Origin of the sequence: Shewanella hanedai (assembly GCF_007197645.1) — a bacterium.
GTDB classification, from domain to species: Bacteria; Pseudomonadota; Gammaproteobacteria; order Enterobacterales; family Shewanellaceae; genus Shewanella; species Shewanella hanedai.
The window spans coordinates 1-98,372 of record NZ_VKGK01000024.1; the positions used below are offsets into that span (position 1 = coordinate 1).

Consider the following 98,372-nt stretch of genomic DNA (forward strand, 5'->3'; position numbering starts at 1 on the left):
ACGGATAAGCCCTTGCCATTCGCTAGTAGTTAACGTTTAATAACAGCATGTTATTGAACGGTGACCTTCCTACAGAGGACTTTCACCTCATTAGTTCATGCCCATGCTGGGCGTACACAAGCGCAGTCACAGGGACAAAGTTTCCGCTGCGCTCCAACTTTTCCCGTGCTGCGGGCGTTAAGCATCAATATGAAGCCTCTACCCATCGATTATGAAAATGGCATCCCTGATTATGCAGAAACTCATTTTTTGCATAAGCATATAGATGACCTCCTTGATCTCTCAAACACAGGAGAGTATCGAGATCATGATGTATGTGAAGGCTTATGGGAGTTGGTTGTACGTATTGGCAACAATCCAGAAGGCATAGACTCTAGTCGTTCGTTGCGAATATTTAAGTGGTTAAAGGGGCATTGGCCTAGTGGTAATATAGAATATTTAGACTCTGCAACAGCAGTTCTATTGAACTTGCGCCACTCAAAAAGCTACATTGAATTTTTGCAAGAAAAGCTTACTTCTGAGATTTCTTCTGATGAGGTGGCGATGATTAAAGATGCATTATCGGAGTTTCATGCTTAACAAAACAAGGCAATCTGACGTCTTACTCTCCACTTGTTTTTATGCGGTAAAATACTCGCATAAAAACAAGTTCCGTTTCATCCGCTGTTGCTTGCGGCGTTAGTTGTACACGCATTAAGGAGTTTTTGTGCACCAATCAAATTTTTCAAAGTGGGTTTTGTTAGCGATCTGTTTAATCGCAACTCTAGCTGGTGTTTTTCAAATAGGTAAGTTACTTGGTCTTGCTATTTACTCAAATAGTTTTAGTGTTAATTCAATCGAAATTTGGCAAGTAGGCTTAATTAGTTCAGGTATTTGGGGCGTATTTGAGTTTGTAAGAACTATGAAAAAGTTGAAAACTTCACCCAAGTACAACTAACAAGAAAATAAACAAGGACACGTAACAGTTGGCTACATTTCGCTTCGCTACACAATTTTAGCCAACAATTACTTAGCACGTTAATTGGGCGTTGAGGCTGTAGAATTTCTCCAACGTGGAAAATCACGGATGAAATCTATGTTCAGAGAGCCCGTAAAAGCAATTGTTTCGTCGGATATGGTCTCAGATTTCACGTAGCAACGCGTTTTGAGGCTTAATTTTTAATGATTTTTGAGTCTATTTTTTTAAAAGAGAAATTCTACAGGCTCGTTAGGTTACTCAAGGAAGTCATGCGCAAATATCTACTAATGTTAATCTCAATCTCATTCTTTCATGTGAGTGCACAAGATTTAGCAACACTCCACAAAGAAAGTGGCGCTTCATTACCTTCATATTTTGATAAATCAGAATTTCAAAGTTATGAATTTAAAACTTTTGGAATTACTGAAATAGGTCTACAAAAAACTTCTTGTTTTGGTCGTTGCCCCACATTTTTACTAAACATTAAAATGGATGGCTCTGTTTATTACGAAGGGCATAATTTCGTAGAAAAAATGGGAATATATACTGGAAAACTTGAAAAGTATCAGCTAATAAATATATTGGCGTATATAGATCAAATAGCGTTCATGGATTTTCAAGACGTATACTCCTACGATGTTACGGATCATTCATCTATATATACAATGGTTAAAACTAATTCTGAACAAAAGATTATTAAAAATTATGCTAATACAGGGCCTTCTAAATTGTGGGCTTTAGAGCAGTTAATGACTCAGTTATTAACTGAAGTAAAATGGGATAAAGAGTAGCATACAAGGCATTCAAACGGAAAATTATAGTTGGCTGTTTTTCGTCGGATGTGGTCTCAGGTTTCACGTAGTAACGCGTTTTGAGGCTTAATTTTTAATGATTTTTGAGGCTGTTTTTTCTAAAAGAGAAATTCTACAGGCTCGTTATATGCACCTAATAAGTTGATTGTAGTCGTCATAACAAAATCAGCTAAAAGTCATAATGACGTCAGGTATTTTAAATCAGCTTTGCTAAGATGACCACTTGTTAAATCACCATTTAACGTATTATCAATGATAACCACTTCAATATGGATGTTAAAAAATTCGTTAATTTCAAATTAAGGATAAGTTATGAATCGTACTTGCATTTCAATTGTATTACTATTTTTTACTATAACCTTGAGTGGTAATAGTTATAGTAAAGATAAATATCAAGCCGAAGAAAACCGCTATTTTGGCGAAAAAATACCTGACTTAACACCTAAGCTTTTTGATCCCAAAATAGTCTCTCCAGAAGGACGTTTTGACGGAGGAGTCTTTACGCCAGATATGAAGGAGTTCTACTTCACTAGGAAGCACGGGAAATATAAAAAGCGCGCATTTTTTGTTATTAGATATGAAAACAATACTTGGGGACAGGAATCTGAGACTGATATAAGGTGGCCACAATTCTCCGCTGACGGTAATGTGATGTATATTGGAAAGGAGTATAGAGAGCGAACCGAAACTGGGTGGTCGGAACCCAAAAGCCCAGGAGAGTTTATCAATGATATGGCACATGGAAGATCGGTTTCGTCCAAAGGAACTTATTATTATTCTGTTTCTAAAAAAGGAGACACGCCTGGAAATGGCGCTATCTATTATTCTCGCGTTATAGACGGAAAATATGAAAACCCTGTAAAAATGAATCTTGATATTGATTCAGGAAAATATATTGGTGGCTCTCTTATTGCTCCAGATGAATCCTATTTAATCTGGTATATGGATAGAGAGGACGGGCATGGCCAATCAGATATGTATATCAGCTTTAAACAGAAAGATGGCTCTTGGATACCCGCAATAAATATGGGCCCACAAATAAACACAGATATGCAGGAAAGCGCTCCACAACTGACACATGATGGAAAGTATCTATTTTTTACTAGGGGAGACTGGAAAGTAAAAGAAGATGGAAGTCGTAATTACGTAGGGAAAAGATATTGGGTGGATGCCAAGGTGATTGAGAACCTCAGATCCAAACAATGAACTACTTAGCGTATGAGTTAGGTTCATATAACAAGAGACTTTGGCGCTTCCCACACTCATTCAGCAACATGCCATCTCTCAGCATCGAATTTAAGATCACAACCATCTTTCTTATGCAGTCCATCTCGTTATCAACGACTCATACTCATCGGCCATCCAACGTTAATATTTTTGATTAGTGTTCGTTTTCATAATAAGGTGGCTCTTGGTGGATTTTCTACTCATTACTTCAGGGCGGGTTCGAGACCCAGTAGACAACTCGAGTGTTTTGCTTGGAGTCGTTTGTCGCGTTCGTTCTTGTTATCGGACTCTCAATAAAGGAGCCATCTCTCAATCGAACTACGACAAATGAAAGCTTTAGTTACAGCTAAAGCCTGGATCTCACATTACCCGAAACAGGGAGTTATTTGTAATTTGGTGGGTTTATTATCCATACAAGCCACTAAATTCAGATTCACCAAAGCTGCCATGCCATTTTCTGAGCAAATCGCCCGCCAGAACTTGGTTCACTTGTTAGATGGGCGTTAGGTTTCAGGGAGCATTTGGTGAAATTGGTAGGCTCTAAAACAGAAAAGGAATTCGAAGCTGTACTAATAAAAAATACTTCATTAGTTTTGTCTCATTCGGTGAATTCCCACTTAAAGACTTTCTTGTTGGAAAATGAGATCGATCCCGACCAAGTCATAGTCTTAGAATGTTTTCCGGATGATGGTTCTATATTTTATTTGTTACTTATAGAAAACAGATTAATTGGACGAGTAGAAGTTGAATTATATGCTCCTGAACGCACAGGTATGGATACCGTTACACTGCAAGAGTATCGACATAAATTAAGTAAGACGCAGCAAATAAAATTAGCAGTAGCAATGAACTTACTGAGAGCTTCAACCTAATTCATAATAACAAAAGAGGTTTCATTGAAATTTTTAGCATTCTTGTCTTTTCTGTTTTTTGCTCCTTGGGAGCCGCTAATGCTGGCGTTGAAATACCAAGAAGTAACACTGTCGAGTTGACTGAACCTTCAACCAAAAAAATTTACCCCATATTCATAAAAATACCTCGTTCATACCAGTCGAGTAAAGATCGACAATACCCTGTGATTTACTTAATGGATGCACCATATAGCTTTCAAATTGCGTCAGGTTCGACTCGGTTCCCTATGAATAGTGATGCCATCGAGTTTGGTGAAAGAGAAGATATGGTTTTTGGTGCGAAACAACTTGCAGAGAAAATTAAAGCTCAATCCGGTGAGAACACTCTTCTTAAGTTTAGTGTTATTGATGGCACTAGGCATGCCACAGCCTTTCCAACGACCTTGATTCAAGGGTTGGACTGGATTTATGGTAAAGAGTAAGTAGTTTGCAAGTAACACACTAAGGCAGCATAGAGTTTGCTCACAGCACTCTCCCCTCTTGAAGGGCTTATATATTTAAGGCGTCTTCAACCATTGTAGTAAGGAGACATATTAATGGATGAATCTAAAAGTGTTATACATAGTGAAGAAAAAAACGAAGGTAAAGGGCTTCAAATTGCATCTCTATTCTTTGCAATACCAGTGATCAGTCTTACATACTCTGCGATACAGAATCAATCATTAGGAAGTCTTTTTGGCGCAGTGGGATTTTTATCCGTAGTGATACTATTGTTTGTAATGGGCTCATTTCAAAAGAAAAAATATAATCAATTGGGAGTGACACCATTAACATTAGTGCCATCTGTTTGTACCATAGGAACTGAATTTAGCGGCTCTATCGAAATTGGACGAGAAAATTTTAATAAAGTGAACAGTTTATCCGTCAGTTCTTGGAAATATAGAAAAGTATCCGACAGCTACCGTTTTGAAAAAGTTTGGGAGTCTACTTTAACACCAACAATAAAATATAATAAAAACAATACTCTTTTAGAATTCAGCTTTACCATCCCAATAGGACATAAACCTTCATATAAAAGATTCTTTTCCAGCAATAAACATCATTGGGAGATCAGTTTCGAATTTGTAGAATCGATGAATAGTATTCAAAGACGATGGAAGATACCAGTACAAGCATAACCAGAGACAATGGTGTCAACGACCTTGAAGAACACTGGAACTCGAACAACGAAAATAATCACTTTGAAGTGGAAATAATATATTGATGAATATCGATGTTGCTTTGGTCAACTCATTTACTGTAAATGGAGAAGGTGGGAATCCTGCAGGTGTTGTTTTTAATGCAGATAGACTATCGGATGCTCAAAAATTAACAATTGCGCAAGCTGTAGGATATTCAGAAACAGCTTTTGTTTCCGATGATGACACCGCTGATTTTGAGGTTTCTTTCTTTACAACAACAGGAGAAGTCGACTTTTGTGGCCACGCGACGCTAGCGGTTTTTTCCACTATGTACCAAAAGGAAATGGTTACAGCAGGCTCTTATGTTCAACGTACCAAAGCTGGAATGCTGTCAGTGCTCATTGAGTCTGATGGCAAGGTTGTTATGGAACAACAATTACCTCAAAAAATAGATTGTTTTTCCTATCAAGACATTTCAAATATTATTGGTATTGAAAGGGACATACTAGCAAGCACCAAATTACCTATTGAAGTGATTTCAACAGGACTACCCGATGTGATCATTCCTGTTCCTAGCGGGTATTTAGATGCCATAGAGCCAGATGATAAACTTATCGCAGATTTTTGCAGACAACATAACCTTGTTGGTTTACATGTTTTTGAGCTTTGTGGATCGCAAAGTAAGCTCACAGCAAGTTGTCGTAACTTTGCTCCACTATTTGGTATCTCAGAAGAGTCAGCGACAGGTAGTTCGAGTGGCGCTTTAGCATGTTACCTGACAGAGCATCTAGCGTTAGGCTGTGATTATGTTTTTGAACAAGGCAGAGCAATGAATTGCAGATCAATCATAACGGCATCTGTTAAGTCAGATGATTCAACCATTACCCATGTAAAAGTGGGTGGCTTTGCCACCAGTATTGGTACGGTAGTCATCCCCATCTAAAAGAAGCCATGGTATCAGTAGTTAAATTTACGTTTCGTGTATATTTTTGATTAGTGTTCGTTTTCACAATAAGATAACTATTAGTGGGTTTTCTACTAACGACTCGAAGATAAAAATCGAAACCCTGTAGACAATTTTACTTGGAGTTATTTGTAATTAAGTAGGTCTATTATCCATACAGACATTTAAAGTGGGACTGCTAACAATTTGCTCTGTTTCGCTTAGTTACACATTTTAGCAAACTATTATCCGCCTGAAATGGGCGTTAATTTATCAATGAATAAGCTCCTACTTCTTTAGATAATCATTTTTAAAGTTAATACAACCCTTGAACTTTGGAGCTTTAACTCTCACCGATTTTGTTCAACAAAACTCTAAAACCATAAGTCTTACATCGAAGAGAAAAACACTAAAGTGTGAACGCGGCTGTGACCTTCCGTGACATGGATGTCACGGCAGAGGCTATAGGGATATACTTGCGCCGAGTCACAGAGGTGGTTACACATTCAGCGAGCCGCAGGCTATAGATTAATGAGAGTTTATGGTTATCAATAAATTAACCCAGCACCGACTATATCCTATGAAGCCAAAGCTAAATGATATTTGAAACTTATTCTCCGACAAGTTAACAATTCTCTTGTGTCAGTTGAAAGTTACAAATAAAAAAACCATCAACACAATCAAGGTGTCGATGGTTTTTCATTTTAATGCTGCTGACACTACCGAAGTTACAGCAATTTATAGCTCGAATAAATTAGAACAAAGTTGGTACACCTAGATAAGTGATCACTAGACGATTTTGATACTCGTTTTTATAGTTCCAACGTGAAATATCGTAAATAGCTTGCTGATAACGTCCCTGAATGAACAAGGTATCGCCCTCTTCTAAGTGCATCACGCCATTGACGGCAGCGATTCCAGGAATAGCACAACCATAATTTGCAATGTCAGCAAAAGTAACTGGCCCTATTGAGTGGTTACCACCTGGAGCAGCAGCATTAGGGACTGAGATGCCGATACGTAACAGGTATCTGCTGCCACATTTTAGTTGTGAATAACGGGCATCGACATTGTATAAACCTGCTGCCGGTGCTGTAAATATATGTGAATTGGTATCAAATGAAGTATTGAAATTGATCTTAGTCGTATTATATTCAACGACTTTAATACTGCCATTGTTTGTTTCAGTAAGCTCATCGCCAGAGATATAAGCATCGACCACAACTTGGTGATTTGGGATCCAAGTTGCATTTGCTGATGAAGCGATTAACAGGGTTAACCCCGCAGTCGCTAATGTAAATATTGACTTCACGTTTCTCATATATTCTGCTCTCCACGTACTGTTTATGTTAAACCCCCGCTCACCCACAGAGCATTACTCTGCGATACAGGTAAAAAACGAAACAATATATTCACACAAGTTATTACACTTGTAAACTTATTTATAATATAAAATGCAATGAAATATGCAACTTTGGAATGAAAGTCCTTAATCTAGTGAAGTTCATGTAGAAAAACTGTAAAAATACACTTTTATATTCAGAAGAATAGTTCATTCAACTGGCATATGAATCCTCGTTTTACAAAACATAAACTCAGCCCTCACCTACTAAAGTAGGAAAAAACTCCTCACAAACGTTAATGGATCTATCTCCCAATTTTTTATAACTTAACTAAAAAGATTGATAGGAGAGAACCCTTTGTTAATAAAGCAGATTTTTTCACATTTCAGCTTAGTGATTATCACAAGTGGTATGAGTGTGATTGTGTTAACGAGCAAGGTTAATGCAGATGATTTGACACCCATAGCCAACACATCACCAGAGGTTATCACCGTGCTCGGCCAGGCAATTGATCATGAGATGCTTATTTATCCCGGTGCGCATCAACATGCTGACAACGAAGAGATTAAACGCAGTTTAGATACTAACCTTGGGCAATTTCTTAAAGACAAATTTGCAGGTGTTAGCGTCAACGATGTGCAAAATAACCCTTTTCAAATGGATATGCAGTATCGGGGATTCACTCTCTCTCCTCTGTTAGGTCTGCCCCAAGGCATCTCGGTTTATGTCAATGGAGTCCGTTTTAATGAACCTTTTGGCGATACCATTAATTGGGAGTTGATCCCCCTTAGCGCCCTAAGTGACGTCAGCCTATTTTCTGGTTCAAACCCACTATTTGGCCAAAATACACTCGGTGGAGCTTTGGTGCTCAACATCAAGGATGGTTTTACATTTCAAGGCTCAAATATAGACCTAAGTGCAGGTAGTAATGGCATGGGCCAACAAACCATTCAAGTGGGTGGCAACAATGGCGCGTTTGGTTATTACGCTGTAGTGAGCCGTTATCAGGAAGATGGCTGGCGGAAATATTCACCAACAGAAGTCACTCAAGCTCTGGGACGCTTTAGCTGGAAAGCAACAAATACAACACGCTGGGACCTGCTAACATCTTTTAGTCAAAGCGAACTTATTGGTAATGGCGCCGTCCCTTTCGACTTAATGGCCTTAGAAGGCAGAGATGCGGTTTATACCCATCCTGACAAAACTGAAACCAACCATGGCTTTGCTTCTCTGTCTGGTAATATTGAATTGAATGACGCGATGACACTGGATCTCAACCTCTATTACCGTCAGAGCAAAACCGACGCATTAAACGGTGATGACAGTGATTTTGAAGAGTGCATTCAAGCAGGTAAAGAGACTTTATGTGATGAAGATGATGAACCCGTTCGCTTTCTCAATCCTGATGCAACAGCATTTAACGGCAGTTTAGAGGATTTGGGTCTAGAAGCTGACGATCTCGATGGCCTCAATAACACCTCTAACACAGATCAAAAAGCCATGGGGGTCACAGCTCAATGGTCAATCGATACACAACTGCACCAAATGGATGCTCAATGGGTTTTAGGGCTCGCTGCAGACTTTGCTGACATCAACTTTCAGTCAGACACCGAATTTGCAGAGTTATTAAATGACACACCTGAGGCTCCTCGAGCAACACAAGCCGTTGGTTTATTTGATGCTGACTCGGTGGTCAGACTCGACAGTGAACGTCGTCATTACTCTGCTTTTGTTGCTGGCAGCTTAGCAATAGCTGACGATCTCACACTTACATCTGCACTGCGGTACGATGCAACCAACATCCACATGACGGATTTAGCGCCTGGAGATGATGGTAAAACCTTAGATGGCGATCATGACTTTACTCAAATAAGTCCGTCAATTGGGATCAACTGGGCATCCACCGCTAACACGTCTTTTTTCGCATCTTATGGTCGCTCAAGTAGAGCCCCTACCCCAGTAGAATTGAGCTGCGCAGATCCTGATGCTCCCTGTAAACTGCCCAATGGTTTTGTTTCTGATCCGCCTCTAGAGCAAGTCATTACCGATACGTTTGAAATAGGCGCTGAATATACTCAAAGCTCTCTCTCATTGGGTTTAACCTTATTTCATGCCCGCAACCAAGATGACATCATCTTTCAGCAAGCATCGGGGCTACCCTCTGAAGGCTTTTTCGCTAATGTGGGAGACACTGAGCGCCGTGGCGGTGAAGTCTATTACACGCAGCAACTTCAGGATTGGCGATTTACTCTGTCGTACAGTTACTTAGATGCCACCTTTGCATCAGACTTTATCTCATTCAGCCCTAACAATCCCCTTGGAGGAGATCGACAAGTCAGCGCTGGCGATGTCATTCCAGGTCTGCCCAAGCACAATGTTAAAGCGGGGATTGAGTGGTACATCGGCAACCTTACTCTCGGTAGCGATGTTAAATACCAGAGTGGGCAATATTATCGGGGGGATGAAGCGAATGAAAATGAGATGATATCGGGTTTTACCTTAGTTGATCTCAAGGTTATTTATCAGATTAATGATTGGATCTCTATTTACAGCCGCATCGATAATCTGTTCGATGTTGACTATGAAACCTTTGGTGCTTATGGAGAGTCAGATGAGGTTTTAGCCAATATCTATCCCGGTTTTGATGATGCTAGATTTGTAGGTCCTGGTGCACCAAGAACATATATCGCTGGCCTCAATATTGAATTTTAGCCTTAAATATCAAATTATTACTATTTTTACAGGTTTCTTATTATGGGTAGAAATCGGGAGAAATAAACTCCTCCCCAGCTTTGCCCTGCCTTTTTCTGGTTCTCATTTCTAAAGCGTTACATAGTTAATTGGTGTTCAACACTTTCAACATATAACGAGAGAAGAGATTAATACCATGATAAAGAATAAAAATAATATTAAGTTAACCACCGTTCTAGGTACTCTGGGTATATTAACTTGTTTAGGTGTCAGCAGTATTGCGCAAGCAGTGCCTTGGTGTCACAGAGGAACCATCGTTCAAATAGCTGATGTGAATTGGAGCCAAGCACAAATCATGGCCAATTTCACAGGTTCCATTCCGGGTGGCGTAGCAGATACAGAGGTCTACACTACATATCACTCAACCAATAACTACGGCAATACCTTTGCAGGTGGTGGCGGTGGTTTTGGCGGTTACAGTGTGCCGGGTTCTGGTCAGGTCCGCGTTATCCATTACGCACCTTATACACTGACAAACATGGTTGGTCCTGGCTATTACTTTACCAGCCAAGGCGTGAAATTTAAGCTGGATAAATGCTATACCATTCCTCCACTAATGGAACATAAAGAGGTAGCGATGTTTGAACCAGCTAAACCAGAAACAGGCTTTGAAGCCGTTCCTTATGAAAACTTAAGAGCTATCACTGAATATTGGCGCGAAGGTGATCAAGAAAGAGAACAGCCAAGAAAATAACCCATAAGTGAAGCTGTTTACAAATAGGCCCTAACGGGCCTTTTTTACTAATAAAAACCCGCCTAGCGATATATCCACATAATATTCCACTTCAATTGAGATTATTTCACTATCCATGATACGTTTACCCAATAGAGTAATATTAATCATGGTGGAAGATGTTAGATAAAGTTAAGTTTCATTGGGTATTTTTATTGTTTATTTTTGGGCAGAGCCACACCCTAGCAAATAATCTTGATACTTGTTTTAAATCGAATACTGATAAGGCCAAGCAGTTAACTGCCTGTGAAAATAGCCTTAGTTCGGTAACTAAAGACAATCCTGATTATTTTGATATTAAATTACAATTACTTATAATTTATACCTCTCAAGGCGCCTACTCTCTCGCCAATCAAACAGACATCACTCTTGCCAGCCTGTCATTAGATGAATACCCACTGAATAAACAATTCAAATACTTACGCTATCGCGGCATCCTAAAATATCGTCAAGGACTTTATCCGCAAGCCCTATTAATATTTGAACAAGCTTATAAGCTCGCGGAAATAGATCAACAAACCTTATTAGAGGCCAAAGCTTTGAGTGATATAGGCACGGCCAATATGGCCATGGCGAACCATAAAGAGGCGATATCCGCTTTCCACCAAAGCTTATTAATAAAACAGAAAATAGCGTCCCAAAAAAGCATTGCTATCACACTGAATAACTTGGGTTCTGTTTACCTTAAAATGGAAGACTGGGTTCAAGCTGAACATTACTATTCACTGGCGTTAACTCTCTATCGAAATGAGGGAAATACCGCCAGTGAAGCCCACAGTTTAGAGAACATCGCTGTAGTGCAGATGAAACAAGGGAAGTACACACAGGCACTTGCAGGTTTTGAGCAGTCATTGCAGTTTTTTACTGATAAAAAACAAGAGGTCGCTCAACTCAGGTTACTGATTAATATCGCTGAATTGAACTTACTTCAACAGCAATTAACCGCAGCAAAAACGCACCTAGAGTTAGCGCAAAAAATAGAATCAAGATTAGGAAACAATGCCTTAACGCTTCCTCTCAAACTCAATTTGGGCAAACTGTTCATTCAACAAGGCCTATACCAACAAGCTGAATCAATCTTAAAAACAGGATTAGAGTTGTCATTAAATAATAAAGACAGCGGCATCACGACAAGTTTTTATCAAGCCCTTATTGATAACGCCGTAAAATTCTACCGCTGGGAGCAAGCCTATCTTTATGAAAAAAAGCTAGAAGCACATTTACTGCAAGACTATCAACTTAAGTTTGATCAATCCTTAGCAAATACCCGTGTACAGTTCGAGTATGAGCGTCAACAACAAGCCATTGAGTTATTGGATAAAAAAAATAAAATCAATGACCTACTTATTCAAAGCCGAAATACTCAGCTCTTGGTTCTGAGTCTGTTTATCATCATCATGGCCGCCGCTATGTATGGCCTTTACTACCGACAAAAACAGCACAGACTAGCTGAGCAACGAAAACTTGAACAACAAATTAATTGGCATAGAAAGCGCGTAAAACAACTGGGCGTATCTCATTCAGCACTAAAAGCGGCATTTGGTCAGCTTCCGCAAGCGTTACTTGTCGTGAGTAACAGTGAACAGCTGGTTTATATCAATCAAAGTGGCTGTGAACTGCTCCATCAAGATGAAACAAACCTGGTCGATCAGCATTTGGAGACGGTCTTCCCTCGCACATCGCTCAACTTTTGGGAGCAATGGGACAGCGAATCAGAGCTTGATAATGTACAAGTGAGCAATGTTCAGATTAACTCACCTGAAGGCCCACAAACACTGGATATTTGGTTAACTAACGTCTCCAGAGGTGAACCTATTGCTGTGATCAATATGGCAAAACATGGTGAATTGACGACTCAAAAACCGATTAATTCATTGCTGACAGAGCAAGACTTTCAACATAAGTTGGTAGACTTAATGTTCCACTGTGTTGAATTTTGGGAGGTAACCACTCAATCGACCCGTATTGAACTGGCAGAAAAAAGTGGGATTTGGCGTGTATCAATAGATGATGGCAGGTTACGAACTCGCTCTTTAGATCGCTATCTTTCCGTGCAGTTACTCCCCAAAAAACCTAGATGGAGAGAGGTATTAAGAACCGCCCATTATGTCATTGCAGAATGTCAGCTTGATGGCGAGCAGGAAAGCACCATCAACTTGAAATTGACGGCACTTAACCAGCATCTACACACTAAAGCACTACTTTAAGTAAACGCTTTAGTTAGACAGATTTACCTGATTTGTAATTTACGCCCCTGTCTATTGGGGGCCATTTCACACAGTCCACAAGCAAACTTCACTCCTTGAGTAATGGAGTACACATCATGATGATTATTATCACTGTTTTTCATGCTTTCAGGTCCATAAAAAATAGGACGAACCGTACCATCATCTCCATAAGTGCTGACGTTTCTCAAATCATACGCTAATGAACTACACAAATTATTGGTTGCCGCTCTTGCGAGTCCATACTCATCATCAAATTGACCACAACTTTTAGTGTTAACGTCCCCCATACCTGAAGCCGGACACACATCCTCAGCAAAACGCTTAAAACGAGTCAAATGCAAAGGGGTTAACGTAAACTCACCTAAGATCACGACATTACCATTCCTGCACCACTCTCCCTCTATAGGCTCTTCATGGGCTAATACCGTTGCTGATGCCATCATATTTGCCGCAACCATTAATGCAATAACACACTTGTTCATATTCTCTCTTCCCTAATCTAAACTGGTCTATTCTTCTCATACCAAACTAATACTTCAACATGCAAAAAGTAATCAAAATAGGGGGTAAAAACAGGGAGAAGTCTTTCAAATTGTATTTTTTATCTTTTAAAACAATTAACTAAATAATGAAAAGAGATCTCAAATAGAAATCTCTTTTACGTTTAAGCATCCATTAACTAGTCTGCGTAGTAGAAATTTCCACCCCAGATAAAGGGACTCGACCCATTGGGTGATGTCGCAATAAAGCAGTTTGCACCGTCATAAACACTACTCGCAGGACATGAGGGTATGGCCGTTGGCGTAGTATAGAAATTTCCGGCATAGATGAAGGCCGTTGTTCCAGATGGAGCGGAGTTAATATAACAATTAGCACCATCATTACTGCCAAGCGTACAGGCATTATATTCAGAGTAGAAATTATTAGCGTAGATAAAGCCCGTTGCTGGCTTACTCATCACATAGCAATTTGCACCATCAAAACTGCCTATCGGACACACATTACCCGGTAGCGGTGTTGTATAGAAATTGCCACTCCACTCAAAAGCGGTTGTACCACCAGCAGCTGATGCAATATAACAGTTAGCTGAATCATCACTGCCTACTGAACATGCATCATATTGGTGATAAAAATTGTTAGCGTATATAAAGCCCGTCGTAGGCTTGGTCATCACATAACAGTTAGCGCCATCATAGCTACCTAGCGGGCAATCTGTAAAACTGGGTTCAACATAGTAATTCCCAGACCAGATAAAGCCAGTCGATCCACTTGGAACTGGAGTGACGTAACAGTTTTGGCTATCAAACCAAGGCGTAATGATGCTTCCATCATGTGCGATAACAGGATCTGTACAAGGCTGTTTCCAAAAAGACAACAGGTTTGGTGAACCGCTGCCTATGGAGGAAAGCACGCCCGGCGTCGCATCATTGATCATCTGTGACATAATATCAGCAGGTGTTGCTGCAGGATTTTGAGCTAATAGAAGCGCTGCAATACCAGAAACATGAGGCGCTGACATCGAAGTTCCACTGATGGTATTGGTGGCGGTATTGGAACTACTCCAACTAGAAGTAATATCAGAGCCTGGCGCAAAGATATCAACACAACTGCCTTTATTAGAAAATGATGAGCGTTTATCATCGTCAGCCGTTGACCCTACGGTTATCGCGTCATTGACTCTCGCTGGTGAGAAGCCACAGGCATTGGCATTACTGTTACCTGCCGAAACAACATAAGTCACGCCTGAGTTAATCGATGTTTGCACCGCATTATCTATTGTTGGATTTGCGCCTCCCCCTAGACTCATGTTTGCTACACCAGTACCTCCGGCATTAGCTGTCACCCAGTTGACCCCAGCGACAATAGTTGCAGTCGTGGAGCTACCAGTACAACCAAATACGCGAACGGGATGCACTGTCGCACCTTTGGCAAGACCATGAGCAGTCCCTAAAATAGTGCCTGATACATGGGTACCATGACCAATACAATCTGTATTAGGACTACCGCCAACAAAACTTGCACCGACACCGACACGGCCAGAGAAATCATTATGTGTCGCACGTAGGCCTGAGTCGATAACATACACATCCACTCCGACTCCGGTTTCTTGATAGGTAAATCGACTGTCTAAGTTAAGCGCTCTTTCATCAATACGATCCATGCCCCATGAAGGCACGGGATTTTGTATCGTATGCAGCTGAACTAACCCATCTCGACTTATCTCTAATACGGCTTGCTCAGCTTCTAAACGGGCTAAACCTTCTTTGTTAAACACCCCAGAAAAACCATGAAATACCGCATCGTACACATAATCAAGTCTGCCATTCACACTAGCACTGAGTTCCTGAGCAACACGTGCTAGCTCTTTATGATTAATATCTTTATCCAGCTGAACCAGATAACGATTAGGAATTAATGGAGAGCTAAGGCAAAAGGAAAAGGCACCTTCAGCAAGTTCGGTTTCTAGACAAGCCTCCCATTGAAACTTAGCCTGCTGAAGCTGCTCATTAACCCCAGATAGTCTGACACCATCTGGCGTCAACTCAGATTCAAATCGAGAGAGTTCTTTGGCTTCACCTTCATCTAATGCCAAGGTCAATTTAGCAGAGAACATACGCCCTTCACGCTCAATGATTGCCGAAGTCTCCTCTTGAGACAGTGCTTTGCCTGATAATTCAGCTCGATGAGTAGAGCTCGCTCCCCGCCAATCATCATCTAACATGATTTGAAGCATCTTTAACTCTGCGCCCTCCCTCTGTGCTGAAGTCTCGATAAGATAAGGTGATGCCTGCTTACTCATCTCACCTGCAGTGAGGTTACCGCTTGCGACCAGTGCAATCGTTGAAGCTAATAGATAGTAACGTTGAAATTTCATCGTCTGTCATTCCTTTTATTGTTATACCAATCAGTATAAGAAAACCAAAGGCAAACTCAGGATTGCCCTTAGTACAAAAGAGATAACAGACAGGGAGAATTTATGCCGCTAACTTCATGGGCAAAATAGGTGGAGTTCAGACAATTTAGGGAGAAGAAAAATTATAAATATTATTTTTCAATGAGATGAAAAAGAAGACAGATGTCGGCTATCGCAGTGCTTTATCGTTGAAGCGATGCCCAACAATCTATTTCAGGTATAACTAATGATATTGTGGATAGTCACAGGTTTGTCGCTCATGTTCCGGTAACCGTGCACTTGATCGGCACAAAACTTCACCGCTCTCCCCTTCTCAACCTTATGCCAGTTTCGATTTAAGTAATACTCAATGGTGCCATCAATGGCCAGAATATGCTCAATCACACCTTGGTTATGGGGCTCAGAAATATGCTCCCGCTGCGGAAATAGGATAATTTGAAACACTTCGAGTTGGGTTACCTCATCAAAAGGACACAAGGTGGTAATTTGAATATCCTCTTCAGAGTTGATTAGCACACTTGGGGCACTGCGCTGTTCAAGACCTTCAATGAAATAGGATAGCGGTAAGGAAAACCCGTTAGCAATACTCCAGAGTTTCACCACTGTTGGGCTCGATTCCCCTCGCTCAATCTGGCCTAGCATGGCTTTAGACACCCCTGTATGTTGGCTCGTGGTATCCAAACTCCATCCTTTGATACTGCGAGCTTCCTTAAGCCGTGCCCCTAGCGAGTAATGAATATTAATCTTTAGCTCCTTGTGCCGTATATCATACGATGCTACTTTACCAGTCGTGCGCTATAACGCACACCCTGTAAACTAGCATAAATAAATAAATGGATAAACCGGAGCGGTAATGAAGAGTGCGGGTGTTATTTTAAATCGAATCAATATCGGTTTTATTGCTGCTCTAGTCGGCTTTACCAGTTCTGTGGCTTTGATCTACCAAGCGGCATTTAACTTAGGTGCAGATTTGGCCATGGTGTCGAGCTGGATTTTTGCACTCGGGATAGGAATGGGCATCACCTCGATTGGGTTATCTTTATACTATCGCGCGCCCATCTTAATCGCCTGGTCGACACCGGGTGCAGCACTGCTTATCACCAGCACCAACGGTTTTAGTATCAACCAAGCTGTCGGCGCTTTCATCGTCTCAGCATGCCTAATCACCCTGTCTGGCATGACAGGCTGGTTTGAAAAAATACTGAAGCGAGTCCCCCAACAGATCGCCAGTGCCATGTTAGCAGGAATACTGCTTACCTTCGGCATTGATGTATTTAACTTAATGGGCCAAGAGTTGTATCTGGTGCTCACCATGTTGTTCACTTATCTTATCTGTAAGCAAATCATGCCCAGATTTGCCATGTTAGCCATTCTTATCGCTGGGATCTCGTTTACTTGGCAGCAGGGACTTTTTATTATCCCGACCTTAGATTGGACTGTCAGTTCACTTGTCTTCATCGAACCAGAATGGAGCTTTACCGCCATCATGAACATAGGTATTCCGCTGTTTATCGTCACGATGGCAACTCAAAATATACCGGGAGTGGCCATCTTAAAAGCCCACAATTACCAGCCGCCCATCTCTAAGTTAATGTCTGTTACTGGCCTGATGAATGTAGTCATTGCACCTTTCGGAGGTTTCGCAATTAATTTGGCAGCGATCACAGCAGCCATTTGCATGTCACCAGAGGCAGATGAAAATCCTCAAAAACGTTACTGGGCAGCCGTTAGCGCTGGTGCTTTTTATCTCTTTATGGGGATCACTGCCCTGACCTTGATGACTTTGTTTCAAGCCATGCCTCAAGCCTTTATTTTGGCCCTTGCCGGCATCGCGTTGTTTTCGACAATAGGCGCCAGCTTACAACAGGCTTTTGTGAACTCTGAATATAAAGAAGCAGCCTTAATGACTTTTCTGGTTACCGCCTCTGATTTTAGCCTGTGGAATATTGGCTCTGCACTTTGGGGAGTACTAGCAGGAGTTATCACCCTCTTTGTTGCTGCGCTTATGACTCAATTCAGGCGTAAAGCCGCATAAGAGCTAACTAACTAATAAGCTTGCTGCTATCGCAAACATAATTAGGCCGATAATGAACTCTAATACTTTCCATGAAACGGGTTTCTGAAAGACAGGAATTAACATCCTCGCACCATACCCTAGTGTAAAAAAGAACACAAAAGAGCCTGTGATTGCACCTAAAGCGAACCACATTTTAGTCGCTTCATATTGCGTAGAAATAGAACCGAGCAGGACAAATGTATCCAGGTAAACATGAGGATTTAGCCAAGTAAAAGCTAAACAGACAAGCACGGTTTTCATCAAGCTCGCTGGCAACTCCCCTTCAGCATCTAAAGCATGAGTCGTTTTAAAAGCCGAGTGAAAGCTTTTTACACCGTAAATCACCAAAAAAGTCGCCCCAGCATAGCGCGAGATAACTTCTATCAGTGGAAACTCTTTAACAATGGCACCAAAGCCCGCAACCCCTAATGAGATCAATACAGCATCTGACAGTGCACAGATAAAACAGACCACAAATACGTGATGTTTTTTGAGGCCTTGTTTGAGCACGAACGCATTTTGTGCGCCGATAGCCAAGATGAGAGACAATCCTAAAGAGAAACCCGCTAGATATGAGACAAACATCTAAAAACCTTTACGTATCTTGATAAAAAAAATCAGTAATACAAATTACGTCAAGCTATCCACAAATTCAAGCGCACCTAGTTATAGGTGCGCTTGATATAGTACCTTTGAATTAACCCGTCACTTAACCTTTGATCGCATAATCCCCTTTGGTGGAAAGTGTCACAGTGATCACTGAATCGGTTTTGTTCTTCCAATACCAGCCATGAGAGCCAGCAAAGGGAGTGGTGAGTGAACCTTTCATTTTATCTGCAGTGGTGATTGAAAAACTTTCAAAATAACCTGTTTTATCGCCTTTGGGCTCACCATGAAAATCAAAATATAGTGGTTCGCCATCGGTATTCCATTCATATTCTAAATGAACAAATGCATCCATAAGCAGCTTATACTCAAGCCCTTTTCCAGCAGGAATATCGATTGTGACGATATCACTTCGCACACTAGGGCTTTGTCGACTCTGCGCAATTTCAGCTACTGATGGAGCATCAGCAAGCATATTTCCATCTAATAGGATAACCGACTCGACCAAACCAGTGCTTTCATCTCCATCGCTCTTATCTCCATCAAGCATTGCGACATTTTCAACAAAAATACTCGGGTCTTCAGCTGGGACCACATTGTTTTTCGACAGTTGAGTCAAACCTAGCGACTGTCCGATCCCAGTTGGATCAATATTGTACTCCGCAGGTAAAATGGCAATAACTAACACGATAGCCGCGACTGCAGATGCCGCGAGAGTGGCCTGCAACAAAGTTCTCGTTGAATGAACAGGGATCTCTACATTGACACTGTTACCGTTGTTTTTATTTTGGGTGTTCATTGTGTATCCTTTTGCGCTTTGCTAAGCGAAACTGGTGTCTATTTAATATTCTAACTATCAATTGATCATTGTTAGCAATGGATTAATTAACAAAGTAACCCGTCAATTGAAAACCCACTAACATCAAGCCAGCGCTCATTAATAATGTATTTGTCGCGGTAGAAAACTGAAAATAACTCCGGTGCCTTCGCCAAAAGCTCATCAAAATAACCACGGCACCGAGAACCAAAAACTGTCCGATCTCAACCCCTACATTGAAGGCCAATATATTAGGCACTAAGCCCTCTTGAGGCAGGTCAAACTCTTGAATTTTAGTGGCTAAACCGAAACCATGAAACAGACCAAATAGTAGTACCGCCAGCTTAGTATTGGGCTGCGAGCCTAATATTCGCTTAAATCCCCCTAAATTATCAAATCCCTTGTACACAATAGAGAGTCCTATAATGGCATCGATAAGATAGGGATTAACCTGAATGTCATTAAGGACACCAAACAGCAAAGTAATGCTGTGGCCCAGCGTAAACAGGCTCACGTAAATTAAAACATCTTTGGTTTTAAAGAGAAAAAATATTACCCCCACCAAAAACAACAAATGATCATACCCGGTCACCATATGTTTGGCACCGATATAGATGAAGGGCAAGATAGACACCCCTTCATTGAGGATTAAAAACTGTTTAGTCGCGTCATCGACCCCGTGGGCTGATAATGAAAACGACATAAATAAACCAATGGTGGTTAGCATTAACCCCATGGATATTTTGATGGTATTAGCCAAAAATCGGCTCATCGCACACTCTCCAATAATGTCATAGATGTTAAATACACCTCTCCAAATCTATCGCACAGACCTGAACAGTAATGGTATTAATAGCTTAGCAATACACTCTATGTAGAGATAACCACTAAAGAATGGATTGGTATTAAGTGTGCGGAGGGGGAATTGGCGGTGCATCGTCAGTGGTGAGGTAAAAAATATCATCACTGGTTAAGATCTCTGACTGCAAAAAACAAGATAAAAAACCGGGTTCTACAGGAGGATGAGACGGCGTATGGGAATGATTGGTGTGTTCATGTTCACCTGTCTTCGAATCCGTTTCATTATCGGCTAAAAAATCAATAGATTCAGTGGCATTAAACGCAGGCACACCATGATGGTGCCCAGCCTTTAAATCGAAACTGTGCTGATGGTGATGACTCACAGTTTTACCAATTGGGTGACCTCCACTTGGATATTGCACCGAAAAAGCAGCACCAGACGCTAACAACTGACATACCAACACCACCGACAAGACGACAGTAGTCCAAGCAGAGTGAGCTTGCCTCACAGCATTAGCCTTAGACAATTTTACACTTCTTAATGGTACGCTAGCATTGAAATGAAACAGTTAAACCTCTGCATCCCGTTGTTGATTTGAACATCACTGCCAACAATCAAAAACCAAACTGTTAACAAGCCAGAGTATTAAATCAGATCCCCGTAGAAACATCCAGCCAAGCTAATGTACTGTATCGAAAGCCATCATCTTATTGGCATTGTTTCGATACAGCGCTCGACAAACAGCTTAGTGCTTGCTCAAACTCAGCTTCATTTAAATTTGCATAACCTAACCTTAATGCGTGGGTTTTTTCACCTTCTCCTGAAAAAAGATCGCCTAACAACACAGACAAACCAAGCCCCTCAGCATCTGTTTGCAACGTGTTCATGTCTAATGTGTTAGCAAAGCGAAGCCATAAGGCTAAGCCGCCAGAAGGAATCGTAAATTGCACCATCGGTAATGTTTGCCGCACACGCTCAACCGCATGATCACGTCGTTGTTGATATATTTTCAAGGCGCGACGTATGTGCCTTTTCATCTCCCCATTACGCATCAGCTCTGCAACAGCGAGCTCCGTCACCGCGTTGCCTTGCCGATCAATGAGTAAGATTTCTCGGCCACAGCGCTGAATAAAACCTTCAGGAGCAACCATGTACCCCAAGCGTAGTCCTGGTGCTAAGATTTTTGATAATGAGCCGATGTGTATAACACGCCCTGCGGTTTCCATGCTCGCCAATGGCAACATGGGCTTATGAGAGAAATGAAATTCATGATCGTAATCATCTTCAATAATGATGAAATTGTATTTCTCAGACAGGGCTAATAAACGGATCCGGCGCTCGAGAGAAAGCATACTGGTCGTTGGAAATTGATGATGAGGCGTCGTGTAGACCGCACTAATTTCACGGTGTTCACATATCTGCGCTAAGGCATCCAGACTCATGCCGTCATCATCTTGTTCTACATAGGAGATATCAAGTCCAAATGATTCAAATGCCTCACGAGCGGGTGGATAACTCAGTTTTTCCATCACCACGCACCCCGCATGTTTCGACAACAATTTCGCACTCAAATAGATGCCCATTTGGCTGCCACGAACAAGACAAACTTGCTCTGTTGTGACACTCATTCCCCGCTCTAAACGTAACATGTCAGCGATGGCACTTCGCAACGACTCACTCCCTCTCGCATCATCGTAGGCCAGACGGTTTGCACGGGAGGAGATGAGTAAAGCTCGTCTAAAGGCACGGGACAGTACATCAAAAGGGACCAATCTAGTGTCAGGGACTCCGTCGCTAAATTGCAGTTTACTGGGTGTTACAGGACTCACCGAAAGCGCATATGCCTCCAATCCAGATTCAGTTAATGACAATGGAAACGGGGCTTGCTCCGATAAAGTCACCTCATTTCTTTCAAAAAGAGGTATTTTTTTACTAATAAAAGATGCTCGTCTTGGTTGCGTCTCTATCCAGCCTTGCGCTAATAACTCCTCAAATGCTTGTACTACCGTCTTACGATTAATCCCTAAATTATCACTGATTTTTCGTGTACCAGGTAGTGGTGTTCCGGGTAATAGACGCCCTTTTCGGACTTCATTAATCACCGCTTGAACCAGCTGTAGGTGCAGTGACACTGTCGTTGTTCTGTCGAGTGAAATGCTTAAATGCCAGTTACGCAGGCTAACGGCCTTCTCTTTTTTCATTTGAGCATGCTCCATCTGGACCCATCTAAATTAAGAAACTGGAGGTTTTTAGGATCCAGTTATTACCGCATTATTAGCAAAAATGACCACCAAAGACAACGCCGCTATCAATTTGCTTCACTCGCTTAAAAGGATGACTAAATGACAAGTTTAACCCAATCCAAAAATGATTTAATTCTTGATTCACATAATAAAATGAATGAATTTTTATTCATACCAGACTGGAATACAACGGAAAAACTGGCGCTCACCTGCCGCATTTTATTCGATGCAGGCCATGATTCTGGTTTAGCTGGGCAGATCACAGCGCGTGCCAGTGAGCCCAATTGTTACTACACCCAACAACTCGGCTTAGGCTTTGATGAGATCAGCGCATCGAATCTACTGTTAGTCGATCAAGATTTGAATCGCCTTTCAGGCCAAGGGATGCCAAATCCTGCCAACCGTTTCCATACTTGGGTCTATAAAGAACACCCTGAAATCAACTGCATTATTCACACACACCCTTTTCATGTCGCAACGTTATCGATGCTAGAGCAGCCTTTAGTTGTTTCTCATATGGACACATGCCCTCTGTTTGATGATTGTGCTTTTCTGGCTGATTGGCCGGGGATCCCAGTGGGTAACGAAGAGGGAGTCATGATCTCATCAGCCCTCGGCGATAAACGTGCTCTGTTGTTAGCTCACCACGGATTACTTGTCACTGGTCGCACCGTTGAGGAGGCGCTCATGCTGGCACATTTAATAGAGCGTGCAGCCAAGATGCAGCTTGCCGCAATGTCAGCAGGCAGCATTCAGCCCATAAAACCTGAGCTTGCTAAAGAGGCCCATGACTGGATCTCTACCTCAAAACGCTATCAGGCATTTTTTGCTTATTACGCAAGACGCGCACTACGCACACATGAAGATTGTTTGAAATAACCCTCACCTACACCAACTTAATAGGAATCATAAATGACTAAAACCGCAATAGAATTCAAAGGCATTATCACCTACCCCATCACCCCCTTTAACAACACTGGTGATATAGATGTGCCGAAATTAGAGCAACTCATCGAGCAACTCATTTGTACAGGTTCCAATGCTATAGCCCCACTTGGCAGCACAGGAGAAAGCGCTTATTTAAATGATGATGAATGGACGTTAGTCGCATCAACGTGTGTTAACAAGATCGATAAAAGAGTCCCCGTTATCGTCGGGATTTCTGAACTTACCACTCAAAATGCCATAAAGCGGGCGAAAATAGCGGAGGAAGTTGGGGCGGATGCGATCATGGTACTGCCCGCATCCTATTGGAAACTGTCTGATGATGAGATTTTTCAGCATTATGTTTCTATTGCTAAGGCAGTCAATCTTCCTGTGATGATCTATAACAATCCGGCCACCAGTGGCATCGATATGTCACCAGAATTGATCGTCAGCATGTTCAAATCCATCAGCAATGTCACCATGGTCAAAGAGAGCAGTGGTGACATACAACGCATGCACAAAATACGTCTATTATCGAACAACGAGCTGCCGTTTTATAATGGCTGTAACCCTCTTGCTCTCGAAGCCTTTGCCGCAGGGGCCACGGGTTGGTGTACCGCAGCCCCTAACCTCATCTCCTCTTGGCCTCACAAGTTATATGAGGCATTCCAAGCTGAAGATATCACGCTGGCACGCGAACTTTTCTATCTGCAACTGCCTATTTTGGAATTCATCTTAAAAGGAGGATTGCCCAGCACCATAAAAGCAGGGTTAAAGAATAACGGTTTTGATGTTGGTGATCCCAGAAAGCCTGTCTTTCCTTTAAGCCTACCTCAGGTCAATAAACTTAATATCCTGCTGAAAGAGCTAGCATCAGCTGAAAGTTAGCTTAACAGTCGGGTGAGGCGCGTTTTCCTTATCCGACTTTCTTTACTAACTCAGCTTCTATCACTAGGCACCCAACAGCGGCAGATGTTTGATCCTGTGGTAGGTCAGTGCCATTAGAAGGCACTGCTTCAATGTGTTGATAGGCAGTCGTCCTTCTAGTTCGAGCACTATTTCTCTGTTTCCTTTAAAAACCAAGATGTCTGAATAAAGCTCTCGGAACGTATCAAGCAGCTTAGTTTTGCAATTCATAAAAACTGAAAATTGCGGCGGGAAATGCTCACTCCAACCAAAACGGACAGGGCTGCCCCCTTTTACTAGGTAACTCAACTGGCCCCATTTCAAGTTCTCTTCAACCTCACCCAATTGATGCTCATCGGCAAGATCAAATATCAGGGTTCTGACATCCAATAGCACAAGTTTTACATGCTCTGGGTATTGCGCATACTTGTCCTCAACGTCCTGTCTCATTTTTTGCCTCTGATCCTAGTAAACCGAACTGAACATACCTCGACCTTTTATGAATGATCTATCTGAGTATCATTTGGAAAAGGAGCACCTTTACCTGTTTCTGCAGCATCTTTAAGACTCAATAAAAACACAGCCCATTTAGTATTACAATGAGCCATAAAGTCTGTGGCTTCAGTCCAGTTAGCATGAGTGAAGTTCACAAAGATTTGCTCTCCATCATCGACAAGTTCAAATACGATACTTGTTCCGATCCAAGCTTCAGGCACACTACCTGAATGTTGCCAACCAACTCGCTTATTGGGGAGTAATTCCACAACAGTAAAATCAGGTCCTCCTCCATTAAAACGAAATTTAATCAACGCGTTTATCTCGCCAGCGCCAGACACATCATTGGTCCACCACTGAGTGAGCCCACTATCTGTGGTCAACAGCTGATAAATGTTATCTGCAGAAGATTTAATCCCTACTCTATGCTGTATATCATTCATGTCACTCTCCTAAGTTGTACTCAAGGAACATCAAGATGCAGAACCCTACTGCTTGAAGTGATTTGGGCATCTAGACTCAATATCGCACACCATCACAGTCAATAAAACCACCTGCAAATCAAAACACCCATCTTAAAACCGAAAAACAAAGAGCCAATAGTTTTTAAAACCGAATTATTGACAAGTTACACTTTTTACAACATGTTAATTGGTATTGGTAAAGCATAAAAACCTGCCCTAGCAATTTGCGTTTAACCATAAATTCACGAAGTAACACTTAAAAAAACATCACGTAACATTTGCAACCAATCCCAACAAAACATATCGAACAAAACTCATCTAAGGGAAGCAAAATGACTAAAAACACAGTGTGGTACCAGGTTCTTGAGAACAAAAATGAGCTCCTCGAGGGGCGAGTCATGTCAGTGACAGCAGGACACCAAGTTCTCTGTTTGAGTCATTTTGAGGGTAAATATTCAGCCTTAGATAATCGTTGTCCTCATCAAGGCGGTCCATTAGGTGAAGGTTCGATTGAAAGAGGTTTACTGCGCTGTCCTTGGCATGGCTGGGAGTTTCATCCTTGCTCCGGCATTCCTCCAGGTGGATTTAATGACGGTATTCAAACCTTTGAAGTAAAAGTGGAAAGCGACAGTATTCTCGTCGCCATTGAAGAGGAGCAAGCTCATCAGCCCACCATCTCAGATGTCATGGTTGAAACCATGGTCAACTGGGGAGTGTACCGTGTATTTGGCATGGTTGGCCACTCGAATCTCGGCATGGCAGATGCACTCAGGCGTCAAGAGGAGCGAGGGAACCTTAAGTTTATTGGCATTCGTCATGAAGGAGCTGCCTCATTTGCCGCCTCAGCCTACGGTAAGTTAACCGGGAAACCTGCAGCCTGCTTTGCTATTGCAGGCCCAGGGTCGACGAATATGTTCACCGGACTTTGGGACGCTAAAGTCGACCGTGCTCCCATCTTAGCCTTAACAGGGCAAGTAGCGACCCAAGTCGTGGGAACGGGTAACTTTCAAGAAGTCGATTTAGTGAAAGCCTTTGACTCCGTGGCAGAGTTTAATCACAGAGTTGAACATCGAAGCAAACACAGCGAACTGATGAGCCTAGCCATCAAGACCGCAATCATCAAGCGCGATGTAGCGCACCTCACCTTTCCCGATGAGGTGCAAGAACTTCCGTTAACCAATAATGAGCGCGCCCAAAACGATGAGGAAAGGATCACCAGCTTTACCATATCGCCACCGCAGGAGAGTGTTGAAAAAGCCCTCAATATGCTCAATCAATCGAGCAAACCCGCTATTATTGTCGGCCACGGCGCCAGATTTCATATGAAGGAGATCATCGAGTTTGCCGAGAAGTTAAACTGTCCAGTGATGACAACCTTTAAAGCTAAAGGTCAAATCTCCGATCACCATTCACTGGGCTGTGGTGTATTGGGCCGCAGTGGAACCCCAATCGCTTCTTGGTTTATGAATGAAGCCGATCTGTTACTGGTCATCGGCGCATCATTTTCAAATCACAGTGGGATCACACCTAAAAAACCAACCATTCAGATAGACTTCGATCCAATGGCGTTAAGTAAATTCCATAAAATTGATGCTGCGGTCTGGGGCGAAATTTCGGTTACCGTTAAAATTTTAGCGGCACAAATGTCAGACTTTGACAATAAACTCGACCGAACATCAGAGATCAAACAACGCAGTGATATTTGGGATGCTGAGAAGGCTAAACGCCTAACAGAAGCCAGAGGCAAAGGGATCAGTTCAATCTCAGTATTCGATGCCCTATCCAGATTAACCCCAGACAATGCCGTTGTCTGTGTTGATGTGGGCAATAACGCCTATTCACTCGGGCGATATTTTGAAAGTAAACAGCAAACATTTCTCATGTCAGGTTATTTAGGCTCCATCGGTTTCGCCTTCCCTGCTGCGATGGGCGCATGGGCGGCTGTTGGTAATCAAAGACCCATCGTCGCCGTTGCTGGCGATGGGGGTTTCTGTCAATACTTAGCCGAGCTGACAACAGCGGTAAAGTATAAGATGCCTATCAAAGCAATTATTTTAAATAACAGTGAATTAGGGAAGATTTCAAAGGAGCAAAGAGCAGGAGAATTTGATGTCTGGGCCACCGATTTAGTCAATCCTAACTTCTCAGAATATGCCAATTCTTGCGGCGCGCTCGGCATACGGGTTACTGATGATACAACGCTTGAGGAGGCGATGAAAACAGTGATGGAACACCAAGGTCCCGCATTACTTGAGATCATCACAGATGTGGGCTTGATTTAGTCCATTAAATTTTAATCACGTCAACGTGAGTGAACCTCTATCTAATCAACAGAGGTTCACGATCAACCAAAGCGCTGAAATTACCCGCCTGTTATACCAAATAATCCACCACTTCTATCACTACATTTATTGCACAAGGCCCTTGCTAGCCTTGCGCTATCTCAATTCGATAGCTGGAAATATTAACTATGTTGGCTCAACTAACCAAACAGATAGAGGCTAAGCGCTCACTTTCCCACTATTTCACTCTACTCTTTATACTCTGTGTCGTGCAGATATGGATTATGGTCCCCGTGAACAATCAAACTCTTTTCTTCGGTATCAATGAGTTAAGTCTACACCTTCCCCAAACCTCGTTGGCTTTAATCACTGATTTTGGTAATGGGATCACCTTAGGTGCTGTAATTTTATGTTATCTCGCCAAGCGGCCTGAGCTTTCATGTCGGGTTTTGCTCGCAGTTTTATTCAGCTTAATATTGGTCCCATTGCTTAAACAGCACTTCGATGCACCAAGACCTTTGATGGTTCATAATATGGTGAGTGTGATAGGAGCACCTCGCTACCATCACAGCTTTCCTTCTGGGCATACAGCATCCATTTTTCTTTTCGCAGGATTAATTTACTTTTGCACGCAGCGAATATGGTTGCGATGGACCTTACTACTCCTCGCAGTCTTTGTCGGGACCTCAAGAGTATTGGTTGGAGCACATTGGCCTGAAGATGTTGTGATGGGAGCAATTGTTGGTCTGTCATTAGCTTATGCGGCGACAAGAATATGCCCGCTTATTTATTTAAGTCACAGAAAAAAAGCCTTAGTGTATCTAGCCATTATCATCTTGTTAGTGATTTCAGAGATAAATACCGATCACGACTTCCCCGATCACCCACTGGTGCAATACGTACGTTGGAGCTTGATTGGCGCCAGTGGCTTAATGATCTCAAGATTTTGGTTATTAGAACAATTAAGCCGTTTATACAGGCATTCTCAACGGCAGCGTTCCTTAAGATAAAAAGTACAAACAAAGCCATTACTCACCGAGGTGAAAGCGATGATTTTATGAGGATAAATTCACCACTTAAACCAAAACTGGATTAACATCACGTTAGAATGGTTGCAAAAAATAGCGATTGCGCCATAGTGAGCCAGCAATCGAATATTATCTCTGGAGAGAAGAGAACATGAGCCAAATAAACCTACTCTTATTATGTGGTGGTGGCGGTGATGAACATGCTATTTCACTGATGTCAGCAAATTTTCTGGAAACATCACTGGCTAAAGTACCAGAGATAAACCTGCTGAGAGTAGAGCTAGATGCCCAAGGTCATTATCAGACTCAAGATGGCAGAAGTTGCGAACTCACAAACCGTAAAGAGATCCGTTTTGCCGATGAAGCACAACCTTCATGGGCAGTTGATTATGTGATCCCTTGTATTCACGGTTTTCCTGGTGAAACCGGTGATATTCAATCTTACTTTGATTTGATCAAGTTGCCCTTCTTTGGCTGTGATTCAGAGTCCAGCAGCAACTGCTTTAATAAAGTCACCGCTAAGATGTGGTTCAGTGCGCTTGGCGTTCCGAACACGCCTTATATCTTTCTTAATGAATTTAATGAAGCTGCTATTGCTGAAACAACGCAAGCTCTTGAGAAATGGGGCTCTATCTTTATTAAAGCTGCCTCACAAGGATCATCAGTTGGATGTTACCGCGTAGATAGTGTCGATGAACTGGCCACAACATTGGAGCAGGCTTTTAGTTACTCACCCTATGTTATTGTCGAAAAAACCATTAAGGCACGAGAGCTTGAAGTCGCTGCTTATGAGTTAAATGGTGAAGTCGTGGCAACCAAACCCGGTGAGATTATCTGTGCCAGCAACACCTTCTACAGTTTTGATGAGAAGTACGCTGCAGACAGTAAAGCGGAAACAAAAGTCATCGCCGATGTTAGCGATGAGATTGCTCAACAGATCCAAGCCTATGCCATCAAAGTGTTTAAAGGCATGAAATTGAGTCATCTCTCACGCATCGATTTCTTTCTAACCGATGAAAATGAGATATTGCTGAATGAGATCAATACATTCCCGGGTTTAACACCTATCTCCATGTTTCCAAAAATGCTTGAAAATCATGGCGATGATTTTACCCAATACTTGTATTCAAACATTAAATCACAACTGATTTAATCAGCAATAAACACAAAAAAAGCCAGACATAGTCTGGCTTTTGCCATGTTAATACACGATCTGATGCTCATCCCAAATGCCAGTTAAACAATAAACTTAAGGCGGTTCACACTGTGAAAGACTTTGACTTCAACCTACTCACAGTCTTGGAAGTGTTACTCGAAGAGAAGAGTGTCACCTCAGCCGCCGCTCGCTTGCATTTGAGTCAATCTGCGGTCAGCAAACAGTTAGCTCGATTACGAGAAACATTCGATGACAAACTGTTTGAGCGTACCTCACATGGATTAAGGCCAACCCCTAAGGCTTTGGCGCTTGCACCTGAATTGCAACGGGTGCTAAATCAAGTGTCTCAACTCACCCAGCCCAGTGTTTTTGAGCCCGAGTTAAGCCAAAGAAAATTCCGTATTCATATGGTTGAAACCGCATATTCACTGACTTACCCTCATTTTATGCCAGAGTTACTTAAACTGGCACCTAAGATAAAACTCGATAGTCAAACTTGGCATGTGAACAGCATGGATATGCTACTGCGCTGCGAGATAGATCTTGGGATAGCCTGTCGAGAATGGGATGATCGCTCCTTGCTCCATATGAAAAATGTGCCTGATGAGCTTGAATGTGTAGAACTGCTGCGTGATCACCCGGTTTGTTTAGTCAGTAACAAGCACCCCTTATTGCAGGAGCATTGGAACTTAGACACATTTTTAAAATATCGTCATCTACAAGTCACCTTTGGTGGTATAGAGCATTGGTTACTCGATGATGTATTGCAACTTGAGCGCCTAAACCGCGACATCGCCGTCAATATGACGGACTTTACCAGTGCCATGCACCTGTGTGAGCAGAGTGAATTAATGCTCTGTTGCCCTGCAAAGTATGCCTCAAAAATGAGCCAAAATTATGCACTAACCACGTTACCTGTGCCTACTCACTTGATCCCTGGTGCCTATGTGCTGTTTTGGCATAAACATTTTAATTTCGATCCCAGTCATACTTGGCTAAGAGAGCTTATCTCAAGCCGCACCATCGCTCATCATCAGGCAAACTAATTAAAAGCGAATGGATGATGGAATGGTTGTTTCCTCATTAATGCGCAACGAATAAAAAAGCCTGACTTTAATGTTAAAGTCAGGCTTTTAAGTTTTCTTGCATCTTTTTTTGTTTTACCAATCGATTTAAGTCGCCCTGTTCTTGGCCGACTAGAATAAGCCTCTTTACTTATCTGAAGTTTTGGAAAGAATCCAAATAGAGGCCGCAGCCACCGCCGCAAAACCCGCTAAGATAATAACTGGCATGGCGCTGTAGCCAAGGACATGCCATATAACATTTTCTAATGTACTCATAATGGCTCCTTAATTCCAACCTTCAACTTTGTGCATATCAGGTAATCTATGTGCAATACCTTTATGACAATCTACACAGGTCTTTTCACCACTGGCAAGGGCTGTAGAGTGTTGCCTGACACTGCGCGGGCTCTGCTCAGAAAAGTCCATAAATTCAAAGTTATGACAATTACGACACTCTAAAGAGTCATTACTTTTCATTCTTGCCCACTCTCTTTCAGCTAAATGAGCACGTCGCTCTTTGAACTTCTCAGGTGTGTTAATCGTCTGAGTCACAAAATAGGCAAACAGCTCTTTAGACGCCTGAACCTTACGCACGATTTTATCCGTCCAAGCGTGAGGTACGTGACAATCAGAACAGATAGCACGAACACCAGAGCGGTTGGCGTAATGGATGGTTTCTTGAATTTCAGCCACTATCGGCGCGTGACATCCAGAACAAAACTCTTCAGTGTTGGTCGCTTCCATACCTGTGTTGAATGCCCCCCAGAACATGAGTCCACCAGCAAAGCCCATAAACAGAACGACACCTACAGCAGCTTTACTCGGCCGCCTCAATATGCCCCAGAAACCTTTTAAGGCGTTAATAATCCATTTCATATTACTACCTGCCTATTTATTTTTGCAGTGATTGAACACGCTCGAAGGAGTTACCTACTAACGGTTTCGCATCTGCTTGTGTCACGTGGCACTGTAAGCAAAAGTATCGTCTAGGAGAAACATCAGCCAGTACTTCATCGTTTCGATTAGTAAAGTGAGTCACACTGATTTTAGTTGCTCCCATCTCCTTAGCATTTTTCCAGCCATGGCATGATAAGCATTTGTTAGCATTTAATGATATTTCATAGTTTCTGATGTGATGCGGGATCAATGGTGGCTGAAAGACATAACTGCTTTCAATATCCACCTGATCACGCGGCACTTTCTTCATAGGATCTGCCGCTCTCGTGGCTTCTAACTCAGCACTGCCGCGTAGAGATTCAACACCACCAATGCCACGTTGTTCCTCACTGACAGCAAAGCCACTGATCAGAGTTAAGGTAATGCTCAACGTCAATAAAATTGATTTTTTCATCCTAACCCTGCCTTATGCTATTTTAGTAATTTTAACAGGACACTTTTTATAGTCTGTCTGTTTCGATAACGGATCGGTTGCATCTAAAATAAGTTTATTAATTAAGATACGTGCATCAAAGAAAGGCACAAACACCAAACCTTTTGGTGGACGGTTACGCCCTCGAGTCTCTACACGAACACGAATATCACCACGCTTGTTACTCATTAACACTTCATCACCACGACGCACACCATGGGACTTAGCATCATCTGGGTGCATGTAACAAAGCCCATCAGGGACTGCCTTATAGAGCTCAGGTACACGACGTGTCATGGTTCCCGTATGCCAATGCTCAAGTACACGACCAGTACATAACCATAGAGGAAACTCTTCATCTGGAGATTCTGGTGGCGCCTCGTAAGGTGCTGAGATTATCCATGCTTTGCCATCTGGCTTGCCATAGAATTCAAATCCTTTACCTTTACCAACATAGGGATCTGAACCCTCTTTAAAGCGCCATTTTGTCTCTTTGCCATCGACAACAGGCCAGCGTAAACCGCGCTCTTTATGGTAGCGTTCGTATGGCGCTAAATCATGGCCATGTCCACGTCCAAAGCTTGCGTACTCTTCAAATAGACCTTTTTGAACATAGTAACCTTGATCTTGTGCATCATCATTGAGGGCTTGCGCTTCTGATAATGGGAACTGGTTCACTTGGCCATTTTCAAATAGCACTTCATACATATTCTTACCACGTACTTCAGGCATCTTAGCGATCAGCTCTTCGGTCCACACTTCTTCAATTTTGAAGCGTTTTGCAAATTCCATAATCTGCCATAGATCAGATTTAGCCTCACCAGGCGCTTTCACTTGCTGGTACCAAACCTGAGTACGGCGTTCGGCGTTGCCATAAGCTCCCTCTTTTTCTACCCACATCGCTGTTGGTAAGATAAGGTCAGCAGCTTGGGCTGTAGCCGTTGGATATGGGTCTGAACAGACAATAAAGTTTTTCGGGTTACGGTAGCCAGGTAAACGCTCGCCGTTAATATTTGGACCTGCCTGCATGTTATTATTACACATGGTCCAATAAGCATTCAGCACACCATCGTTCAACTTACGATCTTGCAATACAGCGTGGAATCCAGGCTTTGGTGGAATCGTGCCTTCAGGGATTTTCCATAACTGCTCTGCCAGTTTACGGTGCTTAGGATTAGCAACAACCATATCTGCTGGTAAACGGTGCGAGAACGTCCCCACTTCACGTGCAGTACCACACGCTGATGGCTGGCCTGTCAGTGAAAATGGTCCATTACCCGGTGTAGATATCTTACCTACAAGTAAGTGAATGTTATAAACCAATGAGTTCATCCATACACCACGTGTGTGCTGGTTCATTCCCATGGTCCACAGTGACATCACCTTAATCTTAGGGTCGGCAAACTGCTTAGCTAAGGTCACGAGTTCATCTTCACTCATGCCTGTCATCTCGGCAGTTTTTGCTGCAGTGTATGGCGCAACTGATTTTTTGTACTGTTCAAAATCAATAGCCTGCACTTTACCAACGTTAGGATTGGCTGCCGCTTTCTGCAACGGATGTTCATCTCTTAAACCATAACCAATATCAACAGTGGCTTGCTTAAAATGAGTGTGCTTAGTGACGAAATCCCAATTTACCGCATCGTTTTCAATGATGTAGTTTGCAATAAAGTTAGCTATTGCAAGATCGGTTTGTGGCTTAAAGATATAACCTTTATCTGCTAACTCAAACGAGCGATGGTAATAGGTTGATAATACGTTCACTTTCACATGGGGATGACTTAAGCGACGGTCGGTGATGCGGCTCCATAAAATGGGGTGCATCTCTGCCATATTCGAGCCCCATAACACAAAGGCATCGGCTTCTTCGAAATCATCATAACAACCCATTGGCTCATCGATACCAAAGCTACGCATAAAGCCACCAACGGCTGAAGCCATACAGTGACGGGCATTAGGATCTATGTTGTTAGAGCGAAAACCTGCTTTCATCATCTTAGATGCAGCATAGCCTTCCATTACGGTCCACTGACCAGAGCCAAACATGCCCACACTGGTAGGCCCTTTCTCTTTTAAAGCCGCTTTCCACTTATCGGCCATGATATCGAAGGCTTGATCCCAGCTTACTGGTGCAAAGTCACCATTTTTATCAAACTTTCCATTAGTTTGACGTAACAGAGGTTTAGTTAAGCGATCGTTGCCGTACATGATTTTTGAAAGAAAGTAACCCTTAATACAGTTAAGTCCTTTGTTGACAGGCGCTTCAGGGTCGCCTTGAGTCGCAACAACTTTACCATCTTGAGTTCCAACAAGTACCGAGCAACCTGTACCACAGAAACGACAAGGCGCTTTATCCCAATGAATTTTTGATTCTTCACTCGATGCAATTAAATTCGTTGCAGTCGCTGGAAGAGTGATCCCTGCAAGTGCCGCAGCAGATGCCGCAGCATTGGCTTTGATAAAATCACGTCTAGACATTTTCATACTTGTTCCTCGCTAACACTATAGCCATCATCAGGGGCTAGGTTATTTTTATTGGTATCGCAATCGGTTCCACTGTCCATTTGGTGATAAACCATAGTGGCACCAAGTACGCCTGGCATATTAGTTATTTTTTCAATAACATCGGTAATAAAGCCTTCTGTTTCAGTCTCTAGCACTACAACCATTTTTCCGAGTTCACTAACGCCATAAATTTCGGCTTCATCAAACGCTTCAATTCTTTTTTTAGTTTCATCTAAATGTTCAGGGCTAACCTGAACAAGTAGGCTTGAGATATGCGCCTCAGTTAGCGACATGTAGGCGTTCCTTATCTATCTGGGGGAAAAATACTGAAATGGAACTCATAAGTCCTCCAACGTGGGGCGAAAGCCCATCACATGGTGAGCCATTAAGATTCGACTCATTATTTGACGGTTAACATCTTGCTGACTCTCAATTTGTTAACTCTATTAACATAGTAACGCGTGTAACAGTTCAAGCTGTATACCTCTAACTTGGTATTACATACGTAGCTTGATCTACGTCACTATATCGATACAAAACATCGCATAGATCAACAAATACAACAATCTATATTAGCTTAAAAATCAATCGCGCAAACAAATATTATGATCTAGAACAAGTTTACAGCACTTAAGTACCAGCTAACCTACGGGAGTTAATGTTATCGAATTGTGAATATACAGCTAAATGGTTAGTGCAACTTTAGTTAGGAGGTATAAAAAACAAGCAGTCAGAGTGTTTTAATCTTAGGGGAGTTAAGAATAGAGTTTGTATAATTGAGATGGACATAAAAAAGCGCAGAGATAAGCATCTGCGCTTTCGGGATAATGAATAGAAGCTGGACGAAAGTTAACTCTCTTTTATGCGGTTTAGCACTCGCTTTTCAGATATCGGATATGCGGTACCTAACACCTGTGCAAAACAGGAAACCCGATACTCCTCTATCATCCATCTTGCATCGAGCAATGCCTCTGGAATGGCAGCTGAGCGAGGAACTTTAGCCAGTTGTGCAGCCAACTCCTTTTGCACATTGTTGATACTATGCATGTGTAAACGGTCTCGATTAGGATCAATCGGCAGCTTATCAAGACGATTATCTATCGCTTTAAGATAACGCGCCATATCAGGCAATCTTCGCCAACCACAACCTTCGACAAACCCCTTATACACCAGTTGATCCAGCTGAGTTTGAATATCGCTCATGGCAAAAGCGATATCTAAGCTGATCTTGCCTTTAAGTCTCTTCTTGATCTTCTGATACAAGGTTAAGATCTCTTCAACCTTAAGTGCAAGTGCAGCAGCCGTTGGATTCAACTCTTGTCTAACCCAGTCTTTCGCTAATTCAAAATCAGCTTCACTGCGCACATCGAGCTCTTTTTCGTCAAGCAGTTGCTGCACTGCAGCGGCAAGAATATCGTCAATTAAGATCTGCACTTGACCAAATGGATTGAAATACATGGCCAACTTTGCCTTATTCGGCAATGTTTTTTGCAGGTGCTTAACTGGAGAAGGAATATTGATCAACAGCAGTCGCTGTAAACCCGATTTATGAGAACGAATAGCTTCATTCTCATCATCAAATAATTTGATCGAAACACTGGATTTGTCATCAACCAAGGCGGGGAACGCCTTCACTTCAAAGCTGCCTTTCTTCTGTTGGAACTGAACAGGCAGATTGCCGAACGACCAAGTTAACAGCTCAGATTTCTCAATACCTGAATCAGCTACTTGTCGAATCGCCTGTGAAACCTGCCCCTGTAAGCTTGCTTTTAGCTGCTCAATGTCGCGACCTTGGGCAACAAATTTGCCTTTATCGCCTTCCACCTTAAAATTCATTAACAGGTGTTTTGTTAACTGAGACGTATCAAAATCATCAGGACTCACACGGGTACCACTCATGCGCAGTAACTGCTTGCACATGGCATCAATTAAACTCATCTCAAACGGCTTCATCGCCTGTAAACAAGCTTTTGCATAATCAGGTGCAGGCACAAAATTACGACGAATGTTTTTAGGTAATGAGCGGATTAATGCGATGCACTTTTCTTCTCTAAGACCGGGCACTTGCCAATCAAAATCCACATCATCGATCTGGTTCAGCAAGGCAACAGGTATATGAATTGCGACACCATCGTCTTCAGCAGCAGGTTCGAAGTGATAACTCACTGGCAGCTTAAGATTACCCTGATGCCAAAAATCGGGAAAATCCAATGCCGAGATATGGGAGTCACCTCTTTGCATCAGTTGCTCACGTTCAAAATCCAGCAGATCTGGATTCTGCTTGCGCTCTATTTTCCACCAGCTAAAGAACTTAGGAGCATTGTAGATACCTTGTGGGATCTTGGGCTCATAAAAGTCCACTAACGCTTGTTCGTCGACTAGAATATCTCGGCGACGTGACTTATGCTCTAGCGCTTCAACCTCTTCCAATAAGGCTCGGTTCTTAAGGAAGAATGACTCATTGGTTCTAAGTTCACCGTCGGCTAGTGCGCTGCGAATAAAGATCTCCCGCGCTTCCACCGGGTTAATTGGACCGTACTGGGTTTTACGTCGATTCACTATCATCAGCCCATATAGCAACTGATTCTCTAACGCGACCACACTGCCCTGCTTGGCCTCAAAATGGGGCTCAAGATAGTTTTTCTTAATCAAGTGTTCCGCTAGCGGTTCAATCCATTCTGGTTGAATTTTGGCGCAACAACGAGCAAACAAACGAGATGTTTCGGTTAACTCCGCTGCCATGATCCACTTTGGCCCTTTTTTGGCCAGCGGTGAACCCGGAAAAACAAAGAACTTACGGTTACGAGCACCTAAATATTCATTGTCTTTATCTTTAAAGCCCACATGGCTCAATAACCCGGTGAGTAAAGATTTATGCAGCAACTCATAATCGGCAGGCTCACTATTAAGACGCCACTTAAGCTCGTGTACCGCTTGTTTTAACTGAGTGTATAAATCTTGCCACTCACGCACCCTCAGGTATGCCAGAAACTCCTTTTTACACTGTTTTCTAAACTGGCTAGCAGAGTGTTCTTTTTGCAAAGACTTGATGTGATCCCACAGATTCACAAACGAGACAAAATCAGAGTCTTTATCGCTGTGTTTCTTGTGAACCTCATCACTGGCCTGCTTTTTATCCATGGGGCGTTCACGGGGATCTTGAATCGACAATGCCGATGTGATCACTAAAGCCTCATGTAAACAGCCATTTTGATTGGCTTGGATCACCATACGGGCTAAACGTGGATCAACTGGAATATGCGCCAATTGACGGCCCAGAGGTGTTAAGGTTAACCGTCCCTTGCTCTTGGTGACCGATTCAAGTTCCTCAAGCAACAAGAAACCATCTTGGATGTAGCGCTGATCTGGCGGCTGAATAAAAGGAAATGCTTCGATATCGCCCAGACCAATCGCCAGCATCTTTAAAATAACAGAGGCTAAGTTGGTGCGTAGAATTTCAGGATCGGTAAACTCTGGACGACCCATAAAGTCATCTTCAGCGTATAGACGAATACATATGCCCGGCGCAACACGACCACATCGACCTTGCCTTTGATTAGCACTGGCTTGTGAGATAGGTTCGATAGGCAGACGCTGCACTTTAGTGCGGTAACTATAGCGACTGATTCTGGCGGTTCCGGGATCGATAACATAGCGTATACCGGGAACTGTTAACGACGTTTCAGCCACGTTGGTTGCTAAGACAATACGACGACCAATGTGACTCTTGAAGACTTTCGATTGCTCGCCATAGGAGAGACGTGCATAAAGCGGCAAGATTTCAGTATCACGATACTGACGACGGTTAAGCTGGTCGGCGACATCGCGAATTTCTCGCTCACCGTTCATGAAAATAAGAATGTCACCAGGGCCTTCGTTGACCAACTCATCAACAGCAGCAAAAATGCCTTCGGTAAGATCGTAATCTTCTTCACTGTCGCGCACTAAAGGTCTAAAGCGAGTCTCGACGGGGTATGTTCGCCCCGAGACCTCAATCACTGGTGCATCATTGAAATGACGAGAGAACTTGTCCAGATCAATGGTTGCAGAGGTAATGATGACTTTAAGATCTGGACGTTTTATCAATACGTTTTTCAGATAACCCAAGATAAAATCGATATTCAGGCTGCGCTCGTGCGCCTCATCGATAATAATGGTGTCATATTGATCAAGAAACTTATCATTGGTCAACTCGGCCAACAAAATACCGTCAGTCATCAACTTTATGTAGGAGTTGTGGTTTATCGCATCGGCAAATCTCACCTTAAAACCAACCACTTCACCAAGTGGGCTATTGAGCTCTTCGGCAACACGACTGGCTACGCTTCTCGCAGCGAGTCGTCTTGGTTGAGTATGACCAATAAGTCCACGACAACCCAATCCCAGTTCGAGGCAGATTTTAGGTAGCTGAGTGGTTTTACCTGAGCCGGTTTCACCAGCAATAATGACCACCTGATTACCGGCAATCGCCCTGGCTATCTCTTCGCGTTTTTGCGAAATAGGCAAACTTTCAGGATAAGTGATCTCAGGACGGCCTTGACGGCGCTTCTCTACCTTCTCAAAAGCTTCGATAGCTTGCAGTTCAAGCTTTTCAAGGTTTGCGCGTTTCTTATCGGAATCGGCTTCTTTATTAAGCCTGTACAAACGACGCTTAATTCTTGATGCATCTGCTTGGTAGCAGTGAGTAAGATAAGCATTTGATAGAGGATGTTGTTGCGAACTCAAGACCAGATTCCATTTCTAGGATCAAAAAAGGGATCCTAGCAAGGAACTGGCATTATTGGTATGGGTAATTACTTCTGCGTATCTATTCTAATGAGGAAAAGTCATGATGATGAGACAACGTAACAGTTACGGCCAGCCAACTTTGCATCAGATAAGGCATTTTCAACTTGCTTAACAAGCATTCGAATGTTCTGCCCTTCCCAGGTTGCGATCCCTGCAGAAACAGTCGCCCAACCGCCTATAGGTGAATCAGGGTGAAGCATTTTTGCTGCTTTCAAACTGTCTTGAACCTTCTTGGTAATTCTTACCGCAGATTCGAGGCCTGTGTCAGGCAGTAATATCGCAAACTCCTCTCCCCCATATCTGGCAAGCATATCATCGGGTCTCTGAATACATGTCTGCAATACATTAGCGATATCAATCAGGCACAGATCCCCCGCTTGATGGCCTACGCTCTGGTTATAACGTTTAAAATAATCCACATCTAATAAGATGACACTTAATGGTTTACCACAACGATTGGCACGCTTAATCTCAATGTTTAACCTATCATCGAGATGCTTTCGGTTACTCACCCCTGTTAACCCATCTCTCATGGCAAGGTTGTCTAACTTAGAGAGCAACAGAGAGTTTTCATGCTGGCTTGCAAGTCCGTCATAGTAATATTTAGCAAAACGCTCACGACATCGGTTCAATACAAAACCAATAATCAGATAGGCGACAACAAACATCATACTGTCTCCACGACTGATATAGAGGTGCATGGTGACCATCGATAGAGTCAAAAACAGTAAAGCACTGTAGAAAAAACGACTATTAGGATAAAAACAGGTCAGCATTACAATCAATAGCGTATAAGCAATGAAGTCCACATAAGGCCAAAAACTATCTTCGATGATGATTAAGCTGAGCATAACCAATAACCAAGCAAACAAGATTAAAAAGAGGTTAATGTAAGCTCGCTTTAAATCGTCATGATGAAGGGTCTTGAGTGTAATACGCAAATAGGAGGTAACAAAAACAACACTGCTAATACCAAAAACAACGACTAGATATTCTCTACCAGAATTGGAATAGACCTTGAGTAAACTGATGGCAGCAATAAAAAATAGGAAAATACATGAGAATTGCGCAAACCGTCTAAAGCCACGCACTATTTGAGCATTGGCGTGTTCGATAAGGGCTTCATTTAGACGTATCACTTCTCTTTGTTTCATAGAAGAAAAGCATAGTCCAAGGGAATGAAAAGTAAAGTGAACTCAAATCCTAAATAGACAATCCAGAAAGCGGTTTCACTCTACCCTATCATGAGACGCACCCCACGGTTTATACCGGCGATAAGTAGCACTGCTGCATGTAGATATTAATCGCGTTCAGTACATCAGTACGGTTAATGGTGCCAATAACCCTACCTTCTTCAACCACAGGATAGACTTTAGGTTTGGGACCTAACATCTGTTCAGCCAGTTTTAAAATACTGTCTTCAGGTGCAACCCAAAGCACATCGGTTCGCATACAGTCACTGACTGTAGCCACTAAATCGCAATGATAACTGCTCTTAAGCATCACTGACATGCAGTCTTGCTGAGACAGAAATCCAACTAAGTGTCCTTTATCGTCCACTACAGGCGCCCCAAGTTTCTTCTTACTTAATAGGGCATCTACCGCTGAAGCCATGGTCATATCAGCATTCAATAATACGGGATGGCGATCCATGTGATTAATGATTTTTATAGAATCCATAATATTCTCCAACAAAAATAGTAAACCCAGTCTACCTAACCTATTCAATATCTGAACACAAAACAACCGATAGTCTTAATCTAAATTGGCTATTAACAAGAGATACTCAGTTTGTTAATCATTTTAACGAGGGGAGAAAAGAATATTAGCGACATGATTAACCTAGCCCACGATGGGGTTTCCTTTGCGGGCTAAGACTTTATTTACTTTATAACCAATTATTTATCGCGCCAAATCATCACTTGCGCTTCTTCTCCACTCTTTCGAGTCGCGCGGTACATGCCTTCGGTATTGAAAGGGGTTGCGATATTGCCTCGTTGATCGATTGCTATCACGCCGCCTGTCCCACCAGCTGTGATCAAACGTTGATTAATCACTTCATCAGCCGCTTGGATGATCGATTTCTGCTGATATTTCACTTTGGCGCAGATATCACCAGCCACATGGTAGCGAATAAAATACTCTCCATGGCCCGTTGCCGATACTGCACACACGCCATTTTCGGCATAAGTACCTGCACCGATAACTGGCGAATCACCTATACGACCAAAACGCTTTGCCGTCATTCCGCCAGTTGAGGTTCCTGCAGCTAAATTGCCATTTTGATCTAACGCTACCGCGCCTACAGTGCCAAATTTATAGTCAAGATCTAAATAGTCACGTCCCATCATATGATTTGCTGCTTGGTAGTCTTTTGCAGCTTCAGCGGTTTTTATCTTCTTTTTAGCATCAATAAGCTGCTCATAACGTTTCTCGGTATCAAAATGCGTCACGGGAACCAGTTGAAAGCCCTGTGTGAGTGCAAACTCCTCAGCACCTGCGCCAGACAACATGACATGGGGTGACTTAGTCATCACCGCTTCAGCCAAATTGATTGGGTTTTTAATGTGTTTTACCCCTGCAACCGCACCCGCATTCATGGTTTGACCATCCATAATAGAGGCATCCATTTCATGTTGACCGTCAAAAGTATACACAGCGCCGACCCCAGCATTAAACAGTGGACTGTTTTCCATGACATTAATGGCTGCTTGGATGGCGACAAGACTATCACCGCCTTTTTCTAGCACTTTATATCCTGCATTAATCGCCTGTGACAATTTATCTCTATACGCTTGCTCTTGCTCGTCACTCAGGTTTGCTTTTGAGATGGTTCCTGCCCCGCCATGAATAGCGATAGAAAAGGGTTTCTCATCATTCGCCCATAGGTGAGAGGAATATGACGTTAAAATAGCGAAAAGTAGGCCTGTTATTCTTGTTTTATTTATCATTTGTACATCCATTATTTTTATTTGCACTCTTTGTAACCATTTATGGATTTAATTACAATCATCAACTTGCCTGTATTCGATAATCTAGCGACAATGGTCACAGTATTCATCTGAACTAACATGAGCCGCTCTTTTTGCATATACGTACATTAGGTTTATGGTCTATTAGCCTTAGCTTCATCGTCAGTTTACTGTGCTCCTTTTCCGCACATGCCGATGACTGGTTAACATTAAATATTCAGGGTGTTTCCGGAGAGTTAGACAGAAACATTCGGGCACATTTAGGCCAGCTCCCCAGCTCCAAAGTTCAGCGCAGAGCCTATATCTTCAACGCAGAAGATAACATCTCAGCTGCGCTACATTCGCTTGGCTATTACCATGGTCAGGTTGAACGAGAAGTTTTATCCCCTGAAGAAGGTACGTGGACGCTAAAGCTCACCATCAAACCTGGGCCCCCAACCATCATTGAATGGGTAGATATCAATCTAGATGGAGAAATTCTTCACGACCCCGTTGTTCTTGACTGGCTGAATAGTCTCACCATCAGGCCCGGTGATATTCTTAATGATGGTATTTATGAGCAGATAAAATCCCAGCTTGTCACACTCGCCTTAGCTCGAGGCTATTTTGATGGCAAATATATCAAGTCGGTGATCACCGTTAATCGCGACATGAACACCGCGCGGATCACCTTAAATTACGATTCAGGCCAGCGTTACCTTATTGGTGATGTCAGTTTCGAAGGACAAACATTGAATAGTGATTTAATGCAATCTTTGATCCCGTTCAAGATTGACAGTCCATACAGTACAGCAAATATTGCCTCATTGAATCGGGAGCTATTAGACACGGGCTATTTTTCAAATATTAAAGTACTGCCTTTAGTCGACAAGTCTGTCGATTTCTATGTGCCAATTAAAGTCGAGGTCAGCCCCAAACCTAGTCACTCTATTGAGTTAGGCTTAGGTGCCGACATCGGAAATACCACGGAAAAAACCCTTGAACCGAGAGTCAGGCTCACCTGGCGGACACCACAGATCAACCGTTTTGGACAATCACAAGAAACCAGCTTAGAGTGGGCACCTGACAAACCTAAATTTTTGACCACTTATACGATACCGTTAACCCACCCGCTTGATGACCAACTGAAGATCCGTCTGGGGATTTTAAGAGATAAATATGGCGTCACTCAGGTTTATGATCCTAATGATAAGAAATTTAAAAATACAGGTGAATTAGAAGCAAACAAGTTCCTAGTCGGGGTCATTCGGCAGCAAAAATTAGATAATAATTGGCTACTCAGCTACTCGCTCGAGGGCATTCGTGAACATTACACACAATCAGAAATAGATTACGACCCCACTTTCGTCCTGTTTGGTGCCAGCATGTCCAAAACGGTTCGAAGTGATAACAGCTTAGATCCTAAATCGGGATATTTTCAACACTACAGCGTGGAATACGCCAACCCCTCTTTAGGGTCTTCAGTTCGCCTGACTCGCATTCAAACCAAATACAAATGGATAGATACCTTTTTTGAAAAACATCGCATTGTCACCCGCCTTGATTTAGGCATTAACTTAGCAACTGAAGAGGACTTAGCATTTATTCCGCCTTCATTGCGTTACTTTGCAGGCGGTGATCAGAGTATTCGAGGCTATAGTTACCAAGAGCTGGGTCCCTATTTGGACTATACCAGCGCTAGCGGTGAGTTAACCCGACAAGTCGTGGGTGGCCGATATTTGATGGTGGGGAGTCTCGAGTATCAGTATTACTTAACCCCTACTTGGCGAGTCGCCGCTTTTGTTGATGCTGGTAACGCCTTTGATGTTAACCAAATTGAACCTATCGTCTCTGTTGGCCCTGGAATTCACTGGATCTCACCCATTGGGCCAATAAAGTTGGATCTAGGTGTTGGATTAAAAGAGACTGACACCGTTGATCGCCCTTGGCGCATCCACTTGACCATGGGGTCTGAATTATGAGCCAGCCTATGAATCAAGAGTCCCATAGCGAGCAAGATACTAAACAGCAAAACTGCACAACTGATACACCCAAAGCGAGTTTTCTAACGACTTGTTTACGTTATTTTAAAACTCTGTCTCGGTTGCTGTTCTATATCCCGCTTAGTTTACTGATCATCATCGCCATCTTAATTGGCACCGATTTTGGTAGCCGAATCACGGTATTTCTGGCCGACACTTTTGTCCCCGATCTCAGTATCACTTATGTATCAGGAACAATAAACAGTCAACTCGAGGTGAAAGATGCCCGCTGGGAAATGGACGGGATCAGTGTTGATATCAAAGCACTAAAACTTCAGTGGTTGCCCATGTGTCTATTGAAAAAGCAACTTTGTGTTGAGGAGCTCATCGCTTCTAACATCTTGGTCGAGATAGACACGGATAAGTTAACGGATGAGCAGGCCAGTGAGGCACCCTCACCCGCATTAACCACTGACACAAAAGAAAGTGCATATGAAGAGATTCAACTTCCCTTTGGCATTGATCTGCAAAAGGCCGACCTTGCCGATGTACAAGTCAGAGTCGATGACATGCACTTTAATACCCAACTTTTGCAAACTCAGGCGCAATGGCAGCAAACGGGAATTAGAGTCAGCTACCTCAATAGCCAGGGGTTACTCGTTTCTATTCCTGTCAGTTCAGATGATAAAAATGCACCTGTCACTCAGCACGCAGACAGTGAATGGGCTATGGCTCATCTTCCTGAAGTGTTTATGCCTATCCCGGTGTTTGTTTCCGATGCCAAATTAAGCGACAGCCGACTCAAATTGGGTAAGCGAGAAGACAAATTTAAACAGATAAACCTCAAAGCCAGTTATCACAGTTTCCTTGTGCATGTGGATCGTCTAGCCGTTGAACACACTTACGGTGACCTTGACCTCAATGGCGAAATTTCGCTCAAAGACGATTACCCGATGAACATCACGGCTGCGGTTGACGCAAAGCATATTAATGAACTCCCAGAACTGAATCCACAAGAAGTTGATTTAAAGGCTAAAGGCGGTTTTAAAAAGTTAGCCATTACCGCTACGGGCTCTGGTCATGTTCGATTCTCACTGGACGGTGATATCGTTTTGGCTTCACCAAGTTTACCTTATCACCTTAAACTCAAGAGCAAACGGTTAACTTGGCCTTTAAACACCCCCTTATATACTGGCGAATCTGTTGAATTAACCAGCCATGGCGATCTGAGTCATCAGTCAGTTGTCTTATCTGGACGGTTCAATACACCTTATCAACCGGAATTGGCTATCGACACTGAATTTCAACATTCAGGCCATGAGATAACACTAAAACACCTCAATGCAAAAGGCGACATTGGTGAGTTCATCGTCTCTGGTAACGCCAATTATGGCAATCAGATCACATGGAATGCAGATGTTAGCCTCTCTCAATTTAAGATGGAGCAACTCAAACTTAAATTAGACAACCCGCTGCCCGCAAGCCTCATCACAGGCCAATTTCATACCCAAGGAACATTTGGCGATAACAAGTGGCAAGTGGGAATGTCAAAATCAGATCTAACCGGTGAGATCCAAGGCTACCCATTCAAGCTGCTAGGTGACATTTCAGTCAATGATAGTCTAAACCTCAGCGCTGACAGCTTAGCACTCAGTGCACTGCAATCGGTTTTAACCATCTCTGGTACGGTGAAGGATACTTGGGCAGTGAATGTGCTATTGGATGTGCCAAATTTAAACCTTTGGCACCCGGGTACATCTGGGAGCATTAAGGCAAAAATTAACGTTTCGGGGAAAAATAAACAGCCAGAAATAGGGTTCACAGCCAATGCACTCGATCTGATGTTTGAGCAAGCAGAACTGGATAAAATCACGATAAAGGGCGCCTATCAGCCATTAAATGCTCATCAGTTTGCGCTTTCACTCAAATCTGGCTATTTAAGTTGGGATGATATTGAGCTCGACTCGATTACGTTCGACTCAAAAGGTGATGAAAAAGAACAAACACTTAGCTTACACACAAAGGGGGATCTGCAACTCAATACAGAGGTGTTCTCAACTTTCGATCCTGATACTGAAAAATTAGCAGCTAAAATTCAGGCCCTTGATCTGAACTCCGTTATTGGCCCATGGGTGCTTCAATCCCCTTTTGACATAACTTGGGACAATAAGAAAAAATCTGGCGTGATTGATACCTTCTGTTGGCAGCATAAAGATGGAAAATTATGCCTCGATGATGCCGCAGAGCTTGGTAGTAAAGGCGATATGGTCGTCAATTTTAAGGGTGACATTGGTTCGCTATTAACACCTCTTTTGCCAGAAAGTTTATCCTGGCAAGCCCCTGCAACATTAAACACTCAACTTGAATGGCAACCAGGCAGTAAGCCGACTGGATTTTTAGAGCTGAACTTCGAACCGGGTCATATCAGTCTCAATAACAATAGTCGAAGCTTAGATATCGGCTACAAACTGCTTAATCTTCAAGCACGACTAGATGAGAAGATGCTAACAACTCAGGTTACCTTTGACTCTCATGACATCGCCAGTTGGGAAGGCAAGTTAGATATTAATGTCACTCCTGACAGAACCATCTCAGGCTACACTAAACTGCACCAAATAAACTTAGCGGCCCTTGCTGAGTTTATGCCACAACTGGAACGCCTCGCAGGTAAAGTATCCAGTGAGTTAACCATTGCAGGAACATTAAGCAAACCAGACATTTCTGGCGGCATTTCATTAAAACAGGGTGAGCTGCTGGTCACAGCAAACCCAACATTGCTTGAGGATATTGACCTTTCCATTACGCTTTCAGGCCAACAAGCTAATGTCGACGGCCATTGGCTCATGGGCAAAGGCAAGGCTAATCTTAATGGTGTACTCGATTGGGGCGGTACAGCATTTACCGGAGACCTGACATTTGCGGGTAAAGATCTGGCCATTATTCAACCGCCGCTTGCATTGATTGATGTCTCACCCGATCTCAAGATACGATTTAAAAAAGACAGCCTTGATATTCAAGGCCTACTTGATATCCCATCTGGTGACATCAAGATAGTTCAGTTGCCCGCAGGTGGTGTTGCCGTGTCTTCGGATGTGGTATTTGAAGACAGTATCTCCTCAGGTGAGAAAGAGCGGATACCACTAGCCTTTACCACCAATATAAAAATCAATGTCGCTGACAAACTCAGAATCAACGGCATGGGGTTGAGAGGTCGATTGACCGGAACACTGGACTTGATGAAAGAGGCCCTCAATCCGCCACTCTTGTACGGCGATATTCGAGTCGTAAATGGGACCTATAAGTTTTTAGGTCAAACGCTAGAGATTAAGACCGGTGAAGTTCAATTTATTGGTCCTTTAGCTGTTCCTAACCTCAATATAGAAGCTGTAAGAGAGATCAAAGATGGCGATGTAATTGCAGGGGTCAAGATAACTGGCACACCACACAAACCTATTGTTACCCTGTTTTCATCACCGGCAAAAGAGCAGGCAGAGATCCTCTCCTACATCATTAAAGGCACTGGATTTCGTGGTAATGATGCAGATGAAAATAGCAGCTTGATGTTGGGTGCAGCATTAAGTTTAAGTAACCAGCTTGGAGGAGGAGCGATTAATAATATCGGTAACTCTGCCACCAGTCTCATCGAAGACATTGGGTTTTCAAATGTTCAACTTGATGCGAATGATGATGGCCGTGTCGCAATTAGTGGGTATATTGGGGAGGACTTAATGGTCAAATATGGGGTTGGGGTATTCAATCCTGGCTATGAAATAACGGTAAGGTATTACCTTTTATCCCAACTCTACCTCGAAACCGTGTCAGGTACAGTGGAGCAGTCATTGGATCTTTACTACAACTTCGATATTGATTAATCGCAGTTTTAGTATTATTCCCACCCACAAAAAAACCGCTTAACAGCGGTTTTTTGTTTGGGTTAACTTATCCCACTATTCTGAAACAGACCTACTCAGGGACAGCTTGTTGGCTATTTTTAAATCGCTGCCACACTTTGCCACTGTTTATGCCGTAACTGCGCATCAGTGCTGGAATGGCGTTATGATTTTTATCTTGTGCAAGTTGCTGCAAGGCTTCATAAAACTCAAAGGCTAACTCACGGGCTTTGTCGATACCAAAGTAATCTTCACCCACTCGACTATAAAGACCTTTAAACCCATTGAGGATTAACACATAAAGAGGATTGCCTGAGTTATAGGCTAAGGTGTGGTGCAGTTGATAATCAAACTGAACATAAGCCTTAGGATCGTTATTTAGCAAAGATATCTCTTTTAATGCTTCTAACACTTTATCTGGGTTATGACGTACAGCCCCTTTAAAATATATCGCACTAATATTAGTTCGAGCCGACAATAGCTGCTCAAGTAATACTGGCTCACCAGCCGGATTAAGATCCGCGATGGTTTCTAATACGTTTAAACCTGAACTTTCCCAAATATCATTCACTCGGGTTGGCTTACCATGTTGAATCGTCAACCAGCCATCTCTGGCTAACCGCTGAAGCACTTCCCGCAATGTTGTGCGCGTCACGCCAATCAGTTCTGATAGCTCTCTCTCAGCAGGTAATATTGAACCAGGTGGAAACTTATCCTCCCAAATAGAACGGACAATATATTTCTCAGCAAAACTCGCAGGCCCCTTGGCTTCTATAATATCTCTGTTCTTTGCCACAGGCGGAGCTTTTTGGACAATTGTCATCAGGGTAGTTTTCCAAATTCAATTCACATGATATATCCACTGATCATACCAGAGAGAGGATAAATGGAAACCTTTGTAGATCAAAACAGGGAAAGATCAAAGCTTAAAGTCACAAAACACTGCAAAAGCAGACTTTATTCGTTCATTTGAGCTTTTTTTGCTGATTGAGTCGACAATTTAAGATTTTTTTAAGCTTTCAATGTCGATAGGCTATTAAACACTAGCCTCTTTACGCTAGACTTGGGCGCTTCAAAAGATGGTGGTCTAACACTACTAATCATAATATCTATCAATTTTGAGAGGGTGCCATGCCTGTGACGATGAGTCAGGCGTTTATTGATAACTTCTTGGGTAACTCACCTAAGTGGTTCAAAATCGCAATTTTATCATTTTTAATAATTAATCCGATTGTGTTTTATATCAATCCGTTTATAGCCGGATGGTTATTGGTCGTTGAATTTATCTTCACCTTAGCCATGGCATTAAAATGCTACCCACTTCAGCCTGGTGGATTACTTGCCATCCAAGCCGTTGCGATAGGCATGACATCCCCCAGCCAAGTTTTTCATGAGATCGAAGCTAACTTAGAAGTCCTACTCTTACTGGTCTTCATGGTGGCGGGTATCTACTTTATGAAGCAGTTATTACTATTCGGCTTCACTAAGATGATCACTAAAGTGAAATCTAAAATAGCCGTGTCCATGATGTTCTGTATCGCATCGGCATTTCTATCCGCCTTTCTCGATGCATTAACCGTTATTGCTGTCATCATCGCAGTCGCAGTTGGTTTCTACTCTATCTATCATAAAGTTGCATCTGGTAAAACCTTCACAGACGATCACGACCACACCTCTGACGGGCAGCAACAGTTGTGTGATGATGAGTTAGAAGCATTTCGAGGATTCTTACGTAATTTATTGATGCATGCTGGTATTGGTACTGCCCTTGGTGGTGTTTGTACTATGGTCGGTGAGCCACAAAACTTAATCATTGCTGCTCAAGCAAATTGGCAATTTTCCGAGTTTGCGATACGTATGTCACCAGTGACCGTTCCTGTCTTTTTTGCTGGCATCTTAACCTGTTTCTTAGTTGAAAAGTTTAAAGTCTTTGGCTATGGGCAAGAGCTACCAGCAGCAGTACATAAGATCCTATCCGACTATGAAGCTCACGAAGATGCAAAGCGCACTAACCATGACAAGATGAAGCTTATCGTACAAGCCTTTATCGGAATTTGGTTGATTGTCGGATTAGCCCTTCACTTAGCTTCAGTCGGCCTTATTGGTCTGTCTGTTATCATTTTGGCAACGGCATTCAATGGCGTAACGAACGAGCATGCACTGGGTAAAGCGTTTGAAGAAGCCCTACCTTTCACTGCATTGTTAGCTGTTTTCTTTGCTGTTGTTGCTGTGATTATCGATCAACAGTTGTTTGCTCCGGTTATTCAATGGGCGTTAAGCTATGAAGGTAATACTCAATTAGTTATCTTCTATATCGCTAATGGTCTGTTGTCTATGGTCAGTGACAACGTGTTTGTTGGCACGGTTTACATCAATGAAGTCAAGGCAGCCCTCTTATCAGGACAGATAACCCGAGATCAATTTGATCTACTCGCTGTAGCCATTAACACTGGTACCAACCTACCATCGGTGGCAACACCAAATGGTCAGGCAGCCTTCTTGTTTTTGCTTACCTCTGCAATCGCCCCATTGGTCCGCTTATCATACGGCCGTATGGTGTGGATGGCGCTACCATACACAATCGTATTATCGATTGTCGGCGTGTTAGCGATTCAGTTAGGTGGACTTGAACAAATGACACAGTATTTTTATGATACCAACATCATCATTCATCATTCGCTCAGAGATGCTGTTGAAGTCGCAACTGAATTACCGGCGTCCGCACACTAATTAGTAAATAAACTCAGTATAAACTGAACTTATTTAAATTAGAAAAGTCTTAAAAACGCCCTCGCAGGGCGTTTTTTATTAACCTAATTAGGGAGAATTCAGTCTTGAATCCAGTCACACAGTTCGCACAATCACGTCTTGCTTGGCTCATACTAGCAGGCACAGCTCTTGGCCTTGAGCTCTGCGCCTTATTCTTTCAATATGTGATGAAGTTAGACCCTTGTGTGATGTGTATCTATCAAAGGCTAGCTATATTCGGCATTCTAGCTGCTGGATTAATTGGTGTTATTGGTCATAAAAACCGATTTATGCGACTCATTGCTATTATTGGTTGGGGAGTCAGTGCAGCTTGGGGATTAAAATTGGCCCTTGAACTGGTTGATATGCAGACCAATCCATCACCATTTTCAACCTGCTCTTTCCTACCTGAATTCCCAACTTGGATGCCGCTTCATGAGTGGATACCTTCTGTGTTTATGCCAACAGGTATGTGCACTGATATTCCATGGGAGATGGCTGGTGTTACTATGGGTCAATGGATGATAGTCGCATTCTCAGCATATTTAATCGCATTGGCGGTCTTTGCTATACCTGCGTTACGCAAAACACATTAACCCTATTTTTACGCCAAAAAAACGCCCTGTTGGGCGTTTTTTGTTTAGTTCATCATGGAATAAATACTCGCAGAACCTACACCGGATTATTAATATCCACAAAGTGATGCTCGAGATTAAATTCACGCGCCAAATGCTCACCTAATGCCTGAATGCCATAGCGTTCTGTCGCATGATGCCCTGCAGAAAAATAATGAATGCCAAGCTCGATAGCACTGTGGTAAGTACGCTCTGACACTTCTCCGCTAATAAAAGCATCGACGCCCAAATCTGCGGCTATATCGATATAATCCTGTGCGCCACCAGTACACCAAGCGAGTGTATCTATCAACTCATCTTCATTACCGATATGAAGCGCACAGCGATCTAATACTTGATTTAACCTTGCTGAAAACGCTTTAGCAGTTATTGGCTTATCGAGTCGCCCCTGCCAAATTAATCCTTGCGCTACCCCCTCTACAGCTTCCGCACCAACAATATCAAGCTGACGCGCAAGCTCTGCATTATTGCCTAACATGGGATGACCATCTAAAGGAAGATGGTAACCGAATAGGTTAATGTCGTTATTGAGCAGAGATTTTATTCTTCTCTGCTTCATGCCTGTAATGACCTGTGCCTCACCTTTCCAAAAAAAGCCATGATGAACCAAAATAGCATCAGCCTCTAACGCAATGGCTTGATCAATTAATGCCTGACACGCAGTGACTCCAGTCACTATGGTCGAGATTTCTGTTTTACCTTCAACTTGAAGGCCATTTGGTGCGTAATCTTTGTACTTGGATATCTGTAAAAAGTCAGAAAGATACTGACTTAACTCTGTACGTGTCATGAAGCTACCCCTTGATATTTTGTAGAAGTGTAACTCATCAATGCAAAATTATTAACTATACTGAGTCGATAATGATGTGATCAAGGAGCTGCATAGAGAATGTTAATTTGAACCTCAATATGTCAATTAAATAGACAAATGCAGTAGATTTGCAGTGAAAATTGGACTTTTTACCAGTTTCACCTATAAAATCCCCCGAAACCTTCAAGTAAACATTAAAAGAAATAGGTTATAACTATGTCAAAACTGACCAAAGAAGAAGTGATCAGCACGTTGGAGTCTGCCCTTGCGACTAAACAAGGAAGTGCTGTAACGATCGAGCAAAAAGGTAGCTGGTACAAAATCGATGGTGGTAAGTCACTCCGCTTTAGTGAGCTAGAAAGTATGCTTACCGAACTATCTGGCGAAACTCCTGCCGTAAAAACGACAGCAGAAAAGAAAATTGCACCAGTTGCAAAAACGGCGAAAGCAAAGGCAGCGACTAAACCTGCGGCAAAAAAAGCAGCACCTGCTAATGCCCATGGCGGAAAAACGCCAAAAGAGCTATGGCGTGAAAAACTGGCTGGCAAAGGCCAACTACCTCGCGGCTTCTAACTTTTTTAAAAATAGAGAAGCAATAAAAAGGAGCCTTCTGGCTCCTTTTTAACACCTATTATTTTTTAAGCGAATAATCTCAACGCTACATCGCGATATCAACTCTCACGCTGCCAGCTAGGTATACCACTCTGACATCGTCGCCTGCATTAAAGATCATACCAGGGTCAAGGTCCTGAAGAATCATCACCTGCTCACCATCTTCTTGTTTGATCATTAACTCGACTAATTTCAATTCTTGGTAGTAATCGTTGTTTCCATAGTTATTTCCGATCCCAGCTCCAAGCAAAGCACCAAGAACGGTCGCGACATCTTGACCGCTACCACCACCAAACTGGTGACCAACCACGCCCCCCACTAACGCACCGCCAAAGGTTTTCCAACCTTGGTTCCGATCTTCGACTAACTGCTTTTGCGTGATATTTCTCACTGAAATAATGTTGCCATATTGAACTTGCTCAACGGCTACTGCTTGATTTCGTTTATATCCGGCTTCCACGGTGTTAAATACACTAATAAATAGACAAACGAAGACTAAGGTCGTGATCCATGGTTTCAACATAATCGTTTTTCCGCTAACTTATAATAAAGCCTAATTAAGATAATCTTACTCAATTGTGAACTCACTGTCTTATTTAAATCAAGAACTCGAGCAGTTCCCCTCTCCGGAATTTGCTCTCACCGATCCTAATGGTCTGTTGGCTGTGGGTGGTGACTTGCAACCCGCACGCTTGCTCAATGCCTATTACGAAGGGATTTTCCCCTGGTTTAACGCTGATGACCCTATTCTTTGGTGGTCTCCAGATCCACGAGCAGTGTTTGTACCCGGTACAATGAAAATCAGTCGTTCGTTGCTTAAATATCTTAGGAAAAAAACCTGGCGTTACAGTATTAATCAAGCTTTCACTGAAGTCGTTCAAGGCTGTGCCGCACCTAGATCGTCACAAGACGGAACTTGGATAACGCCAGAGATCCAAAATGCATACATTAAGCTTCATGAATTGGGCCAAGCCCACTCTGTCGAAGTCTGGCAAGATGATGAACTGATTGGAGGCTTATATGGATTAGCAATAGGCCAAGTATTTTGTGGTGAGTCCATGTTCCACACTCAGACTAATGCCTCTAAAGCTGCCATGTTATTCTTGCATCAGCATCTATTAAAACAAGGGTTTAAACTTATTGATGCTCAAGTAATGAACCCACATTTAGCATCATTAGGTGCAACAGCATTAAAGAGAAAAGACTTTCTCAATTTACTCAAACGTTTTAGAGATCTCAGTGTCGCGCCTAACACTTGGGTCGAATCAGAGGTATCACTTGAGCTTTAAATCGCATCCTATCTCCGTTGGAGTGACACAGACTTTTCCTTGCAGTTATCTCGACAATCAACTTGAACAATTATTAGTCCTTCAGGAAGATCCTATCGGTCTAGAACTATTCGAGCGATTACTGGCTTTAGGGTTCAGACGTAGCGGTGGCACAATCTACAAGCCTCAATGTCCCAACTGCAATGCCTGTTTACCCATTCGAATACCGACCAAGCAATTTACCCCTTCAAGACGCCAGAAACGCACCCTAAAGAACAACAAAGACATTATTTGGAAAGTGGTCGACGAACAACAGGAATATCATTACAACCTGTATGAGCGTTATATAAACGAACGACACCAAGATGGCCCCATGTATCCTGCATCCAAAGAGCAATATCAGCACTTTATCAATTCAAGCTGGCTCAAGCCTCAATATATTGAACTTTGGGATGGTGATGCCTTAATTGGCGTCGCGGTGACGGATGTGATGCCAAATAGCTTATCTGCAATCTACAGTTTTTTCTGTCCTAATGAGCATAAACGATCATTAGGATCACTGCTTATTCTTCTCCAATGCCGCTTAGCAAAGATGATGGATAAAGATTTTGTCTACCTCGGCTATCAAATCGACGAATCAAGAAAAATGAATTACAAACGAAGCTACTTACCCTATCAGATATTAACGACCAATGGATGGCAGCAAATATCTGATGAATAACTGCAATTTCAATTTACGCCTAATATTTATCCTAATATGAAATATCATTCTTGCCTATACATTCTCTTTACAGCAAGGGGATTTTACGTCATGATATGCCCGATTTAAAACTTGAAGGCTAACAGGATAACTGATTAATGGCGAAAGAAGACAACATTGAGATGCAAGGCACGATCCTTGAAACCTTGCCGAACACAATGTTTCGTGTAGAGCTAGAGAACGGTCACGTTGTGATCGCACACATCTCAGGTAAAATGCGTAAAAACTACATTCGAATTCTGACCGGTGACAAAGTTACGGTTCAGCTGACACCTTATGACTTGAGCAAAGGTCGCATCGTCTTCCGTTCACGCTAAGTTAGCTTAAACAGATTTTAAAAACCGGCGGTGCCGGTTTTTTACTTTCTTGAAAGTATCGAATTAAAAAAGGCTGCAATTGCAGCCTTTTTTCATACCTAAAAATTAATCTAAGTATTTACTTTCTCAAGTGATTCAACTGAGATGGTGATCTCATCTTTCTTGATATCCACATTGGCTACCCCACCCTTCTCAAGCTTTCCAAACAAGATCTCGTCAGCTAATGGTCGTTTAATCAACTCTGTGACCACGCGCGCCATAGGTCTTGCACCCATCGCTTTGTCGTATCCTTTCTCTGCGAGTAAGGTTCTGGCTTCATCACTGACAAATAAGGTAACCCCTTTTTCATCCAGTTGCGCTTGAAGTTCGACGAGGAACTTATCGACAACTTTTGCAATAACGGTCAGATCAAGATGGTTGAACCAGATAATCTCATCCAAGCGGTTTCTGAATTCAGGTGAGAACACCTTATTGATTTCAGACAATGCATCTTGACTATGATCTTGCTGCTTAAAGCCAATCGACTTTCTCACCGTCTCCTGCACACCCGCATTGGTGGTCATCACTATGGTCACGTGCCTGAAATCGGCTTTTCGACCATTATTATCAGTCAAAATACCATGATCCATCACCTGCAAAAGCAAGTTATAGACATCAGGATGCGCCTTTTCAATCTCATCAAATAGCACAACACAATGTGGATTCTTAATAACTGAATCAGTTAACAAGCCACCTTGGTCATAACCCACATAACCAGGAGGCGCACCGATAAGACGTGAAACCGTATGACTTTCCATATACTCAGACATGTCAAAACGAACCAAGTTGAGCCCGAGACATTTGGCCAATTGGCTAGTCACCTCAGTCTTACCCACTCCGGTCGGTCCTGCAAATAAGAAACTGCCTACCGGCTTATGCTCACCACTTAATCCACTTCGAGACAGTCTAATGGCAGAGCTAAGGCTCTCTATCGCTTTGTCTTGACCGAACACGACCATCTTAAGGTTACGGTCTAGGTTCTTAAGCATATCTTTGTCAGTCGCTGATACCGACTTCTCAGGAATACGCGCCATCTTAGCGATAATCGCTTCGATCTCGCTCTGTCCTATGGTCTTCTTCCGGCGACTTGCAGGTTGCATCGCCATACGTGCCCCAGCTTCATCAATAACATCTATCGCTTTATCAGGAAGGTAACGATCATTAATGTGCTTATCAGAAAGACGCGCCGCAATACTCAACGCAGCCACGGTATATCTCACCCCGTGATGCTCTTCGTACTTTGACTTAAGTCCTTGAAGGATCTTTGTTGTCTCAGCAACTGAAGGCTCATTAATATCGACTTTCTGGAAACGTCTTGCCAATGCTCGGTCTTTCTCAAAAATACTTTGATATTCTTGGAAAGTCGTCGACCCCATGCATCTTAGTTTACCACCAGACAACAGCGGTTTTAGCAGATTAGATGCATCCATGACTCCACCTGAAGCCGCGCCGGCTCCGATAATCGTGTGGATTTCATCGATGAATAGGATGGCATCTTCATCTCTTTCAAGCTCTTTTAACAAGCTTTTAAAACGTTTTTCAAAATCCCCACGGTATTTTGTACCCGCCAGTAAAGCCCCTAAGTCTAAGGAATATACAGTGGCTTTACTCATCACTTCTGGGACTTCATTTTTTACAATTCGGTACGCTAATCCCTCGGCTATTGCCGTTTTACCGACTCCAGCCTCACCGACTAAAAGAGGATTATTTTTCCTTCTTCGGCAGAGAATTTGGATAGAGCGTTCAATTTCATCGCTCCGCCCTATCAATGGATCGATATTTCCCTGAATAGCCAATTCATTCAAATTCGCAGCAAATTGAGAAAGTTTGCTTTTTTCCTCATCATTCTCAGTCTGATCTTCTATTCGATCTTGCTGAGAACCATCCTCAATTTCATCTTTAGATACACCATGAGAGATAAAATTAACCACGTCTAGGCGCGTCACCTCACCATTACGCAGAAGATAAACAGCTTGTGATTCCTGTTCACTAAAAATAGCCACGAGCACATTAGCGCCAGTCACTTCGTTACGACCAGATGACTGGACATGAAATACAGCCCTTTGTAATACTCTCTGGAAACCTAACGTTGGCTGAGTTTCTCTATCATCTTCAGGATCGGCGATAATAGGCGTCGTTTGCTGAATGAAATTAGATACATCCTCTCTTAATTTATCAAGATTTGCCCCACAGGCCACTAAGGCTTCTTGTGCAGCTGGATTATCTATTAAGGCGAGCAGCAGGTGTTCCACCGTCATATATTCATGACGGGCATCTCTGGCTTGCTGGAAAGCCAGATTCAAGGTGACTTCAAGATCTTTATTTAACATAAGCACCCCCTAAATTTACAACTAAAATAACCCAATTCAGGCTTTCTCTAATGAACACAGTAACGGATGTTGCTTTTGTCTTGCAAATTGATTTACTTGTGCAACTTTAGTTTCTGCGATTCCAAAGGGAAAAATCCCACAAATTCCTTTTCCTTGATGATGGATTGCAAGCATGATATCTGTCGCTTGCTCTTCATTTTTCTTGAAAAAGACCTGTAATACCTCAATCACAAAATCCATTGGGGTATAGTCATCATTATTCAAAATCACCTTGTACATCGAAGGGGACATTAATTCTGATTCTACACGTTCTTCAACGTGGTCAATATTTCCTGCTTTACCCATGGTTCAATATTAGCCTCTAGTCATCGCTTCTACCAATTAATGAGATTATTCAATAAATAAATTTCTTCTTCAATCTAATATCTAACTCATTAATTGAAACAGGTTATATACTTAAATGTTGCTCTTTTGTTAAATTATCCTTGACATACAAACTGACTGCTTTCATTCTGTTCAACAGGCGGTAATTTGTACCCGCTTAATTATTTAGTTTTACTATCTTACTGGCAAGTAGACAACAGAAGGAAGTGGAAGTATGGCAAACGGAACTGTTAAATGGTTCAACAACGCCAAAGGATTCGGGTTTATCTGCCCTGAAGCTGGTGGTGAAGACGTTTTTGCACACTATTCTACCATTGAAATGGAAGGCTATCGAACGCTAAAAGCAGGCCAGCCTGTCCAATTCGAAGTAGAAGCAGGGCCAAAAGGGATGCACGCGTCAGCTATTTCGCCAACGAATTAATCTAGGCGATGTAAAACAAAAAAGGCAGGGATTATCCCTGCCTTTTTATTATCTGCAAAAAACCAATGTTAAAAAAAGATTGCGAAGAAAATTTATTTTCTTCGCAAAGAACATTCATTTAAGCAGTAAATAATGCATTTAAAGTCACACTTGGGCGCATTTCTGCCGCGGCTTTAGTTGCATCCAAACGATAATAACCACCTAGATCAACAGCCGGTCCCTGTGCAGAGTTAAGCTCATCGACAATTTTCACTTCATTGTTCGTCAATGATTCAGCAAGGGAAGCAAACTGTGCTTTTAGCTCCAGATCCTGCGTCTGCTTAGCCACTTCCTGAGCCCAATACATTGCAAGGTAGAAATGACTGCCGCGGTTATCAAGTTGGCCTACACGACGTGAAGGTGACTTGTTTTGATCGAGAAACTGACCAATAGCTGCATCCAGTGTGTCCGCAAGTATTTGTGCTTTTGCGTTATTGGTTGTTTGGCTCAAATGCTCAAGTGACGCTGCAAGTGCTAAGAACTCACCCAACGAATCCCAACGCAAGTGTCCTTCTTTCTCTACTTGCTGAACATGCTTAGGCGCAGAGCCACCAGCACCGGTTTCAAACAATCCGCCGCCATTCATCAAAGGAACGATAGAGAGCATTTTAGCACTTGTACCAAGCTCTAGAATTGGAAATAGATCCGTTAAGTAGTCACGTAATACGTTACCTGTGACTGAAATAGTATCGAGGCCGTCTTTCGTACGCGCTAAGGTGAAACGCGTAGCTTCCACTGGAGACATGATGCGAATATCTAAGCCTTCAGTATCATGCTCAAGAAGATACACGTTAACCTTTTTGATGATTTCAGCGTCATGGCTGCGACTCTCATCTAACCAGAATACTGCTGGAGTTGAAGATAATCGTGCACGTTTAACCGCAAGTTTTACCCAATCGCGAATAGGTGCATCTTTAACCTGACACATTCTCCAGATATCACCTGCTTCAACAGCATGAGAAATCAGTACATCGCCTTGGCTGTTAGTCACATTTACAGTGCCTGCTGCTTCAATTTGGAATGTTTTATCATGACTACCGTACTCTTCAGCCTTTTGAGCCATCAAACCAACGTTAGGCACACTGCCCATTGTGGTTGGATTAAAAGCACCATGCTCTTTACAAAAAGAGATAGTCTCTTGATAAACACCAGCGTAACAACGATCAGGGATCATCGCCTTAGTGTCTTTGGGTTGGCCATCAACCCCCCACATCATGCCTGATGTACGAATTGCTGCAGGCATAGAAGCATCAATAATCACATCACTTGGAACGTGTAGATTAGTGATCCCCTTATCCGAATCAACCATCGCCAGTTCTGGACGAGTTGCATATATTGCAGCGATATCAGCTTCGATAGCGGCTTGCTGCTCGGCTGGTAGTTGTGCGATTTTGGCATAAACATCACCAAAACCATTGTTAACATCAACACCTAACTCTGCAAATAATGCAGCGTGCTTAGCAAAAAGCTCTTTATAATATACTTTAACCGCATGACCAAAAAGGATCGGATCAGAAACCTTCATCATGGTCGCTTTTAAATGCAATGAAAGCAGCACACCTTGCGTTTTAGCTTCTTCAATCTCACGCTCGTAAAATTCTACAAGTGACTTCTTGCTCAATACCGCAGCATCAATCACTTCACCAGCTAACAAAGGAAGTGAAGCTTTCAACACTTGCTCAGTACCATCAGCCTTAGTAAGCACGATGTTAACATTATCAGCAGACGCTAACGTCAATGACTTTTCACTGCCGTAAAAATCGCCTTCATTCATATGTGCGACATGACTTTGAGAATCACGGCTCCATGCACCCATTGAATGTGGGTTCTTCTGAGCATATTTCTTAACTGAACCCGGAGCACGGCGATCTGAGTTACCTTCACGTAGCACTGGATTTACCGCGCTACCTTTAATCTTGTCGTAGCAAGCCTGAATCGCTTTCTCTTCTGAGTTAGCAGGCTCATCTGGGTATGACGGAATATCATATCCCTTGTTCTGTAGCTCTAAAATACAGGCTTTCAACTGTGGAATAGACGCACTGATGTTTGGCAGCTTAATGATGTTAGCTTCTGGCTTGTTGGCTAATTCACCAAGCTCGGCTAATGCATCACCAATTTTTTGGCTCTCTGAAAGATTTTCTGGAAAATTTGCAATAATTCGACCCGAAAGGGAAATATCTCGAGTTTCTACATTTACGCCTGCCGCTTGAGTAAACGTTTTAATGATAGGCAGCAAAGATAAAGTCGCTAGTGCTGGTGCTTCATCTGTTTCGGTATAGATAATTGTTGAATTGTCGGTCATTTTTCGTCCTACATTATTGTAAAATAGAGAATTTAAAATATTTTATTTTTATACACTGCTTATTTTTACGTTCTGCAGTTGCATCAGTACTTTCTATTAGCACTTTTATAGAAGTCTTGGTTTACACCCTAACTCGATAATATTTTTATACCCAACGTGGATATTGGAGGCTTTCAAGATGAGGAAAAGCGCCATTTTTAGCGGGTTTGCCCACAAAAAGATACAGCACTAAACCTTAACGTCACACCACACTACTTGCAGCTGAACTTCTCAAAACCTTGTGACAACTTGGTTTAGATCACACTTTTATCGCGCACATCATAAAACATTCTTGGCAATATTCAAATTCCACTAATGGCGAATGCACAGTACACTGTAAACATTAAGTCATACAATGCCAGAAGATTAGTTAGCGTGAGTCACACTATTAAACAAAAACCTCAACCCAAAAAAGCGACAACAGCCTCTAAAAGAGGAGATCAAAAGAGAAGCGCCTGGTTTAATAAGAACCAAGCCAAACCCTCTCATGCTGTTTCAAGTAAGAGTAAAGAAAAAACGGCTAATCCCGTCATTGTTCTTTTTAATAAACCCTTCGATGTATTGTGCCAATTTACAGATGAACAGGGACGTCAAACATTAAAAGACTTTATTCCTATTCCAGAGGTATATGCCGCGGGAAGGCTAGATAGAGACAGTGAAGGTTTACTGTTACTCACCAATGATGGCAAACTTCAGTCGGCATTGACCGAACCCAAAAAACGAACTTTTAAAACCTACTGGGCGCAAGTTGAAGGCGCACCAAGTGAAGCTCAACTGGATGAATTACGTCACGGTGTCGAACTAAAAGACGGCTTAACATTACCAGCGACCATTAACATCATGCCTCAGCCAGAAGTCTGGGACCGTGTACCGCCGATACGAGAACGCAAAGCGATCCCAACTACTTGGTTGGAAATTCAAATCTGCGAAGGACGCAATCGGCAAGTTAGGCGGATGACAGCACACATAGGTTTTCCAACTCTCAGACTCATTCGCTATAAAATAGGTAAATGGAGTCTAGATGATCTCAAACCTGCTGAATATTTGACGATTGATATGAAAAACAAGCCAATATAACGATTAACCTCAACTCATCAATCGCAGCATTAAAGGAGGGGACAATGAATCAAAGGTATAAACCAAATGTGACAGTCGCCTGTATTGTTCAGTGCCAAGACAAATACTTGATGGTTGAGGAGCTCATAAATGGAGTGACTCAATACAATCAACCGGCTGGGCATCTCGAACAAGGCGAGTCACTCACTCAGGCATGTGAACGTGAAATTTTTGAAGAAACAGGTCTGAAACTTGAAGTGCAAGATTTAGTAGGTATCTATCAATTTAGTGCAGATGAAAGCTTAGCTTTCTTGAGATTTACTTTCTTTACCCACATTTCAACATTCCTTGAAACTGCGCCTCAAGATGCTGATATACAAGCTGCTCACTGGTTCACCTATGATGAAATCCTTGCTCTACAGCCTGCTTTAAGAAGCCCCCTTGTGCTCTCGAGTCTAGATGATGCCAGAAATAAAACACACTATCCGCTAGAACTACTCAATAGCCAGTATCTCAAGTTAGCCCCTAGCCATAATGCGTGTTAGAATACGCCCCCGAAAATGTAGCTTCTTTTTTAGATAATTTGAATCCTTATCGCACTGGCTTTATCGCTCGGTGTTATGGGACAGGCAGTCTTTAATCTCAGGCTATATAAGGTACATTCAACGGTTTTAGGAACTATGGCAATCATCGAAACGACTGCGGCAATAATCGAACCCACTGCTACTAACAATAAAAAAGTCATTGTCGGCATGTCCGGCGGTGTTGACTCATCAGTTTCGGCTTACCTGTTACTTAAACAGGGCTATCAAGTCGAAGGCCTTTTCATGAAAAACTGGGAAGAAGATGACACCGATGAATATTGTGCCGCTGCAGACGACCTCAAAGATGCCCAAGCTGTGTGTGACAAGCTTGGCATAAAACTGCATACCGTCAATTTCGCCTCAGAATATTGGGACAATGTGTTCGAATATTTTCTGGCTGAATACAAGGCAGGCAGAACCCCAAATCCAGACATCATTTGTAATAAAGAGATAAAGTTTAAAGCTTTCCTCGAATTTGCTGATGAAATCTTAGACGCCGACTACATCGCCATGGGGCATTATGTTCGTCGCAGTGACGAAAGTGGCCAAAGCCAGATGCTACGTGGTGTGGATGGCAATAAAGATCAAAGCTACTTCCTCTATACACTCAGCCATGAGCAAATGTCTCGCTCGCTGTTTCCTGTTGGTGAACTCGACAAGAGTGAAGTCAGGGAGATAGCCAAAGAGATGGGCCTTATCACTCATGATAAAAAAGACAGTACTGGGATCTGCTTTATCGGCGAGCGTAAGTTTACTGACTTCCTCAGTACTTTCTTACCTGCACAGCCTGGAAATATAGAAACATCAGAAGGTGAAGTGATCGGCACCCATCAAGGGCTGATGTACCACACTCTAGGCCAACGTAAAGGCTTAGGCATTGGTGGAATGAAAAACAGCAATGACGATCCTTGGTATGTAGTCGATAAAGAGATGGACAGAAACGTACTGGTTGTCGGTCAAGGTGGCACTCATCCACGTCTAATGTCTGTCGGTTTTTATGCCGACCAACTGCACTGGGTCGATAGAAAAGGGCCTAGCGACGGTGCTCAAATCACGGTTAAAACTCGCTATCGTCAACGCGATGTTGCCTGTACTTTGCATTATGAAGGCGAAGACAGAATCAAAGTCTTATTCGATGAGCCTGTTGCAGCAGTGACGCCGGGACAATCTGCCGTATTTTATGATGCCGAGATTTGCTTAGGCGGCGCTATCATCGATTCATTAATTAGAGAATAAGCCGTGAGCGACCTTCTAGATGAACGCACCATGGCTTTTGCCGGAATATTGCAAGCAATTGCACAAGTCCAGCACATCGCCAGACACGGTAATACAGACAAAGACAGCCTAGCAGCCAGTCTCAATACCGTCATCGTCACGAACCCTGATTCCACATCCGATGTGTATGCAGATAAAGTGGCACTGAATAAAGGTTATCAGCTCATCGTCAATCAACTTGGTGATAGCAAAGATAAAGATGTAGAAGTGACTCGCTACTTGGTTGGTATATTAGCCTTGGAGCGAAAACTTTCCCGTGGCAATGCCATGGGAATATTGGCCGAGAGGATCAATCAGATCCATCGCCAATTGCACCATTTTGCGATCACCGATGAGCAAGTTGTTGCTAATTTCGCTGGGATCTACAGTGATATCATCAGCTCTCTTGGGCCCAAAATTCAAATATCTGGAAATCCTGAGTATCTGAAACAAACCCAGGTACAAGAAAAAATTCGCGCCTTACTGCTGTCTGCCATGCGCAGCGCTGTACTGTGGCGCCAACTAGGTGGAAAGCGCAGACATTTAGTCTTCGCGAGAAAGTCGATCCTAGATATAGCTAACAAAAGTCTTACCCTATAATAAATTAAGTTCATTAAGGAGCTTCATAATGGAACTATCCGCACTAACTGCTATCTCTCCTGTAGACGGTCGTTATGGTAGTAAAACCGCCTCATTGAGAGGGATCTTCAGCGAGTACGGCCTGACCAAGTACCGTGTTCAAGTCGAGATAAACTGGTTAAAGCTACTCTCTAGCTGCCCAGAGATTGAAGAAGTTCCACCTTTTAGCGAAACAGCATTAGCGCTTCTCGATAGCATTAAAGACAATTTTAATGAAGCTGATGCTCTTCGTATTAAAGCCATTGAAGCCACTACAAACCACGATGTCAAAGCGGTTGAATACTTCATCAAAGAGCAAATTGCAGATAATGCAGAACTTGTCGCTATCGATGAGTTTGTTCATTTTGCTTGTACCTCTGAAGATATCAACAACTTATCTCATGGTTTAATGCTAACTGATGCCCGTGAGCAAGTGCTTGTTCCTTATTGTCAGCAGATTGTCGATGCCATTAAAGGCCTAGCAAGAGAGCACCGCTCAGTGCCTTTGATGTCGCGAACGCACGGACAACCAGCCTCTCCTTCTACACTAGGCAAAGAGATGGCCAACGTTGCCATTCGTCTTGAACGTCAATTAGCTCAGATAAATTCAGTGCAGTTTATGGGTAAGATTAACGGTGCTGTAGGTAACTACAACGCACACATCTCAGCCTATCCAGAAGTGAACTGGCATGAACTGTCTGAGCGTTTCGTGACAAGCCTAGGTTTAAACTGGAACCCTTACACTACTCAAATTGAGCCACACGACTACATCGCTGAGCTTTTTGATGCCGTTGCGCGCTTCAACACTGTGTTGATTGATTTCAACCGTGATATCTGGGGTTACATTGCACTCGGTCACTTCAAACAGAAGACGATTGCTGGCGAGATTGGTTCTTCAACCATGCCGCATAAAGTAAACCCTATCGATTTTGAGAACTCTGAAGGTAATTTAGGTATTGCAAATGCACTTATGCAGCACCTTGCCTCTAAATTACCTGTTTCACGCTGGCAGCGTGATCTGACTGACTCAACGGTTTTACGTAATTTAGGTGTGGGCATCGCTCACGCACTTATTGCCTATCAGTCAACGCTTAAAGGGATCAGTAAGCTTGAAGTCAACGAAGCCCAACTTCGCGCTGAGCTAGACAAAAACTGGGAAGTACTGGCTGAGCCTGTACAAACAGTTATGCGTCGTTACGGTATCGAAAAGCCTTACGAGAAGCTTAAAGAGCTAACTCGTGGTAAGCGTATTGATGGTGAGCAACTTGCTACCTTTATCGATGGTCTTGAATTGCCTGATACCGTTAAAATCGAGCTTAAAAAGATGACTCCGGCTAACTACATTGGTCGTGCAGAAGCTTTCGTTGACGAAATGAAGTAATCAACGCTTAACCTTGATCCCAAAAAAGCGGTAAGCTAACACTTACCGCTTTTTAATTGCTGATATACCCCATTTATACCAATCAGTATAAAGATTTGATCGCTCAGCGAGAGTTTAGCGCTCCTGAGTCAAGGCAACGAGTGAAGAGCATAGTTATTCTACGGTTAAGCTCGTTAACACAGGATCAGAAGCGCTAAAACTCGCCTGTAAGGAGTGTTTTTGGCTGCCTACTTCTGCGTTGAGTGAACTCACAAGGGAACAACCATGATCTCATTCATTCGCCTTGAATTAGTTTGCCAAAAAACACTCTGAGTAGATCAACTTCTTATACTGATTGGTATTACAACAAATGAAGCCAATTCCCTATGTATAAAATCAATTTCAACACCAGTGAGTTTTTATCTACGCATTGGCAAAAAGAGCCACTTGTCATTAAAGGGGCATTTAGCAACTTTGTTGACCCAATGAGTGCAGATGAACTTGCTGGACTTGCATGTGAAGAGGAGATCTCATCACGGGTTGTCATCACAAAGGAAAATAACTGGGAAATCATTCAAGGCCCTATTAATGATTACGAGCAGTTTGGTGAAGATAACTGGCAGTTACTGGTCCAGGCAGTTAATCACTGGTTCCCTGACTCAGCCTCACTCATAGAAGCTTTCAGGTTTATACCAGATTGGCGTTTCGATGATCTGATGGTCTCTTTTGCTACACCCGGCGGCGGTGTTGGCCCTCATATTGATAACTATGATGTTTTCTTACTGCAAGGTGAAGGAACCAGACGTTGGAAAGTCGGCGCTAAAGGAAACTACACCCCAAGAGGCGGCGATACTCACACTGCACTTATCGACGACTTTGAGCCCATCATCGACGTCGTGCTAGAAGCGGGTGACATGTTGTACATCCCACCTGGATTCCCACATTGCGCCCAAACACTCACAACCGCACTGAGTTACTCTATTGGTTTCAGGGCACCAAGCCAGCAAGAACTGTTTAGCAGTGTTGCAGATCATCTGCTCGATACTAATACCGGTCTGAAACGCTTTACGTCAACAAGCGAACCAGTAGCAGCCAGTTCTGTATCAATTGAGCACCAAAAAGGGATGCTGAGCCTACTCAATGAGTTGCTCAAACAACCAGAGCAATATCAAACCGTATTAGGACAATTGCTCAGTCAGAATCGCTTTGAACTTGACTTATCTGATCCCGAATCCCCTTATCAGAGAGAAGATTTGACCGATGCCCTGTCTGAGGGAGCTGAGATACACAGAATAGGCGGTTTAAAGGTGATTAAGCTCGAAGGTGATACTGAGCAACGACTGTTTATTAATGGCGACATATTTGCTTGTGAGCAGCTAACATCGGAAGAGATTGAGCACTTAGCGAATGCATTTATCATTGATAATCAGCAAGCCTTAACCTTATGTGGTTCAAGCGCGATGAGTGAGATGTTTGTGGGCTTGTTAAATAAAGGATTTTACTATTTAGCGTGAATCTTTTTTTATCAGTAGCACAAACTAAAAATGGCACCCTTTCGGTGCCATTTTTATTCACTCACTGTTTAAAACAGCATTGAATTTATCTCATTACCCCCAAAGTTTTTCATCACCTTGGATCTGATAAAGACTCTCTGCACGAGACACGAGAAGTTGAGCAAATTTTGCTTGAGTTGGATCTTTCGTCGCACCTGATTTGAACAAGTTTTCAGCTTTCATCTGCCACATCATAGAAAAATGGCGTAGTGCTTCGCGTGCCGTACCTGCCACTTTCACATCCACATAATCACTCGGCAGATCACCTGACATGACCCAAAACGTTTGTTTCGTTGGTTGTTTAGACTCCATCTTCCAAACCGCAACATATGGCGCTAAGTAACGACTTTCATCGGCAATCACTTTACTAGGGATCACACCTTTTTCAGCTAGAAAGCGGTTTGCTTTCTGAAAATGCTCTTTGATCCATTGCTGTCTCAACGCTTCTTGCTGCTCAGGATCCATCGCTTGAGTTTGAGTGTCTACTTGTTCCGTCATACTTAATTCCTATCTTATTGTTATTTTGTAAATCCGTAACCGCTTCCCCAAATTAACATGGATCAGAGCATAAACAGCACTCCGGTTGACGTTAACGTAAGGTGGAAAGCAAAATTGCCACACAGATCACAATTAATCCGATTCTTTGCTTTGTTGAGAGTATCCCTAAATGCTATCGTTCTGCAATAATTTTAATAAGGAACCGGTTAACTCTTTAATTGTTCCGGTGTTTAAATCCTAAGTGGAGAACTGCTACGTGGCTGTATTCAATCATATCTCGTTTGACGAACATGAACAGATCGTATTTTGTCAGGATAAAGAGAGCGGCTTAAAAGCCATTATTGCTATCCATAATACTAATTTAGGCCCCGCTGTTGGCGGCTGTAGAATGTGGAACTACGAATCTGACGACGAAGCGTTGACTGATGTGTTGCGTTTATCACGTGGCATGACCTATAAAAATGCACTGGCAGGTCTTGAGATGGGCGGCGGAAAGTCAGTTATTATTGCCGATCCGAAAACCCAAGATAGAGAAGCCCTATTTCGCGCATTTGGCCGTTGCATAAACAGTTTGGGCGGCAAATATTTCTCGGCTGAAGATGTGGGCGTGACAACAGCAGATATCATGATCGCACATCAAGAAACCCCTTATATGGCAGGACTTGAAGGAAAAAGTGGCGACCCTTCACCTTTTACCGCTTTAGGCACCTACTTAGGCATCAAAGCGGCTGTGAAACATCAGCGTGGTATCGATAGCCTTAAAGGTCTTAAAATTTCAGTTCAAGGCGTCGGTCACGTAGGCTACTACCTGTGTCGTCATCTACACGCAGAAGGGGCTGAACTAATAGTCACTGATATCAATCAAACATCTTTAGACAGAGTCTCCACCGAATTTGGTGCCACAGTTGTTGCTCCCCAAGATATCTACCATCAGGATGTTGACGTCTACGCACCTTGTGCCTTAGGCGCGACAATTAACGATACGACTATTCCGCTGCTAAAAGCGACGATTGTGGCTGGTTGTGCCAATAATCAACTTGCCGAAGCCAGACATGGTGAGAAACTTAAAGAGTTGAACATCTTGTACGCGCCAGATTATGTGATTAACGCCGGTGGGATCATTAACGTATCGTTTGAAAAAGATTACGATGCCACGCTAGCAACGAAAAAAGTGGAAGAGATCTACGACACGCTTATGCGTATTTTTGTTCTATCAGATGAGCAAGACTGTACCACTTCCTCTATTGCTGATGAACTTGCCCGCGCAATTATTGAAGCGGCAAAGTAGTCACCTCATTCTGTCATAAAAAAACAGAAAGCTCGTAAAATAACCAGAGGCAAAAATATTCATTTTGCTTCTTTTTTTATGCCCAAATTTATTTTTCCAAGCCTACCAAAGAGATAGTTAAATAGAACAGAAAATTAATCATATCGAACTGGATATTGTGATATTTGTCTGCTTGACTTAGAGGCTCGTCACCTTGCCTAGGAAAGCTGTATGATTACTTTCAAGTATGATCTCAATCAGGATGTTGTTGAACTTCAGGCGAGCAATTGGTGTGGCCTAGAGCAGGTCTATATCAATGGTAAGCGAGTCTCACGCAAACTAAATTTTGGACAAAACAGTGAACACAATGTGCAATTAAAGGACGGTAATAGTTGTAAATTTCAATTACTTATAGACCCTTCATCCGAGTTAATGGTGTGCAGGATCTACAAAAAAAATAATTTAATTGCGAGCATCAAACAAGGGAAGGAAAACTTAAAACAGAGTAGAAAAGCATTACAAAACTGGGCTATATTTTTTACACTCTCTAGCTTACTGTTATTGTTACTGAATTAATGAAGTGACCTCAAAACCGACCTATAGCCAGCATAAACTAAGCCAGTTTCCATTAATTAAGCGACTAAATCGAAACTGACTTTATGTACCATTTTGGGGAGATACAGAAATACACATTTACCTAATAAATACTGCAAACAGCAATAGATTATTATTCTGGAAAATGATTTATTTTATTGAGTAAAGTAACGAAAGCAAGACGCTCTTCTATCGAAAGATTTTCTAAAAAATGTTCATTGACACGTTCAGCTTCAACAATTAAATCTTGCTCTAACGCCTTACCGGAATCCGTTAAGAATATCTTAAAAGCACGACGATTCTCAGCCTCTTGGTGGCGAGTCACGAAGCCTTGAAGCTGAAGTTGATCTAAGATGCGGGTCATGGTGTAGTTTGCGACATCACAGCGTTTCGATAACTCAGTCTGAGTTATCCCCTCCTCTTGCCACAAAGCAAAAAGAACCGGCCATAACTTAATATCTAACTGGTACCGCTTGAGTTTCTGATCTAGCGCGTTTTGCAGATCAACATTCAGATGAGAGACCAGATAGCCTAAACTTTCCGTCTGTTTCAATCAACACCTCCACACGTTGAGCACCTCTTTTAATATTACCACTTAGTTCTCAAGAAACTAGGCCTAGTAAGAACTTATTACACATAAATATTAAATTATTTACTATCAGTGGCTTATTCATCAACCATTATGAACTGGTTGATATATCGATAGTAACAGGCGCGACCTAGTTTCGCTACCAGCCCTCTGTCAACTAACACAGTAATCTCTTCATCTTTAACGTTAAAAGCATCAATACTGTCTATTTGGTACTGAGTGCCTAATGCTGTGACCACCTCTACTCTTCCCATCTCTAGAAGATGGTAATCAACCGCTATTAACGGAAAACGAGCCACCTCAACCTTTAACTTTTCAACAGGCGTGATCAGAAAGTATTCCCCATTAATACAGTTAAGAATAGAGGAGAATAAACGTGCAAATTTAGTCGGTAAACTTTCGTCAAGGTAAAACCAGTGACCTTGATCATCAATCTTAAACAATACAGCTTCTGAGCAAAGCTCAGCATCTTGGGTGACCTTTGTAAGCGCTCGCTCTACAGAGATGTTGTTATCGCTCATACTGTTTCCTAAATAGCTGAGACTAAGCAAAACCTAGCCCCATATTGTCTATTGAACAATTAAACTCAATAGCGCTTCAACCGGGTGTTTTGGCTTAAACCCACCAAAACGCTTTACCTGACTTCGACAAGAGTAGCCTGACACTAAGATCTGCTCTTGTGGCAACGCCTTTAATGCTTGCTCCCAAGACATGCCAAAAAGATCTTGCGATCGTTGTTGGTTCTCTAGTTCGTGTCCATAAGTGCCTGCCATACCACAACACCCCATGTTAGCTGTCTTCAAATCAGCTCCAAAGTAAGAGAAGATTTGCTGCCACTCTTTACCTGTATTCGGTTTGGTGGTGGACTCAGTACAATGGCTAAACCAAGTAAACTCTCGCTTTACTTCATTGATTGGTGCGTTGGACGGACGATCTTTTATCGCTTCCAGCAACCACTCATTAGCCAATTTAACGTCAAAGTCACCACACTCATCGCCCAGCACTTCACGATACTCATCGCGATAACAGAGCACCATGGCCGGATCAACCCCAACCATAGGAATATTGAGCTGGTGTACTTTAGCGAGAAAGTCAGCTGAAGATTTTGCTGTTCTAGCAAATTTATCTAAAAAGCCTTTTATATGGATAGGTTTCCCATTTGGCTTAAAGGGCAACAATATTGGCTTTAAGCCCATTTTTTCTATTAGTTTAATAAAGTGATAAACCGTTCCGGCTTCGTAAAAGCTGTTAAAAGGATCTTGTACGACTAAGACATATTCGGCGCGTTGATGTTCAGGAATCGACTCTAACGCCTCAAGATCATAACCTCGACTTGCATGGCCATCGAGTCGCTGTTTAAGCGTAGGAACCGACAGTGCGGGCGCATCGACATAACCGATGGCTTTTTTGATCACCCATTGACTCACCGGATTCTGAGAAACGGCATTGGTCAATCTTGGCACTTTTGCCATCAGAGGCAACACATCTTCAATTCCTGCAACTAAGTAATCTTTTGTAGGGCGCAAGTATCGTTGATAATAGATATTGAAAAACTGGGCTCTGAACTTCGGCACATCCACTTTAACGGGGCATTGTGATGAACACGCCTTACACGCTAAGCACCCCTTGAGGGACTCCATTACTTCGTGGGAGTAATCATATTCACGATCCATTTTTAACGTGTTTTGCGCTCTTTGTAATAAGCCTATAGGTTTAGCCTTAGACAAAGCTTCAACATCGACCCCTTCAGCTTCTAATAACCTTAGCCACTCACGCATCAAACCCGCTCGGCCTTTTGGTGATTGAACTCTGTCACCTGTCACTTTAAATGAGGGACACATAGGGGAATACGTGCTGTAGTTGAAGCACATTCCGTTACCATTGCAGTTCATCACATCAGGAAATGCATCACGCGTATTGATTGGGATCTGCCGGTCAAAACTACCGCGTTTAGCGCTCTCTACATTATAGATAAGCGCCCCAGTGCCCTTTGGTGCCACCAGCTTACCTGGGTTAAGCTTATTATGAGGATCAAACAGGCTTTTAACCTCTTGAAGTAATCCGTAAAGCTCATCTCCAAACACCGCCGGACCGTACTCACCTCTTACCCCTTTCCCGTGCTCTCCCCACATTAAACCACCATACTTAAGGGTTAATGTGGCAACTTGATCAGAGACAACTTTGAGCAGTTTTTCATCGTTAACATCACACATATCGAGCGCAGGTCTAACATGAAGTACACCGGCATCCACATGGCCGAACATACCGTACTGCAGCTGATGACTATCGAGTAATGCTCTGAACTCCATGATAAAATCAGCAAGTTTTTCAGGTGGTACTGCCGTATCTTCAGCAAAGGCCAAAGGTTTACGACGCCCTTTAGTCGCCCCTAATAATCCCACCGCTTTTTTACGCATGGCGTAGATCATATTGATGCTGTTTTTATCACTGGTGACTTGATAGCCTAGTAGTCCACCAGCAGAATTTTCAACTTGTTTATCCAGCACCAATAACAGTGCAGCGACTTTGGCTTCAACCTCCTCTTTATCACCGGCAAATTCAACCATATTGAGCCCATCAATCACAGCGCCAGGTACATCTTTAATCAGTTCAGAAACTGAGTGCCAGATAATATCTTGTTGAGCCAAATTGAGCACTTTAGAGTCTACGGTTTCAACAACCGTAGCATTAGCCTTAACCAGATCTGGAGCATGCCTTAATGCTGATTCAAACGAATCATATTTAATGTTGACCATCATGCGGACACTTGGCAGAGGCGTAATATTCAATTTAGCCTCAGTAATAACTGCCAGTGTGCCTTCAGAGCCCGTTAAAATCCGCGATAAATTAAACTCAGTAAGCTCAGAGTCCCACACATTTTTCAAGTCGTAACCGGTTAAGAAACGATTTAGTTTAGGAAAGCGCGCTTCAATCTGTGAACGATTTGTCCGGCACAGCATCGCTATCTCTTGGGTAAGCTTCTGCCCAAGTAGATTAGGAGTGACAGTGCCAATATCCTCTAGCCTGTCGTGTGAAACGGTTTCGGTGTCCAGCACACTGCCGTCATACAGCACGCTCGACAAGGTTAAGACATGATCGGATGTTTTACCGTAAACCAGTGAGCCCGCGCCGGAGGCGTCGGTATTGACCATGCCACCAATAGTTGCGCGATTCGATGTAGAAAGGTCGGGACTAAAGAAAAAACCATGGGGTCGAAGTGCATCGTTTAAAGCATCTTTAACCACACCAGCTTGAACTTTTACCCATTTCTCTTCAGGATTTATTTCGATAACTTTATTGAGATAGCGAGACAAGTCTAAAATAATGCCGTGAGTTAGCGACTGACCATTAGTGCCCGTTCCACCGCCTCGCGCACTAAACACTACTTTATCGAATTCAGTTTTCGCTGCTAAGCTCAATGCAATACTGACATCTTGCTGACTTTTAGGATAAATAACGGCTTGGGGAAGAAACTGATAGACAGAGTTATCTGTCGCTTGTGCTAAACGCGCACTGTACCTTTTATCGATGTCACCGCAAAAGTCACCTTGCTCCAGAGCGTCTAAGAAGGAGAGGTACACAGGCTCAAGGGTTTGTTCATGGGATAATTTAGGCAACTTAACGATCGGCAACATATCAGTTCTTTCTATTTATTATTAGTGTAGGCCAAACAGTATAAACAAAAAAAAAGCCGCTAAGTAGCGGCTTTTAAGATTAGCTTATTCTATTTAAAGATAAATTAAGCGTCTTGTTTACCTAGGTACAACCAAGTATCAATAACGGTATCTGGGTTTAACGATACGCTATCAATGCCCTGCTCTACTAACCAGGCTGCAAAATCAGGGTGATCTGATGGTCCTTGACCACAAATCCCCACATAAGCACCTTTCGCTTTAGCCGCTTTAATGGCCATAGCCAATAACGCCTTAACCGCATCATTGCGTTCATCAAACAGGTGACTGATGATGCCAGAATCACGATCTAGACCTAAGGTCAGCTGAGTTAAATCGTTTGAACCGATAGAGAAACCATCGAAGTGCTCAAGGAACTGATCAGCAAGTAGTGCGTTTGAAGGCAGTTCACACATCATAATGACACGTAGACCGTCTTTACCGCGCTCTAAACCTTGCTCTTTTAACAAATCAATCACTTGTCTCGCTTCATCAACCGTGCGCACGAATGGGATCATGATTTCAACATTCTTTAACCCCATATCATTACGAACGCGTTTAATCGCTTCACACTCTAGTGCGAAACAATCACGGAACGATTCAGAGATATAACGGCTTGCACCACGGAAACCCAACATCGGGTTTTCTTCTTCAGGCTCATACTTGTCACCACCGACCAAGTTAGCGTATTCGTTTGACTTAAAATCAGACATACGAATAATCACTTTCTTTGGATGGAAAGCCGAAGCGATAGTCGCCATGCCTTCAACGAGGCGAGCAACATAGTATTCAACAGGAGAAGAGTAACCAGCGATCATCTCATGTATTTCAGCCTGCAGCGCCGCATCTTGCTTATCAAACTCAAGTAACGCTTTAGGGTGAATACCGATCATACGGTTAATGATGAACTCAAGACGTGCTAGACCAACCCCTTCATTAGGAAGACGAGCAAAATCAAACGCTCTGTCAGGGTTACCTACGTTCATCATGATCTTCATCGACAATTCAGGCATTGAATCGACGCGAGAACGAAGTACATCAAAGCCTTGAATACCTTCGTAAATGAAACCTGTATCACCTTCAGCACAAGAAACCGTCACTTCTTGACCATTCTTGATACGCTCAGTCACATCACCACAACCAACAACCGCAGGAACACCTAGTTCGCGAGCGATAATTGCAGCATGACAAGTACGTCCACCTCGGTTAGTCACAATTGCGCTTGCGCGCTTCATGATAGGTTCCCAGTCAGGATCTGTCATGTCGGTAACAAGTACATCACCTTCTTTGATTTGATCCATGTCTGCAATTGACGATAAAACTTTAGCAACACCGCTACCGATCTTGTGACCGATGGCACGGCCTTCACAGATAACATCGCTCTTGCTTTGTAAGTGGTAACGCTCAATCAGTTGCACATCTTCACGAGAACGAACCGTCTCTGGGCGTGCTTGCACGATATAAAGCTTGCCATCGTTACCGTCTTTAGCCCACTCAATGTCCATTGCACGGCCGTAGTGCTTTTCAATGATCATAGCTTGCTTAGCAAGCTCCATCACTTCTTCGTCATTTACAGAGAATTCACGGCGCTGAACGGCAGGTACATCTTCAATCTTAACTTGCTTACCGTGCTCAAGATCGTCTGAGTAAACCATCTGAATCAACTTGCTACCAATATTGCGGCGTACAACCGCTTTATGGCCAGCTGTTAAACTTGGCTTATGCACATAAAACTCATCAGGGTTAACGGCACCTTGAACAACCATTTCACCTAGACCGAATGAAGAGGTAATGAATACCACATCATTGTTGCCAGACTCAGTGTCCATGGTGAACATCACACCCGATGCTGCAGTGTCAGAGCGAACCATACGCTGAACACCGGCAGACAAGGCGACACCTTTGTGATCATAACCTTGGTGTACACGATAAGAGATAGCACGGTCATTAAATAAAGAAGCAAAAACATGCTTAATCGCAACCAAGACAGAATCATAACCTTTAACGTTCAGGAATGTTTCTTGTTGGCCAGCGAATGATGCGTCAGGCATATCTTCAGCAGTCGCAGATGAGCGAACTGCAAATGAAGCATCTTTAGTTTCTGAGGAAAGTTTGTCGTATGAATCGCGAACAACTTGCTCGAATTCAGCGTGGAATGGGGTATCGATCACCCATTGTCTGATCTGTGCACCGGCTGCAGTCAGTGCGCTCACGTCATCTACATCTAAAACATCTAGGATGTCATATATTTTCTGGTTTAGTCCACTTTGTTCAAGAAACTCATTGAACGCGTAAGAGGTGGTTGCAAAACCACCAGGCACTTGAACACCTGCGTTAGATAAATTGCTAATCATCTCTCCAAGAGAAGCGTTCTTACCGCCCACCTTGTTGACGTCACCCATGCTTAATTCTTGATACCAGAGTACATATTGTTGCACAGTTCTATCTCCGCAAGTTTATTTCAGTGTAGCCCCTTCACAGGAGGGCAGCGGCATTTTACACTCCAGCACAACGAACGTAAATCTATAATTTTATTTGTAATTTTATTACTACAAGAGGTCGAAATGTTACGTAAAGTATTTTATATCTCAGATGGGACAGCGATCACAGCAGAGGTGTTTGGACACGCCGTTCTTTCACAATTTCCCGTTGATTTTGATGCGCTTACCATTCCGTTTGTAGAAACAGAAGCTAAGGCAAACGAAGTTAAGGCTCAAATTGATGATTGTTTTATTACAACAGGTGAGCGCCCTTTGGTCTTCCATTCCATCGTAAAAGCGGAGATCAGAAACATCATCTACAGCAGCGAAGGCTTGGATTATGATTTTTTGAACACTTTTGTGGCGCCTTTAGAGCAACAATTGGGAATTAAGGCCTCTCCGGTGGTTCATCGTACCCACGGAAACATGAATGAGAGTTATGAAGCCCGTATCAATGCCATTAATTACACCATGGATAACGATGATGGTCAGACATTGAAAAATATAGATAAAGCCGATTTAGTCTTATTAGGGGTCTCTCGTTGTGGCAAAACCCCTAGTAGCCTCTACCTTTCAATGCAGTTTGGTATAAAAGCGGCAAACTATCCTTTTGTCGAAGATGACATGGATAACCTAAAACTGCCCGATGAATTAAAACGTAATAAGAGCAAACTATTCGGTCTAACAATCTCCCCTGAGCGTCTGCATGAAATTCGTCAGAGCCGCATGGAGAACAGTCGTTACTCATCATTAAGGCAGTGCCGTATTGAAGTGAAAGAGGTTGAGATGATGTATAAACGCGAACGGATCCCGTTTGTGAATACCACGAATCACTCGGTTGAGGAGATCGCCACCAAGATATTGGCCGTAACAGGTCTTGAACGTCACATGTTCTAAATTTGTTCTCGATATAAATAGTGCAAATAATCTAAGTCCAATTAGCTCAATCATTAGACTTATACCGGAAGAAAAGCCTCTATTTGGCAATTAATCTGCACAGTGACCTATAAATACTCTAATTTTTCCCGAGTTAGGCACTGTGCATCCTGTCATGATTAGTTATAATCCGATGCAATCAGGCAAAATGCCCATACGAACGCTCGGTATAATGAATGACCATTAAAACAGATGAACTACGCACCACTTTATTATGTAAAGCTATCTCGCCTGCTAAGTTAGCTTCTGAATTTCCATTAACCCAAGATGCTGCAGACTATTTAGTGCAGCAACGACGCGAAGTAGAAGCCATTTTAACTGGCGATGATCAGCGACTACTAGTGATCATTGGCCCTTGCTCTATCCATGACACTAGCGCTGCAATCGATTATGCAAAACGTTTGTCTGTTCTACATCAAGAATTAAAAGACGATCTGTGTATTTTAATGCGCGTCTACTTTGAAAAGCCAAGAACGACGGTGGGTTGGAAAGGTTTAATTTCTGATCCCGATCTCGATGGTAGCTTTAATGCGAACAAAGGCTTGCGCCTAGCCCGTCAGCTACTGCAAGAGATCACTGAGCTAAAGCTGCCTATTGCCACTGAGTTCCTCGATATGGTGAACGGTCAATATATCGCAGACTTGATCACATGGGGCGCTGTGGGTGCTCGTACAACAGAAAGCCAAATTCATCGTGAAATGGCATCAGCATTATCTTGTCCGGTAGGCTTTAAGAATGGCACTGACGGCAATATCAATATCGCTATTGATGCTGTACGTGCAGCTAAAGAGCCTCATATCTTCTACTCTCCGGATAAAGACGGTGCAATGGCAGTTTACCGCACCAGTGGTAATCCATACGGGCACATTATTTTACGCGGTGGTAAAGAGCCTAACTACCATGCTGAGGATATTAACTCTGCAGCGCAGCAGTTAAACAGTGTTGGAGTGTCACACCGCATGGTGGTTGATTTCAGTCACGGCAATAGTCAAAAGAAACATGGTCAGCAGATTGCGGTTGCAGACAGCATCATGGAGCAGATGCGTCAAGGCTCAACGGCAATAGCCGGTATCATGGCTGAGAGCTTTATTGAAGAAGGCAATCAGAAAGTGGTTCCCGGTGAAGCACTGGTCTACGGTAAAAGTATCACCGATGCCTGTCTACATTGGGAAGATTCTGAAATACTGATCCGTGCACTTGCGAAAGCATCAAGAGACAGAATTGAGTTATTGAATAAGTAACACTCTTCTTTTAAAAAAGGCTTCACTGTTATGCAGTGAAGCCTTTTTTACATCTACAACCTATCGGTTATTGACTACAAGGACCCAAGTCCTTCCAAACGCCCCACTGACCAGATGCAGAGGGAACATCATTTTTAGTCCACCATTGCGCTTGGTAGCGGACCAAATCATGAGCGACCTCATCGCCAGTGCTGTACACCCCACTATCTATCCAGAGTGCTAAATCACACCCACTCGGCGGCTCTGTTGGCGTCTTTACATCCAGTCTAAACGTAAGTCCTAACTGCTTGGTCCATACTTTATTCAGTACTAAATCTTCTGAATAAACAATGTCACCCGTAGTCTGCTTAATACCAACTTGCACCAATTCTGCATGCTGTTGCGCGACTGACTCAGCTAACTGACGAGCCCATAAATCCGTCATGACATTGGTCGGATCAATCGCCAACTTTTCAAATATAAGCTCTTCTCCTTGTGCACTAAACAGACGGAACCAGACTTTATCCCCCTCATTAGCGCTTAAACCATTTGCGATGTATTGTTCAAGCTCTGACCACTCAAGCGGCTCGGTATCGTTAACAATGTTAATATCACTGCAGTTATAAAAGCCTTCACCAGCGGCATCTTCACGCTGCCATCGGGTATATAACGTCGCAGGCCCACTTCTATCCAGTGGGAAAGGAATGGCAATTTGATACACTTTTTTGCCATTAACCTCGCTCACTGCAATGTTAGCCACTTGGGCAATAAGGGTAAGCTTTTCCCAACTCAACACTTCGCTGGCCACATCAAAAGTGTCATCGGATAGATAAAACTCCCAAAAGCTTGGATTATGAGGCGTATGAGCATCGAAAATAACCGTGATCTGTCCATTCTCATCCGGCGTCATATCACTTCGCTGCCAAAACATAGAAGGGTTATCCATGCCGGATTTTTCAACATCGCCACCAGCACAAAGTTGACCATTGGGGATCGCCGACCGCACCGCTGTAGTGCTATTGTAATCCACCACATTTTTAGAAAACTCATTGTTTTGAACCAGCTGTTTAGTCCCTGTTGCTAGAAACGCTGCACGGCAGGCCAAATTAGGGATCGCTGAACCATCGTCAGGCCACCAATATCCACCATCGTCGACACAAAACTGTTGACGCGCTTTTGGGTTATCCATATAACCATGTGCATTCACACTGGACACTGGCATCGCATTTGCGAGCAGTATTGCGCCCAATGTCATTGAGTATGCTTTAAAATTAAGTCTCATAATCATCTCAAATTAGGGAGGTATATCGTAAACACCTCCCGTAATGTTGGAGTAATGCCACTTTTGTCAGAGGCATTGAGGATTCCACTAATCAAAATGAGGGCTTTGATTAAGGTATTGTCCTTAATCAAGCCCTTTGTGCTTAGTCGATATTACAAACAAAGTCCCAATCTGTACTGGATGAGCTTGGCTTAGCATTTGTCCACCAAAGTGCACTAAACACAGCCGTTTCATCCTTCATCTTATCGCCGCCTGCAGCATGACTAGGGTTACCTTGCCAGTCTGTTTGCGGGAAATTAGGGTATGCAGGCACTGTGCTGGCATCAACACCAGCATCACTGCATAAGTCAGAGCTTGGCGGAGTGGTATCACCACAGCCAGGGGCGGTTGGATCGAGTTCACACTCATCAGGCACCGTGTCACCAGACTGGCCGAAGTCATAAGTCACACCATCAAAAGTCACAGTGAAATTTGATGGCATAGACACAGGTAAGTAGTACTTAATTGTGCCGCCAAAATCCTCGCCAGGAGCGATAGATTTGTAACTAGGAAGTGTAAAACGCACACGGTGGAAATCGTTTTCAAGTCCGCCTACATTACCAGAAGCAGCATTTGAACCGTCAGTGATCACCGTTAAATTCATGCCCGATTGGTCACTAATTTGAGCAGAGGTTGATGTTGAGATATCAAACTCAAACACAGCACCACCTGGAATCGTACTTTGACTGTTATTTCTAATCGTCAGCGTAGGTGTAATTGGGTAATTACTATCACCAACCTTGTATCCTGATAGACTTGCACCCAATGCTAAGGTGTTTTCCAAAGCAGGAGAGTTACTCACACTGTTACCATAAGGCGCAGCTGCAGCAAATTTATCGTAGGCAATGGTTGTCATCGTCTCACCGATAAAGTACTCACCTTGGCCACTATTTCGTTCTGGATACCAATCAAAATCACCCGCAAGTTCCCAGAACATCACTCCACCAATACCTTGATCGACAACATACTGAACTTTAGTGTTCATCACTTGTTCATCTTCAGTCGACAAATACACTTTCTTAGCTGGGTTCCATAACCATGATGACTGAGCCACGTTATCGTAATGACGTTCATAGGTGCCGGTTAGCTTATCAGCAGGAACATTGACAGGATCTAAACCGTAACTAGCCAAATAACTTCCGCTAATTCCTTGCTCTAAATTTTTCGCATGCCACATAGGATTAGAGCCAGCAAACATCTCATTGCCCTGTTTATCTAGGTCATGCCAAAGATTATCAATGCCCTGTGCGCCATACCCACAGTTATTATCTCCTTCACCCGTCCCAACTGGGCAACTGGCTTGATCTGGCAGTGCTGCTTTGCCCCACAGACCATTGGTGCCACCGGTTACGCCTTGCCAACCGCGTGTATAGTAAGGCAGGCCTATATTGATTCGACCCGCTGGCATAGCGCCTCTGAAATAATGGTAAGCCCAATCAGTATTGAGGTACCCTATTCCACCGTATTGCGCGGTTGAATATACATCCCAAAATGCAAGCTCAGCATCTTCGCCTGTATCATAAAGCGCTGCATTGTGACCAACAAAGTCATTCCATGCACCATGCAGGTCATAGCTCATGATGTTGACGTAATCGAGGAAACGCGACATCTGATAGGCTTCCATACCACGAAGCAGATAACCAGAAGCCGGTGCTGCAACCGTTAGCATGTAATGCTTACCGTCTTGCTTACTGGCTGTATCAAGTTTCTCACGCAATGTTTTCATCAACAGATCATATTGAGCAAATAAGGTCGCTCTTAAGGGATCTGCCACAGCAAAATCATCAGGATTACCAGACTTAGCCATCGAGGTTGCATACTCATAATCGATATCTGCACCATCGAAACCATAAGTGCGGAGGAAAGCCACCACAGAGTCGGCAAAAGTATTAATCCCAGCTTGTGTCTTGGTCATTTCATAGAAACCACCACTGGCGACACGAACACCGTTATCATCGAAATAACCGCCCGTTTCAGCCCAACCACCAATTGAGATTAAGGTTTTAACTTGTGGATGTTGCTTCTTAAACTTATTAAGCAGGTTAAAATGACCCTGATAGTTGTATTCAGGATCCATTTCAGCACCAATGACACCGTCCCATGTCATGCCCGTCGCCGGGTTTTCTACACTATTCGGATCACCGACAGACACCTTATTGTCACCATCTACATGGGCAAAGGCATAGTTAATATGGGTGATTTTGTCCCAAGGAATATCATTGACTAAATAGCTGGGCTGGCCATTCGTGCCATTGCGCCAAGATGTGAAATAACCGATGACACGACGTGCATGATCGGCGCCCATCTTCTCACGACCTGTTTCATCATAAATATCACAGTAAACCGAGTCCCCCTCTAACCCATCAGGTCGACACACTTCATGGCTAGTTGGCCTATCACCGACATAACCCACAACCGCACTTGAGAGCACGCTTGCCCCAAGGTTGTCTGTCACCTCAGCAGTGATTGAAAGATCGCCTGCTTGCAGAGACGTATACTGCATCGAATACGGCGCTAAAGTGTCCGTTTCAACCAATAAACCATTGGCATAGAAACTCACACTGATCACATCACCATCGCTGTCTTGTGCGCTAGCATCCACGCTTAATTCGCCATTCACTGGCAAAGTAAAATTAGCAATAGGTGCTGTGAGCTGCACACTGGGTAATTGATTCGCCGCAATAACGCTTACATAGACAATATCAGAGACAGCGCTGTCATTTTGAGCGTCATATGCGCGCGACTGAAGTGTATGATTTCCTTCTATGGATGCCGCCCAACTAAATTCATAGGGAGAACTTAGATCTGTCTGAACGACAACCCCATCAACAACCAGCTCAACCTTAGCGATACTATCTCCTACATCAGGGTCTGAAGCATTTACTGTCACTGCGATAGTGTTATCAATCATGACAACGCTGTCATTAATAGGCGAAATAATTGAGGTTATAGGGACTTGATTTTGGCTATTAGCAACGACAACTGTCACGCTTTTTTCTGTAGAGGCGCCATCATTATCTGTCGCTGTAGCCTTGAAAACTACCGAACCCAGTTGATCTGCAACCCATGGGCTGGTGACAACAAGGTCATTCGCTGTCCAGACCAAGCTTTCAACACTACCGTCAATATCAACAGCGTCGGCATTAAGCACGACTTCATCATTAAGGTTAATGACAGTGTCTGTTTGAGGTGAAATGATATTGACTGTTGGCAATTGATTTGAACCGCCATCACATTGACCTAGCCCTTCCCAAACTCCCCACTCCTGTGCACTGGCTGGAGATTCATTGGTCGTCCACCACTTATTTTGGTACAAGCTATTATTTTGGGTGACTTGGGTGGTATTAGCATAAACCGTATCGGCTGACCAAGGTGTGATCCCTTGACAATCAACAGCGTAGGCTTGGCTAATCATCCCTTGACTTATCAAGGTCGAACTAATTATTAAAGCAAGACGTTGTCGCCTGCTAAAATATGCAGTTTTGTTACTCATGGTATTATTCCTATTATTATTTAGTTATACCGAATAACCCAAATATAGAGACGACTAACCTCACAACATAACCACAAAGGAAAAAACATCGGTCTTATTAATCTACACATAAAACAGAGACTTGGTTATTTTTTTATTATATTAATACTGAGCAAGCTTATAACTCTTATGATTTTATCCATATAAATCAATCGGTAAAGAGCAACAAATGTATAACAGCTATTTATTCACATTTATTCAATTAACAAGCAAAAAACATTTTTTATTCTGTTATTTATTAAAAATAATACATCTTAATTAACCCATTGTTTATTAAGACTCTAAATTCATAAGCCCATACTCCACGTTTCTTTGCCTCAGTAAAATGATATAATTCAGGCCGTTTGAAATCGCATAACTTTAGGTTGTCGTATGCCACTTACTCACTCCCCTGAAACTCGCTCAGATGCTATGAATGCGCGAATTAAAAACTCTGAAGCCAGAGTCATCAAGGCCATATTTCCCTCAATTACCAATCACCACAACACGCTATTTGGCGGTGAAGCACTGTCCTGGATGGATGAAACGGCGTTTATCGCGGCGACTCGCTTCTGTCGTAAGCCACTAGTAACTGTTAGCTCTGACAGAATCGACTTTAAAAAAGCGATCCCTGCGGGGAGTTTGGCTGAGATAATTGCCAATGTGATACATGTGGGAAACACCTCCCTCAAAGTTGAAGTTAATATCTATGTCGAGGATATGTACGAAGATCGACGTGAGCATGCTATCAGAGGTGTATTTACTTTCGTTGCCGTGGACGAAAACCGACAGGCAACAAAAGTTTGGACGCTAGAATAATAGGTTAAAAGCAGTTGCTAAACGCAACTGCAACTTCACTCCCATTTTGCTTGTTCAGCCCATCTTTTATAAAATGTAATTTTGTCAGTCAAAATCATTAGACTTAAGTCTAACAAAGCGAATTTAAACATAAATTTTTATCCAATTATCTAATAAACCAATAGGATAAATTGTCATTTTTCTGTTACATTGGCTTAATCTTCACGCGCAACGAACACAATTATAAAAGCCATGAAGCTAGAAAATTTAAATATAATCATCGCCGATGATCATCCATTATTTCGCAATGCACTTCGTCAGGCATTAAGCGCTGCTTTTGCTGATACCCAATGGTTTGAAGCAGATAGTGCCGATGCTCTCCAACATCTACTTGAAAAATCAGATGTTGAATATGACTTAGTCATGTTAGATCTACAGATGCCTGGATCCCACGGCTATTCAACCTTGATCCATCTTCGTACTCATTACCCAGAACTCCCTGTCGTCGTTATCTCAGCCCACGAAGACAATATTACCATCAGTCGTGCCGTACATTATGGTAGTGCTGGATTTATCCCCAAATCCTCATCCATGCAAACCCTTGAATCAGCATTAACCTCGGTCTTATATGGTGATATTTGGTTACCTGCAGACGTTGAAATACAAGAGATTGAAGAGGATGCAACGGCGCTTATTGCCAGCAAACTTTCAGATCTGACACCGCAACAATACAAAGTATTGCAGATGTTTGCCGAAGGACTGTTGAATAAGCAAATAGCCTATGATTTAGGTGTATCAGAAGCAACCATTAAAGCTCACGCGACTGCCATATTCCGTAAACTGGGTGTACGTAATCGCACCCAAGCTGTGATATCACTGCAACAATTAGAGATGGAAAAAGTAGAGCTTTAACCTCAACACTTTTTTACTGCATTGAAATAAAAAAACCGATCATTTGATCGGTTTTTTGTTGTTAAACATATCGATAAAGATTTAGCGAAAATTCTCCATTATACGGTAATACATCATTCCCATTGCCATGCCTTGATTACCAAGCCACTCACCGACCGGTAGACGAATATGTTTCATGCCAGCAAACAACTCAAACTCAGTCAGACTACCAACGATGGCATTTGCCATGATCTCTCCCATGATATGCGATGTCGCCACCCCATGACCCGAATATCCCTGACAATAAAACACATTGGGTGACACTTTACCCAACTGTGGAATTCTATTAACGACGATGCCAGCCATTCCGGTCCATTCAAACTCAATTTCAACGCCCTTCAAGCGTGGAAACGTACGTTCGATACCAGGACGTAACTCATTGGCGAGATCTTTTGAATCTCGACCTGAATAGTTTGTTCCACCGCCAAACATCAATCGATGATCGGCGGTCATCCGAAAGTAATCCAACACAAAACGACTGTCATACACAGCGATATCGTGAGGGTTGAGTGCTTTAGCGACCTCAGGTGTCAGTTTAACTGTTGCACAGTTGCCTAAAGATGCGGGAAATAACATCCCTTTTAACTTGTTTCTCGCAAGTCGATGGTAGGCATTGCCAGCCAACAGAACGCTATTAGCAGTGATAGAGCCATGAGCAGTTTTGACCACAGGTAACACGCCATCTGTAATGTCTAACACCGGCGAGTTTTCAAAAATAAGTGCCCCCTGACTCTCGGCCGCCCTCGCCTCACCAAGACACAAATTCACCGAGTGTAGATGCATATTTCGCTTATTCAACAAACCACCGTGATATAGCGGTGTTTCTAGGTATTCAGGAATGTCCTTTCTAGCGATCAAGGAGACTTCATCACCCATGCCACGCTCAATAGCCTCGTCATAAGTGGCTTGCATCTCCCCCATATGAGCAGATTTATACGCAGTGTGCAGATGACCAAACTTTAAATCACAATCAATATTGTATTTGCTAACTCGAGATTTAATGATCTCATGTCCCCGCCAGCGCAAATCCCAGACAAATTTTTCAGCTTGTGTGCCCAGCTTGTTAACTAACTGCTTGGTCATGGCTTTGTCGCCGGATAGGCTGCCTGTTACTTGACCGCCATTACGGCCTGTCGCGCCCCAACCTATTTTATTTGCTTCAACAATCGCGACCTTAAAACCTTTTTCAGCCAACTCTACTGCTGTTGCCACTCCAGTAAAACCACCACCTACGATCACGACATCGACTCGATGTTCGCCCTCCAACCTTGGATATTGGCTTTCATTATTAATCGTTGCGTTATAGTAGGAATTACATCTTGGCTCTGGCATCTGCATTCTCCGTTTGCTTATCAAAAACAAATCTTATGTTTTATATTTTTTACACTATGAGTTGTTGAGTATATAGATTGATAAATAGACGTCAATTGTATAACGGCAGTTATTTGGGCAGTTTAGAATGATTGCATTATCGAATGGGCTGAAAAATATAGACAACAGTTAGGAAGAAAAGCATCGGAGGTAATTTATATTTTACAAAAAATTAAAGTATTAAGCTAAGATACTTATTTAATCAAGCGCCCAGACATCGAGGCGCTCTCCTATTTAACACGCCTTCCAACACGCATTGATGAGCTGAATTTTCCCATCAAAAACTATCACCTCAAACAGATCATTAAGATGGACCACACCCACGCCCTTTGGCGTACCAGTCATGACAATATCGCCATCTTGAAGACTCATAAAAGTGGAAACCTCAGCTAAGATTTGCTCAGGAGAGTTCATCATCAAACCAATGTGACCCGCTTGTACTTGAACGCCATTGATAGACAACTCAAAATTCAGCTCATCACTCATGCTGTCAATTTCCACAAACTCACTAAACACGGCAGAGCCATCAAAGGCTTTGGCTCTCTCCCAAGGTAAACCTCTGGCTTTAAGCTCACTCTGAAGCGCTCGTTTGGTCAAATCGAGCCCAATACCTACAGCTGTAAACTTTCCTTGTTCAAACAGGAAGCAGAGTTCTGTTTCATAATGAATCGCCTCATGATGAAAGCTAGTTAGGTTTGTTGAAATGGCGGAGTTTGGCTTAACAAATAAAAGCATCTCTTCAGGTACTTCATTGCCAAGTTCCTTAATATGCTCAACATAATTTCGACCAACGCAAACCAGCTTAAAAGGAATTACAACTCGTTCATTAACTGTCACGGTATTCATTGTCATCACTTTACTTGTCATAGTATTACTTAATTAAACTCGAAATAAGTGCCCTTAATGCCGCGGGCTTAACCATTTTGGCCATATAATGATATCCCTGACGGTTAACATCATCGACCAGCTCTTTATTGGTATTTGCGGTGATCAAAATACCGGGTAAGTGACTACCATATAATCCTCTAATGCCATTCATGGCATCCACGCCATTTTGACCATCGTCAAGATGATAGTCCGCAAGCACAATGTCTGGTGCGACTCCTTTAAGTCCTAGCTTAATTCTTGCATCCGCAAGATCTTTTGCACAGATAACCTCACATTGCCAGCGACTCAGTAAGCTTTCCAGCCCAGCTAAAATGGTCTCTTCATTGTCAATACACAACACTTTCACCCCAGCTAAAGGTTGCAATAAACTAGGTACTTTCTTCGGTTGCGGTTCACTTAATGCTTTACCTAGCGGCACGCGGATAGAGAAAACGGAACCATGACCCAATATGGACGTCACATGAATTTTATGATCCAGTACTCGGCTTATGCGATCCGCAATGGCTAAGCCTAAACCTAAGCCACTAACATTATTGCTGGCGGGATTATCAAGTCGCTTAAACTCCTTAAAGATCTCCTTCGTTTCGGCTTCATCAATACCACAGCCCGTGTCGAGCACCTGAATCTCCAGTTCATCCCCTCTATGCCTACAACCAAATAGTACCCGACAGCCTCTGGCATATCGGTAAGCGTTGGTTAAGAAATTTTGTAATATACGCCTCAATAAACTGAGATCTGAATTAATGCTGGCACGACAAGGCACCATACTGAAATTAATCTGGCTATCTTTTGCCATCGCTGCAAACTCAACGCCTAAGCCATCAATGAGATCAGCTACAGAGAAGTCACGACGGTTGACCTCAATCATGCCCGAATCCAATTTAGAGATATCGAGCAGATCCGTGAGCAATTCACCTGCAATTTTAAGTGAGCTATTTACATGTGAAAGGGTCGTTTTGCCCTCTTGATCTAAGTTAGGATATTGAGACAAAGAAGCAGTAAATAACCTTGCTGCATTTAATGGCTGCATTAAATCATGGCCTACCGCGGCCAAAAACTTACTCTTAGAAGCATTCGCCATCTCCTCTTTCACTTTCGCCTCAAGTAATTTGCTGTTAAGCAGACCAAGCTCATAGGTACGCTCTTTTACTCTCGCCTCAAGCGTATCATTCATCTCTTGCAGGGCTTTTGCATGCTCACGGTACTGCGTAATATCGGTAAAGGTCATCACAAAACCACCACCAGGCATCGGATTACCCTGTATTTTTATCACCTTTCCATCTTTGCGTTGTCGCTCTGACACATGGGCTGTGCCGTCTCGCATATGCTGTACTCGAGTGTTGACCTTATCTTCAATGTCTCCCTCACCACAAAAGCCGCGGCTGGCATTAAAGCGAACCACATCACTGATTGGCATCCCTTCTTGCAAAAAAGAGGCGGGATATTGATACAGCTCAGCGTACTTATAATTCCAAGCCACAAGGTTCAGCTCTTTATCGACCACGCTCATGCCTTCATAGGCATGCTCAATCGCGCCTCTGAGCATATCTTGACTCAAGATAATTTTGGACGATGCCTCATCGACTAAGCTAAACACCTCATCAAGTGCCAGATCTCGGCCATGTTGTACTGAGTCCATCACCAATGAGGCACTAGAAGCGCCAAGGACTCCGGCTAACATATGTTCGGTATGCGCTATCAACTCAGAAGGTGCTGATTTATGCCAGCTATCGCTTTTGACCGCTTCCTCAGAAAAACGAGAAAAACTCTCATAAGCCCGTGTTGGGCTGACAAATCGACTCGCCAAGATCAAGAGATCTTGCTGCGACACCGCAGCAGCCTTACGCGTATTGTTGCTTTTAAGGTTTCCGGGAGAGACAAATTCACTGGCCTGAATTCGCTCAACTACACCAGCTCTAAACCAAATAGAACCCAGCATATAACAAGCACAGTTGGCCAGTAGTGCCGTTAGAATATCGCGGACATTAGGATTGATAGATTCCAGCAGTGCAAAATCATTATTAAAGACACCAGAGGTATCACTCGCGCCTTTGAGTAGAATGTAACACCATAGTCCAAAGCCGACGGCGAGCCCCATTAACACGCCTGAACGATTACCATGCTTCCAATACATACCACCAATTAACGCAGGAGCAAGCTGAGCAAAAGCGCCAAAAGACAACATCCCTAAGCCAGAGAGGGAATCACTGTCGATAAACGACAAATAACTAAAATAACCTAAGCCTAAAATGATAATGATGGAGAGTCGGCGAGCATTGAGGAGAAATTGAGAAAACTGACTAAAACTCTTTTGCCGTATTTTACCAGTACGCAGCATCACTGGCACTAGCCACTCGTTACTGACCATGACACTGATGGTCACCACAGCCACAATCACCATCCCCGTCGCCGCTGACAGCGTACCGAGTAGAGCAACAACAGCGAGTATAGGCTGATCCAACGCCAGAGGTAGATTGATCACATAGGTATCTGCAGCAACGCTATCACCTAAGATAATTTTTCCTGCTAATGCCAATGGCGCTACAAATAGCCCAAAAAGAACCAAATAAATGGGAAATATCCACCGTGCTTTCTGCAAGGTTTTTTCGTTACCGCATTCCACCATCATCACGTGAAACTGTCTCGGCATACAGAGGAAAGCCGCCATTCCAACGAGCAGTTGCGGCATCAGGGATCCAATATTCAATTCAGGTGCACTGATTAAATCTCGAGTTGCAGCTTGTCGCCAAATATCACCAAATCCATCAAAATAGCCAAAACTTATCACGATACCAACAATCAAAAATGCCCCGAGTTTAACGAGAGATTCGAAGGCAATCGCCACCATCATTCCCGGGTTATGCTCTGTCGCGTCCAACTTGCGCGTGCCAAATAAGATCGCAAACATTGCCAAAATTGCTGTAATAACAAGCGACACCTTAGCGCCGTCAAAAGGAGAGTCTTCAGGTTGAAATAGATTGAGACTAAACACCATCGCTTTAAGCTGCAGAGCTATGTATGGCATGATGCCAAACAGAGCAATTAAGGTCACGATGGCCGCCAATAGCTGGGACTTTCCATACCGAGCGGCAATAAAATCGGCGACGGAAGTGATGTTATGTGCTTTCGAAACCAGCACCATCTTTCTGAGCAAACCAAAGCCGACGGTGAAGATAAGAATGGGTCCTACGAAAATAGGCAGGAAAGACCAAAGATCTTGAGCTGATTGCCCCACAGTGCCAAGAAAGCTCCAAGATGAGCAATAAACAGCCAAGCTTAATCCATACACCCAAACCTGAATTTTCTTGGTAAATTTACTGAACCAGCGCTCTGCTCCCCATGCCAAAAAAAACAGCAGGAATACATAGAGGACAGCAATAACGCCAACTACAATCGTTAAGTTCATACAGCTCTCATTTTTTTCATTCTATTGTGCGTTAATTATCATATAAAATCTAGTTCACAGATGCTTCTCAACGCACTAAAAATAAAGGGATTTATTACACTAGACCAAGGTCTAATAGAGCTTGGAGGCGAGATCACTCCATACTTGAGCCACGCATTATTAGATTAAGGGAAGCCCAATGAGCACGCAGTCTCTCTACAAAGTTTCAAGCGAAATCGCTGAAAACGCACATGTAAATGAAGAACAGTACAAAAAAATGTACCAAGAGTCGATTGTGAATCCTGAAGGTTTCTGGAGAGAGCACGGACAACGTATTGATTGGATTAAGCCATATACCAAGATTAAAAAGACCTCTTTCGATGATCATAACCTGTCGATCAACTGGTTTTACGATGGCACGCTGAATGCTTCAGCAAACTGCCTAGACCGTCATCTTGAGAAAAATGCAGATCGCGTTGCCATTATCTGGGAAGGCGATGATGCTAAAGATCAACGCACCATTACTTATGGTGAATTGCATACTGATGTCTGTAAATTTGCCAATGCACTGCGTAGTCAAGGCGTAAGACGCGGGGATATTGTGACCGTGTATATGCCGATGGTGCCTGAAGCCGCTGTTGTCATGCTTGCGTGTGCCCGCATTGGCGCAGTCCATTCAGTCGTATTTGGTGGTTTCTCACCTGACTCAATTGCATCACGTGTTATTGATGGCAAATCAAAAGTCATTGTCACAGCTGATGAAGGGTTACGTGCAGGACGTACTATTCCACTTAAAGCCAACATAGATGAAGCCCTGTCTCACCCTGATGTAACTTGTGTCGAAAAGGTCATTGTCTATGAACGTACTGGTAGCGATGTCAATTGGGTAGAAGGCCGTGACATCAAGTGGGATTCTTTAATGGAAACCGCTTCTGAGCACTGTGAGCCAGAAGAGATGGGCGCTGAAGATCCGCTTTTCTTACTTTATACCTCTGGTTCAACGGGTAATCCAAAAGGCGTGTTACATACCACTGGCGGTTACATGGTGTACGCGGCCATGACCCATGAATATGTATTCGACTATAAAGACGGTGAAGTCTATTGGTGTACCGCTGATGTTGGCTGGATCACGGGTCACTCTTACATGGTGTATGGTCCATTAGCTAATGGTGCCACAGTTCTCATTCATGAAGGTGTGCCTAACTACCCGACTCCCTCTCGTCTTGGTGAAATAGTCGACCGTCACAAGGTTAATATCCTCTATACCGCGCCAACGCTTATTCGTGCCCTTATGGCCGAAGGTAAAGAACAGTTTGCAGATTTCGATGGCAGCTCATTGCGCATCATGGGCTCGGTGGGTGAACCCATTAACCCTGAAGCATGGCGCTGGTACAATGAAGTCATTGGTCATGAACAGTGCCCAATTGTCGATACTTGGTGGCAAACCGAAACCGGTGGCATATTGATCAGTCCGTTGCCTGGCGCAACAGACACCAAACCAGGCTCGGCAACTCGTCCATTTTTCGGTGTGCAACCTGCACTGGTAGATAACATCGGCAACATTATTGAAGGCGCAGCCGAAGGTAACTTAGTGATCTTAGATTCTTGGCCTGGACAGATGCGCACCGTATTTGGCGACCATGATAGATTTGCACTGACCTACTTTAAAACGTTCCGCGGCATGTACTTTACCGGTGACGGCGCAAAACGAGATGAAGATGGTTATTACTGGATCACGGGTCGAGTTGATGATGTGATTAACGTATCAGGCCATCGACTCGGTACAGCAGAAGTTGAGAGTGCCTTGGTATCGCACCCAAGCGTCGCAGAAGCTGCCGTAGTTGGTTACCCCCATGATATCAAGGGACAGGGTATTTATGCTTATGTCACCTTAACGAAAGGAACGACCGAAACTGAAGAGTTACGTCAAGACCTTCGAAAGTGGGTACGAAAAGAGATTGGCGCACTGGCCACACCAGATCTTATACAATGGGCTGGCGGCTTACCTAAGACTCGCTCGGGTAAGATTATGCGTCGCTTCTTACGTAAGATTGCTGCTAACGAAGTAACCAACTTAGGTGACTCATCGACACTGGCAGATCCTGCCGTTATCGACACCTTAATCGAGTCTCGCTTAAACCGTAGCGAGTAAATCGAGGGTTAGCCAGTCAATCACTAGCCCCTCCTATGAGGGGCTTCTTTTTACAAATTTATCAGACCAAGTTCCCCTGCACTGCTGTCATACCAACCAGTATAAGAAGTTGATCTACTCAGAGTGTCTTTTGGCAAACTAATTCAAGGCGAATGGATGACATAATGGTTGCTCCCTTGTGAGTTCATTCAACGCAGAAATAGGCAGCCAAAAACACTCCTTACAGGCGAGTTTTAGCGGTTCTGATGCTGTGACTCTTAAGGAACAAAAGGGAGCTTAACCCTAGTTTCACTATGCTCTTCACTCGTTGCAAGCCACATGGATGTGGTGAATGTCATTAATGCAGGAGCAATTAATGACCTTGCCTCAGAACCGCTAAATTCTCGCTGAGCGATCAAATCTTTATACTGATTGGTATCACTGTTATCCTTTGTAGTAAGACCTCCTTCTAATTAGATTTTTGTGCAATTAAGAGACTATCAACAACAGGCCGTAGACGCTGCGGTAACACATTTTAAATCCAGCAGTGATACCGCCGTATTAGTCCTTCCTACTGGAGCGGGTAAAAGTATTGTCATTGCAGAGCTTGCTCGTATCGCCAATGGCCGTGTATTGGTATTGACTCACGTAAAAGAGTTAGTTGCACAAAACGCTGAAAAAATTGGCATACTGACCACCGCTGCCAGCATCTATTCGGCGGGCCTAAAACAAAAATCCACAAAAAATAAGACTGTTGTGGCTAGCATTCAATCTGCGGTCAGATCACCAGAACAGTTTAATGAGCCTTTCTCCTTAGTTATCATCGATGAATGCCACAGAGTCAGCCCTGATGAGACCAGCCAATACCAGAAGCTGCTGATACATCTTAAGCAGAAAAACCCCAAAATCAAGCTGCTAGGCCTCACAGCAACACCGTACCGATTGGACTTAGGCTGGATCTATCACCACCACTACCATGGCAAAATGGGCAACCCGGATAAACCGGTATTCCAGCAGTGTATCTTCGAGCTGCCAATGCGTCCTCTTATTAAGCGCGGATACTTAAGTGCCCCAAAACTGTTTGATGGTCTGTCAGTGCAATATGACTTTAGTGCCTTGCAAGCATCGTCTAACGGTGAATACCAAGAGAAAGAGATCAATGACCTTCTTAGCCATTGCGGGCGAGCAACCACAGCCATTATCAAGCAGTTAATTGAAATCGGCGCAAATAGACAAGGCGTCATTATCTTTGCAGCAACAGTCCGCCATGCTGAGGAGATAATGAAACGATTAAGCGAAGAAAGTGCAGCACTTATCACCGCAAAAACCAGCACCGAAGACAGAGATAACATCATCACCTCTTTCAAAGCTAGGCAGATCAAGTACCTAGTAAACGTGGCAGTACTCACGACAGGCTTCGATGCCCCCCATGTGGATCTCATTGCCATATTAAGGCCTACCGCCTCAGTGAGTCTGTTTCAACAGATGGTCGGTAGAGGTCTGAGGATCTGTGAGGGTAAAGATGAATGCTTAGTGATCGACTATGCGGCAAATGGCTTTGACCTTTACTTCCCTGAAGTTGGGCAACATAAACCCAATAGTAAAAGTGTCCCCGTTCAAGTTCACTGCCCTGTTTGCAATTTTGCCAATATTTTCTGGGGACTTGTTGACGACGATGGTGACATCATCGAGCACTTTGGCAGACGATGTCAGGCACTGATTGAACATGAAGGTAATAAAGAGCAGTGCGACTTTCGTTTTCGTTCTAAATCATGTCCTTACTGCGGCGAAGAGAACGATATTGCAGCCAAAATCTGTCATCAGTGTGATGCGATGCTCATTGACCCAGATAAACGTCTGAAAGAGGTGTTACAGCAGAAACATCACCACTTGTTCAAATGCCAGTCGATGCTTTTTATAAAAGAGGCTGAACGCTTGAAAATTCAATATATCGATCTCGATGGCAATGACTTTTGTCGCTATTTTAACTTTAAAACAGAGGGTCAACGAAAGGCCTTTTACGCCATATTTGTAATTACTCATACTCGAACCCCTGGATTGAAACATCAACAGTATAAGCAAGTTGAACAGGTTCTCTCTGCGAGAGAAAGCTTCAGAATGCCTGATTTACTGTTACTGAAAAAAGACAAGAAAGGCTGGGATCTCGTCGAAACATTTTTTGATTATCGTGGCCGCTATCAAATTGAGAATAAGTTTATTCAATAGGGAATATGCAAGGTTAATCCTCTTGTGGTATAAAGTATCGAATCAATTTTTCAGGAGTCTCTATGTTCGTTGTAATTTTTGGCCGTCCCGGCTGTCCGTACTGTGTTAGAGCTGTTCAGCTATCTGAGCAACTAGTTGAAGCCCGCAGTGACTTTAAGTTTAAGTATGTCGATATTCATGCAGAAGGGATCTCCAAGGCAGACCTTGAAAAAACAGTTGGCAAGCCTGTTGAAACTGTACCTCAAATCTTTGTTGATAAAGAACACGTTGGTGGATGTACAGAGTTTGAACAATATGTAAGAGACAACCAGCTGTTAACACCAGCTTAAGTTGATACAATGACAAACCCAGTTATGAGCCATCTCATAGACTAATAAAGGAGGCCAAAGGCCTCCTTTTTAATCACTACTAAACATCACTAGAGCACATATTTAACCGAGAAAATCACTCGATCAAGTTCTCCTTCATCGCCATTTTGTTTCGTATTCTTCGCGTGCATATATTCAACCCCAACCGTCATCGGTTTTATTGGCGAATACAGTAGGTTTATATAACCTGAAAAAGATTCTTTGTTTACCCCAGCTCCGGTTAACGCTTCATTGTTATCAGCCTTAAATCCAGAAAGAGTGAAACTTGAACGCCACTTGTCATTCCACCAATGACGGTAAGCCGCGAAACCACCATATGAGCTTATGGTTTCAATATCACCATTACTATCAAGCACACCTGCGTTGGCATAGTTCAATGCCATATAACGACCCATACCATCACCTGCAGTAGCAGAAAACTTTATATCATCATCACCAACCGGAACTACACCGGTGAAGCTCACACCGTAGCCCATTGTTTGTGAGTCTAAACCAGCCTTTTCAATATTCAACTGCCTTACCAAACCAGCGACGGTGTATTTAGCTCCGCCTTCCGTTTTGAAATTATAACGAGCAACAAAATCCGGTACCATTCCGCTGCCACTTGTGATTCGTCCGCCTCCACCATTAGGTGTTAACGTTGTTTCAGGATTTTCAATTGCAAACTGGAAGCCGCCATTGGTGTAACGCACCATGCCTTGGCGTACAAAAGGCGTTCCTTCTGCTGCACCAACAAAGTCTAGGTTTTCTGGTAAAGCACCAGGATTTTGAAATGTGGTCCACGTCTGTCCAACTAACCAATTATCATAACTAACAAAGGCTTGTCGAATACGTGGTGAATAGCTGTTTGAAACCCGCTCATTGCCATCAGTATGCGTCATAAAATCAAGTTCAATAAAGCCACTTAATTTATGGCCATTGAGATCGGTACTGGTTTTAAAATTGAATCGTGTCTCACGCGCTTGAAAATCAACGACTTGATCGCCATTACCGGGAACGCCGTATATTGTTCCCGGAACATAGAACTGTCTGGATAAACTGCCAGAATCCGGTGCACCATTACTGTAATCACTAAACATTACGTCCGCTTTGACGTAACCACCAAATTTAAACTCTGTATCACCAGCCGCAACAGAGCCTGCAGCTAACATGGTAACCATTGCAATAATACTTAACTTTGCTTGTTTCATCTCACTCTCCCAAATATTTATTCTTATCATCAATAAATATGAAGTAGTTAAGGTCCAAACAATATTAGCAATACGTCTATCATACAAAAGTATAACAGGTGTATCTAATTAACCGTTTGAGTCAAAGTTAAACTGGGCATGAAACTCGGAAATTGATTTAAACAGAAGAAGACTGAAAAGAGCATATTTAGCTCTTGATGAACACATAATAAATGATGTTTGGTATGTAACGAATAGCAATAAAATCAATGGGTATACAGGAATCATCTTTTACGAAATATTGAAATATAGTTTGATAGAGCTTTGAATCAAAAAGAAGGTTTTCTGAATAGAAGTAAAGAATAGGAACTGAAGAGTGAAGCATCTAGAAGTGGTGGGCCGTGAAGGATTCGAACCTTCGACCAATTGGTTAAAAGCCAACTGCTCTACCGACTGAGCTAACGGCCCATCTAGTATTGCTTTCTGAATTCATCTACTTTAAAAGTAAATCCACTTCCAGAAAAGTGGTGAGCCTGAAAAATTAGAACCTTCGACCAATTGCTAAAAAGATCAAGCCAACTGCCAGATGTTTTATAAAGAGTCGACTGAGCTAACGTTCTCTCTGATATTGCGTTCTGAATTCGTCTACTTTGAAAGTAAACCCACTTTCAGAAAAAGTGGTGGGCCGTGAAGGATTCGAACCTTCGACCAATTGCTAAAGAGACCAAGCCAACTGCCTGATGCTTTATAAAGAGTCGACTGAGCTAACGTTCCCTCTGATATTGCGTTCTGAATTCGTCTACTTTGGAAGTAAACCCACTTTCAGAAAAAGTGGTGGGCCGTGAAGGATTCGAACCTTCGACCAATTGGTTAAAAGCCAACTGCTCTACCGACTGAGCTAACGGCCCATCTAGTATTGCTTTCTGAATTCATCTACTTTAAAAGTAAATCCACTTCCAGAAAAGTGGTGGGCCGTGAAGGATTCGAACCTTCGACCAATTGGTTAAAAGCCAACTGCTCTACCGACTGAGCTAACGGCCCATCTAGTATTGCTTTCTGAATTCATCTACTTTAAAAGTAAATCCACTTCCAGAAAAGTGGTGGGCCGTGAAGGATTCGAACCTTCGACCAATTGCTAAAAAGATCAAGCCAACTGCCTGATATTTTATAAAGAGTCGACTGAGCTAACGTTCCCTCTGATATTGCGTTCTGAATTCATCTACTTTGAAAGTAAACCCACTTTCAGAAAAAGTGGTGGGCCGTGAAGGATTCGAACCTTCGACCAATTGGTTAAAAGCCAACTGCTCTACCGACTGAGCTAACGGCCCATCTAGTATTGCTTTCTGAATTCATCTACTTTGAAAGTAAACCCACTTTCAGAAAAAGTGGTGGGCCGTGAAGGATTCGAACCTTCGACCAATTGGTTAAAAGCCAACTGCTCTACCGACTGAGCTAACGGCCCATCTAGTATTGCTTTCTGAATTCATCTACTTTGAAAGTAAACCCACTTTCAGAAAAAGTGGTGGGCCGTGAAGGATTCGAACCTTCGACCAATTGGTTAAAAGCCAACTGCTCTACCGACTGAGCTAACGGCCC

79 protein-coding genes and 6 tRNA genes are annotated in these 98,372 nt (G+C 42.9%); 42 read left to right on the forward strand and 43 right to left on the reverse strand.

The features are described 5' to 3' along the window. Nucleotides 1-189 precede the first annotated feature (189 nt). The 8 genes from FN961_RS17705 to FN961_RS17740 all read left to right on the forward strand — a co-directional run bounded on the left by FN961_RS17705 (nucleotide 190) and on the right by FN961_RS17740 (nucleotide 5,972). Nucleotides 190-579 carry a hypothetical protein gene (locus FN961_RS17705; protein ID WP_144041512.1) on the forward strand — a complete coding sequence of 130 codons (390 nt, stop codon included), beginning with the start codon at nucleotides 190-192 and terminating at the stop codon, nucleotides 577-579. Between the two features lie 127 nt (nucleotides 580-706). After that, nucleotides 707-937 carry a hypothetical protein gene (locus FN961_RS17710; RefSeq protein WP_144041513.1) on the forward strand — a complete coding sequence of 77 codons (231 nt, stop codon included), beginning with the start codon at nucleotides 707-709 and terminating at the stop codon, nucleotides 935-937. A 290-nt stretch (nucleotides 938-1,227) separates the two neighbouring features. Continuing rightward, entirely contained in the window at nucleotides 1,228-1,749 is a 522-nt protein-coding gene (locus FN961_RS17715) for a DUF6438 domain-containing protein (protein ID WP_144041514.1), read from the forward strand. A gap of 333 nt (nucleotides 1,750-2,082) precedes the next feature. Further along, nucleotides 2,083-2,976 carry a hypothetical protein gene (locus FN961_RS17720; RefSeq protein ID WP_144041515.1) on the forward strand — a complete coding sequence of 298 codons (894 nt, stop codon included), beginning with the start codon at nucleotides 2,083-2,085 and terminating at the stop codon, nucleotides 2,974-2,976. 545 nt (nucleotides 2,977-3,521) lie between these two features. Continuing rightward, nucleotides 3,522-3,869, forward strand: coding sequence for a hypothetical protein (locus FN961_RS17725; RefSeq protein ID WP_144041516.1), 348 nt, complete (start codon nucleotides 3,522-3,524; stop codon nucleotides 3,867-3,869). A 215-nt stretch (nucleotides 3,870-4,084) separates the two neighbouring features. After that, complete coding sequence (locus FN961_RS26225; protein WP_308426231.1) at nucleotides 4,085-4,330, forward strand: hypothetical protein; 246 nt, start codon at nucleotides 4,085-4,087, stop codon at nucleotides 4,328-4,330. Nucleotides 4,331-4,444: 114 nt separating this feature from the next. Further along, on the forward strand, nucleotides 4,445-5,026 hold the full coding sequence (locus FN961_RS17735) for a hypothetical protein (RefSeq protein ID WP_144041518.1): 582 nt from the start codon (nucleotides 4,445-4,447) through the stop codon (nucleotides 5,024-5,026). 85 nt (nucleotides 5,027-5,111) lie between these two features. After that, nucleotides 5,112-5,972 (forward strand): PhzF family phenazine biosynthesis protein, encoded by an 861-nt coding sequence (locus tag FN961_RS17740; protein ID WP_144041519.1) that lies wholly within the window; start codon nucleotides 5,112-5,114, stop codon nucleotides 5,970-5,972. Between the two features lie 754 nt (nucleotides 5,973-6,726). On the opposite strand, the gene FN961_RS17745 is transcribed toward FN961_RS17740, so the two are convergent. Next, nucleotides 6,727-7,284 carry a hypothetical protein gene (locus FN961_RS17745; RefSeq protein WP_229814723.1) on the reverse strand — a complete coding sequence of 186 codons (558 nt, stop codon included), beginning with the start codon at nucleotides 7,282-7,284 and terminating at the stop codon, nucleotides 6,727-6,729. Between the two features lie 388 nt (nucleotides 7,285-7,672). On the opposite strand from FN961_RS17745, the gene FN961_RS17750 reads away from it, so the two are divergent. The 3 genes from FN961_RS17750 to FN961_RS17760 all read left to right on the forward strand — a co-directional run bounded on the left by FN961_RS17750 (nucleotide 7,673) and on the right by FN961_RS17760 (nucleotide 13,006). Next, nucleotides 7,673-10,027, forward strand: a complete 2,355-nt coding sequence (locus FN961_RS17750; RefSeq protein WP_144041521.1) for a TonB-dependent receptor — start codon at nucleotides 7,673-7,675, stop codon at nucleotides 10,025-10,027. Nucleotides 10,028-10,202: 175 nt separating this feature from the next. After that, a complete protein-coding gene (locus FN961_RS17755; protein WP_144041522.1) occupies nucleotides 10,203-10,760 on the forward strand; it encodes a hypothetical protein in 558 nt (185 codons plus the stop codon). Nucleotides 10,761-10,918: 158 nt separating this feature from the next. Then, nucleotides 10,919-13,006 (forward strand): tetratricopeptide repeat protein, encoded by a 2,088-nt coding sequence (locus tag FN961_RS17760; RefSeq protein WP_144041523.1) that lies wholly within the window; start codon nucleotides 10,919-10,921, stop codon nucleotides 13,004-13,006. A 23-nt stretch (nucleotides 13,007-13,029) separates the two neighbouring features. Here FN961_RS17760 and FN961_RS17765 read toward each other — a convergent pair whose 3' ends face one another. The 3 genes from FN961_RS17765 to FN961_RS17775 form a co-directional block, all read right to left on the reverse strand. Further along, complete coding sequence (locus FN961_RS17765; RefSeq protein WP_144041524.1) at nucleotides 13,030-13,509, reverse strand: hypothetical protein; 480 nt, start codon at nucleotides 13,507-13,509, stop codon at nucleotides 13,030-13,032. A gap of 197 nt (nucleotides 13,510-13,706) precedes the next feature. After that, nucleotides 13,707-15,902, reverse strand: a complete 2,196-nt coding sequence (locus FN961_RS17770; protein ID WP_144041525.1) for a S8 family peptidase — start codon at nucleotides 15,900-15,902, stop codon at nucleotides 13,707-13,709. A gap of 252 nt (nucleotides 15,903-16,154) precedes the next feature. After that, nucleotides 16,155-16,706 carry a helix-turn-helix domain-containing protein gene (locus tag FN961_RS17775; protein WP_144041526.1) on the reverse strand — a complete coding sequence of 184 codons (552 nt, stop codon included), beginning with the start codon at nucleotides 16,704-16,706 and terminating at the stop codon, nucleotides 16,155-16,157. 88 nt (nucleotides 16,707-16,794) lie between these two features. Here FN961_RS17775 and FN961_RS17780 point away from each other — a divergent pair, with 88 nt between their 5' ends. Next, on the forward strand, nucleotides 16,795-17,976 hold the full coding sequence (locus FN961_RS17780) for a benzoate/H(+) symporter BenE family transporter (RefSeq protein WP_144041527.1): 1,182 nt from the start codon (nucleotides 16,795-16,797) through the stop codon (nucleotides 17,974-17,976). Between the two features lie 3 nt (nucleotides 17,977-17,979). On the opposite strand, the gene FN961_RS17785 is transcribed toward FN961_RS17780, so the two are convergent. The 5 genes from FN961_RS17785 to pdxR form a co-directional block, all read right to left on the reverse strand. Next, nucleotides 17,980-18,582 carry a LysE/ArgO family amino acid transporter gene (locus FN961_RS17785; protein ID WP_144041528.1) on the reverse strand — a complete coding sequence of 201 codons (603 nt, stop codon included), beginning with the start codon at nucleotides 18,580-18,582 and terminating at the stop codon, nucleotides 17,980-17,982. 124 nt (nucleotides 18,583-18,706) lie between these two features. Continuing rightward, nucleotides 18,707-19,402: a hypothetical protein gene (locus FN961_RS17790; protein WP_144041529.1), complete on the reverse strand. Its 696-nt coding sequence runs from the start codon at nucleotides 19,400-19,402 to the stop codon at nucleotides 18,707-18,709. Nucleotides 19,403-19,484: 82 nt separating this feature from the next. Beyond that, on the reverse strand, nucleotides 19,485-20,192 hold the full coding sequence (locus tag FN961_RS17795) for a HupE/UreJ family protein (RefSeq protein WP_144041530.1): 708 nt from the start codon (nucleotides 20,190-20,192) through the stop codon (nucleotides 19,485-19,487). A 133-nt stretch (nucleotides 20,193-20,325) separates the two neighbouring features. After that, nucleotides 20,326-20,748, reverse strand: coding sequence for a hypothetical protein (locus FN961_RS17800; RefSeq protein WP_229814725.1), 423 nt, complete (start codon nucleotides 20,746-20,748; stop codon nucleotides 20,326-20,328). Nucleotides 20,749-20,929: 181 nt separating this feature from the next. Continuing rightward, a complete protein-coding gene (gene pdxR, locus FN961_RS17805; protein ID WP_144041531.1) occupies nucleotides 20,930-22,423 on the reverse strand; it encodes a MocR-like pyridoxine biosynthesis transcription factor PdxR in 1,494 nt (497 codons plus the stop codon). A gap of 141 nt (nucleotides 22,424-22,564) precedes the next feature. Here pdxR and FN961_RS17810 point away from each other — a divergent pair, with 141 nt between their 5' ends. After that, nucleotides 22,565-23,344, forward strand: a complete 780-nt coding sequence (locus FN961_RS17810; RefSeq protein ID WP_144041532.1) for an aldolase — start codon at nucleotides 22,565-22,567, stop codon at nucleotides 23,342-23,344. A 33-nt stretch (nucleotides 23,345-23,377) separates the two neighbouring features. After that, complete coding sequence (locus FN961_RS17815) at nucleotides 23,378-24,280, forward strand: dihydrodipicolinate synthase family protein (RefSeq protein WP_144041533.1); 903 nt, start codon at nucleotides 23,378-23,380, stop codon at nucleotides 24,278-24,280. Between the two features lie 63 nt (nucleotides 24,281-24,343). Here FN961_RS17815 and FN961_RS17820 read toward each other — a convergent pair whose 3' ends face one another. Continuing rightward, complete coding sequence (locus tag FN961_RS17820) at nucleotides 24,344-24,748, reverse strand: DUF1801 domain-containing protein (RefSeq protein ID WP_144041534.1); 405 nt, start codon at nucleotides 24,746-24,748, stop codon at nucleotides 24,344-24,346. A 47-nt stretch (nucleotides 24,749-24,795) separates the two neighbouring features. Next, a complete protein-coding gene (locus tag FN961_RS17825; RefSeq protein ID WP_144041535.1) occupies nucleotides 24,796-25,236 on the reverse strand; it encodes an SRPBCC family protein in 441 nt (146 codons plus the stop codon). A gap of 353 nt (nucleotides 25,237-25,589) precedes the next feature. Between FN961_RS17825 and FN961_RS17830 the strand changes: the two genes are divergently transcribed. The 4 genes from FN961_RS17830 (at nucleotide 25,590) to FN961_RS17845 (ending at nucleotide 30,769) form a co-directional block, all read left to right on the forward strand. Continuing rightward, nucleotides 25,590-27,539, forward strand: coding sequence for a thiamine pyrophosphate-dependent enzyme (locus FN961_RS17830; protein ID WP_144041536.1), 1,950 nt, complete (start codon nucleotides 25,590-25,592; stop codon nucleotides 27,537-27,539). 188 nt (nucleotides 27,540-27,727) lie between these two features. Then, entirely contained in the window at nucleotides 27,728-28,549 is an 822-nt protein-coding gene (locus FN961_RS17835; protein ID WP_144041537.1) for a phosphatase PAP2 family protein, read from the forward strand. Between the two features lie 169 nt (nucleotides 28,550-28,718). Beyond that, nucleotides 28,719-29,720, forward strand: coding sequence for a D-alanine--D-alanine ligase (locus FN961_RS17840; RefSeq protein WP_144041538.1), 1,002 nt, complete (start codon nucleotides 28,719-28,721; stop codon nucleotides 29,718-29,720). Nucleotides 29,721-29,833: 113 nt separating this feature from the next. Continuing rightward, entirely contained in the window at nucleotides 29,834-30,769 is a 936-nt protein-coding gene (locus FN961_RS17845; RefSeq protein WP_144041539.1) for a LysR family transcriptional regulator, read from the forward strand. Between the two features lie 165 nt (nucleotides 30,770-30,934). On the opposite strand, the gene FN961_RS17850 is transcribed toward FN961_RS17845, so the two are convergent. The 9 genes from FN961_RS17850 to FN961_RS17890 all read right to left on the reverse strand — a co-directional run bounded on the left by FN961_RS17850 (nucleotide 30,935) and on the right by FN961_RS17890 (nucleotide 42,400). Next, entirely contained in the window at nucleotides 30,935-31,063 is a 129-nt protein-coding gene (locus tag FN961_RS17850) for a TIGR02808 family protein (RefSeq protein ID WP_144041540.1), read from the reverse strand. A 9-nt stretch (nucleotides 31,064-31,072) separates the two neighbouring features. Further along, nucleotides 31,073-31,663 carry a NapC/NirT family cytochrome c gene (locus FN961_RS17855; protein ID WP_144041541.1) on the reverse strand — a complete coding sequence of 197 codons (591 nt, stop codon included), beginning with the start codon at nucleotides 31,661-31,663 and terminating at the stop codon, nucleotides 31,073-31,075. Nucleotides 31,664-31,679: 16 nt separating this feature from the next. Next, nucleotides 31,680-32,138 carry a nitrate reductase cytochrome c-type subunit gene (locus tag FN961_RS17860; protein ID WP_144041542.1) on the reverse strand — a complete coding sequence of 153 codons (459 nt, stop codon included), beginning with the start codon at nucleotides 32,136-32,138 and terminating at the stop codon, nucleotides 31,680-31,682. 12 nt (nucleotides 32,139-32,150) lie between these two features. Beyond that, nucleotides 32,151-34,640 carry a periplasmic nitrate reductase subunit alpha gene (napA, locus tag FN961_RS17865; RefSeq protein ID WP_144041543.1) on the reverse strand — a complete coding sequence of 830 codons (2,490 nt, stop codon included), beginning with the start codon at nucleotides 34,638-34,640 and terminating at the stop codon, nucleotides 32,151-32,153. Beyond that, nucleotides 34,637-34,954, reverse strand: a complete 318-nt coding sequence (locus tag FN961_RS17870; protein WP_144041544.1) for a chaperone NapD — start codon at nucleotides 34,952-34,954, stop codon at nucleotides 34,637-34,639. Before FN961_RS17870 ends, napA begins: the two co-directional genes overlap by 4 nt. 556 nt (nucleotides 34,955-35,510) lie before the next feature. Continuing rightward, complete coding sequence (gene hrpA / locus FN961_RS17875) at nucleotides 35,511-39,392, reverse strand: ATP-dependent RNA helicase HrpA (RefSeq protein ID WP_144041545.1); 3,882 nt, start codon at nucleotides 39,390-39,392, stop codon at nucleotides 35,511-35,513. Nucleotides 39,393-39,487: 95 nt separating this feature from the next. After that, nucleotides 39,488-40,603 (reverse strand): GGDEF domain-containing protein, encoded by a 1,116-nt coding sequence (locus FN961_RS17880; RefSeq protein ID WP_144041546.1) that lies wholly within the window; start codon nucleotides 40,601-40,603, stop codon nucleotides 39,488-39,490. A gap of 109 nt (nucleotides 40,604-40,712) precedes the next feature. Further along, entirely contained in the window at nucleotides 40,713-41,129 is a 417-nt protein-coding gene (locus FN961_RS17885) for a CBS domain-containing protein (RefSeq protein ID WP_144041547.1), read from the reverse strand. Between the two features lie 218 nt (nucleotides 41,130-41,347). Further along, on the reverse strand, nucleotides 41,348-42,400 hold the full coding sequence (locus FN961_RS17890; protein WP_144041548.1) for an isoaspartyl peptidase/L-asparaginase family protein: 1,053 nt from the start codon (nucleotides 42,398-42,400) through the stop codon (nucleotides 41,348-41,350). A gap of 140 nt (nucleotides 42,401-42,540) precedes the next feature. Here FN961_RS17890 and FN961_RS17895 point away from each other — a divergent pair, with 140 nt between their 5' ends. Both FN961_RS17895 and tamB read left to right on the forward strand, forming a co-directional pair. Beyond that, on the forward strand, nucleotides 42,541-44,382 hold the full coding sequence (locus FN961_RS17895; protein ID WP_444544672.1) for an autotransporter assembly complex protein TamA: 1,842 nt from the start codon (nucleotides 42,541-42,543) through the stop codon (nucleotides 44,380-44,382). Next, nucleotides 44,379-48,254, forward strand: a complete 3,876-nt coding sequence (gene tamB / locus FN961_RS17900; protein ID WP_229814726.1) for an autotransporter assembly complex protein TamB — start codon at nucleotides 44,379-44,381, stop codon at nucleotides 48,252-48,254. The genes FN961_RS17895 and tamB overlap by 4 nt, the downstream gene beginning before the upstream one ends. 91 nt (nucleotides 48,255-48,345) lie before the next feature. Here the strand turns inward: tamB and fadR are convergent, their stop codons facing one another. Further along, nucleotides 48,346-49,095: a fatty acid metabolism transcriptional regulator FadR gene (gene fadR / locus FN961_RS17905; RefSeq protein WP_144041550.1), complete on the reverse strand. Its 750-nt coding sequence runs from the start codon at nucleotides 49,093-49,095 to the stop codon at nucleotides 48,346-48,348. Between the two features lie 308 nt (nucleotides 49,096-49,403). On the opposite strand from fadR, the gene nhaB reads away from it, so the two are divergent. Then, nucleotides 49,404-51,002, forward strand: coding sequence for a sodium/proton antiporter NhaB (gene nhaB / locus FN961_RS17910; RefSeq protein ID WP_144041551.1), 1,599 nt, complete (start codon nucleotides 49,404-49,406; stop codon nucleotides 51,000-51,002). 104 nt (nucleotides 51,003-51,106) lie between these two features. Beyond that, nucleotides 51,107-51,616 carry a disulfide bond formation protein DsbB gene (gene dsbB / locus FN961_RS17915; protein ID WP_144041552.1) on the forward strand — a complete coding sequence of 170 codons (510 nt, stop codon included), beginning with the start codon at nucleotides 51,107-51,109 and terminating at the stop codon, nucleotides 51,614-51,616. Between the two features lie 76 nt (nucleotides 51,617-51,692). Here the strand turns inward: dsbB and FN961_RS17920 are convergent, their stop codons facing one another. Next, nucleotides 51,693-52,445, reverse strand: coding sequence for a Nif3-like dinuclear metal center hexameric protein (locus tag FN961_RS17920; RefSeq protein WP_144041553.1), 753 nt, complete (start codon nucleotides 52,443-52,445; stop codon nucleotides 51,693-51,695). A 237-nt stretch (nucleotides 52,446-52,682) separates the two neighbouring features. Here FN961_RS17920 and FN961_RS17925 point away from each other — a divergent pair, with 237 nt between their 5' ends. Next, entirely contained in the window at nucleotides 52,683-53,039 is a 357-nt protein-coding gene (locus FN961_RS17925; RefSeq protein WP_144041554.1) for a hypothetical protein, read from the forward strand. An 85-nt stretch (nucleotides 53,040-53,124) separates the two neighbouring features. Here FN961_RS17925 and FN961_RS17930 read toward each other — a convergent pair whose 3' ends face one another. Continuing rightward, nucleotides 53,125-53,601 (reverse strand): outer membrane lipoprotein, encoded by a 477-nt coding sequence (locus FN961_RS17930; RefSeq protein WP_144041555.1) that lies wholly within the window; start codon nucleotides 53,599-53,601, stop codon nucleotides 53,125-53,127. Between the two features lie 55 nt (nucleotides 53,602-53,656). Here FN961_RS17930 and aat point away from each other — a divergent pair, with 55 nt between their 5' ends. From aat to infA, 3 genes are all read left to right on the forward strand, one after another. After that, entirely contained in the window at nucleotides 53,657-54,367 is a 711-nt protein-coding gene (gene aat / locus FN961_RS17935; protein ID WP_144041556.1) for a leucyl/phenylalanyl-tRNA--protein transferase, read from the forward strand. Further along, nucleotides 54,357-55,067, forward strand: coding sequence for an arginyltransferase (locus FN961_RS17940; protein WP_144041557.1), 711 nt, complete (start codon nucleotides 54,357-54,359; stop codon nucleotides 55,065-55,067). Before aat ends, FN961_RS17940 begins: the two co-directional genes overlap by 11 nt. A 137-nt stretch (nucleotides 55,068-55,204) precedes the next feature. Next, nucleotides 55,205-55,423: a translation initiation factor IF-1 gene (gene infA, locus FN961_RS17945; protein ID WP_011865366.1), complete on the forward strand. Its 219-nt coding sequence runs from the start codon at nucleotides 55,205-55,207 to the stop codon at nucleotides 55,421-55,423. 110 nt (nucleotides 55,424-55,533) lie between these two features. On the opposite strand, the gene clpA is transcribed toward infA, so the two are convergent. Continuing rightward, a complete protein-coding gene (clpA, locus tag FN961_RS17950) occupies nucleotides 55,534-57,792 on the reverse strand; it encodes an ATP-dependent Clp protease ATP-binding subunit ClpA (RefSeq protein ID WP_144041558.1) in 2,259 nt (752 codons plus the stop codon). 36 nt (nucleotides 57,793-57,828) lie between these two features. Then, on the reverse strand, nucleotides 57,829-58,137 hold the full coding sequence (clpS, locus tag FN961_RS17955; protein WP_144041559.1) for an ATP-dependent Clp protease adapter ClpS: 309 nt from the start codon (nucleotides 58,135-58,137) through the stop codon (nucleotides 57,829-57,831). A 253-nt stretch (nucleotides 58,138-58,390) separates the two neighbouring features. On the opposite strand from clpS, the gene cspD reads away from it, so the two are divergent. After that, the gene (cspD, locus tag FN961_RS17960) at nucleotides 58,391-58,597 is read left to right on the forward strand and encodes a cold shock domain-containing protein CspD (RefSeq protein ID WP_012142231.1); all 207 of its coding nucleotides are present in this window, start codon (nucleotides 58,391-58,393) and stop codon (nucleotides 58,595-58,597) included. A 118-nt stretch (nucleotides 58,598-58,715) separates the two neighbouring features. Here the strand turns inward: cspD and FN961_RS17965 are convergent, their stop codons facing one another. Next, complete coding sequence (locus tag FN961_RS17965) at nucleotides 58,716-60,938, reverse strand: NADP-dependent isocitrate dehydrogenase (RefSeq protein WP_144041560.1); 2,223 nt, start codon at nucleotides 60,936-60,938, stop codon at nucleotides 58,716-58,718. A 414-nt stretch (nucleotides 60,939-61,352) separates the two neighbouring features. On the opposite strand from FN961_RS17965, the gene FN961_RS17970 reads away from it, so the two are divergent. The 6 genes from FN961_RS17970 (at nucleotide 61,353) to FN961_RS18000 (ending at nucleotide 67,363) form a co-directional block, all read left to right on the forward strand. After that, nucleotides 61,353-62,054: a pseudouridine synthase gene (locus FN961_RS17970; RefSeq protein WP_144041561.1), complete on the forward strand. Its 702-nt coding sequence runs from the start codon at nucleotides 61,353-61,355 to the stop codon at nucleotides 62,052-62,054. Between the two features lie 44 nt (nucleotides 62,055-62,098). Beyond that, nucleotides 62,099-62,578, forward strand: coding sequence for an NUDIX hydrolase (locus tag FN961_RS17975; RefSeq protein ID WP_144041562.1), 480 nt, complete (start codon nucleotides 62,099-62,101; stop codon nucleotides 62,576-62,578). Between the two features lie 135 nt (nucleotides 62,579-62,713). Then, complete coding sequence (gene mnmA, locus FN961_RS17980; protein WP_144041563.1) at nucleotides 62,714-63,853, forward strand: tRNA 2-thiouridine(34) synthase MnmA; 1,140 nt, start codon at nucleotides 62,714-62,716, stop codon at nucleotides 63,851-63,853. A gap of 3 nt (nucleotides 63,854-63,856) precedes the next feature. Continuing rightward, nucleotides 63,857-64,471: a high frequency lysogenization protein HflD gene (gene hflD / locus FN961_RS17985; RefSeq protein WP_144041564.1), complete on the forward strand. Its 615-nt coding sequence runs from the start codon at nucleotides 63,857-63,859 to the stop codon at nucleotides 64,469-64,471. 28 nt (nucleotides 64,472-64,499) lie between these two features. Continuing rightward, nucleotides 64,500-65,870: an adenylosuccinate lyase gene (gene purB, locus FN961_RS17990; RefSeq protein ID WP_144041565.1), complete on the forward strand. Its 1,371-nt coding sequence runs from the start codon at nucleotides 64,500-64,502 to the stop codon at nucleotides 65,868-65,870. A gap of 365 nt (nucleotides 65,871-66,235) precedes the next feature. After that, entirely contained in the window at nucleotides 66,236-67,363 is a 1,128-nt protein-coding gene (locus FN961_RS18000; protein WP_144041566.1) for a ribosomal protein uL16 3-hydroxylase, read from the forward strand. 93 nt (nucleotides 67,364-67,456) lie between these two features. On the opposite strand, the gene FN961_RS18005 is transcribed toward FN961_RS18000, so the two are convergent. Continuing rightward, nucleotides 67,457-67,900 (reverse strand): DUF4826 family protein, encoded by a 444-nt coding sequence (locus tag FN961_RS18005; RefSeq protein WP_144041567.1) that lies wholly within the window; start codon nucleotides 67,898-67,900, stop codon nucleotides 67,457-67,459. Between the two features lie 256 nt (nucleotides 67,901-68,156). On the opposite strand from FN961_RS18005, the gene FN961_RS18010 reads away from it, so the two are divergent. Beyond that, nucleotides 68,157-69,188, forward strand: coding sequence for a Leu/Phe/Val dehydrogenase (locus FN961_RS18010; RefSeq protein WP_144041568.1), 1,032 nt, complete (start codon nucleotides 68,157-68,159; stop codon nucleotides 69,186-69,188). Nucleotides 69,189-69,398: 210 nt separating this feature from the next. Further along, nucleotides 69,399-69,743, forward strand: coding sequence for a hypothetical protein (locus FN961_RS18015; RefSeq protein WP_144041569.1), 345 nt, complete (start codon nucleotides 69,399-69,401; stop codon nucleotides 69,741-69,743). 151 nt (nucleotides 69,744-69,894) lie between these two features. Here the strand turns inward: FN961_RS18015 and FN961_RS18020 are convergent, their stop codons facing one another. From FN961_RS18020 to ppsA, 4 genes are all read right to left on the reverse strand, one after another. Then, nucleotides 69,895-70,314 (reverse strand): MarR family winged helix-turn-helix transcriptional regulator, encoded by a 420-nt coding sequence (locus tag FN961_RS18020; RefSeq protein ID WP_144041570.1) that lies wholly within the window; start codon nucleotides 70,312-70,314, stop codon nucleotides 69,895-69,897. A gap of 113 nt (nucleotides 70,315-70,427) precedes the next feature. Then, the gene (locus FN961_RS18025) at nucleotides 70,428-70,871 is read right to left on the reverse strand and encodes a DUF1285 domain-containing protein (protein WP_144041571.1); all 444 of its coding nucleotides are present in this window, start codon (nucleotides 70,869-70,871) and stop codon (nucleotides 70,428-70,430) included. A gap of 48 nt (nucleotides 70,872-70,919) precedes the next feature. After that, nucleotides 70,920-73,985 carry a D-2-hydroxyglutarate dehydrogenase YdiJ gene (gene ydiJ / locus FN961_RS18030; RefSeq protein WP_144041572.1) on the reverse strand — a complete coding sequence of 1,022 codons (3,066 nt, stop codon included), beginning with the start codon at nucleotides 73,983-73,985 and terminating at the stop codon, nucleotides 70,920-70,922. Nucleotides 73,986-74,089: 104 nt separating this feature from the next. Beyond that, on the reverse strand, nucleotides 74,090-76,459 hold the full coding sequence (ppsA, locus tag FN961_RS18035) for a phosphoenolpyruvate synthase (protein WP_144041573.1): 2,370 nt from the start codon (nucleotides 76,457-76,459) through the stop codon (nucleotides 74,090-74,092). A gap of 126 nt (nucleotides 76,460-76,585) precedes the next feature. On the opposite strand from ppsA, the gene ppsR reads away from it, so the two are divergent. Beyond that, on the forward strand, nucleotides 76,586-77,398 hold the full coding sequence (gene ppsR, locus FN961_RS18040; protein ID WP_144041574.1) for a posphoenolpyruvate synthetase regulatory kinase/phosphorylase PpsR: 813 nt from the start codon (nucleotides 76,586-76,588) through the stop codon (nucleotides 77,396-77,398). A gap of 215 nt (nucleotides 77,399-77,613) precedes the next feature. Next, nucleotides 77,614-78,678: a 3-deoxy-7-phosphoheptulonate synthase gene (locus FN961_RS18045; RefSeq protein ID WP_144041575.1), complete on the forward strand. Its 1,065-nt coding sequence runs from the start codon at nucleotides 77,614-77,616 to the stop codon at nucleotides 78,676-78,678. 67 nt (nucleotides 78,679-78,745) lie between these two features. On the opposite strand, the gene FN961_RS18050 is transcribed toward FN961_RS18045, so the two are convergent. Both FN961_RS18050 and FN961_RS18055 read right to left on the reverse strand, forming a co-directional pair. Continuing rightward, nucleotides 78,746-79,939, reverse strand: a complete 1,194-nt coding sequence (locus FN961_RS18050; protein ID WP_229814727.1) for a lytic polysaccharide monooxygenase — start codon at nucleotides 79,937-79,939, stop codon at nucleotides 78,746-78,748. Between the two features lie 142 nt (nucleotides 79,940-80,081). After that, nucleotides 80,082-83,471: a glycosyl hydrolase family 18 protein gene (locus tag FN961_RS18055; protein WP_144041577.1), complete on the reverse strand. Its 3,390-nt coding sequence runs from the start codon at nucleotides 83,469-83,471 to the stop codon at nucleotides 80,082-80,084. A 411-nt stretch (nucleotides 83,472-83,882) separates the two neighbouring features. On the opposite strand from FN961_RS18055, the gene FN961_RS18060 reads away from it, so the two are divergent. Together FN961_RS18060 and FN961_RS18065 are read left to right on the forward strand one after the other, a co-directional pair. Then, nucleotides 83,883-84,308, forward strand: a complete 426-nt coding sequence (locus FN961_RS18060) for an acyl-CoA thioesterase (protein WP_144041578.1) — start codon at nucleotides 83,883-83,885, stop codon at nucleotides 84,306-84,308. Between the two features lie 231 nt (nucleotides 84,309-84,539). Further along, a complete protein-coding gene (locus tag FN961_RS18065; RefSeq protein ID WP_144041579.1) occupies nucleotides 84,540-85,199 on the forward strand; it encodes a response regulator transcription factor in 660 nt (219 codons plus the stop codon). Between the two features lie 81 nt (nucleotides 85,200-85,280). Here the strand turns inward: FN961_RS18065 and FN961_RS18070 are convergent, their stop codons facing one another. The 3 genes from FN961_RS18070 to FN961_RS18080 all read right to left on the reverse strand — a co-directional run bounded on the left by FN961_RS18070 (nucleotide 85,281) and on the right by FN961_RS18080 (nucleotide 90,903). After that, nucleotides 85,281-86,570 (reverse strand): NAD(P)/FAD-dependent oxidoreductase, encoded by a 1,290-nt coding sequence (locus FN961_RS18070; RefSeq protein ID WP_144041580.1) that lies wholly within the window; start codon nucleotides 86,568-86,570, stop codon nucleotides 85,281-85,283. A 273-nt stretch (nucleotides 86,571-86,843) separates the two neighbouring features. Beyond that, on the reverse strand, nucleotides 86,844-87,455 hold the full coding sequence (locus tag FN961_RS18075) for a fumarylacetoacetate hydrolase family protein (protein ID WP_144041588.1): 612 nt from the start codon (nucleotides 87,453-87,455) through the stop codon (nucleotides 86,844-86,846). Nucleotides 87,456-87,480: 25 nt separating this feature from the next. Further along, a complete protein-coding gene (locus FN961_RS18080; RefSeq protein WP_144041581.1) occupies nucleotides 87,481-90,903 on the reverse strand; it encodes a hybrid sensor histidine kinase/response regulator in 3,423 nt (1,140 codons plus the stop codon). 178 nt (nucleotides 90,904-91,081) lie between these two features. Here FN961_RS18080 and acs point away from each other — a divergent pair, with 178 nt between their 5' ends. The 3 genes from acs (at nucleotide 91,082) to FN961_RS18100 (ending at nucleotide 95,568) form a co-directional block, all read left to right on the forward strand. Further along, nucleotides 91,082-93,034, forward strand: a complete 1,953-nt coding sequence (gene acs, locus FN961_RS18085; RefSeq protein ID WP_144041582.1) for an acetate--CoA ligase — start codon at nucleotides 91,082-91,084, stop codon at nucleotides 93,032-93,034. A 462-nt stretch (nucleotides 93,035-93,496) separates the two neighbouring features. After that, nucleotides 93,497-95,239, forward strand: coding sequence for a DNA repair helicase RadD (radD, locus tag FN961_RS18095; RefSeq protein WP_144041583.1), 1,743 nt, complete (start codon nucleotides 93,497-93,499; stop codon nucleotides 95,237-95,239). Nucleotides 95,240-95,301: 62 nt separating this feature from the next. Then, the gene (locus FN961_RS18100; RefSeq protein ID WP_144041584.1) at nucleotides 95,302-95,568 is read left to right on the forward strand and encodes a GrxA family glutaredoxin; all 267 of its coding nucleotides are present in this window, start codon (nucleotides 95,302-95,304) and stop codon (nucleotides 95,566-95,568) included. Between the two features lie 89 nt (nucleotides 95,569-95,657). Here the strand turns inward: FN961_RS18100 and FN961_RS18105 are convergent, their stop codons facing one another. From FN961_RS18105 to FN961_RS18135, 7 genes are all read right to left on the reverse strand, one after another. Next, the gene (locus FN961_RS18105; protein WP_144041585.1) at nucleotides 95,658-96,797 is read right to left on the reverse strand and encodes a DcaP family trimeric outer membrane transporter; all 1,140 of its coding nucleotides are present in this window, start codon (nucleotides 96,795-96,797) and stop codon (nucleotides 95,658-95,660) included. Between the two features lie 371 nt (nucleotides 96,798-97,168). Further along, nucleotides 97,169-97,244, reverse strand: a tRNA-Lys gene (locus FN961_RS18110). A 364-nt stretch (nucleotides 97,245-97,608) separates the two neighbouring features. Next, nucleotides 97,609-97,684, reverse strand: a tRNA-Lys gene (locus tag FN961_RS18115). A gap of 57 nt (nucleotides 97,685-97,741) precedes the next feature. After that, nucleotides 97,742-97,817: transfer RNA gene (locus FN961_RS18120), tRNA-Lys, on the reverse strand. Nucleotides 97,818-98,028: 211 nt separating this feature from the next. Further along, nucleotides 98,029-98,104, reverse strand: a tRNA-Lys gene (locus FN961_RS18125). Between the two features lie 58 nt (nucleotides 98,105-98,162). Continuing rightward, nucleotides 98,163-98,238 (reverse strand) — tRNA-Lys (locus tag FN961_RS18130). Between the two features lie 58 nt (nucleotides 98,239-98,296). After that, nucleotides 98,297-98,372: transfer RNA gene (locus tag FN961_RS18135), tRNA-Lys, on the reverse strand.

Coding starts and splice junctions, on each gene's coding strand:
- FN961_RS18100 (WP_144041584.1), top strand. CDS start 95,302: ATGTTCGTTGTAATTTTTGGCCGTCCCGGCTGTCCGTACTGTGTTAGA.
- FN961_RS17920 (WP_144041553.1), bottom strand. CDS start 52,445: ATGACACGTACAGAGTTAAGTCAGTATCTTTCTGACTTTTTACAGATA.
- pdxR (WP_144041531.1), bottom strand. CDS start 22,423: ATGAAAAAAGAGAAGGCCGTTAGCCTGCGTAACTGGCATTTAAGCATT.
- FN961_RS18060 (WP_144041578.1), top strand. CDS start 83,883: ATGCCACTTACTCACTCCCCTGAAACTCGCTCAGATGCTATGAATGCG.
- FN961_RS17720 (WP_144041515.1), top strand. CDS start 2,083: ATGAATCGTACTTGCATTTCAATTGTATTACTATTTTTTACTATAACC.
- FN961_RS17785 (WP_144041528.1), bottom strand. CDS start 18,582: ATGTTTGTCTCATATCTAGCGGGTTTCTCTTTAGGATTGTCTCTCATC.
- FN961_RS17975 (WP_144041562.1), top strand. CDS start 62,099: ATGAATCAAAGGTATAAACCAAATGTGACAGTCGCCTGTATTGTTCAG.
- FN961_RS18000 (WP_144041566.1), top strand. CDS start 66,236: ATGTATAAAATCAATTTCAACACCAGTGAGTTTTTATCTACGCATTGG.
- FN961_RS18055 (WP_144041577.1), bottom strand. CDS start 83,471: ATGAGTAACAAAACTGCATATTTTAGCAGGCGACAACGTCTTGCTTTA.
- FN961_RS17705 (WP_144041512.1), top strand. CDS start 190: ATGAAGCCTCTACCCATCGATTATGAAAATGGCATCCCTGATTATGCA.
- fadR (WP_144041550.1), bottom strand. CDS start 49,095: ATGACAATTGTCCAAAAAGCTCCGCCTGTGGCAAAGAACAGAGATATT.
- FN961_RS17755 (WP_144041522.1), top strand. CDS start 10,203: ATGATAAAGAATAAAAATAATATTAAGTTAACCACCGTTCTAGGTACT.
- FN961_RS17760 (WP_144041523.1), top strand. CDS start 10,919: ATGTTAGATAAAGTTAAGTTTCATTGGGTATTTTTATTGTTTATTTTT.
- FN961_RS17860 (WP_144041542.1), bottom strand. CDS start 32,138: ATGAAAAAATCAATTTTATTGACGTTGAGCATTACCTTAACTCTGATC.
- FN961_RS17855 (WP_144041541.1), bottom strand. CDS start 31,663: ATGAAATGGATTATTAACGCCTTAAAAGGTTTCTGGGGCATATTGAGG.
- FN961_RS17735 (WP_144041518.1), top strand. CDS start 4,445: ATGGATGAATCTAAAAGTGTTATACATAGTGAAGAAAAAAACGAAGGT.
- FN961_RS17880 (WP_144041546.1), bottom strand. CDS start 40,603: ATGAAACAAAGAGAAGTGATACGTCTAAATGAAGCCCTTATCGAACAC.
- napA (WP_144041543.1), bottom strand. CDS start 34,640: ATGAAAATGTCTAGACGTGATTTTATCAAAGCCAATGCTGCGGCATCT.
- FN961_RS18065 (WP_144041579.1), top strand. CDS start 84,540: ATGAAGCTAGAAAATTTAAATATAATCATCGCCGATGATCATCCATTA.
- FN961_RS26225 (WP_308426231.1), top strand. CDS start 4,085: ATGGATGCACCATATAGCTTTCAAATTGCGTCAGGTTCGACTCGGTTC.
- mnmA (WP_144041563.1), top strand. CDS start 62,714: ATGGCAATCATCGAAACGACTGCGGCAATAATCGAACCCACTGCTACT.
- FN961_RS17885 (WP_144041547.1), bottom strand. CDS start 41,129: ATGGATTCTATAAAAATCATTAATCACATGGATCGCCATCCCGTATTA.
- FN961_RS18080 (WP_144041581.1), bottom strand. CDS start 90,903: ATGAACTTAACGATTGTAGTTGGCGTTATTGCTGTCCTCTATGTATTC.
- FN961_RS17780 (WP_144041527.1), top strand. CDS start 16,795: ATGAAGAGTGCGGGTGTTATTTTAAATCGAATCAATATCGGTTTTATT.
- FN961_RS18045 (WP_144041575.1), top strand. CDS start 77,614: ATGACCATTAAAACAGATGAACTACGCACCACTTTATTATGTAAAGCT.
- acs (WP_144041582.1), top strand. CDS start 91,082: ATGAGCACGCAGTCTCTCTACAAAGTTTCAAGCGAAATCGCTGAAAAC.
- clpA (WP_144041558.1), bottom strand. CDS start 57,792: ATGTTAAATAAAGATCTTGAAGTCACCTTGAATCTGGCTTTCCAGCAA.
- FN961_RS18050 (WP_229814727.1), bottom strand. CDS start 79,939: ATGAGACTTAATTTTAAAGCATACTCAATGACATTGGGCGCAATACTG.
- FN961_RS17840 (WP_144041538.1), top strand. CDS start 28,719: ATGAGCCAAATAAACCTACTCTTATTATGTGGTGGTGGCGGTGATGAA.
- infA (WP_011865366.1), top strand. CDS start 55,205: ATGGCGAAAGAAGACAACATTGAGATGCAAGGCACGATCCTTGAAACC.
- nhaB (WP_144041551.1), top strand. CDS start 49,404: ATGCCTGTGACGATGAGTCAGGCGTTTATTGATAACTTCTTGGGTAAC.
- FN961_RS17810 (WP_144041532.1), top strand. CDS start 22,565: ATGACAAGTTTAACCCAATCCAAAAATGATTTAATTCTTGATTCACAT.
- FN961_RS17965 (WP_144041560.1), bottom strand. CDS start 60,938: ATGACCGACAATTCAACAATTATCTATACCGAAACAGATGAAGCACCA.
- FN961_RS17820 (WP_144041534.1), bottom strand. CDS start 24,748: ATGAGACAGGACGTTGAGGACAAGTATGCGCAATACCCAGAGCATGTA.
- FN961_RS18015 (WP_144041569.1), top strand. CDS start 69,399: ATGATTACTTTCAAGTATGATCTCAATCAGGATGTTGTTGAACTTCAG.
- ppsR (WP_144041574.1), top strand. CDS start 76,586: ATGTTACGTAAAGTATTTTATATCTCAGATGGGACAGCGATCACAGCA.
- FN961_RS18105 (WP_144041585.1), bottom strand. CDS start 96,797: ATGAAACAAGCAAAGTTAAGTATTATTGCAATGGTTACCATGTTAGCT.
- tamB (WP_229814726.1), top strand. CDS start 44,379: ATGAGCCAGCCTATGAATCAAGAGTCCCATAGCGAGCAAGATACTAAA.
- FN961_RS18075 (WP_144041588.1), bottom strand. CDS start 87,455: ATGAATACCGTGACAGTTAATGAACGAGTTGTAATTCCTTTTAAGCTG.
- purB (WP_144041565.1), top strand. CDS start 64,500: ATGGAACTATCCGCACTAACTGCTATCTCTCCTGTAGACGGTCGTTAT.
- FN961_RS17715 (WP_144041514.1), top strand. CDS start 1,228: ATGCGCAAATATCTACTAATGTTAATCTCAATCTCATTCTTTCATGTG.
- FN961_RS17825 (WP_144041535.1), bottom strand. CDS start 25,236: ATGAATGATATACAGCATAGAGTAGGGATTAAATCTTCTGCAGATAAC.
- FN961_RS17770 (WP_144041525.1), bottom strand. CDS start 15,902: ATGAAATTTCAACGTTACTATCTATTAGCTTCAACGATTGCACTGGTC.
- FN961_RS17815 (WP_144041533.1), top strand. CDS start 23,378: ATGACTAAAACCGCAATAGAATTCAAAGGCATTATCACCTACCCCATC.
- FN961_RS17790 (WP_144041529.1), bottom strand. CDS start 19,402: ATGAACACCCAAAATAAAAACAACGGTAACAGTGTCAATGTAGAGATC.
- FN961_RS17765 (WP_144041524.1), bottom strand. CDS start 13,509: ATGAACAAGTGTGTTATTGCATTAATGGTTGCGGCAAATATGATGGCA.
- FN961_RS17740 (WP_144041519.1), top strand. CDS start 5,112: ATGAATATCGATGTTGCTTTGGTCAACTCATTTACTGTAAATGGAGAA.
- FN961_RS18005 (WP_144041567.1), bottom strand. CDS start 67,900: ATGACGGAACAAGTAGACACTCAAACTCAAGCGATGGATCCTGAGCAG.
- cspD (WP_012142231.1), top strand. CDS start 58,391: ATGGCAAACGGAACTGTTAAATGGTTCAACAACGCCAAAGGATTCGGG.
- FN961_RS17870 (WP_144041544.1), bottom strand. CDS start 34,954: ATGTCGCTAACTGAGGCGCATATCTCAAGCCTACTTGTTCAGGTTAGC.
- FN961_RS17930 (WP_144041555.1), bottom strand. CDS start 53,601: ATGTTGAAACCATGGATCACGACCTTAGTCTTCGTTTGTCTATTTATT.
- FN961_RS17890 (WP_144041548.1), bottom strand. CDS start 42,400: ATGATAAATAAAACAAGAATAACAGGCCTACTTTTCGCTATTTTAACG.
- FN961_RS17925 (WP_144041554.1), top strand. CDS start 52,683: ATGTCAAAACTGACCAAAGAAGAAGTGATCAGCACGTTGGAGTCTGCC.
- FN961_RS17835 (WP_144041537.1), top strand. CDS start 27,728: ATGTTGGCTCAACTAACCAAACAGATAGAGGCTAAGCGCTCACTTTCC.
- ydiJ (WP_144041572.1), bottom strand. CDS start 73,985: ATGTTGCCGATCGTTAAGTTGCCTAAATTATCCCATGAACAAACCCTT.
- clpS (WP_144041559.1), bottom strand. CDS start 58,137: ATGGGTAAAGCAGGAAATATTGACCACGTTGAAGAACGTGTAGAATCA.
- FN961_RS17850 (WP_144041540.1), bottom strand. CDS start 31,063: ATGAGTACATTAGAAAATGTTATATGGCATGTCCTTGGCTACAGCGCC.
- FN961_RS17795 (WP_144041530.1), bottom strand. CDS start 20,192: ATGAGCCGATTTTTGGCTAATACCATCAAAATATCCATGGGGTTAATG.
- FN961_RS18070 (WP_144041580.1), bottom strand. CDS start 86,570: ATGCCAGAGCCAAGATGTAATTCCTACTATAACGCAACGATTAATAAT.
- FN961_RS17830 (WP_144041536.1), top strand. CDS start 25,590: ATGACTAAAAACACAGTGTGGTACCAGGTTCTTGAGAACAAAAATGAG.
- FN961_RS18025 (WP_144041571.1), bottom strand. CDS start 70,871: ATGAGCGATAACAACATCTCTGTAGAGCGAGCGCTTACAAAGGTCACC.